The 114,221-nt window shown below is 64.9% G+C and carries 102 protein-coding genes and 1 pseudogene (2 of these 103 only partly in view); 43 read left to right on the forward strand and 60 right to left on the reverse strand.

All coding sequences use genetic code 11. From position 1 onward, the window contains the following. Nucleotides 1-448, forward strand: partial view of a glutathione peroxidase gene (locus PanNE5_RS11790; protein WP_017235829.1) — the 3' portion only. 50 nt of this gene lie to the left of the window's left edge; the window shows 448 of its 498 coding nt (coding positions 51-498); its start codon lies off the left edge, out of view; it ends in the stop codon at nt 446-448. Nucleotides 449-501: 53 nt separating this feature from the next. Here PanNE5_RS11790 and PanNE5_RS11795 read toward each other — a convergent pair whose 3' ends face one another. After that, the gene (locus tag PanNE5_RS11795) at nt 502-993 is read right to left on the reverse strand and encodes a hypothetical protein (protein ID WP_261938030.1); all 492 of its coding nucleotides are present in this window, start codon (nt 991-993) and stop codon (nt 502-504) included. 176 nt (nt 994-1,169) lie between these two features. Between PanNE5_RS11795 and PanNE5_RS11800 the strand changes: the two genes are divergently transcribed. Then, entirely contained in the window at nt 1,170-2,708 is a 1,539-nt protein-coding gene (locus PanNE5_RS11800; protein WP_410007524.1) for a PLP-dependent aminotransferase family protein, read from the forward strand. Between the two features lie 50 nt (nt 2,709-2,758). Here PanNE5_RS11800 and glcE read toward each other — a convergent pair whose 3' ends face one another. From glcE to PanNE5_RS11820, 4 genes are read right to left on the reverse strand one after another with little or no spacing between them, the layout of a single operon-like run. Then, nucleotides 2,759-3,841 carry a glycolate oxidase subunit GlcE gene (glcE, locus tag PanNE5_RS11805; RefSeq protein WP_150550739.1) on the reverse strand — a complete coding sequence of 361 codons (1,083 nt, stop codon included), beginning with the start codon at nt 3,839-3,841 and terminating at the stop codon, nt 2,759-2,761. Continuing rightward, nucleotides 3,841-4,710: an ion transporter gene (locus tag PanNE5_RS11810; protein ID WP_017235824.1), complete on the reverse strand. Its 870-nt coding sequence runs from the start codon at nt 4,708-4,710 to the stop codon at nt 3,841-3,843. Before PanNE5_RS11810 ends, glcE begins: the two co-directional genes overlap by 1 nt. A 1-nt stretch (nt 4,711) precedes the next feature. Then, the gene (locus PanNE5_RS11815; protein ID WP_017235823.1) at nt 4,712-6,247 is read right to left on the reverse strand and encodes an FAD-linked oxidase C-terminal domain-containing protein; all 1,536 of its coding nucleotides are present in this window, start codon (nt 6,245-6,247) and stop codon (nt 4,712-4,714) included. Between the two features lie 7 nt (nt 6,248-6,254). Then, on the reverse strand, nt 6,255-7,676 hold the full coding sequence (locus PanNE5_RS11820) for an FAD-binding oxidoreductase (protein WP_261938032.1): 1,422 nt from the start codon (nt 7,674-7,676) through the stop codon (nt 6,255-6,257). Nucleotides 7,677-8,009: 333 nt separating this feature from the next. Here PanNE5_RS11820 and PanNE5_RS11825 point away from each other — a divergent pair, with 333 nt between their 5' ends. Next, nucleotides 8,010-8,570: a cob(I)yrinic acid a,c-diamide adenosyltransferase gene (locus tag PanNE5_RS11825; RefSeq protein WP_261938033.1), complete on the forward strand. Its 561-nt coding sequence runs from the start codon at nt 8,010-8,012 to the stop codon at nt 8,568-8,570. A gap of 114 nt (nt 8,571-8,684) precedes the next feature. On the opposite strand, the gene aroG is transcribed toward PanNE5_RS11825, so the two are convergent. Then, nucleotides 8,685-9,758: a 3-deoxy-7-phosphoheptulonate synthase AroG gene (gene aroG / locus PanNE5_RS11830; protein WP_017235820.1), complete on the reverse strand. Its 1,074-nt coding sequence runs from the start codon at nt 9,756-9,758 to the stop codon at nt 8,685-8,687. On the opposite strand from aroG, the gene PanNE5_RS11835 reads away from it, so the two are divergent. Further along, nucleotides 9,757-10,158 carry a hypothetical protein gene (locus tag PanNE5_RS11835; protein ID WP_150562590.1) on the forward strand — a complete coding sequence of 134 codons (402 nt, stop codon included), beginning with the start codon at nt 9,757-9,759 and terminating at the stop codon, nt 10,156-10,158. The two genes, aroG and PanNE5_RS11835, sit on opposite strands and share 2 nt — an antisense overlap. Nucleotides 10,159-10,211: 53 nt before the next feature. Here PanNE5_RS11835 and tldD read toward each other — a convergent pair whose 3' ends face one another. Next, complete coding sequence (tldD, locus tag PanNE5_RS11840; RefSeq protein ID WP_017235819.1) at nt 10,212-11,672, reverse strand: metalloprotease TldD; 1,461 nt, start codon at nt 11,670-11,672, stop codon at nt 10,212-10,214. 120 nt (nt 11,673-11,792) lie between these two features. Here tldD and PanNE5_RS11845 point away from each other — a divergent pair, with 120 nt between their 5' ends. Next, a complete protein-coding gene (locus tag PanNE5_RS11845) occupies nt 11,793-12,044 on the forward strand; it encodes a hypothetical protein (RefSeq protein WP_261938034.1) in 252 nt (83 codons plus the stop codon). A gap of 48 nt (nt 12,045-12,092) precedes the next feature. Here PanNE5_RS11845 and PanNE5_RS11850 read toward each other — a convergent pair whose 3' ends face one another. Continuing rightward, nucleotides 12,093-16,457 carry a YhdP family protein gene (locus tag PanNE5_RS11850; RefSeq protein WP_261938035.1) on the reverse strand — a complete coding sequence of 1,455 codons (4,365 nt, stop codon included), beginning with the start codon at nt 16,455-16,457 and terminating at the stop codon, nt 12,093-12,095. A 155-nt stretch (nt 16,458-16,612) separates the two neighbouring features. Between PanNE5_RS11850 and glnE the strand changes: the two genes are divergently transcribed. Beyond that, nucleotides 16,613-19,495, forward strand: a complete 2,883-nt coding sequence (gene glnE, locus PanNE5_RS11855) for a bifunctional [glutamate--ammonia ligase]-adenylyl-L-tyrosine phosphorylase/[glutamate--ammonia-ligase] adenylyltransferase (protein WP_051060132.1) — start codon at nt 16,613-16,615, stop codon at nt 19,493-19,495. 81 nt (nt 19,496-19,576) lie between these two features. Here glnE and recN read toward each other — a convergent pair whose 3' ends face one another. Both recN and PanNE5_RS11865 read right to left on the reverse strand, forming a co-directional pair. After that, entirely contained in the window at nt 19,577-21,241 is a 1,665-nt protein-coding gene (gene recN, locus PanNE5_RS11860) for a DNA repair protein RecN (protein WP_017233372.1), read from the reverse strand. 23 nt (nt 21,242-21,264) lie between these two features. Further along, nucleotides 21,265-22,173 carry an NAD kinase gene (locus PanNE5_RS11865; protein WP_026131837.1) on the reverse strand — a complete coding sequence of 303 codons (909 nt, stop codon included), beginning with the start codon at nt 22,171-22,173 and terminating at the stop codon, nt 21,265-21,267. Between PanNE5_RS11865 and hrcA the strand changes: the two genes are divergently transcribed. The 4 genes and pseudogenes from hrcA (at nt 22,172) to PanNE5_RS11885 (ending at nt 27,677) form a co-directional block, all read left to right on the forward strand. Continuing rightward, the gene (hrcA, locus tag PanNE5_RS11870; protein ID WP_085982686.1) at nt 22,172-23,314 is read left to right on the forward strand and encodes a heat-inducible transcriptional repressor HrcA; all 1,143 of its coding nucleotides are present in this window, start codon (nt 22,172-22,174) and stop codon (nt 23,312-23,314) included. The two genes, PanNE5_RS11865 and hrcA, sit on opposite strands and share 2 nt — an antisense overlap. 260 nt (nt 23,315-23,574) lie before the next feature. Continuing rightward, nucleotides 23,575-25,989 carry a DUF6600 domain-containing protein gene (locus tag PanNE5_RS11875; RefSeq protein ID WP_261938036.1) on the forward strand — a complete coding sequence of 805 codons (2,415 nt, stop codon included), beginning with the start codon at nt 23,575-23,577 and terminating at the stop codon, nt 25,987-25,989. A 105-nt stretch (nt 25,990-26,094) separates the two neighbouring features. Then, nucleotides 26,095-27,126 (forward strand): annotated as a pseudogene (gene hemH, locus PanNE5_RS11880) (ferrochelatase); the annotation flags it as partial. A 149-nt stretch (nt 27,127-27,275) separates the two neighbouring features. Continuing rightward, nucleotides 27,276-27,677: an RNA-binding S4 domain-containing protein gene (locus PanNE5_RS11885; protein ID WP_150562597.1), complete on the forward strand. Its 402-nt coding sequence runs from the start codon at nt 27,276-27,278 to the stop codon at nt 27,675-27,677. 54 nt (nt 27,678-27,731) lie between these two features. Here PanNE5_RS11885 and PanNE5_RS11890 read toward each other — a convergent pair whose 3' ends face one another. Next, nucleotides 27,732-27,920, reverse strand: coding sequence for a hypothetical protein (locus PanNE5_RS11890; RefSeq protein ID WP_017232021.1), 189 nt, complete (start codon nt 27,918-27,920; stop codon nt 27,732-27,734). A gap of 298 nt (nt 27,921-28,218) precedes the next feature. Here PanNE5_RS11890 and grpE point away from each other — a divergent pair, with 298 nt between their 5' ends. From grpE to PanNE5_RS11910, 4 genes are all read left to right on the forward strand, one after another. Further along, nucleotides 28,219-28,764 (forward strand): nucleotide exchange factor GrpE, encoded by a 546-nt coding sequence (gene grpE, locus PanNE5_RS11895; RefSeq protein WP_261938037.1) that lies wholly within the window; start codon nt 28,219-28,221, stop codon nt 28,762-28,764. 251 nt (nt 28,765-29,015) lie between these two features. Next, nucleotides 29,016-30,941, forward strand: coding sequence for a molecular chaperone DnaK (dnaK, locus tag PanNE5_RS11900; RefSeq protein WP_017232023.1), 1,926 nt, complete (start codon nt 29,016-29,018; stop codon nt 30,939-30,941). 127 nt (nt 30,942-31,068) lie between these two features. Beyond that, nucleotides 31,069-32,220 carry a molecular chaperone DnaJ gene (gene dnaJ, locus PanNE5_RS11905; protein ID WP_017232024.1) on the forward strand — a complete coding sequence of 384 codons (1,152 nt, stop codon included), beginning with the start codon at nt 31,069-31,071 and terminating at the stop codon, nt 32,218-32,220. Nucleotides 32,221-32,224: 4 nt separating this feature from the next. Beyond that, complete coding sequence (locus PanNE5_RS11910) at nt 32,225-34,237, forward strand: bifunctional anthranilate synthase component I family protein/class IV aminotransferase (RefSeq protein WP_261938038.1); 2,013 nt, start codon at nt 32,225-32,227, stop codon at nt 34,235-34,237. 40 nt (nt 34,238-34,277) lie between these two features. Here the strand turns inward: PanNE5_RS11910 and PanNE5_RS11915 are convergent, their stop codons facing one another. The 3 genes from PanNE5_RS11915 to PanNE5_RS11925 form a co-directional block, all read right to left on the reverse strand. Next, complete coding sequence (locus PanNE5_RS11915) at nt 34,278-35,306, reverse strand: ABC transporter substrate-binding protein (RefSeq protein WP_017232026.1); 1,029 nt, start codon at nt 35,304-35,306, stop codon at nt 34,278-34,280. Between the two features lie 89 nt (nt 35,307-35,395). Then, nucleotides 35,396-36,316, reverse strand: coding sequence for an ABC transporter permease (locus tag PanNE5_RS11920; RefSeq protein ID WP_017232027.1), 921 nt, complete (start codon nt 36,314-36,316; stop codon nt 35,396-35,398). Nucleotides 36,317-36,326: 10 nt separating this feature from the next. Beyond that, nucleotides 36,327-37,127, reverse strand: a complete 801-nt coding sequence (locus PanNE5_RS11925) for an ABC transporter ATP-binding protein (RefSeq protein ID WP_017232028.1) — start codon at nt 37,125-37,127, stop codon at nt 36,327-36,329. A gap of 214 nt (nt 37,128-37,341) precedes the next feature. Between PanNE5_RS11925 and PanNE5_RS11930 the strand changes: the two genes are divergently transcribed. Continuing rightward, nucleotides 37,342-38,004: a response regulator transcription factor gene (locus PanNE5_RS11930; RefSeq protein ID WP_017232029.1), complete on the forward strand. Its 663-nt coding sequence runs from the start codon at nt 37,342-37,344 to the stop codon at nt 38,002-38,004. Continuing rightward, complete coding sequence (locus tag PanNE5_RS11935; protein WP_017232030.1) at nt 38,001-39,368, forward strand: sensor histidine kinase; 1,368 nt, start codon at nt 38,001-38,003, stop codon at nt 39,366-39,368. Before PanNE5_RS11930 ends, PanNE5_RS11935 begins: the two co-directional genes overlap by 4 nt. Nucleotides 39,369-39,511: 143 nt before the next feature. On the opposite strand, the gene panB is transcribed toward PanNE5_RS11935, so the two are convergent. Genes panB through hda form a run of 6 tightly spaced genes read right to left on the reverse strand, consistent with a single transcriptional unit; the run spans nt 39,512 to nt 44,513 of the window. Next, nucleotides 39,512-40,330, reverse strand: a complete 819-nt coding sequence (panB, locus tag PanNE5_RS11940) for a 3-methyl-2-oxobutanoate hydroxymethyltransferase (protein WP_261938039.1) — start codon at nt 40,328-40,330, stop codon at nt 39,512-39,514. Between the two features lie 54 nt (nt 40,331-40,384). Continuing rightward, nucleotides 40,385-41,041: a deoxynucleoside kinase gene (locus PanNE5_RS11945; protein ID WP_026131614.1), complete on the reverse strand. Its 657-nt coding sequence runs from the start codon at nt 41,039-41,041 to the stop codon at nt 40,385-40,387. After that, a complete protein-coding gene (gene folK, locus PanNE5_RS11950; RefSeq protein WP_017232033.1) occupies nt 41,038-41,550 on the reverse strand; it encodes a 2-amino-4-hydroxy-6-hydroxymethyldihydropteridine diphosphokinase in 513 nt (170 codons plus the stop codon). Before folK ends, PanNE5_RS11945 begins: the two co-directional genes overlap by 4 nt. Next, the gene (gene pcnB / locus PanNE5_RS11955; protein WP_017232034.1) at nt 41,547-43,061 is read right to left on the reverse strand and encodes a polynucleotide adenylyltransferase PcnB; all 1,515 of its coding nucleotides are present in this window, start codon (nt 43,059-43,061) and stop codon (nt 41,547-41,549) included. Before pcnB ends, folK begins: the two co-directional genes overlap by 4 nt. Further along, the gene (locus tag PanNE5_RS11960) at nt 43,058-43,747 is read right to left on the reverse strand and encodes an HAD family hydrolase (protein ID WP_017232035.1); all 690 of its coding nucleotides are present in this window, start codon (nt 43,745-43,747) and stop codon (nt 43,058-43,060) included. Before PanNE5_RS11960 ends, pcnB begins: the two co-directional genes overlap by 4 nt. A gap of 55 nt (nt 43,748-43,802) precedes the next feature. Then, nucleotides 43,803-44,513 carry a DnaA regulatory inactivator Hda gene (gene hda / locus PanNE5_RS11965; RefSeq protein ID WP_017232036.1) on the reverse strand — a complete coding sequence of 237 codons (711 nt, stop codon included), beginning with the start codon at nt 44,511-44,513 and terminating at the stop codon, nt 43,803-43,805. Nucleotides 44,514-44,659: 146 nt separating this feature from the next. Between hda and purM the strand changes: the two genes are divergently transcribed. After that, nucleotides 44,660-45,706, forward strand: a complete 1,047-nt coding sequence (gene purM / locus PanNE5_RS11970; RefSeq protein ID WP_017232037.1) for a phosphoribosylformylglycinamidine cyclo-ligase — start codon at nt 44,660-44,662, stop codon at nt 45,704-45,706. Between the two features lie 137 nt (nt 45,707-45,843). Here purM and PanNE5_RS11975 read toward each other — a convergent pair whose 3' ends face one another. From PanNE5_RS11975 to mutL, 9 genes are all read right to left on the reverse strand, one after another. Then, complete coding sequence (locus PanNE5_RS11975) at nt 45,844-46,758, reverse strand: LysR substrate-binding domain-containing protein (protein WP_017232719.1); 915 nt, start codon at nt 46,756-46,758, stop codon at nt 45,844-45,846. A 47-nt stretch (nt 46,759-46,805) separates the two neighbouring features. Then, on the reverse strand, nt 46,806-48,047 hold the full coding sequence (locus PanNE5_RS11980; RefSeq protein ID WP_017232720.1) for a metal-dependent hydrolase family protein: 1,242 nt from the start codon (nt 48,045-48,047) through the stop codon (nt 46,806-46,808). A 74-nt stretch (nt 48,048-48,121) separates the two neighbouring features. Then, a complete protein-coding gene (locus PanNE5_RS11985) occupies nt 48,122-49,318 on the reverse strand; it encodes a M24 family metallopeptidase (protein WP_261938040.1) in 1,197 nt (398 codons plus the stop codon). Between the two features lie 116 nt (nt 49,319-49,434). After that, nucleotides 49,435-50,355: an ABC transporter permease gene (locus PanNE5_RS11990; RefSeq protein ID WP_017232722.1), complete on the reverse strand. Its 921-nt coding sequence runs from the start codon at nt 50,353-50,355 to the stop codon at nt 49,435-49,437. A gap of 26 nt (nt 50,356-50,381) precedes the next feature. Continuing rightward, nucleotides 50,382-51,446 carry an extracellular solute-binding protein gene (locus tag PanNE5_RS11995; protein ID WP_026131728.1) on the reverse strand — a complete coding sequence of 355 codons (1,065 nt, stop codon included), beginning with the start codon at nt 51,444-51,446 and terminating at the stop codon, nt 50,382-50,384. A gap of 76 nt (nt 51,447-51,522) precedes the next feature. Next, nucleotides 51,523-52,575: an ABC transporter ATP-binding protein gene (locus PanNE5_RS12000; protein ID WP_017232724.1), complete on the reverse strand. Its 1,053-nt coding sequence runs from the start codon at nt 52,573-52,575 to the stop codon at nt 51,523-51,525. Nucleotide 52,576: 1 nt separating this feature from the next. Further along, nucleotides 52,577-53,452 carry an ABC transporter permease gene (locus tag PanNE5_RS12005; protein WP_261938041.1) on the reverse strand — a complete coding sequence of 292 codons (876 nt, stop codon included), beginning with the start codon at nt 53,450-53,452 and terminating at the stop codon, nt 52,577-52,579. A 233-nt stretch (nt 53,453-53,685) separates the two neighbouring features. Then, the gene (gene miaA / locus PanNE5_RS12010; protein ID WP_261938042.1) at nt 53,686-54,633 is read right to left on the reverse strand and encodes a tRNA (adenosine(37)-N6)-dimethylallyltransferase MiaA; all 948 of its coding nucleotides are present in this window, start codon (nt 54,631-54,633) and stop codon (nt 53,686-53,688) included. Between the two features lie 7 nt (nt 54,634-54,640). Beyond that, the gene (gene mutL, locus PanNE5_RS12015; protein ID WP_410007525.1) at nt 54,641-56,695 is read right to left on the reverse strand and encodes a DNA mismatch repair endonuclease MutL; all 2,055 of its coding nucleotides are present in this window, start codon (nt 56,693-56,695) and stop codon (nt 54,641-54,643) included. A 258-nt stretch (nt 56,696-56,953) separates the two neighbouring features. Here mutL and PanNE5_RS12020 point away from each other — a divergent pair, with 258 nt between their 5' ends. Further along, nucleotides 56,954-57,622, forward strand: a complete 669-nt coding sequence (locus PanNE5_RS12020; protein ID WP_017232728.1) for a VTT domain-containing protein — start codon at nt 56,954-56,956, stop codon at nt 57,620-57,622. A 115-nt stretch (nt 57,623-57,737) separates the two neighbouring features. Here PanNE5_RS12020 and PanNE5_RS12025 read toward each other — a convergent pair whose 3' ends face one another. Both PanNE5_RS12025 and PanNE5_RS12030 read right to left on the reverse strand, forming a co-directional pair. Beyond that, a complete protein-coding gene (locus tag PanNE5_RS12025; protein WP_254440920.1) occupies nt 57,738-59,192 on the reverse strand; it encodes an N-acetylmuramoyl-L-alanine amidase in 1,455 nt (484 codons plus the stop codon). Then, nucleotides 59,186-59,710: a bifunctional tRNA (adenosine(37)-N6)-threonylcarbamoyltransferase complex ATPase subunit type 1 TsaE/phosphotransferase gene (locus tag PanNE5_RS12030; RefSeq protein WP_017232730.1), complete on the reverse strand. Its 525-nt coding sequence runs from the start codon at nt 59,708-59,710 to the stop codon at nt 59,186-59,188. Before PanNE5_RS12030 ends, PanNE5_RS12025 begins: the two co-directional genes overlap by 7 nt. Nucleotides 59,711-59,727: 17 nt before the next feature. Between PanNE5_RS12030 and queG the strand changes: the two genes are divergently transcribed. After that, complete coding sequence (gene queG, locus PanNE5_RS12035) at nt 59,728-60,990, forward strand: tRNA epoxyqueuosine(34) reductase QueG (RefSeq protein ID WP_261938043.1); 1,263 nt, start codon at nt 59,728-59,730, stop codon at nt 60,988-60,990. Further along, nucleotides 60,957-61,976 carry a site-specific tyrosine recombinase XerD gene (xerD, locus tag PanNE5_RS12040; protein ID WP_410007526.1) on the forward strand — a complete coding sequence of 340 codons (1,020 nt, stop codon included), beginning with the start codon at nt 60,957-60,959 and terminating at the stop codon, nt 61,974-61,976. Before queG ends, xerD begins: the two co-directional genes overlap by 34 nt. Nucleotides 61,977-62,067: 91 nt before the next feature. Here the strand turns inward: xerD and PanNE5_RS12045 are convergent, their stop codons facing one another. Then, a complete protein-coding gene (locus PanNE5_RS12045; protein ID WP_261938045.1) occupies nt 62,068-63,633 on the reverse strand; it encodes a class I adenylate-forming enzyme family protein in 1,566 nt (521 codons plus the stop codon). Between the two features lie 114 nt (nt 63,634-63,747). On the opposite strand from PanNE5_RS12045, the gene ybaK reads away from it, so the two are divergent. Together ybaK and plsY are read left to right on the forward strand one after the other, a co-directional pair. After that, on the forward strand, nt 63,748-64,242 hold the full coding sequence (ybaK, locus tag PanNE5_RS12050; protein ID WP_017232734.1) for a Cys-tRNA(Pro) deacylase: 495 nt from the start codon (nt 63,748-63,750) through the stop codon (nt 64,240-64,242). 133 nt (nt 64,243-64,375) lie between these two features. After that, a complete protein-coding gene (plsY, locus tag PanNE5_RS12055) occupies nt 64,376-64,984 on the forward strand; it encodes a glycerol-3-phosphate 1-O-acyltransferase PlsY (protein WP_017232735.1) in 609 nt (202 codons plus the stop codon). Nucleotides 64,985-65,083: 99 nt separating this feature from the next. Here plsY and PanNE5_RS12060 read toward each other — a convergent pair whose 3' ends face one another. Beyond that, nucleotides 65,084-65,569, reverse strand: a complete 486-nt coding sequence (locus PanNE5_RS12060) for a YajQ family cyclic di-GMP-binding protein (protein WP_017232736.1) — start codon at nt 65,567-65,569, stop codon at nt 65,084-65,086. A 252-nt stretch (nt 65,570-65,821) separates the two neighbouring features. Between PanNE5_RS12060 and murB the strand changes: the two genes are divergently transcribed. Further along, on the forward strand, nt 65,822-66,838 hold the full coding sequence (gene murB / locus PanNE5_RS12065; protein ID WP_017232737.1) for a UDP-N-acetylmuramate dehydrogenase: 1,017 nt from the start codon (nt 65,822-65,824) through the stop codon (nt 66,836-66,838). Here murB and PanNE5_RS12070 read toward each other — a convergent pair. The 3 genes from PanNE5_RS12070 to argF form a co-directional block, all read right to left on the reverse strand. Beyond that, nucleotides 66,828-68,276, reverse strand: coding sequence for a patatin-like phospholipase family protein (locus PanNE5_RS12070; protein ID WP_315973433.1), 1,449 nt, complete (start codon nt 68,274-68,276; stop codon nt 66,828-66,830). The genes murB and PanNE5_RS12070 overlap by 11 nt on opposite strands. Nucleotides 68,277-68,366: 90 nt before the next feature. Further along, nucleotides 68,367-68,690, reverse strand: a complete 324-nt coding sequence (locus PanNE5_RS12075; protein WP_017232739.1) for a pyrimidine/purine nucleoside phosphorylase — start codon at nt 68,688-68,690, stop codon at nt 68,367-68,369. Nucleotides 68,691-69,107: 417 nt separating this feature from the next. After that, nucleotides 69,108-70,034 (reverse strand): ornithine carbamoyltransferase, encoded by a 927-nt coding sequence (gene argF / locus PanNE5_RS12080; RefSeq protein WP_017232740.1) that lies wholly within the window; start codon nt 70,032-70,034, stop codon nt 69,108-69,110. Nucleotides 70,035-70,385: 351 nt separating this feature from the next. Here argF and PanNE5_RS12085 point away from each other — a divergent pair, with 351 nt between their 5' ends. Further along, nucleotides 70,386-70,700 carry a DUF3579 domain-containing protein gene (locus tag PanNE5_RS12085; protein WP_017232741.1) on the forward strand — a complete coding sequence of 105 codons (315 nt, stop codon included), beginning with the start codon at nt 70,386-70,388 and terminating at the stop codon, nt 70,698-70,700. Nucleotides 70,701-70,995: 295 nt separating this feature from the next. Here the strand turns inward: PanNE5_RS12085 and rpsT are convergent, their stop codons facing one another. Beyond that, complete coding sequence (rpsT, locus tag PanNE5_RS12090) at nt 70,996-71,268, reverse strand: 30S ribosomal protein S20 (protein WP_017232742.1); 273 nt, start codon at nt 71,266-71,268, stop codon at nt 70,996-70,998. A 179-nt stretch (nt 71,269-71,447) separates the two neighbouring features. Between rpsT and murJ the strand changes: the two genes are divergently transcribed. Further along, nucleotides 71,448-72,998: a murein biosynthesis integral membrane protein MurJ gene (murJ, locus tag PanNE5_RS12095; RefSeq protein WP_026131734.1), complete on the forward strand. Its 1,551-nt coding sequence runs from the start codon at nt 71,448-71,450 to the stop codon at nt 72,996-72,998. Nucleotides 72,999-73,044: 46 nt separating this feature from the next. Further along, nucleotides 73,045-73,911, forward strand: a complete 867-nt coding sequence (locus PanNE5_RS12100) for a SirB1 family protein (RefSeq protein WP_017232744.1) — start codon at nt 73,045-73,047, stop codon at nt 73,909-73,911. Between the two features lie 113 nt (nt 73,912-74,024). Here the strand turns inward: PanNE5_RS12100 and PanNE5_RS12105 are convergent, their stop codons facing one another. The 7 genes from PanNE5_RS12105 to PanNE5_RS12135 all read right to left on the reverse strand — a co-directional run bounded on the left by PanNE5_RS12105 (nt 74,025) and on the right by PanNE5_RS12135 (nt 78,922). Next, nucleotides 74,025-74,519, reverse strand: coding sequence for a DUF962 domain-containing protein (locus PanNE5_RS12105; RefSeq protein WP_261938046.1), 495 nt, complete (start codon nt 74,517-74,519; stop codon nt 74,025-74,027). 295 nt (nt 74,520-74,814) lie between these two features. Continuing rightward, on the reverse strand, nt 74,815-75,480 hold the full coding sequence (adk, locus tag PanNE5_RS12110) for an adenylate kinase (RefSeq protein WP_261938047.1): 666 nt from the start codon (nt 75,478-75,480) through the stop codon (nt 74,815-74,817). Between the two features lie 305 nt (nt 75,481-75,785). Beyond that, nucleotides 75,786-76,565 carry a 3-deoxy-manno-octulosonate cytidylyltransferase gene (kdsB, locus tag PanNE5_RS12115; RefSeq protein WP_130027944.1) on the reverse strand — a complete coding sequence of 260 codons (780 nt, stop codon included), beginning with the start codon at nt 76,563-76,565 and terminating at the stop codon, nt 75,786-75,788. Nucleotides 76,566-76,573: 8 nt separating this feature from the next. Then, nucleotides 76,574-76,780: a Trm112 family protein gene (locus PanNE5_RS12120; protein ID WP_017232748.1), complete on the reverse strand. Its 207-nt coding sequence runs from the start codon at nt 76,778-76,780 to the stop codon at nt 76,574-76,576. Further along, nucleotides 76,761-77,834, reverse strand: coding sequence for a tetraacyldisaccharide 4'-kinase (lpxK, locus tag PanNE5_RS12125; protein WP_261938048.1), 1,074 nt, complete (start codon nt 77,832-77,834; stop codon nt 76,761-76,763). The genes PanNE5_RS12120 and lpxK overlap by 20 nt, the downstream gene beginning before the upstream one ends. Continuing rightward, on the reverse strand, nt 77,831-78,292 hold the full coding sequence (locus PanNE5_RS12130; RefSeq protein WP_261938049.1) for an ExbD/TolR family protein: 462 nt from the start codon (nt 78,290-78,292) through the stop codon (nt 77,831-77,833). Before PanNE5_RS12130 ends, lpxK begins: the two co-directional genes overlap by 4 nt. A 15-nt stretch (nt 78,293-78,307) precedes the next feature. Then, nucleotides 78,308-78,922 (reverse strand): MotA/TolQ/ExbB proton channel family protein, encoded by a 615-nt coding sequence (locus PanNE5_RS12135; RefSeq protein WP_261938050.1) that lies wholly within the window; start codon nt 78,920-78,922, stop codon nt 78,308-78,310. A 449-nt stretch (nt 78,923-79,371) separates the two neighbouring features. Here PanNE5_RS12135 and xseA point away from each other — a divergent pair, with 449 nt between their 5' ends. The 3 genes from xseA (at nt 79,372) to PanNE5_RS12150 (ending at nt 82,499) form a co-directional block, all read left to right on the forward strand. Continuing rightward, on the forward strand, nt 79,372-80,745 hold the full coding sequence (xseA, locus tag PanNE5_RS12140) for an exodeoxyribonuclease VII large subunit (RefSeq protein ID WP_261938051.1): 1,374 nt from the start codon (nt 79,372-79,374) through the stop codon (nt 80,743-80,745). Between the two features lie 203 nt (nt 80,746-80,948). Next, the gene (gene sodB, locus PanNE5_RS12145) at nt 80,949-81,527 is read left to right on the forward strand and encodes a superoxide dismutase [Fe] (protein WP_017232754.1); all 579 of its coding nucleotides are present in this window, start codon (nt 80,949-80,951) and stop codon (nt 81,525-81,527) included. Nucleotides 81,528-81,758: 231 nt separating this feature from the next. Beyond that, complete coding sequence (locus PanNE5_RS12150; RefSeq protein WP_157211385.1) at nt 81,759-82,499, forward strand: HD-GYP domain-containing protein; 741 nt, start codon at nt 81,759-81,761, stop codon at nt 82,497-82,499. A gap of 15 nt (nt 82,500-82,514) precedes the next feature. On the opposite strand, the gene PanNE5_RS12155 is transcribed toward PanNE5_RS12150, so the two are convergent. From PanNE5_RS12155 to PanNE5_RS12170, 4 genes are all read right to left on the reverse strand, one after another. Further along, complete coding sequence (locus tag PanNE5_RS12155) at nt 82,515-82,994, reverse strand: DUF192 domain-containing protein (protein WP_410007527.1); 480 nt, start codon at nt 82,992-82,994, stop codon at nt 82,515-82,517. A 136-nt stretch (nt 82,995-83,130) separates the two neighbouring features. After that, nucleotides 83,131-83,340: a hypothetical protein gene (locus tag PanNE5_RS12160; RefSeq protein WP_130026851.1), complete on the reverse strand. Its 210-nt coding sequence runs from the start codon at nt 83,338-83,340 to the stop codon at nt 83,131-83,133. A gap of 127 nt (nt 83,341-83,467) precedes the next feature. After that, nucleotides 83,468-83,719: a hypothetical protein gene (locus tag PanNE5_RS12165; RefSeq protein ID WP_150562625.1), complete on the reverse strand. Its 252-nt coding sequence runs from the start codon at nt 83,717-83,719 to the stop codon at nt 83,468-83,470. Nucleotides 83,720-83,769: 50 nt separating this feature from the next. Next, entirely contained in the window at nt 83,770-84,360 is a 591-nt protein-coding gene (locus PanNE5_RS12170; protein WP_261938052.1) for a pseudouridine synthase, read from the reverse strand. 283 nt (nt 84,361-84,643) lie between these two features. Here PanNE5_RS12170 and icd point away from each other — a divergent pair, with 283 nt between their 5' ends. After that, nucleotides 84,644-85,897 carry an NADP-dependent isocitrate dehydrogenase gene (gene icd / locus PanNE5_RS12175; protein ID WP_261938053.1) on the forward strand — a complete coding sequence of 418 codons (1,254 nt, stop codon included), beginning with the start codon at nt 84,644-84,646 and terminating at the stop codon, nt 85,895-85,897. A gap of 74 nt (nt 85,898-85,971) precedes the next feature. On the opposite strand, the gene PanNE5_RS12180 is transcribed toward icd, so the two are convergent. Next, nucleotides 85,972-86,400, reverse strand: a complete 429-nt coding sequence (locus tag PanNE5_RS12180) for a hypothetical protein (protein ID WP_017232761.1) — start codon at nt 86,398-86,400, stop codon at nt 85,972-85,974. A 220-nt stretch (nt 86,401-86,620) separates the two neighbouring features. Continuing rightward, nucleotides 86,621-87,544, reverse strand: coding sequence for a LysR family transcriptional regulator (locus PanNE5_RS12185; RefSeq protein ID WP_017232762.1), 924 nt, complete (start codon nt 87,542-87,544; stop codon nt 86,621-86,623). 108 nt (nt 87,545-87,652) lie between these two features. Here PanNE5_RS12185 and PanNE5_RS12190 point away from each other — a divergent pair, with 108 nt between their 5' ends. Further along, nucleotides 87,653-88,396, forward strand: coding sequence for an SDR family oxidoreductase (locus PanNE5_RS12190; protein WP_261938054.1), 744 nt, complete (start codon nt 87,653-87,655; stop codon nt 88,394-88,396). Nucleotides 88,397-88,423: 27 nt separating this feature from the next. On the opposite strand, the gene PanNE5_RS12195 is transcribed toward PanNE5_RS12190, so the two are convergent. After that, nucleotides 88,424-89,335 (reverse strand): LysR family transcriptional regulator, encoded by a 912-nt coding sequence (locus PanNE5_RS12195; RefSeq protein WP_017232764.1) that lies wholly within the window; start codon nt 89,333-89,335, stop codon nt 88,424-88,426. A gap of 166 nt (nt 89,336-89,501) precedes the next feature. Between PanNE5_RS12195 and PanNE5_RS12200 the strand changes: the two genes are divergently transcribed. The 4 genes from PanNE5_RS12200 (at nt 89,502) to PanNE5_RS12215 (ending at nt 92,753) form a co-directional block, all read left to right on the forward strand. Then, nucleotides 89,502-90,575: a 2Fe-2S iron-sulfur cluster-binding protein gene (locus PanNE5_RS12200; RefSeq protein ID WP_261938055.1), complete on the forward strand. Its 1,074-nt coding sequence runs from the start codon at nt 89,502-89,504 to the stop codon at nt 90,573-90,575. Between the two features lie 74 nt (nt 90,576-90,649). Further along, nucleotides 90,650-91,939: an aromatic ring-hydroxylating dioxygenase subunit alpha gene (locus PanNE5_RS12205; RefSeq protein WP_017232766.1), complete on the forward strand. Its 1,290-nt coding sequence runs from the start codon at nt 90,650-90,652 to the stop codon at nt 91,937-91,939. A gap of 12 nt (nt 91,940-91,951) precedes the next feature. After that, a complete protein-coding gene (locus PanNE5_RS12210) occupies nt 91,952-92,425 on the forward strand; it encodes an aromatic-ring-hydroxylating dioxygenase subunit beta (protein WP_261938056.1) in 474 nt (157 codons plus the stop codon). Between the two features lie 13 nt (nt 92,426-92,438). Continuing rightward, nucleotides 92,439-92,753 carry a non-heme iron oxygenase ferredoxin subunit gene (locus PanNE5_RS12215; RefSeq protein WP_017232768.1) on the forward strand — a complete coding sequence of 105 codons (315 nt, stop codon included), beginning with the start codon at nt 92,439-92,441 and terminating at the stop codon, nt 92,751-92,753. 593 nt (nt 92,754-93,346) lie between these two features. Here PanNE5_RS12215 and cspD read toward each other — a convergent pair. Then, nucleotides 93,347-93,553 (reverse strand): cold shock domain-containing protein CspD, encoded by a 207-nt coding sequence (gene cspD, locus PanNE5_RS12220; protein ID WP_017232769.1) that lies wholly within the window; start codon nt 93,551-93,553, stop codon nt 93,347-93,349. Nucleotides 93,554-93,991: 438 nt separating this feature from the next. Between cspD and clpS the strand changes: the two genes are divergently transcribed. Beyond that, nucleotides 93,992-94,306 (forward strand): ATP-dependent Clp protease adapter ClpS, encoded by a 315-nt coding sequence (gene clpS / locus PanNE5_RS12225; RefSeq protein ID WP_010807118.1) that lies wholly within the window; start codon nt 93,992-93,994, stop codon nt 94,304-94,306. Beyond that, the gene (gene clpA / locus PanNE5_RS12230) at nt 94,303-96,600 is read left to right on the forward strand and encodes an ATP-dependent Clp protease ATP-binding subunit ClpA (RefSeq protein WP_017232770.1); all 2,298 of its coding nucleotides are present in this window, start codon (nt 94,303-94,305) and stop codon (nt 96,598-96,600) included. Before clpS ends, clpA begins: the two co-directional genes overlap by 4 nt. A 91-nt stretch (nt 96,601-96,691) precedes the next feature. On the opposite strand, the gene dut is transcribed toward clpA, so the two are convergent. The 7 genes from dut to PanNE5_RS12265 form a co-directional block, all read right to left on the reverse strand. Further along, nucleotides 96,692-97,138, reverse strand: a complete 447-nt coding sequence (gene dut / locus PanNE5_RS12235) for a dUTP diphosphatase (RefSeq protein WP_017232771.1) — start codon at nt 97,136-97,138, stop codon at nt 96,692-96,694. An 86-nt stretch (nt 97,139-97,224) separates the two neighbouring features. Beyond that, the gene (locus PanNE5_RS12240; protein ID WP_017232772.1) at nt 97,225-98,259 is read right to left on the reverse strand and encodes an LLM class flavin-dependent oxidoreductase; all 1,035 of its coding nucleotides are present in this window, start codon (nt 98,257-98,259) and stop codon (nt 97,225-97,227) included. Between the two features lie 56 nt (nt 98,260-98,315). Then, nucleotides 98,316-99,479, reverse strand: coding sequence for an MFS transporter (locus PanNE5_RS12245; RefSeq protein ID WP_017232773.1), 1,164 nt, complete (start codon nt 99,477-99,479; stop codon nt 98,316-98,318). A gap of 237 nt (nt 99,480-99,716) precedes the next feature. Then, entirely contained in the window at nt 99,717-100,928 is a 1,212-nt protein-coding gene (gene coaBC / locus PanNE5_RS12250) for a bifunctional phosphopantothenoylcysteine decarboxylase/phosphopantothenate--cysteine ligase CoaBC (RefSeq protein ID WP_017232774.1), read from the reverse strand. 76 nt (nt 100,929-101,004) lie between these two features. Continuing rightward, nucleotides 101,005-101,550, reverse strand: coding sequence for a signal peptidase II (lspA, locus tag PanNE5_RS12255; RefSeq protein ID WP_017232775.1), 546 nt, complete (start codon nt 101,548-101,550; stop codon nt 101,005-101,007). Continuing rightward, nucleotides 101,550-104,387: an isoleucine--tRNA ligase gene (gene ileS, locus PanNE5_RS12260; protein WP_261938057.1), complete on the reverse strand. Its 2,838-nt coding sequence runs from the start codon at nt 104,385-104,387 to the stop codon at nt 101,550-101,552. The genes lspA and ileS overlap by 1 nt, the downstream gene beginning before the upstream one ends. A gap of 159 nt (nt 104,388-104,546) precedes the next feature. Further along, nucleotides 104,547-105,539, reverse strand: coding sequence for a bifunctional riboflavin kinase/FAD synthetase (locus PanNE5_RS12265; protein ID WP_026131737.1), 993 nt, complete (start codon nt 105,537-105,539; stop codon nt 104,547-104,549). 238 nt (nt 105,540-105,777) lie between these two features. Here PanNE5_RS12265 and purN point away from each other — a divergent pair, with 238 nt between their 5' ends. From purN to nadC, 6 genes are all read left to right on the forward strand, one after another. Beyond that, nucleotides 105,778-106,428, forward strand: coding sequence for a phosphoribosylglycinamide formyltransferase (purN, locus tag PanNE5_RS12270; RefSeq protein ID WP_017232778.1), 651 nt, complete (start codon nt 105,778-105,780; stop codon nt 106,426-106,428). Between the two features lie 194 nt (nt 106,429-106,622). Further along, nucleotides 106,623-107,894, forward strand: coding sequence for an RsmB/NOP family class I SAM-dependent RNA methyltransferase (locus PanNE5_RS12275; RefSeq protein ID WP_017232779.1), 1,272 nt, complete (start codon nt 106,623-106,625; stop codon nt 107,892-107,894). Between the two features lie 46 nt (nt 107,895-107,940). Further along, nucleotides 107,941-109,335: a mechanosensitive ion channel family protein gene (locus tag PanNE5_RS12280; RefSeq protein WP_261938058.1), complete on the forward strand. Its 1,395-nt coding sequence runs from the start codon at nt 107,941-107,943 to the stop codon at nt 109,333-109,335. Between the two features lie 313 nt (nt 109,336-109,648). Next, nucleotides 109,649-110,845, forward strand: coding sequence for an acyl-CoA desaturase (locus PanNE5_RS12285; RefSeq protein ID WP_017232781.1), 1,197 nt, complete (start codon nt 109,649-109,651; stop codon nt 110,843-110,845). A gap of 94 nt (nt 110,846-110,939) precedes the next feature. Then, the gene (gene nadA, locus PanNE5_RS12290; protein WP_261938059.1) at nt 110,940-112,073 is read left to right on the forward strand and encodes a quinolinate synthase NadA; all 1,134 of its coding nucleotides are present in this window, start codon (nt 110,940-110,942) and stop codon (nt 112,071-112,073) included. A gap of 14 nt (nt 112,074-112,087) precedes the next feature. Then, entirely contained in the window at nt 112,088-112,975 is an 888-nt protein-coding gene (gene nadC / locus PanNE5_RS12295; RefSeq protein ID WP_261938060.1) for a carboxylating nicotinate-nucleotide diphosphorylase, read from the forward strand. A gap of 103 nt (nt 112,976-113,078) precedes the next feature. Here the strand turns inward: nadC and nadB are convergent, their stop codons facing one another. Beyond that, nucleotides 113,079-114,221, reverse strand: the 3' portion of a protein-coding gene (gene nadB, locus PanNE5_RS12300; RefSeq protein ID WP_261938061.1) for an L-aspartate oxidase. The gene runs 462 nt beyond the window's last position; 1,143 of the gene's 1,605 nt are visible here — the last part of the coding sequence; its start codon lies off the right edge, out of view; its stop codon occupies nt 113,079-113,081.

Here is a 114,221-nt window from a genome sequence, read left to right on the forward strand (position 1 = left end):
GGGCGAGACCGTCAGTCTGTCGCATTATCGCGGCAAGGTGCTGCTCATCGTCAACACGGCGAGCGAGTGCGGGTTCACGCCACAGTACGCCGGCCTGCAAGCGCTATACGAACAGCTTGGCCCGCGCGGGTTCGAAGTCCTCGCGTTCCCGTGCAATCAGTTCGGCAAGCAGGAGCCGGGCGACGCGCAAGCCATTCGCAGCTTCTGCGATCTGCGTTTTCACGTCACGTTCCCGATGTTCGCCAAGGTCGACGTCAAAGGGCCCGACGCCGCGCCGCTCTACGCCTACCTCACGCGGGAGAAGCCCGGCGTGCTGGGCACGAAGGCAATCAAATGGAATTTCACGAAGTTCCTCGTGGATGCGACGGGGCAGGTCGTGGCGCGCTATGCTCCGACGGCGAAGCCCGAGGACATTCGCGCCGATATCGAGAAACGGCTCCCCGCTTGAGCGGCGCCGTGGCCTGACCGGGTCGCCCCGGACAGGCTATCGCGCGGATCGGTTCAGCGCCCGAAGCGCTCGAGAATCCGCTGCCATTGACGCACGATGGCCCCCCGCGACTCGGCAAGGCGACGTGTCGGGCTCGCCCCCTCGCGCAGTGCCAGCTGCGCGCCGACGTCGCTGCTCAGCGCCAGCCAGCCGGACGTCTCCACCACGTACACCTGCCCGGCACTCAGCGCGATGGCCTCTCGCCAGACACCCCCCGACAGCCAGCGCGGCGCGAGGCTGACCGCCACCTGACCTAGCTGGACATGGAATACCGTGCCACGGCTTGCATACGCATGAAACGCTTGCCCACGCGCCAGCGCGAGAGGGAACGCTCGTGTGCCGGACGTGGCGCCGTCCATGCCGGCCGGATGGGAGGGGACACGAGAAAGGGCAACGCGTTCTCCTGGTGAGCTGGCATCGCCGTGACTTCGCGCAAGACGGGCGTCAGGGCGCAGGGGAGACAGCGAAGGCAATGCGGACGGCGGCGGGAAGGGGGGCTTGGCCATGTGGGACTCCGGGGCGTTGAACGGGTAAGGACAGCCTATCGACCGCCGCGCCGCCCCGGTAGGCACACAGTTACCCGGTTTCGCCCGCAACAGAAGGGTCCCCGGCAATCTGTTACGATCAAGAATCGCTGAATCTGTATCTGTTATGGTCACGTGCGATGCACGATCATCTGCGCATGGATGCCGCCACTCTCCCTCCCCCTCTCGCTGCCGCGGACGACACATCGCTGACCTCGGACGTTCCGAGGCCCCCACCCGTGGCCGTCCCGCGGGAGCGCGTGCCCCTCTACCGCCGACTCGCGGGTCACTATCGACATGCCATCGACGTGGGTACGCTCGCGCCGGGCGACCGCATGCCGAGTGTTCGCACGTTGATGGAGCGGCATCAGGTCAGCTTGTCGACGGCGCTGCAGATGTGCCGTCATCTGGAGGCGCAGGGCCTGCTCGAGGCGCGTCCCCGCTCGGGCTACTTCGTGCGCGCACGTGCGCGGGCGAGTCTCGTACCCGTGGCCGAGCCGCGGCCGTGGATGCCCGATCTGCTGCAATATGTGGGCATCAACCAGCGTGTGTCGTCGATCCTCGCGCGAGGGCTTCAGGCGGACGTCAAAATCAATCTCGCCGTGGCCCACGGTTCGCCGTCGCTCTATCCGGTCAACGCGTTGCGCCAGGCCACGATTCGGGCGTTGCGCGATCACCCGATGCTCTATGGCACACCGCCGCCCGGCGGTGGCGAAGCCCGTTTTCGCGCGGCGATTGCGCGGCGAGCCCTGGAAGCGCGCATGCACGTCAATCCCGAGGAGATCGTCGTCACGCATGGCTGTATCGAAGCGATCAATCTCGCGCTGCGTGCGGTGGCTGGCACGGGCGACGTGGTTGCCGTCGAGTCGCCCACGTATTACGCGCTGTTGCAGACGCTGGAGAGTATGGGCATGCGCGCACTCGAAATTCCCACGAGTCCGCAGACCGGCATCTCACTCGAAGCGCTCGAACTGGCAAGCGAGACCTACGACAACATCAAGGCGATCATCGTCGTGCCGCATTTCCAGAATCCGCTCGGGTCGGTGATGCCCGATTCGCACAAGGCACGGCTTGTGAAGTGGGCGGCGTCGCGCGGGATTGCGATCATCGAAGACGACACCTATTCGGCGCTGGGCGACGACGGTAACGTGCCGGCCGCCGTTCGTTCCTGGGATACGACCGGCAACGTGATTCATTGCGCATCGCTGCACAAGACGCTGGCGCCGGGCATGCGGTTGGGCTGGATCGCGGGCGGCAAGTGGCAGGGGCGCGTGGAGATGTTGAAGTACGCGCAGACGCGTCCCAACGAAGCGCTCGCCCAGATCGCGATGGGCGAGTTTATCGACTCGCCGCGCTATGACCGCCATCTGCGGCATTTGCGCGCCCAGTTGCGCGAGCATCGTGCGGCGATGGCCGAAGCGATCGCGACCTACTTCCCTGCGGGCACGCGACTGACGTTGCCCGCGGGCGGATTGAGTCTGTGGGTCGAGATGCCGGGCGGTGTCAGCTCGGAGTTACTGTTCGACGCTGCACTCGCCAAGGGGATTCGCGTAGCGCCGGGTAGCCTGTTTTCCAACTCGGCACGCTACGACCACTTTCTGCGCATCAACGGCGGGCAGCCGTTCACGCGTGAGGTCGACGCGGCGGTGCGCACGCTCGCGTCCGAGATCGCGCGATTGCTCGACACGAAGCGTTGAGCGCACCGAGCGAGATTGCCGGACTTGGCGCCCCCGCGGGGGCATCCTGCTCAGAACTCCGGATACATCCGTCCCGGATTGAAGATACCGGCGGGGTCGAACACCGACTTTAGATTGCGGTGAATGCGCATGACCGGTGCGGGCAGCGGCGTGAAGACGCTCACGCCAGGTTCGCCGTAGCGGAAGAGCGTGGCGTGCCCGCCGTCCTGCCGTGCCGCCGAGCGCACGATTTGCGCGTCGGCGTCGGTGATCCACCAGCGCTGTGCGCCGCCCCACTCGATGAGTTGCTTGCCCGGCAGCCGGTGCGGCTCGGCCGTCGAAGGCACCGCCAGGCGCCACAGCGCCTGCCCGGGTCCCGCGTCGGCGAAGAAGTTGTCGGTCTGCTCGCGGATGGCGTGCCAGAACTTGGCCGCATGAATGGCGTCGACCAGCTCCCCGCCCATCTTTACACGCGCGGCCTTGATCCCCGCCGACGCGCCCGCCAGACGAATCACCAGCAAGTCGTTGCGCCACGCGCTGCCGGTGATCGGCAGCGGTTGCCCGCCCCATTCGTTGAGCTTGCGCACGGCGTCGATGGCGTTCATTTCGAATTGCAGCGTCAGCTCGGCAAACGGTTGCGGCAGCACCTTGAGCGACACCTCGAGAATGAGGCCCAGCGTGCCGAGCGAACCGGCGAGCATGCGCGAGACGTCGTAACCGGCGACGTTTTTCATCACCTGCCCGCCGAAGTTCAGCACATGACCCCGACCGTCCATCAATTTGGCCCCGAGCACGAAGTCGCGCACGGCACCCACGGCACTGCGGCGCGGCCCGGCAAGCCCGGCGGCCACCGCACCGCCGAGGGTCGCGCCGTGGCCGAAATAGGGCGGCTCGAACGGCAGCAACTGATTGCGTTCTGCGAGCGCTGCTTCAATGTCGGCCAGTGGCGTGCCGCAGCGGGCGGTGATGACCAGTTCCGCCGGGTCATAGGCGACGATGCCACTGTAGTCGCGCGTGTCCAGCACGTCGCCCACGCGTTGCTGGCCGTACCACGCCTTGGTGCCGCCCCCCCGCAATTGGAGGGGCGCGCGGTGCGCCGTGGCGTGCTCGATGACGGCGCGGAAGTGCTCGAGAGTGTCGTTCGTATCGGTCATCAGCTGGGTTCTGGCGGCGGTGGCAGGTCGGATTGATAAGGCCCCAGCTCGCTGCCGCAATCCTTGCAGTAGCGGGCGTCGGGGTCGTGCCCTTCGGTGTGGCACTGATGGCAGGTGCGCGTGGTGATCGCCTTCTTGCGCATGGCCGAATGAATTTCGGCACCCATGATGCCGGTGGGAATCGCAATCACGCTGTAGCCCAGCAACATGACGAAGCCGGTGATCGCCTTGCCCAGTCCGGTGACGGGCACCACGTCGCCATAGCCAGTGGTCGTGAGCGTGACGATGGCCCAATAGATGCCGACCGGAATGCTCGTGAAGCCATGTTCCGGCCCCTCGATGATATGCATGAGCGTGCCGAAGATCACCACGATGATCGAGATGAACCCGAGAAACACGAGGATCTTGCGGCGCGCGTTGTAGAGCGCAATGCTGAGCACGCCGGCTTCGTTCACATACGCCGTGAGCTTGAGAATCCGGAACGCACGCATCAGGCGCAGCAGGCGCACGTCGATCAGGCCATGCAGCTCGGGCACCAGAATCGCCAGGTAGGTCGGCAGGATTGCGAGCAGGTCGATGATGCCGTAAAAGGACAGCGCGTAACGTAGCGGCCGGTGCGCACTGAGCAGCCGCGCGAGGTACTCGGCCGTGAAGAGCAGCGTGAAGAACCACTCGAGGATCGCCATCGGCAGCGAGGCCGTGGCTTGAACGGCCGGCACGCTCGACACGATGACCGTGAGCACCGACAGCACGATGGCGATGAGCAGCGCAATGTCGAAGAGCCGCCCTTCGCGCGTGTCGGCCTCGAAGATGATGATGTAGAGCCGCTGCCGCCAATCGTGTGGCAGCCATTCCGACAGCGCTCGCATGTCAGAACCTCGGCAGGTCGGGATGCGGTAACAGACCGCCACGCACATGCAGCTTGCCGTATTCGGCACAACGCGCGCGCGTAGGGATCCCCTTGTCGGGATTGAGCAGCCCGACCGGATCGAAGGCGCGCTTCACCCCGAAGAACGCGTCGCGCTCGTCGGGCGAGAACTGCACGCACATCGAGTTGATCTTCTCGATGCCCACGCCGTGCTCACCTGTGATCGTGCCGCCGAGTTCGACACAGGCTTCGAGAATGTCGCTGCCGAACGCCTCGGCACGGTGCCACTCGTCGAGGTCGTTGCCGTTGAAAAGAATGAGCGGATGCATATTGCCGTCTCCCGCGTGAAAGACGTTAATACAGCGCAATCCGTACTGTTGTTCCAGACCTTCGATGCGTTTGAGCAAGGTCCCAATCGCACGGCGCGGAATCGTGCCGTCCATGCAGTAATAGTCCGGCGATATGCGCCCGGCCGCGGGGAATGCGTTCTTGCGTCCCGACCAGAAGCGCAGACGCTCCTCTTCACTGCGGGAAATCTGTAGCCGTGTCGCGCCCGAGGTGCGCAGCACGTGGGAGATGCGCATGATTTCCTCGGCGACTTCTTCCGGTGTGCCATCCGATTCGCACAACAGGATGGCGGCCGCTTCGAGGTCGTAACCGGCGTGCACAAACGACTCGACGGCCTGGGTGGCCGGCTTGTCCATCATTTCCAGGCCCGCCGGGATGATGCCCGCCGCGATGATCGCGGCCACGGCGTTGCCGCCGGTCTCCACGTCGTCGAAGCTCGCCATGATGATCTGTGCCGTCTGCGCCTTGGGCACCAGCTTGACGGTGATTTCGGTGACCACGCCGAACATGCCCTCGCTGCCGATGAAGACCGACAGCAGATCGAGTCCTGGCGCATCGGGGCCAAGCGAGCCGAATTCGATGGCCTCGCCGGACATCGTGATGGCGCGCACGCGCAGCACGTTGTGCACGGTCAATCCGTACTTCAGGCAGTGCACGCCGCCGGAATTCTCCGCGATGTTGCCACCGATGGTGCAGGCGATCTGCGACGACGGATCCGGCGCGTAATACAGGCCATAAGGTGCGGCGGCTTCCGAGATCGCCAGATTGCGAACGCCGGGCTGCACCGTGGCAGTGCGCGCATAGGGATCGACTTCGACGATCTTCTTGAACTTGGCAAGCGAGAGCACCAGGCCGTCGGAGATGGGCATCGCCCCGCCGGACAGGCTGGTGCCCGCGCCGCGCGGCACGACCGGGATGCCGAGCTGATGACACGCCTGCAGAATGCGCTGCACCTGCGATTCCGACTCGGGCAGCACAACGGCGAGCGGCACACGACGATACGCGGCGAGACCGTCGCACTCGTACGGTGTGGTGTCTTCGCGTCGATGCAGAATGCAATGCGGCGGCAGGATCTGCGCGAGCGCATCGAGCAAGTGACGCTGGCGCGTGGTCAGGGCGTCGGCATTCTCGGTCGCGGCACCCGCCGGAAGCGGGCCGGATTGACCTTGCGGGGTGGCGGGGGCGTTCATGCGGCGTTCAGATCGCCGGGTGCAGCTGGAAAATCTTGCCCGGATTGAGCAGATTGTGCGGATCGAGCGAAGTCTTGATCGCCCGCATGACGTCGATCGCGCCTTCGCCATGCTCGGTTACGAGGAAGCCCATCTTGTGCAGGCCGACGCCATGTTCGCCAGTGCATGTGCCGCCCATGCGAATTGCTCGCTCGACGATGCGCTGGTTGAGTTGTTCGGCCTCCTTGATCTCTTCAGGCTTGGCCGGATCGATGAGGATAGCGACGTGGAAATTGCCATCGCCCACGTGTCCCACGATCGGGCAGGGCAAACTCGACGCCCGCAGGTCTTGCTCGGTTTCGCCCACACACTCGGCCAGACGCGAGATCGGCACACAAACGTCCGTGGTCACCGCGCGGCAGCCTGGCCGGAGTTGCAGCATTGCAAAGTACGCGCTATGCCGCGCGCTCCACAGACGGTTGCGGTCTTCCGTGCGGGTGGCCCATTCGAAACCGGTACCGCCGTTGTCCTTGGCCAGTTCCTCGACGGTTTGCGCTTGCTCCTTCACGCCCGCATCGCTGCCGTGAAATTCGAAGAACAGCGTTTGCGTCTCGGGCAGCGTCAGCTTGGAATGCTTGTTGATCGCGCGCACGGCCAGCGCATCGACGAACTCGACGCGAGCGACCGGCACACCCAACTGAATCGTCTGAATGACGCAGTTCACGGCGTCCGTCATGGTGGGGAACGCACAGATCGCGGCGGACACAGCCTCGGGCTGCGGATACAGACGCACCGTCGCCTCGGTAATGATGCCCAGCGTGCCTTCGCTGCCGACGAACAGGCGCGTCAGGTCGTAGCCGGCCGAGGACTTGCGGGCGCGCGTACCGGTGTGGATCACGCGGCCGTCTGCGAGCACGACGGTCAATGCCAGCACGTTCTCGCGCATCGTGCCGTAGCGTACGGCGTTGGTGCCCGACGCGCGCGTGGCGCACATGCCGCCAATGCTGGCGTCGGCGCCCGGGTCGATCGGGAAGAACAGGCCGGTGTCGCGCAGTGCTTCATTGAGCGCCTTGCGCGAAATGCCCGGTTGCGTGGTGACGGTCAGGTCTTCGGCGTTGATCGAGACGACCTGATTCATTTCCGAGAGGTCGAGCGACAGGCCGCCCTCGACGGCGAGCAGGTGACCTTCCAGCGACGAGCCCGCGCCGTACGGAATGATGGGGACGTTGTATTTGGCGCACAGCTTGACGATCTGCGACACCTCGTCGGTGCTGTGCGCGAAGGCGACGGCATCGGGCAGCATGGGATCGAACGGAGACTCGTCCCGGCCGTGATGTTCGCGCAGCGCCGCTTGCGTGCTCACGCGCTCGCCCAGCAGCGCTTGGAGCTCGGTGAGCAGCACGTCGGGGAACGCCCGCTTGGCGGCGAACGGCAGGTGGGGATGATTCACGGCTTTCTCCTTCGGGTCTCCGGGCGGCCAGCGCCGGTCGGCGGTGGCAGGCTCCAAATCGGTGGCGGGGTCTCGGGCATGGGGTGCAACGACAATACTTCGGTGCGCACGCCCTGACGCCTTATGAGCGGGGATTTTACGCTGTGGCGGCGTTTTTCCCCACCCTTTGCGTCATATCATACGGACTTGCCGCCAATGCGCGCCATCGGAATCGCCCGAAAAGTGGCCATCCGGGGCCTGCGCGGCGCATTTCAATCGATGAAGGCAAGTGGCCCCCGCAGCCGGATTGCGTGCTGGCGGGCAAGCGATGCCGCAAGGGGTAGAGAGCAGAAGATGGGGAATCGTTTGAGCAAGATCGTCACGCGCACGGGCGACGGCGGCAAGACCGGCCTCGGGGACGGCGCGCGCGTGGACAAGTTCAGCCCGCGTATCGTCGCCATCGGCGAGATCGACGAGACCAATTCGCACCTCGGGGTGCTGCTGTGTGAAGACTTGCCGCCGGACGTGCGCGCCGTGCTTCTCGACGTTCAGCACGATCTGTTCGATCTCGGCGGAGAACTGAGCATGCCGCGTCACACGCTGATCGGCGATGCCCAGGTGGCCAGGCTCGACGGCTGGCTGGCGCATTACAACGCCGATCTGCCGCCGCTCAAGGAGTTCATCCTGCCGGGCGGCACGCGCGCGGCAGCGCTGGCGCACGTGGTCCGGACCGTTGCCCGAAGGGCGGAGCGCGCCATGGTGGCGCTGGGCGTCGAGGAGACAGTGGCCCCCGCGCCGCGTCAGTACATCAATCGCCTGTCCGACCTGATGTTCGTGCTCGCTCGGGTGCTCAATCGGGCTGGTGGCGGCACTGACGTGCTGTGGCGGCGCGATCGGTCCGAAGGCAACTCATAACCACGACGCGACCGGCTGACCGCGCCCCAGGCCCGCGGGAATTCGCGGGGAGGGTGGAGCGGCGGGGAGCGCGGGGAGGCGGGCAGAGCGGGCGGCCACCGGCCGCCCGCCACATCAATTGCCTGCGCCGCGTGCCAGACGACGCGCACGCACGGCATCGGCCAGCGTATCGAGCACCTTCAGACTGTCTTCCCAGTCGATGCAGGCGTCGGTGATGCTCTGGCCGTAGGTCAGGGGCTTGCCGGGCACATGGTCCTGACGCCCGGCCACGAGGTTCGACTCGACCATCACACCGATGATCCGGTCGTCGCCGCCGGCGATCTGGCGGGCGATGTCCTCGCAGACCGGGATCTGGTTTTCATGCTTCTTCTGGCTGTTGGCGTGCGATGCGTCGATCATTACGCGCGCGGCCAGGCCCGACTTGGCGATGTCGTCGCAGGCGGTCTGCACGCTGGCGGCGTCGTAGTTCGGCGTCTTGCCGCCCCGCAGGATCAGATGACAGTCTTCGTTACCCGCGGTCGACACGATGGCCGAATGGCCGCCCTTCGTCACCGACAGGAAATGGTGCGGCTGCGACGCGGCCTTGATGGCGTCGACGGCGATCTTCACGTTGCCGTCGGTGCCGTTCTTGAATCCGACCGGGCACGACAGGCCCGATGCCAGTTCGCGGTGCACCTGCGATTCGGTGGTGCGCGCGCCAATGGCACCCCATGACACGAGATCGGCGATGTACTGCGGGCTGATCATGTCGAGGTACTCGGTGCCGGCGGGCAGCCCCAGTTCGTTGATCTGGGCAAGCAGGTCGCGCGCGAGGCGCAGGCCGTCGTTGATCTTGAAACTGTTGTCCATGTGCGGGTCGTTGATCAGACCCTTCCAGCCCACCGTCGTGCGCGGCTTTTCGAAGTACACGCGCATCACGATTTCGAGTTCGCCTTTCAGGCGCTCGCGCTGTTCGACCAGGCGCGCGGCGTATTCCATCGCGGCTTTCGGATCGTGGATCGAGCAGGGGCCGATGATGACGACGAGACGGTCTTCCATGCCGTGCAGCACGCGGTGGATGGCGCCGCGCGAGCGATGGATGAGGTCCGCGCTCTTGTCCGAGCATGGGTATTCGCGAATCAGATGCGCCGGCGGCGTCAGTTCCTTGAGTTCGCGAATACGGACATCATCGGTGTTGTGGGGAGGCATGGCATTTCTCCTGCGCAGTTCGAACTGCGGTTCGTTTCTCGGGATTCGGGTCAAAAAAAAACCGCCAGGCTGTCTGGCGGTTTTTCAGGATTCGTTTCGGTGCTTACTGCTGCAACTGCCCCTCTCCTTCCGCCAGCGGTGTGAGAATCGCAAAAAAATAAAAGTAAGACGGATGGGCGGTCATGAGAGATGTGTTCAACATTGCATTGCACGCATTTGCCGTGCACTGGAATCACTTTATACGCCTAATCGAATGACGCCGCAACCGCAGGGGCCGCTAATCGGCTGGAAAACACGCGGATTTTACGTATTTCAAGGCGTCAAATTGCATCAAATAATCGTGTTTATCGAAAAACACGCGAAAACGCCCGGTTTGAGCCGGGCGCTTTGCTATGCTTGACGCATTTTTTGCGGTGCGCCATCCGACGCGTAACATGGCACGCGCCGCCAGCCTTACGCCGTGCCGCCGACCGTCATGTTCTCCATGCGCAGCGTCGGTTGACCGACGCCCACCGGCACGCTCTGGCCTTCCTTGCCGCACACACCCACGCCCGAGTCGAGCGACATATCGTTGCCGATCATCGTGACGTCCTTGAGCGATTCGGGCCCGTTGCCGATGAGCGTGGCGCCCTTGACCGGGTACGTGATCTTGCCGTCCTCGATCATGTAGGCCTCGGACATCGAGAACACGAACTTGCCATTGGTAATATCCACCTGGCCACCGCCGAAGTTCACGGCGTACAACCCGCGCTTGACCGACGCGATGATTTCCTCGGGATCCTTGTCGCCGCCGAGCATGTACGTGTTGGTCATGCGCGGCATCGGCAGTGCGGCATACGACTCGCGCCGGCCGTTACCCGTAACCGGCATCTTCATCAGACGCGCGTTCAGGCTGTCCTGCATATAGCCGCGCAGAATCCCGTCTTCGATGAGCGTGGTGCACTGCGTCGGATTGCCTTCGTCGTCGATGTTCAGCGAGCCGCGGCGGTTGGACAGTGTGCCGTCGTCGACCACCGTGACGCCCTTGGCGGCGACACGCTCGCCGAGGCGTCCGGAGAAGGCCGACGAGCCCTTGCGGTTGAAGTCGCCTTCCAGACCGTGGCCGATGGCTTCGTGCAGCAGCACGCCGGGCCAGCCCGGCCCGAGCACGACTGTCATCGCCCCGGCCGGTGCCGGGCGGGCGTCGAGCTTGACGATCGCGCCGTCGACCGCTTCCTTGACGTATTTTTCGAGCAGATCGTCGGTGAAGAACGCGTAGTCAAGACGCGCCCCGCCGCCACTGTTGCCCATTTCACGGCGGCCGTTGGATTCGACGATGACCGTGACCGACACGCGCACCAGCGGACGCACGTCGGCGGCGATCACGCCGTCGCTGCGCGCGACCAGCACGACGTCGTACTCGCCGGCCAGCCCCGCCATCACTTGCGACACGCGTGGATCGCGTGCGCGCGCGAGCTTTTCGATGCGTTCGAGCAACGCCACCTTGCCGTTTGCGTCGAGCGAGGCGAGCGGATCGGACGGCAGGTACAGCCCGTGCCCGCTGGTATTCGAGAGCTTGCTACCGACCTTCACACGCCCGCGTCCGGCCGTGGCGATGCTGCGCGTGGCCGCGGCGGCGTCCTTGAGCGCGATGTCGGAGATGTCGTCGGAGTAGGCGAACGCCGTCCGGTCGCCCACGATGGCACGCACGCCCACGCCTTGATCGATCGAGAACGACCCCGATTTGACGATGCCTTCCTCGAGGCTCCAGGCTTCGCTGCGTGTGTATTGGAAATACAGGTCGGCATAGTCCACGCGGTGCGTGAAGATGTCACCCAGTGCGCGTTGCAGGTGGCTTTCGTCAAGGCCGTACGGCGTGAGCAGCAGCTCGCGGGCCGTGGCCAGGTTCTGGATGCCGGTGTCGATGATTTTCATGCGGTGTCAGGCCAAGGAAATATGTTCGATAGATGAGGGCGGAGATAGCGAAATCAACCCTGCAGCACGCCAGGCCGCCCTGCGCGCACGCCAGCACGCGGCACGGATGCGCGACGGCCCGTGGTCGACAGGGGCCGCGGGTACGACGCCGAGCGTACCGTCGCCCATGGCACGGGGCAACTCGGGAAAACGCAGGGCGTCGCCACCCGACCGGCCCATGCGGCCATCGAAGACCCCGGCAAGGCGTGCTTCCAATGTCCGTATGGCAACGCCGGCGCGGCGGTGGACTGTGCGGTAGACGGTGTGTCGGGACTCGTCATGTCATCGGTGGATGTGGCGCGGAACCGTGTCTCCGGCATTTCCGGCGAATAAAGCGGCATATGGCACATACCGAACGTCTCAGGCATCTCGGAAATGCCCTCAGTTGCCGCGCATGCCGGACAGTTGCGCGCTGTTTTGCGCGCCGGGCAGCGCTTCCGGGGATGGCACGATCTTACTCTTATTGCCGTCGGCTTGTTCGATGATGGGATTGTCCCAGGATCCGCTCACATGGTAGGTCGTCGAGAGCGTGCGCGAGAGCTGCTCGCCCAGCGCCAGTTGCGCGAAAAACGAACCGATGCCCAGTGCCGGGTTGACAATCGCCCACGCGAGCGACGCTGACGCCGCATTGATCTTCGGCAGCACCAGCACGGTCAGGTCCTGCGTCTCGCGCGCGAGGTCGGTATGACCGTCGATCCTGATGGTCGCGGCATTGGCATTGATCGTCAGATCGGTGGTGTTGGCCACGCCACCCTGCATCGTGGCGTTCCCGTCGATGCTGTCGAATGGCAGGCCGCTGCCGATCACGCTGCTGAAATTGAACGTCAGGAACTTGGCGAGTGTCTGCACGGAAAAAATGCCCAGCAGCTTGGCCAGTCCGGGGTCGGCCTTCAGGATCTGCCCGCGCTTGAGATCGATCGTGACACGGCCGCCGAGCGTCGGGTAGTCGATCGCGTCGGGACCACCTCGCCAACCGAAACGGCCCGAGACCGTCCCCGAGCCGTCCTTGACGGTCTTGGGCATCCCCAGGCGGTCGAGCAGGCCACCCGCGTCCTTCACGTCGAGATTGAAGTCGAGCATGGTGCGGCGCGGCACGTCGTCGCTCGCCGCGGGGGCTGCGCGGCGACGCGAGGTGCGCCAGTTGCCCTTGACGTTGAGCGTGGCGGCGCTGTTGCTGAGCGAGAGTTGGGTGAGTTGCCACACGGGCACGCCGTCCTCGATATCGTTGTGCGCGTTCAATTGCAGCCGGCCCAGCGGCTTGTCGCGCAGCACGAACTCATTGGCCACGACGTCGATGGCCGGGAACTCGTCGCTCGGCTCATCGAGCACTTGGGTGAGGACATCGTTGCCGTGGTCCTCGCGCGGAATCACCAGCTTCGCGAGCCGCGCGCGCAACGTGCCCGACGGGTTCTTCGCATCGGGCGCATGCCACTCGGCAAAGCCGGAAACGAGGTCGGAGGCCAGACTGACCTGCCAGTCGCGATCGCTGCGCTGGGCGCCCACCACCAGTTCCGGCCACTGGCGCGACATCAGGCGCACCTGCTTGGCATGCAGGGCGAGACGCGTCGGCAGGTAGGGCGTGAGCGCGCCGAACTCGTCGCGCGCCGTCGTGACTGTGGCCGACGGCCCCGCCGGGGCGGGGGGCGTGCCCGGGGCGCTTTGGGGGGCTGGCGCGTTGGCGGTCCCGGCGTCGCTGGTGAGCGACGCGATCACGCTTCGCCAGGCGTCCACGTCGAGCGTATCGAACTGGGCGGCTGCCTGAACCCCCTCGCGCGGCGCGGGCACGGGCTGGTTGATGCCGATGCCGCCACGCAGCACCTCCACGCGCGCGGGGTTTCCGGCACTCCCGCCGCTATGCTCTTGCACGTAATTGCCTTGAACGCTGCCGACGGCGAAGTCGAGTGTATCAATGCGACGGCCGCCCGGACTCGGCTGGGGACGCAGCGTGAAGCGCGCGGGCAACGAGGTCTCCGCACGCTTGCCGAGCGGGGCGGGCAGGTTGACGGCCAGGCCGACGAGCGTGGATTGGACCGCCACCTCGGTCATGCCTTGGCGCACCGTGACCGTTGCCGAATAGGGCGTGCCGCCCGTCATGCGCTTGGCCAGTTGCGCCAGTGAGGCGCTTTCCTGATTGTCGCGCAGGCCTTGCGCGCTCAACGTGCCGCCAATGTTCAGCGCGATGGTGCCGTCGCTGCGACTGCCGCCGGACGCGCGCAGGTCGCCGCCGAGGAACGTGCCGCGCAGATTGTCGAGCGAAATGCCGCGCTCGGTGAACGCGAGTTCCCCGTCCACGGCGCCGAAGGTCGGCAGGCCGTTCAGCAGTGTGATGTCGTTGCGCAGGAAGCGCGCGCGGCCCGTGACCTTGGACCGATCGGTGTGATCGAGCGGCATCGACAACTGCATCGCGAGCTGTGTGGTGCCGCTCGCGCGTGTTTCGTCGGTAAAGTCGCCGATCCAGTGCCCCACCGGGCTGCCGTTCAGGTACTTCACGAAGTCGGCCGCCGGGCCGCGCGCGTCGCCCTTGAGGGTGAGCACGGAATCGTCCTGTCCGATGTCGTTGATGTCGCCCACCACCTGGGTGAGCGTGACGCCGAAGACTGTGCCGCTGTCGATGGCGATATGCAACTTGTCGGCGTCGAAGCGCAGATTGCCGCGCACCTTGTCAAAGGCCGGCCAGACTTCCGTGTGGCCGGGGCGCACCGGCGACGGGTTGAAGGCGACGTCGACCAGCGGAATGTCGATGCGGAACTTGCCGCCGCCCTTGCCGTACGGGAAGTTGTCGAGATCGCCCTGTACCGCGAAGGGCGCGTTCTGCACCGTGCCAGCGAGCAGCGCGCGTTGCAGATAATCCCGCACGCTCGCGCCGATGTCGGTCGGCAGATAGCGCGGCACCGCGCTGGCGCTCGCGCGCACAATGTTGCCCTTCAGGTCGACGATGCCATTGCCCTTGCCGCCATTGCGCCACGTGCCGGTCACATCGCCCGTCAATTCGGCGTTCTGCAGGTGCAGGGCGTCCACGCGCACCGCTACGTCCGCCGGGGCGTCGCGTTGCGTCGCCGAGTGCGAGACGCGCCACGACGTGCGCGCGGTGAGCGTATCGAGATCGATGCGCGGCTGGTCGAAGCGGCCGGGAAAGTCGAGCGCGGCGTGCTTCGCGTTGAGGGTCAGGCTGCCGCGCGACTGATCGGCGTCGATGTGCCCGCTCAGATTGGCGAAGCCCGGGCGTCCCGCATTGGGCGACCCCGGATTCGCCGGCGGATGCTCGCTCGGTGCGCTGTCGACACCGAGATCTTCAAAGTCGGCGACCACCCGATAGCGTTCGCGCTCGGGCGGCAGTTGCCGGATTCCCGGCAGGTCGCGCCAGTTGCCCGGGCCGTGCGGCTTGGGGGCCTGGTAGCTGATGTCGAAATTGGCCAGTCTGCCGCGCGGCCGAAAACTCGCGAGCGCGTCGCGTGTTTGCGGGGCGAGCGGCAGCGACGGCACGAGCGCCATCGCGGCGCCGATGTCGAAGCGCGGGCCCGCAAAGGTGGCGTGCAGTCCGTGCTCGTTCGTGCCCGGCGCGTAGGTGCCGCGCAGATCAGGCACGTCGAGCGTCGGCCGGCCTGCGGCTTGCAATGTCAGATCGCGGGCGCGCAATTGCCAGCCGGCGTCGGCGTGGGGCGTTACGCGGGTCACGTCGATCCGGCCCTGCGTGGCGTCGAAGGTGAGCGGCGGCAAATCGTCGGCCAATTGCACCGACGTATTCGCTCCCGCGGCGCGCAGCGTCGCCCCCGTGATCGCCCCATCGTCGAAGTCGACCCACGCCCGCGCGGCAACGCGACCGCGCGTGTCCTTGCCCGGCAAGTCGACGTAGCGGGCCAGTTCAGTCAGGTCGAGCGTGCCGACTTCGCCGTAGAGCTGACCGCGCCACCGTTTGACTTCGCCGGGGCGAGCAAACAGCGGATTCGTGAATCGCGCCCGGATGTCGAGCGGTGCCACGATGCCCGTCGGCGGCGTCGCCTGCATGCCGAAGCGATGGTCGAAGCCTCGATTGCGCAGCATGGCGTTGACCTGGGTGACGACGACGTCGGGCGCGTTGCGCGTGGCATCGCGCCAGCGCAAGGTGCCGTTGCGGATCACGACGCGCGACTGACGCATGAGCCAGTCGGCGGCGGTCGAGTCGGTCGCGGCGCCGCCGCCCGTCACCGGCATGCCCGCGACGAGAATCGAGCCGTCGGTGAGGCGTTCGATGGTGAGATCGGGTTCGGACAACGTGAGGTTCGACAGGCGCACGTCGAGGTGAATCAGGCTGGTCCACGAGAGCACCGCATCGAGGCGGTGGAGCGTCAGGCTGGGCTCGGCGGGCGGTGGCGCCCCGGGCGGCGTGTCCGGCGAGGGGCGTGCCGCGCGCGTCGCGGGTGCCGTTCGAGCGCTGAGCGAGGGTGCGCGCGCGGCGGGGGGGCGGCGCGTGATGCGAACGTCTTCGAGCGTCAGGTAAGGGTGCCAGCCGTGCCAGACGGCGTCGATGCGGCCGATGGTGACGGGCAGGCCGATGGCACGCGAGGCAGCCGCTTCGATCTGCGCTCGGTAGTCCGACACGCGCGGCAGGATGACGTACCGGGTTGTGAGGACGACGGCGCCAAGTCCGAAATAGGCGATGACGACGAGCGCCAGCAGCCATTCCAGGCCCAGTCGCAAGCCACGCGGCAGTGACGAGAACCAGGACCGGTTGCCGGTGGACGAGGCGGGCGGCTTACGGTCGGTCATGCTGCGCGTCTACGAGGGAATGTGGTAGTTTCTGTGGCAAAGACTGTAACACAAGCCCAAGGCCGCCCGACGGCCCGGCCGTAGGAGAAACAGACGTGTGATCCGGCGTTTCATCGCGCACGGGTAAGCCTTCGAAAGTCTCTTCAATCTCATTGATGACCGGAACCCCGCCAGTGAGTTCACCCGAAAACCCCATCGATATCCCGTCCTACTCGCGCTACGCGGCGCGCATGCTGGCGAGCCGTCCCGCGCTTGTCGAGGCATTGCCCGCCTTGGCCGAGCACCCTGTGGACGCGCGTTGGCTCGCCCGTCGCTTCGAAGCCATCACCGGCACGCAGCTATCGCCGCCCGAGCAACCCACGGGGGTCGCGGGCGTCGACGAGGCGGGCCTCGCCCGCGCGCTGCGCGTGCTGCGCGTGGAAGCCTTGTGCGCCGTCATGCAGCGCGACCTGGACGGTCGCGCCGAGTTGGCCGAGGTTACCGAAGCCATGACAGCCCTCGCCGAGTTCGCCATCCAGGCGGGCATCACGGTCCTCTCGAGCGAGCTCGAAGCCATCCACGGCGTGCCGCGCAATGCGGAAGGGCAGCGACAGACGCTCGCGGTGGTCGGCATGGGCAAGCTTGGCGGACGCGAATTGAACGTCTCGTCGGACATCGACCTGATCTTCGTCTATGAAGACGACGGCGATACGTCGGCGCCCGACGACGCCGACCCGGCGGCGGCGAGCCGCTTGCGCTCGCTCTCGAACCACGAATTCTTCACCAAGCTCGGTCGCAAGCTGATCGGCATGATTTCCGAACTCACGCCGGACGGCTATGTGTTCCGCGTGGACATGCGCCTGCGTCCCAATGGCGATTCCGGGCCGCTGGTGTGCAGCCTGCCGATGCTCGAAGAGTATTTCTACGTGCAGGGGCGCGAGTGGGAGCGCTACGCATGGATCAAGGGGCGGCTGGTGTCGGAGGTGGCGAGCGAACCCGGCAAGCGCACCGAGCGGCTGCTCGCGGCGCTGGTCCAGCCGTTCGTGTTCCGCCGTTACCTGGATTACGGGGTGATCGGCGCGATTCGCGCGCTGCACGAGCAGATTCGTCACGAGGCGGAGCGCCGCGCGCGCGCCAAGCCGGCACGCATCAACGACATCAAGCTCGGGCGCGGCGGCATTCGCGAAGTGGAGTTCTCCGCACAAGTGTTCCAACTGATTCGGGGCGGGCAAGAGCCGGAACTGCGCGTGCGGCCGACGCTCGCCGTGCTGGGCGTGGCGGCGCGACGCGGCTGGCTCGCCCAGAATGTGGCTGACGAACTCGCGAACGCCTACGTCTTCCTGCGTAAGCTCGAACACCGTATTCAGTATCTGGACGATGCGCAGACGCACATCCTCCCGGCCTCCGGCGACGATCGTCTCGCGGTGGCGCGCGCCATGGGCTTCCCCGACGAGGCGAGCTTCATGACGGTGCTCGACGAGCATCGCGAGTTCGTCGCCGCGCAGTTCGACGAGATCTTCGCGGACAAGGCCGGCGGCAGCGGGCGCAAGGCGGCGGCGTCGGGGGCGGGCGAATGCGAATGCCCGCCGGAATTGTGGAGCGAATGTCTGGCCGACGAGACACAGACGGGCGATCTCGGCCATCAGCTCTCGCGCCTGGGCTTTACCGACGCCGACGGTGCCCTCGACCGGCTACGCGCCGTCTGGACGTCGTCGCGCTACAAGGCGCTGGGCGAAACCAGCCGGCGCCGCTTCGATCAACTGGTGCAGCGCGCCGTGCAAGGCGCGGCGGGCACGGGCGAGGCCGACGCCGTGCTCGCGCGCATGCTCGACCTGCTTTCGGCCATCAGCCGTCGCAGTTCGTATCTGGCGCTGCTCACTGAGTATCCGCGCGCGCTGGAGCGCGTCGTCAAGGTGCTGGCCGGCTCGCGTTGGGCGGCAGGCTACCTGATCCGTCACCCGCAATTGCTCGACGAGCTGCTCGACGACGAAGCGCTCGCCGCGCCGTTCGACTGGGCGTCTTTCAAAACACAGTTGCTGTTGAGCCTGAATGCGTCGGGCGCGGCCGGCAACGTCGAAGTGCAGATGGACATTCTGCGGCGCGCGCATCACGCCGAGGTGTTCCGCATCCTGCTGCTCGATTTGCAGGGCGCGTTGTCGGTCGAGGCGATCGGCGACCGGCTCTCGGAACTGGCGGACATCATCGTCGATGTGACGATCTCGACCGTCTGGCCGCACGTGGCCACGCGCCACCGCGAGGTGCCGCGTTTCTCGGTCATCGCGTATGGCAAGCTCGGCGGCAAGGAGCTGGGCTATGTGTCCGACCTCGACCTGATCTTCCTTTACGACGACGATGACGACCGCGCGCCGGACGCGTATGCCGCACTCGCTCGCCGCTTCGTGACCTGGCTCACCACGCACACCGGCGCGGGCACGCTCTTCGACGTCGATCTGCGGCTGCGGCCGAACGGCTTGTCGGGCTTGTTGGTGACGAGCGTCGAGAGCTTCCGCCAGTACCAGTTCCGCGAGGGCAATGCGAACACCGCGTGGGTCTGGGAGCATCAGGCGCTCACGCGGGCTCGCTTCTGTGCCGGGGACGAGACGATTGGCGCGACGTTCGAGAAGATCCGCGCGCAGGTGCTCGCGACGCCCCGCGAGGCGCTACCGCTTGCCCAGGAAATTGTGTCGATGCGGCGCAAGGTGTTGGAGGGGCATCCGAACCCGACCTCGCTGTTCGATCTGAAGCACGATCGCGGGGGCATGGTGGATATCGAGTTCACCGTGCAGTACCTGGTACTGCTGCATTCGGGGGCACATCCGTCGCTGCTCCGCAATGCCGGCAACATCGCGCTGTTGCGCGAAGCGGCGCAACTCGGGCTGATCGACGCGACGCTTGCGGACGGTGCAGCCGCTGCTTATCGGATCTATCGCAAACGCCAGCACAAGTTGCGGCTCGATGGGGTGGAAGCGGCCCGCGTGCCGGCCAGTGATGTGGCAGCCGAACGCGACGCGGTCATGGCGCTGTGGGATTCGGTGTTCGCGAGCGCCGGGCCGGTTTGACGACGCTCACGGGCGGACGATGCATCGCCGCCCGTGATTGCCCTGCGAGCGATCGGCGCGCGGTGGGGGCAACGTGCGCGCTCAGAGCGCGAGCATCTCCCGCGCGTGTTTGCGCGTGGTGGCGGTGATCTCGACGCCGCCGAGCATTCGCGCGATCTCCTCGACGCGCTCCGTGCGACCGAGCGGCTCGATTTCACTCATCGTCGAATCGCCGTCGCTGCGTTTTTTCACGCGCAGATGCTGGTGGCCGAGCGCGGCGACCTGAGGCAGGTGGGTGACGCACAACACTTGCCGCCCCTGACCGAGTTCCCGCAGCAAACGGCCGACCACTTCGGCCACGGCGCCGCCGATGCCCGAATCGACTTCGTCGAAAATCAGGGTCGGCGTGAGGCTCACGCTGCTGGCGATCACCTGCAACGCCAGGCTGATGCGCGCCAACTCACCGCCCGACGCCACCTTGGCCAGCGGCCGCGTGGGCACGCCGGGGTGACCGGCGACGAGAAACTCGACCGTCTCCAGACCGAACGACTGCGGCTCCGGCGTGGGACTCAGGGCGACCTCGAAGCGTCCGCCCGGCATCGAGAGGTCCTGCATGGCGCGCGTGACTTCCCGCGAGAGCGACGCCGCGGCCGCCGCGCGTGCCTTCGACAAGGTGACCGCCAGTGTCAGATAGCTTGCGTGCGCGGCGTCGGCGGCCGCCTGCATGGCGGCCGTGTCCTGCGACGCGGTCAGCTCTTCCAACTGGGCACGGCGTTCGGCTTGCTCGGCGGGCAGTTGCTCGGGCGTAACCCGGAACTTGCGGGCCGCCGAGTGCAGCGCCTCGAGCCGCTGCTCGACCACGGCCAGACGTTCCGGATCGAGATCGATGCGTTGTGCATAATGCGTGAGCGAGTGCACGGCTTCGCGAAGTTGGATCTCGGCCGGCTCCAGCGCGGCCAGTGCGTCGGCCAGCCCGGCATCGATCTCGGCCAGTTCGCGGATCTGGTGCACTACGTGACCGAGCGACGGGACGAGCGCGCCATCCGCTTCCGCGAGCACGTCAAGCGCGCCTTGCACGCCGTTGATGAGGCTGGCGGCGTGCGACAGGCGGCGATGCTCGGCGCTCACGTCGTCCCATTCCCCTTCCTGCGGATTCAGCTTGTCGAGTTCGGATGTCTGCCATTCGAGACGCTCGCGCTCGAGCTGTAGCTCGCGGTCGCGCCCGTGGGCTTCCTCGCAACGTTTGACGAGACGCCGCCATTCCTTGTGCGCCGCCGCCGTGTCCGCCGCGAGCGCGGTGGCGCCCGCATGGGCGTCGAGCAGGCGGCGCTGTGCGTCGGCGCGCAGCAACTGCTGATGGGCGTGCTGCCCGTGAATGTCGACGAGCATCTCGCCGAGTTCGCGCAGTTGGGCGAGGGTGGCGGGCGTGCCATTGACGAAGGCGCGCGAGCGTCCGCCCGAGTCGAGCACGCGGCGCAGCAGCACGCCGCCGTGTTCTTCGAGCGTGAGCGCCTGCGCCTGCAGCCAGGCTTCGAGATCGGGGCGGGCCTCGGCGTCGGCGGCGAACTCAGCGGTAATGTCGGCGCGTGTTTGTCCGGCGCGCACCATACTGGTGTCGCCGCGCTCGCCCATGGCCAGCGCCAGCGCGTCGATCAGAATCGATTTACCCGCGCCGGTCTCCCCCGAGAACACGGTGAAGCCGGCGGAGAATTCCAGGTCGAGACGATCGACGATCACGAAATCGCGAATCGAGAGACTGCGTAGCATGGGCGGTCGGGGAGGGCGTGAAGTCAGGTCTGCGACGGATCTTCGTCGGAGATATGCTCGTTCCAGTGCAGCTTGCGGCGCAGCGTCGCGTAATAGTTGTAGCCGACCGGGTGCAGGAACGTCACCTGATGTTCGGAGCGGCCCAGCAGAATCCGGTCGCCCTGACGCAGCTCGGCAAACGACTGCATGTCGAAGTTGGCGCCGACCTCGCGCCCGCCGGTGATCGTGATGACGATATCGCTCGAATCCGGCAGCACGATCGGGCGGTTCGACAGCGCGTGCGGGGCGATCGGCACGAGCACCACGCCGCCAAGTCGCGGATGCAGGATCGGGCCGGTGGCCGAGAGCGCATAGGCGGTCGAGCCCGTGGGCGTGGCGACGATCAGGCCGTCCGAGCGCTGCTTGTACATGAAGCGGCCGTCGACGTCGACACGCAGCTCGACCATGCCCGAGATGCCCGAGCGGTTCACCACCACGTCGTTGAACGCGAGCGTCTCGAACAGCGTCTGGCCTTCGCGCTCGATACGCGCGGCCAACAGGGTGCGCTGCTCGGCTTCGAAATGCCCTTCGAGCATGGCCGGCACGACCTGACGCATCTCGTCGAGCGGAATGTCGGTGATGAAACCGACGCGTCCGTGGTTCACGCCGATGAGCGGCACCTTCGAGGCGGCCAGCTGACGGCCCACGCCGAGCATCGTTCCGTCACCGCCGATGACCACCGCCACATCGGCCTGCGTACCGATTTCCTGAATGTCGAGGGGACGGTAGGGGGCGGCGGCCGCGCCGATGTTGTGCGCCGTATCACGCTCGAAGATGACGTGATGTCCTCGCTGGGCGATGCATGCCGCCAGCGTGAGCAACGGTTCGGCAACGCCGTCGGCATGGTATTTCCCGACGAGCGCCACGGTCTTGAAAGGGCTCCCTGTTTTCATGCCGCCATTACACCATAAGTCGATGACAGCAACCATCGGCACGCGCGGCCTTGCCGGCCCCTCGGGGTTTGCCGCACGCCGTGCTTGTACATTTCGCGTTACAATTTTCGCCATGCTAGATCAACGTGCGCAAACGCTACTCAAAACCCTGATCGAACGGTACATCGCCGATGGCCAGCCGGTGGGGTCGCGCACGCTATCGCGATACTCCGGGCTCGATCTGTCGCCGGCGACCATCCGCAATGCGATGGCCGACCTCGAGGCGCTCGGCTTCGTGGCCAGCCCGCATACGTCGGCCGGTCGTGTTCCGACGCCGCGCGCCTACCGGCTGTTCGTCGACACCATGCTGACGGTAAGCCCGCTCGGCGATGCCGTGCATCAGCTGGCGTCGCAGGTGCAGACCCGGTTGCAGCCGGCCGGGCCGCAGCAACTGGTCGCCTCGGCAGCGGAAGTGCTCTCGAATCTCTCGCAGTTCGCGGGTGTGGTGCTGACACCGCGCCGCAGCCAGATCTTTCGGCAGATCGAATTCCTGCGACTGTCCGAAAAGCGCGTGTTGCTTATCATCGTCACCCCCGACGGCGACGTGCAGAACCGCATCATCCTGACGGAAAAGGATCACTCCCCGGCGCAACTGGTCGAGGCGGCAAACTACCTGAACGCCCATTTCGGCGGCCAAAGTTTCGATGAGGTGCGCGCCAGCTTGCGCGGCGAACTCGACGCCCTGCGCTCCGACATGAGTGCCTTGATGCAGGCGGCCGTTCAGGCGGGCAGCGACGCCATGGCCGATACCTCGCGCGAGAGCTTGCTGATCTCGGGCGAGCGCAATCTGCTGGGCGTGGAGGATCTATCGTCGAACATGGCGCGACTCCGCAAGCTGTTCGACGTGTTCGAGTCCAAGACCGGCCTGCTGCAGCTGCTCGACGTGTCGAGCCGGGCGCAGGGTGTTCAGATTTTCATCGGCGGCGAGTCGAGCCTCGTCCCGATCGAAGAAATGACGGTCATCACGGCACCGTACGAAGTCGATGGCGAAGTGGTCGGCACGTTGGGCGTGATCGGCCCGACGCGCATGGCCTACGAGCGCGTGATTCCGATCGTCGACATCACGGCCAAGCTGCTTTCCAGCGCGCTCAGCCAGCATTAGGCGGCGGGGGCGGCGTGACGCCCCAGCCTGCGCGTCGTCAGGCGTAACGTCTCGCGTATTGTCCCGGGGCCCCGCGCCTCATCTCGTTACACCCCCGTAGCATTCCTTTACACGCTGTCACACACGGCCGTCTTACGCTTGAAGCGTCACTTGTGGCGAAGCCGTCGTCATGGCGTTCGCCGAAGGATTCGGACAGAGCAACAAGGTGGTGCGGCCGAGACAACGCTTGGCGCGTACACCGGACAGTGCCCGGAGTGTCTATGAAATCCCTGATTTCCTGGCGGACAGTGGTTCGCTGTCTTGGCGTCGGGCTCGTGCTCGGCGCCCTTGGCGCGGCGGGACTTCCCGCGCTGGCGCAGGCACAGAGCGCCGATCCCCCGGGGCGTGTGGCGCGGCTGAATGCATTCGACGGCACCGTCACGTACGCCCCCGCAGGTACCAGCGACTGGCGCTATGCCGATCGCAACCGGCCGCTCACCACGGGCGATGCCGTCTGGGTCGAGCGCAACAGCCGCGCCGAGATGCATGTGGGCGGCACGGCGGTTCGCATGGGGGCGTCCACGAGCGTCGTTCTCTCGGCCGTGACCGACCAGAATGTGCAACTGAACGTAACGCAGGGCACGGTCGGCCTGCATTTGAGGGCTTTCGATCCGAACCAGCCTTACGAGATCGACACGCCCAACCTGGCGTTCGTCCCGCAACAGGCCGGGGAGTATCGTCTGGATGTCGATCCGGGCGGGGTGACGACCGTGAGCGTCTGGCGCGGGGCGGCGACCGTCTACGGTCAAGGCGCGTCGGTACCGTTGCAATCGGGCCAACGGGTGGCCTTCGTGGGTCAGAATCTCACGCAGCAGTCGGCCGGGCCACTCGTGGCCGATGGGTTCGACCAATGGGTGCGCCAGCGCGACGCGCGCGAGGAGGGCTCGATCTCCGCGCGCTATGTGTCGCGCGACATGACCGGCTTCGAAAGTCTGGACGACTACGGCGCTTGGCAAGAGACCCCTGGCTACGGCGCCGTTTGGGTGCCGTCGGACGTGCCGACGGGCTGGGCGCCGTATCGCACGGGCCATTGGGCCTGGGTCGACCCGTGGGGATGGACCTGGGTCGACGATGCGCCGTGGGGCTTCGCGCCCTATCACTACGGACGGTGGGCCTATGTCGACGCCCGCTGGTGCTGGGTGCCGGGGCCGGTCGCGGTGCGGCCGGTGTATGCCCCGGCGCTGGTCGGCTGGGTGAGCGGCAACAGCGGCGGGAACGCATGGGGGATTACGTTTGCGGCAGGGGGCGCGGGACTGGCGTGGTTTGCGTTGGGTCCGCACGACGCTTACCGCCCGGCGTATCGCGCCAGCCCGTCGTATGTCACCAATATCAATCGATCGACGGTGATCCAGACGACCAACGTCACGAATATCAACGTCAACAATGTGTATGTGAACCGTAATGTGCGCGGCGCCGTCTCGACGATGCCGGCACAGGCTTTCGTGCAGGGCCGGCGGGTCGGCGCGCCGGTGGCATTGGCCGCCCCGCGCGCCGGACAGACTTGGCGCGTTGGGAATACACCTGGCGTCGCACCGGTGCAGCAGAGCGTGTTCGGCAATAGTCGCCCGGCGCCGGTCACGCCGCCGGCCGGCGTGTTCAACCGGCAGGTGCTGGCCACGCGTGCGCCGGTCGGTCGCGCGATGCCGTCGCGTGAACTCACGAGCACGCTGCACGCGGTGCCGAATGCCGGTGGCGCGCCGCTGACGTTCGGCCAGAACGCACATCCACGCCAGAGCGGCAGGCCGGTGGGGCCGAACCCGCAGGGGCGTGTGCAGCCGCGTGTGACGGTGGTCGACACGCACGGGCCGGTCGGTGCGGCGAACGCAGCGGCGGGTGCAACGCGCGCACAACCGCCCCTCAAGGCCATGGGCGCGGAAGCGGCGCATGGGGGGCTACCGCCCACCCACGCCGTACCGCCGATGCAGGGTGAGCCGGGAACGCCGGGCATGCCAGGCGTGCCGGGGCGCTCGGGGGTACCTGGCGTGCCGGGGGGGCCGGGAGAACCCGGGGTGCCAGGGCGTGGCGTTTATCAGAGTCGTCCGGGGCAGCTCGCGCCGCAGTCCCAACCGCCAGTCCGGGGTGGCCAGGCCGTGCCGTCCGGCGTGCCGCACCCGCCGGGCGTGATGGTGCCGGGGCAACCTGCCGTGCGAGGCGAAGTCCCGCAGGCGGTGCCTCAGCCTGGGCACGACGCGGCGCAACGGGACATGCAGCGGAATCACCCATTCCCGCAGACGCCCGCGGCGTCGCCCGAGCCGCAGCGTGTTCAACCGGACGCGGCCGGAGCGTCGCGTCGACCGCAGCAGTGGCAGTCGCACTCACAGCCGCAAGCGCCGCAGCAACCCGTCCAGCCGCAACCGCAGATGGCGCATCCTCAGCCGCAGCCGCAGCCTCGTCCTCAACCGCAGATCGAGCGTCAGCAAGCCGCGCCGAGACCGCAGCCTCAACCGGAGCGTCCGCAGGCACCCGTTCGGCCGCAGCAGCCACCGCAGGCGGTGCCGCACCCGCAACCGCAGGAACATCCGCAGCCTGCGCCGCGTGAACGCAAGCCAGAGGGTGCGCAGGTCCCCGCGCATGGCGTCGAGCGTCCCACCGCATCGCATCGTCCGTCACGCGAAGGCGAGCCCCCGCGCGGCTAATTGACGCACCGAACGCCGCGACCCGCCGCCATCCCCTGACGGACGGCGGGTGCGCGGCGGCCGGGGCCCGGCACGCGGTGCCCGCCTTGCGGTAAAGTACGCTCCATGCGCTTCGATCCCGAACCCATTTCGCATGGCCAGACCGGCAAGACGGCCGTTCTGCTGATTAACCTAGGCACGCCCGACGAGCCGCGTCCCGCGGCCGTGCGCCGCTATTTGCGCGAGTTTCTGTCGGATCCTCGCGTCGTGGAAATTCCCTCGTTGATATGGCAGCCGTTGCTGCGGCTGGTAATCCTGCCGTTCCGCTCGCGCCAGTCGGCGCAGAAATACGCGACGATCTGGACGCGCGACGGCTCTCCGCTCAAGGTGAACACCGAATACCAGACGAACGCGTTGCGGGCCTTGCTGCACGCGAACGACTACGACGTGGTCGTCGACTACGCCATGCGCTACGGCAACCCGTCGATTCCGGAGCGCATTCGTGCGCTGCGGCAAACTGGCGTCGAGCGCATCCTGGTTCTGCCGCTCTATCCCCAGTATTCGAGCAGTACGACCGCCACCGCGACCGATGCCGTATTCCGCGTGCTCGGCCGGCTGCGCAATCAGCCCGATGTGCGCACGGTGCGCGACTATCACGATCATCCGGCGTACATCGAGGCATTGCGTCAGCAGGTCGAAGGCTACTGGCAGCAGCACGGCCGGCCCGATTTCTCGGCAGGCGAGCGACTGTTGCTGAGCTTTCACGGCGTGCCGCGCCGCACGCTCGACCTAGGTGATCCTTACCATGATCAGTGCGTAAAGACCGCGCGTGCGCTGGGCGCCGCGCTGGGCCTCGACGAGACGACCTGTCGTCTCACGTTTCAATCGCGTTTTGGCAAGGCCGAATGGCTCCAGCCTTACACGGCACCCACGCTCGAAGAGCTGGGCCGTGGCGGCACACCCCGTGTCGATGTGTTCTGCCCCGGCTTCACGTCGGACTGTCTCGAGACGCTCGAGGAAATCAATATGGAAGGGCGCCACGCGTACCTGTCCAGCGGCGGCAAGGCATTCCATTTCATCCCATGTCTGAACGGTGCGAGCGCCTGGATCACGGCGCTTGGCGAAATTGCTGCGCGTCACCTGCAAGGGTGGCCGGTGCTCACGCCCGAGGGCGCCGCTCAGGCGTCGGCGGCGGCGGTGGCATCGACCCGGCAACGGCAAGTCGCGGCCGTGGCGGCGTTCGACGAAGCCAATGCGGCGGCGGCAGCGTCGGCCTTATCGGCGCAGGGCCAACCCGGAGCGGACACGTGAGCGTCAAGGTGGACGATTCGCCGCAGGCCGCCACCCGCATCGACAAATGGTTATGGGCGGCGCGCTTCTTCAAGACGCGTTCCCTCGCCACGCAAGCCGTCGACCGTGGGCGGGTGCTGTGCAACGACGCCCGGGTCAAACCGGCGCGCGACGTGCGCCCGGGGGACCTTGTCACGGTGGATAACGGCAGCACGCGCTGGGAAGTGCGTGTGAAGGCCATCGCGGAAGTCCGGGGCTCGGCCCCGGTGGCACAGTCGCTGTATGAAGAGACCGACGCCAGTCGGCGCATGCGTGCGGATGAGAGTGAACGCCGACGTTTGTTTCAGGAGCCCGCGGCGCAAATGCACGGGCGGCCGACGAAACGGGATCGACGGCGTCTCGGTGGCGTTGGCGAATAGAGGGGACGTGCGAGAGCGCTGACCCGTCGATGAGACGGCCGCGCCCTCGGGTGACTAGCGCGAAGGAATTCCGGTATTGGACGAATGCACCGGAACGCCCGGCATTTCAAAGTCGTGATACAGCACCGCCCGCACGCCACCGTATTCGGTATCGCGGGGGGTGACTGCGCCGGACAAGCAGATCGTAATCGTTACCGTCGTCACCAACGCAAGGATGAAGACAACAGCCAGTGGCAGCTTCATGATGCGCTCCTGAGAGAACGCTCGACGGGACGGGGGATGTCCGGCGAGCGGCCGGGTTCAGCGCGGCACATACATCCGCTGAACCGTATTTCATGTTAGGTCGCAGCAACGGCCGATACAATAGTGGACTCGTAACGCGTGTAACCGGATATTTATCGGCACGCGGCGCGCACCGGCATGGCGCACAGCGCGCCGCCAGCCCTTGAAATCGGTGTGAACGCCCCTACTATCCAAAGGGATTTGAACCGGTGGCGCATCGTCGTGGTGCGCCGCAAGAACCTTTTGACGACTCAAGCTCATGACTGAACCGCAAAACACCCCCGATCAGCCGATTCCGTCCCAGGCCGAAGCGGCCCCGACCGACGCGGCGGGCGCGAACGACGCGCTGCCCTCGGTCGAGGCGCGACTGCTGGCGGCCCAGGCCGAAGCGGCAGCCCTGCGCGACGACGCCTTGCGCGCGCGCGCCGAGATGGAGAACGTTCGCCGCCGTGCGGAAGAGGACGTGGCAAAGGCGCGCAAATTCGCCGTCGAGAGCTTCGCGGAGAACCTGCTGCCGGTGATCGACAGCCTGGAAGCGGCCGCGGCCGACAAAAGCGGCGATGTGGCCAAGCTCCAGGAAGGCGTCGCCCTGACGTTGCGCCAGCTTGTCTCGGCGCTCGAACGCAGCCGGGTGACGGTCATCGACCCGGCCGGTGCGAAGTTCGATCCGCATCAACATCAGGCCATTTCGATGGTGCCCGCCGAGCAGGAACCGAACACCGTCGTCGCGGTACTGCAAAAGGGCTACCTGATCGCCGATCGCGTGCTGCGCCCGGCGCTCGTGACCGTCGCGGCGGCCAAGTAATCGGGTCGCGCCGGCGTCGAACGTCATGACATCATGGCAAGTTTCGGCGTTCCGGCAACCGTCACGGCATTCCCGGCCGTGGATTGCACGGGCGTCATGCCGATGGATACGCTGGCATGACGCGGGGTAAAACCGGACGACAAGAAGGGTCTTGAAATGGACCGGGCTGCACCCATATGACGTGCAGATCAACGATTTGAGCGGGCCACAGGCCCCACGGAACGACGCAAAGGACGCTAGGAGAAATAAACATGGGCAAAATCATTGGTATCGACTTGGGCACCACGAACTCGTGCGTGGCCGTCATGGAAGGCAATCAGGTCAAGATCATCGAGAACGCGGAAGGTGCCCGCACCACGCCGTCGATCATCGCCTATATGGAAGATGGCGAGATTCTGGTCGGCGCACCGGCCAAGCGCCAGGCGGTGACCAATCCGACGAACACGCTGTACGCTGTCAAGCGCCTGATCGGCCGTCGCTTCGAAGAAAAGGAAGTGCAAAAGGACATCGGCCTGATGCCTTACAAGATTGTCAAGGCTGACAACGGCGATGCCTGGGTGGAAGTGCGCGACCAGAAGCTGGCCCCGCCGCAGATTTCCGCCGAAGTGCTGCGCAAGATGAAGAAGACCGCCGAGGACTACCTGGGCGAGCCGGTCACGGAAGCCGTGATCACGGTGCCGGCCTACTTCAACGACAGCCAGCGTCAGGCCACGAAGGACGCCGGCCGTATCGCTGGTCTGGAAGTCAAGCGCATCATCAACGAGCCGACCGCTGCCGCACTGGCATTCGGTCTGGACAAGAAGGAAGGCGGCGACCGCAAGATCGCGGTGTATGACCTGGGTGGCGGCACGTTCGACATCTCGATCATCGAAATCGCGGACGTGGACGGCGAACACCAGTTCGAAGTGCTGTCGACCAACGGCGACACGTTCCTCGGTGGCGAAGACTTCGACCAGCGCATCATCGACTACATCATCGGCGAGTTCAAGAAGGAACAAGGCGTCGATCTGTCGAAAGACGTGCTCGCGCTGCAACGCCTGAAGGAAGCGGCGGAAAAGGCCAAGATCGAACTGTCGTCGAGCCAGCAGACTGAAATCAACCTGCCGTACATCACGGCCGATGCCTCGGGTCCGAAGCACTTGAACCTGAAGATCACGCGCGCCAAGCTCGAAGCGCTGGTCGAAGAGCTGATCGCCCGCACGATCGATCCCTGCCGTCTGGCCATCAAGGATGCCGGCGTGAAGGTGAGCGACATCGACGACGTGATTCTGGTCGGCGGGATGACCCGCATGCCGAAGGTGCAGGAGAAGGTCAAGGAATTCTTCGGCAAGGAACCGCGCAAGGATGTGAACCCGGACGAAGCCGTGGCCGCGGGGGCCTCGATTCAGGGCTCGGTCCTCTCGGGTGACCGCAAGGACGTGCTGCTGCTCGACGTGACCCCGCTCTCGCTCGGTATCGAAACGCTGGGCGGCGTGATGACGAAGATGATCACGAAGAACACCACGATCCCGACGAAGCACTCGCAAGTGTTCTCGACGGCCGACGACAATCAGCCGGCCGTGACGATCAAGGTGTACCAGGGTGAGCGCGAGATGGCCGCCGGCAACAAATCGCTGGGCGAGTTCAATCTCGAAGGCATTCCGCCCGCCGCACGGGGTACGCCGCAGATCGAAGTGACCTTCGACATCGACGCCAACGGCATTTTGCACGTCGGCGCGAAGGACAAGGCCACGGGCAAGGAAAACAAGATCGTCATCAAGGCGAACTCGGGTCTGTCGGACGCCGAGATCGAGCAGATGGTCAAGGATGCCGAGCTGAACGCCGAGGAAGACAAGAAGGCGCGCGAACTGGCCGACTCCCGCAATCAGGGCGACGCCCTCGTGCACAGCACCCGCAAGGCGCTGACGGAGTACGGCGACAAGATCGAAGCCTCGGAAAAGGAAGCGATCGAGTCGGCCATCACGGCGCTGGAAGGCGCGCTGCGCGGTTCGGACAAGGCGGACATCGATGCCAAGGTCGAGGCGCTCGGCACTGCCAGCCAGAAGCTCGGCGAGAAGATGTATGCCGACATGCAGGCGCAAGCCGGTGCTGCGGGTGCCGCGGGCGCCGAGCCGGGCAAGCCGCATGACGATAACGTCGTCGACGCCGAAGTGAAGGACGTCACCGACAAGAAGTAAGGCGTGCATGGCGCGCGACGCTCGTGAATGTGCGTCGCGTGTAGGCCGGGTATCGAAGTTCTCTGCCAAGGGAATCTCGACCCGGCTTTTTGCCTGATGGCGACATGCGCCAACATTGGAAAGACTTATGGCCAAACGTGATTACTACGAAGTGCTTGGCGTTGCCAAGAACGCCGCCGACGACGAAATCAAGAAGGCGTATCGCAAGCTGGCGATGAAGTACCATCCGGACCGCAATCCGGACAGCAAGGACGCCGAAGAGAAGTTCAAGGAAGTCAAAGAGGCGTACGAGATGCTCTCCGAGCCGGAGAAGCGTGCCGCGTACGACCAGTATGGTCACGCGGGCGTCGACCCGAACATGGGCGGCTTCGGCGGGGCAGGCGGTCAGGGCTTCGGCGGCTTCGCGGACGCGTTCGGCGATATTTTCGGCGACATCTTCGGTCAGGGCGGCCCTGGCGGTGCGGGTGCCCGTGGTGGCCGGGGCGGTCCGCAGGTGTATCGCGGCGCAGATCTGCGCTACAACATGGAGATCACGCTCGAGCAGGCCGCGAACGGTTTCGACACGCAGATTCGCGTGCCGAGCTGGGACGAATGCGAGATCTGCCACGGCAACGGCGCGAAGCCGGGCACGAAGCCCGAGACCTGCCCGACCTGTAACGGATCGGGCGCGGTGCGCATGTCGCAGGGCTTCTTCAGCATTCAGCAGACCTGCCCGAAGTGCCACGGCACGGGCTCGTACCTGCCCGACCCCTGCACGAACTGCCACGGCTCGGGCAAGATCAAGAAGACCAAGACGCTGGAGATCAAGATCCCGGCGGGTATCGAAGACGGCATGCGCATCCGTTCGGGCGGCAACGGCGAACCGGGTGTGAATGGCGGTCCTGCGGGCGACCTGTATGTGGAAATCCACATCAAGGCGCACAACGTGTTCGAGCGCGACGGCGACGATCTGCATTGCCAGATGCCGATTTCGTTTGCGACGGCGGCCCTCGGCGGCGACATCGACGCCCCGACGCTGCACGGCAAGGCGACGTTCGAAGTGCCGGAAGGCACGCAGACGGGCAAGACGTTCCGCCTGCGCGGCAAGGGCATCAAGGGCCTGCGCGCGAGCTATCCGGGCGATCTATACGTGCATGTGCAGGTGGAAACGCCGGTCAAACTCGACGACAAGCAGAAGCAAATGCTGCGTGACTTCGATACCGCACTCAAGGCCGGCGGCGCCCGTCACAGCCCACAGACGAAGGGTTGGTTCGACCGCGTGAAGCAGTTCTTCGAGTAATTCCATGTCATGTGAAGCCCCTTTGGCCGCGTTCGCGCTGTTGGACGACAGCGCGGATCCGGCCGGCGGGGCGCGTCTGTATACCGGGCTCGTGCGCGAGGTGACTTGCGACGAGCCCGATGTGCTTTCGGACGCGCTTCGCGAAGTGGAAGACGCCACGCGTCACGGCCTGCATGCCGTGTTGCTGGCCGACTACGAATTCGGTGTGCGTCTCGCGGGCGTACAGACGGTGGCGGCGCGGCGAGCACGGGGACGATTGCGCGCCCTGCTGTTTCGCGAGTTGCAGCGGCTCGACGCGACGCAAACGCAGGTGTGGCTGTCGCAACGCGAAGCGGCCGATGCCTGTGACGGCAGCTTGGCACCCGTCATTTCCGGTAACGGCGACGGCGTTACGCCGCCCGGCGTGGCCGGGGTCGCGGCGCTGCAAAGCGACGTGAGCGATGCAGCCTTCGACGACGCCATCGCCCGCATCCACGACTGGCTCTCGCAAGGCGAGTGCTATCAGATCAACTACACGTACCGTTTGAATTTCGACGCGTTCGGCTCGCCCGTCGCGCTGTATCGCCGGCTGCGTGCGCGTCAGCCGGTACCGTACGGTGCGCTCGTCATGTTGCCGGGCGCGTCGGGCGTGGCCGGCCGGGCGATTCTTTCGCTCTCGCCCGAACTGTTCCTGCGTCATTCGCGCGGCCAGATCGAGGCGCGTCCGATGAAAGGCACGGCGCCGGCCAGCGGCGACGCATCGGAGGACGCCGAGCGCAGCGCCGCGCTCGCGGCCGACGAGAAGAACCGCGCCGAGAACGTGATGATCGTCGATCTGTTGCGCAACGACCTCGGACGGCTCGCGATACCCGGCTCAGTCGCGGTGCCGAGGCGCTTCGAGGTGACGCGATTCGCGAGTGTCCTGCAGATGACCTCGACCGTCACGGCGACGCTGCCGCAAGCGACGACGTTTGCCGACGTGTTGCGCGCGCTGTATCCCTGTGGTTCGATCACGGGTGCGCCGAAATATCGCGCGATGCAACTGATCGGTGAACTCGAGGCGTCGCCGCGCGGGCTCTATACCGGCGCGATCGGCTGGCTGGATGCACGCGAAGACGACCCGCACGCGCTCGGCGACTTCTGCCTGTCCGTCGCGATTCGCACGCTGGAACTCGATGCGCCCGACGCCAGCGGGTTGCGGCGCGGACGATTGGGGGTCGGGGCGGGCATCGTGCTCGACAGCCGGGCGCACGAGGAGCGCGCAGAGTGCAAGCTCAAGGCGCGTTTCCTGAGTGCGCTCGATCCGGGCTTCGAACTCTTCGAGACGATGCAGGCGACGCAGGCGTCGGGCGTGGCCCATCTCGCGCGGCACGTGGCGCGCCTGGCGGCGTCCGCGAAGTGGTTCGGCTTCCGGTTCGATGAGGCGGCCTTGCGTGCACAGATCGATGCGGTTGTCGCCACGCTGGGCGAACACGACGTTCACCGCGTGCGTCTGGCGCTCTCGCATGACGGCACGGTCGCGATAACGCACGCCGTGCTGGCACCGCTACCGGGCAAGTCGGTCAAGGTGCTGCTAGCGGCGGCCAACGATCCCGCGAGCACGACGCGCGCGAACGACCTGTTCCTGCGCCACAAGACCACGGTGCGTGCGCGTTACGATGCGGCGTGGAAGGAGGCGGAAGCGAATGGGGCGTTCGACATGCTGTGCTTCAATGAGCGAGGCGAGCTGACCGAGGGCGGGCGCAGCAATGTGTTCGTCAAGCGCGACGGTATCTGGATGACGCCGCGACTGTCATGCGGTGTGTTGCCGGGCGTGATGCGCGGGGTGATGCTCGACGACGCGAAATGGTCGGCGGTGGAGGCCGTGCTCACGCGAGACGACGTGCTGAGCGCACAGGCGATCGTCGTGTGCAATGCGCTGCGCGGCGCGCTGCCTGCGACGTTGCTGGAGGCTTCACTGACGACGCCACCGGCGTCGCCACCGTCGATGGCATCAACAGCGCCATCAACAGCGCCACCGACGACGGCAAGCAACTGAGGCACGGCGGCGCCAACACACGCCGCCGTGCGTCATGCCATTAACTGCCCTGACGCGCTGCCATCTGCGGCACGAACAGTTCGCTCCACTTCGCGGGACGCGTCTTGATCGTGCCCGCGCGGCTCATGAACTCGACATACTGCATCAGGCCATTGGGCGTGGTGGTGAATTTCATGCCCGGATCGGCCAGAATCTGCTCGATGTCGGCTTGCGGCACGTTCATCTTCGACACGCGCAGGTAAGTTTGCGCGGCGCCGACGTGATCCTTGGCGATGTACGCGGCCGCTTCATCCTGGGCGTCCAGGATCGCCTGCACCAGCTTGGGATTCTGCACGGTGAACTGTTTCGGCGCGAAGACCACGTCGATGGTGATGTTGCCGAGCACGTCGGTGGAATTCAGCACGCGCTTGATGCGCGGATCCTTCAGTTCCTGGTACGAGAACGGCGGCGAGGTGAAGTGCGCCGTGATTTCCGTCTTGCCGGAGAGCAGGGCACTGACGGCTTCCGGATGGCTCAGGCTGACCGTCAGCGGATCGAGCTTCGCGTAGTTCTCGATACCGAAGGCCTTGGCCGCCGCCATTTGCAGCAGCACGGCGGACAGCGACGTCTTGATGCCCGGAATCGCAATCTTGTCCTTCGAGGTGAAGTCCTTGAGCGACTTGACGTTCGGATTGTTCGTGTTGAGCCAGAGCGGGCCGCTCGAGAGGGCCGACAGACCGATCACTTCCGAGCGCGGAATGCCGTGCGCCTTCGACCACAGCGTGACGAAGCCCGGCGCGCCCGTGCCCGCGACATCGAGATTGCCGGCGAGCATGGCGTCGTTGATGACGTTGCCGCCGTCGAGCACGGTCCACGTCGTCTTCACGTCGCCCAGGCCCAATGCCTTCGCGTGCTTCTCGACGAGATGCTGGTCGCGCATGACCATCAGCGGCAGATAGAGAATGCCGTAGCCGTGCGACAAACGCACGGTGCTCGCTTCGGCGTGCGCGACGTTGCCGAGCGTGGACAGGGCGGTCGTGGCAGCGAGCGTCAGCGCGCTTGCCCAGCGGGTGAAATGGCGTCGGTTCATGGTGTTGTTGTCTCCGGATAGTTGGAATTATTCATACCCCCGAAGGGGCGTCAATCAGACACTGCCGCAAAAAACGTGTGAATCGTGAGTCAGTGCTGCATGCCCCAGCGGTGCAGCGTGCGCTTTTCGATGCGGGCGAACAGCAGGTTCTCGACCGCGAGACCGATCAGGATCACGAAGAACAGGCCGGCGAACACATTGGCCGTCTCCAGCGAATTGCGGTTCTCGAAGATGTACCAGCCCAGACCGCCCGAGCCGGACGACACGCCGAACACCAGTTCCGCCGCGATCAGGGTGCGCCACGCAAACGCCCAGCCCACTTTCAGCCCGGTGAGAATGCTCGGGAACGCGGCCGGGATGAGCACATGCCGAACCAGCGCGAAACGCTTGAGCCCGTAGTTCTGCCCGACCATACGCAGCGTTTTCGATACACCGCGAAAGCCGCTGTGCGTGTTGAGCGCCACGGCCCACAGCACCGAGTGCACGAGCACGAAGATCACGCTGCCGTTGCCCAGGCCGAACCAGATCAGCGCGAGCGGCAGCAGTGCGATGGCTGGTAACGGGTTGAACATGGCCGTGAGCGTTTCGAGCAGGTCGTTGCCGATCTTCGAGCTGATGGCGACGGTGGTCAGCACGCCCGCGAGCCCGATGCCGATGCTGTAGCCGATGAGCAGCGTTTTGAGCGAGACGGCGGCGCGCAGCAGCAGCACGCCGCTGGTCAATCCGCCGGCGAAGGCGCTGACCGTGTCGGTGAAACTCGGGAAGAGCAGCGCGTTGTCGAGCCAGCGGCCGTAGATTTCCCAGATCACGGCGAGCACGCACAGGATGAGCGTCTTGCGCAGCCAGCTCAGCCGATACAGCGTTTCGAAGGTCGACAGCGGACGCTGAATCGACGACAGCTCGGCGGGCGTCGGTTCCAGCACGAATTCCGGCCGGTAGACGGCTTCGAGGGGCGCTTCAACGCTCGCTTGGGCGGACGACGGGGTGTGTTGCGAGGTCATGGCGTTCATGGCCGTCTCCTCAGTGGGCTGCGAACAGCAGTTGATCGATGCGCGTCTCGAGCGCGCTCTGGTGCGCCGTACCGAGTTGCTCCGGGGCGATGCTATTGAGTTCGGCCTTGACCTGGCCGGGGTGCGGCGAGAGGAGCAAAATGCGCGTGCCGATGCGAATCGCTTCGTCGATGCCGTGCGTGACGAACAGCACCGTGAAACGCGTGTCGTCCCACAGGCGCAGCAGTTCGTCCTGCATCTTGCGGCGGGTGAGGGCGTCCAGCGCGGCGAACGGCTCGTCCATGAGCAAGACGTCGGGCTCCATCGCCATGCCGCGCGCGATGGACACGCGCTGTTTCATGCCGCCCGAGAGCGTGTGCGGATAGCTGTCGATGAACTTCGCGAGGCCAACCTTTTCGATGTAGTGGGCGGCACGCTCGGCGGCTTCGCGTCGCTTGAGGCGACCGCTGGCGATCAGCGCGAACTCCACGTTCTGACGCACGGTTTTCCACGGCAGCAGTTGATCGAATTCCTGGAACACCATCATGCGATCGGGACCCGGTTCGGTGATCGTGCGGCCCTTGAGGCGAATCTCGCCGTGGACCGGCGGCAGATAGCCGCCAATGGCCTTGAGCAACGTCGATTTGCCGCAGCCCGACGGGCCGAGCAGCACGAACCGGTCGCCCGGATAGACGTTGAAGCTCACTTGCTGCGCGGCGGTCACCAGGTAATCGTCGGTCTTGTATTGCAGCGTGACGCCATCGATTTCGAGCAATGGCGGCACCGCGGGCGCAGGGGTCCCGGCGGCGCCCGCATGGGGGGCGTTGTGCATTGCGTGTCTCCTGAGGGATGCTTTTATAATCAGTTCCCATGCTAAGCAGCGAAGCTGTAGCGAAGCTGACACGTCGGGCGCGCAGCGCCCGAATTCAGGGGAAACCCCGAGGAAGTCGCCGGCGATTTCCGAGAGAATCCCGAGACCATCACGGACATTCGCCGGGAAGAATGCCGGGCGCCCCGTGATCACCATCGAAGGAGACTCAGGAACTATGCGCATCATGCTGGTGGAAGACACCGCCGATGTCGCCGAAGCGATTGCCACCCAGTTGCGTAGGCTCGGCCACGCGCTCGATTGCGAGACCGACGGCGCGGCCGCCGCGGCACGCATCGGCGACGATTACGACCTGCTGATCCTCGACGTCATGCTGCCGCACATCGATGGCTTCGAGTTGCTGCGACGCGTGCGCGAGCGTGGCCTGTCCACACGCGTGCTCATGCTCACTGCGTGCGCGGAGATCGAGGAACGGGTGCGTGCGCTCGATCTCGGGGCCGACGACTACCTCACCAAGCCGTTCGATTTTCGCGAGCTGGAAGCGCGCGTGCGAGCGCTCATGCGGCGCACCGGGCAGGACGCCACGAATCGGCTGACATGCGCCAACCTCACGTTGGACCGCAAGAGTCGCGGCGTCGAGGTCGATGGCCTGCCGATCGAACTGACGCGTCGCGAAGTGACGCTGCTCGAAATTCTTGCGGCGCGCCCGGGACGCATCTTCGGCAAAGACGAACTCATGGATCGCCTGTATGGCGACGAGCCGGCGCCAAATGCGAACGCCATCGAGCAATATGTGGCGCGTCTGCGCAAGAAGCTGGCCGCCGCGCAATTCCAGATTCGCACGTTGCGCGGACTGGGTTATCAACTCGTGCTGTCATGATCGTTCCCGGCCGTTCCCTGTATCTGCGGCTGGTCGTTCGCATGGGCGCTGTGCTGGCGTTCGCCGTGGCGGCGGTGCTGCTCGGCATCTGGTTCTCGACGCGCGCGGCCGTCGACCGCGCGTACGACCGCTGGCTGCTCGGCAGCGCGCTGCAGGTCGCGGAAAACACCTGGTATCAGAATGGCGAGGTCAACGTCGACGTACCGCTCGCCGCCTTTTCCGCCCTCGCGCCGGGCGATCAGATCTTCTACAACGTGCTCGATCCGAACGGCCGCTCGGTCGCGGGCGATTCGGAGTTCCGTCCCGATATTCCGTGGGACAAGCTGGCCGGCGGGCCGGTCGTGGTCGACGGCACGTACCAGGAGATGCCCATCCGCATCGCCATCGTCGGTCGCCGCATGCCGGTGAGCGCGCCGCATCCGTGGGCCGTGGTGGCACTGGCCCACACGCAGAACGCACGCGTGCGATTCACGCGTGGATTGGCGGACAACACTTTGCTCATCACCATCGCCACCGGTGTGCTGACAATGCTCGCGGCGTTGTGGACGCTGCGTCAGGCGCTCGCGCCGCTCAAGCAGATCGAAGCGGCCATCCGGGCGCGCGATTCGAACGACCTCGTGCCGTTGGCGGTGACGGCGCCGGCCGAGACGCTGGCGCTCGTCGGTGCAATCAATGACTTCATGCAGCGGCTGGCCACCTCGCGCGCGCTGATGCGTCGTGTCATCGGCGACGCCGCGCATCAATTGCGCACGCCGGTGACGGCGCTCACCGCGCAGGCGGAAATGCTCACGCAGACGCAGGACGAGGCGGCGCGTCAGGCACATATCGCGCGCATCCAGAAGCAGGCGCGTGGGCTGGGGGGACTCATTCACCAGTTGATCAATCACGCGATGGTGCAGCATCGCGCCGACAGCGTGGCGCCCACGCCGGTCGATCTGAAGGCGTTGTTGCCGGTGGCGATGCGCGAGACGCTGTCGTATGCAACACGCGATATCGATGTGGCCTTTCACGCACCGCCGACGCCCTGCATGATCGTCGGCGATGCCCTGAGCCTGCGCGAAGCGATCAAGAACGTGCTGGTCAACGCGCTGGCATATGGCGCACCGCATCGGCTTCACGTCGATGTGACGCGTGTCGACGATCAATGGCGCGTGCGGTTCTTCGACGATGGGCCGGGCATCCCCGAGTCGGAGTGGCAGCGGGTGCGCACGCCGTTCTCATCGCGTGCCGACGGACGCGAAGGGGCGAGCCTGGGGTTGGCGATGGTGGCCGAGGTGATGCTTGCACACGGCGGGACGATGACGTTCGAGGGGGGCCGCGACGCGGGGTTCGCCGTCGTGTTGACGCTGCCGATGGCCGGATGAGCGCGGAACGAATGCGCAAGGGGGCGCAAGGGGTGCGGCAGGATCGCGGGAGGTTCGAGCACGCGTGGCACATCAGCGTGGACCGAGGCAGCGGCGCGTTCGCGAACCGCTGCCTCATCAGCGCGTGGGCGGTGTCCGCTCGCTCAGAAGCAATGCGCTTGCGCGGGGAACGTGCCGTGCTTGACCGCTTGCACGTACGCTTCGATGGCGGCGGCAATGCTCGGCTGGCCTTCCATGAAGTTCATCGAGAACTTCGGTGACTTGCCGGGGAACACGCCGAGCATATCCTGCAACACCAGCACTTGTCCGTCGCATTCGGGACCGGCCCCAATGCCGATGGTCGGCATCGTCGGCACTTCCGGTGTGACGCGCGCAGCGACGGCGGCCGGAATGGCTTCGAGCACGACCAACTGCGCGCCTGCCGCTTGCAGCGTGCGCGCATCGTCGATCAACTGCGTTTGCGCAGCCTCTTCGCGCGCCTGAACCTTGAAACCGCCGAACGCGTGCACCGACTGCGGCGTGAGTCCCAGATGCGCACACACGGGAATGCTGCGCTCGACCAGAAAGCGCACCGTCTCGGCGAGCCACGCGCTGCCTTCGATCTTCACCATTTGCGCGCCGGCCTGCATGACGGCCACGGCGCTCTGATAAGCCTGCTCCTTCGTGCCATAGGTGCCGAACGGCAGGTCGGCCAGTACGAGTGCCTTGTCGACACTGCGCGCGACGCATTCGGTGTGATAACAGATGTCGCGCAACGTGACGGGCAACGTCGTGCGCTGGCCCTGGATCACGTTGCCGAGCGAGTCGCCAATCAGAATGGCGTCGACCCCCACGCGGTCGAGCAGCGCCGCGAAACTTGCGTCATACGCGGTGAGCATGGCGATCTTCTCGCCCCGCTCGCGCATCTGGGCAAGCCCGGGAACGGTCACGGCCTTGCGGTTGGATTCTTGCAGATAACTCATGTCAGCCTCGGTTCATGAGGTGTCACCCGCTCACCTGCGCGGCGCGGGCGACGATCAGGGGCGAGCGCCCTTGACGAAGACTTCCTTGCGTCCGCGCATCTGATCGATGCGTTCGACCAGCAGGGCGAAGTCATTGTCGTTATGCGCCGGGTCGAATTGTTCCGTGTCGACCGTCAATACCGGCGCAGCGGCGTAATGATAGAAGAATTCGCCGTAGATGTCGCACAGCGCGCGCAGATACGTATCGGGAATTTGCTGTTCCATCGGAATGGCGCGCTTCTGAATGCGCGCGAACAGCGTCTCGGGGCTCGCCTGCAGATGAATCACGAGGTCCGGCGCCCGGTGCGGCCGCTCGATGTGCGCCACGAGCCTGCGATACAGGTCGAGTTCGTCGGCCGAGAGCGTCAGGCGTGCGAACAGGCCATCTTTTTCGGGAAGAAAGTCGGTGAAGATCGGTTTGCCGTCGATCTCGCGCCGGGCAATTTCCGTCGCCTCGTCGACCCGTTGCAGACAGAACGACAACTGCGCGGGCATCGCGTAGCGTGCGCTGTCGCGATAAAAACGTTCGAGAAAAGGATTGAGCGTGGGCTGCTCGAGCAACACTGTGGCGCCGGCGGCATCGGCCAGGCGCTGCGCCAGCGACGTCTTGCCGACCCCGATGGGGCCCTCGACGGCCAAGTAGCGAAAACGCCCGAGCACGGGCGATCTCATGACACGTAGGCGCGCTTCGTCGGGCAGCAGCACTGCGCGACGCGCTCGATGCGCTGGTCGGCGACGCCCAGCAGCAAGGCGCTCACGCGGCCCAGGCCAGGGATGTCGAGTTCAGGAGCGAGATCCGCGAGCGGGCGCAGCACGAAGGCGCGCGCGGCCATGCGCGGATGCGGGACGATCAGGTCGGGTTCGGCGATGCACTCGTCGCCGTACAGCAGCAGGTCGAGATCGAGCGTGCGCGGCGCATTCTTGTACGGTCGCTCGCGTCCGAAATGCAACTCGATCTTCAGGCACAGCGTGAGCAACTGATGAGCGCTCAGGCTCGTCTCAACGGCGACGGCGCAGTTGAGATAGTCGTCGCCGCTCGATTCGATGGGGGCCGTGCGATACAAGTCAGACTTGCCAATGATCGTGACGCCGATCTGCTGCGCCAGGCAGACGATGGCGTCCTTGATCGATTGGCGGGCGTCACCGAGATTCGCGCCGAGCCCGATGTAGGCAACAGTCATGAAGCACCTTCGGAACCATGCTGTCGCGATGATACCCGCTTGCCCTGATTCTCGCTGGTCGCGCTCTCGTTGCCGCCGCCCCCGTCGCCACGTTCGCCGCCCGAGCTTTCGCCACTGCTTCCGCCCGTCGGTTTGCGACGTCGGCGGCGACGCTTGGCGGCCGGCGTGGAGCCCGGTCCGCTGCCTTGGGAAAGCAGGGTGTCGCGTGTCGCGGCGTCGCCTTCGAGGAAGTCGGTCCACCACTGGCCGGCTTCGGCCGGGACTTCACCGGATTCGCAACGCAGCAGCAGGAAATCGTAACCCGCGCGCAGACGCGGATGCTCGAGCATGCGCAGCGGCGTGCGGCCAACGCGTTTGTCCAGGCGCACCTGCAAGCCCCAGATATCCTTCATGTCGGCGACGAAACGCCGCTGGATCGCCAGCTTGCCGGTTTGCGCGTCGAGCACGTCGTCCATCGCGAGATGCAGCGCCGGAATCGGATATTCGCCCGCACTTTGATAGGCCTGCCACTTTTCGAGCACGAGATGCCAGAGCAGCGCGGCGAACAGGAAGCCCGGCGAGACCGGCTTGCCTGCGCGGATGCGTGCATCGGTGTTGGCGAGCGCCAGCATGACGAATTTCTCGCCCAACGGCTGCTCCAGTACCACGTCGAGCAACGGCAGCAGGCCGTGATGCAGGCCCTGCTCACGCAGTTGCTGCACACACGCCCACGCGTGACCCGAGAGCAGCAGCTTGAGCATCTCGTCGAACAGACGCGCCGCTGGCACGTTGTCGATGAGTGGCGCGAGCTGTGTAATCGGCTCGGCCGTCGCGTCGTCGATCTTGAAGCCGAGCTTGGCCGCGAAACGCACCACGCGCAGCATGCGCACGGGGTCTTCGCGGTAGCGCGTGGCCGGGTCGCCGATCATGCGCAGCACGCGCTTCTGAATGTCTTCCCAGCCGTGGTGATAGTCGTGCACCGTCTGGGCCGCCGGATCGTAATACATGGCGTTGACGGTGAAGTCGCGCCGGGCAGCGTCTTCCTCCTGCTCGCCCCAGACGTTGTCGCGCAGCACGCGGCCCGATTCGTCGGTGACGTGCGTCTTGCGGTCGAGTTCGCCTTTTTTCGGACGACGTGCGCCGATCTGCTCGCTGTCGACGGCATCGACCAGCGCCCGGAACGTGGAGGTCTCGATGATCTCCTGGCCGAACTGCACGTGCACGATCTGGAAGCGGCGACCGATGATGCGCGCGCGGCGGAACAGGCGCTGGACCTGCTCGGGCGTGGCGCTGGTGGCGACGTCGAAGTCTTTCGGGGCAATGCCCAGCAGCAGATCGCGCACGGCGCCGCCGACGATGAAGGCCTTGAACCCGGCTTGCTGCAGCGTGTCGGTCACGCGCACGGCGTTCTTCGAGAGCAGGCTCGGATCGATGCGGTGGACCGAGGCGGGGATGACAACCGGCTTGCCGGTCGGGGGCAGGATGGCCTGGCTGTCTTTGCCAAGCAGTTTCTTGATGAGTTTGCGGATCACTGGAACAACTCGAGAATGGGCCAGCGACGCGCCAGCGCGATGTCGCGCAGCGCCTCATCGGGGTTCGTTGCCACCGGATGGTTCACCTTCTCCATCAGGGGGACGTCGTTGGCGGAATCGCTATAGAAAAAGACGTGGTCGAAATCGTGCCACGACTTGCCAAGGCTGGCGAGCCAGCCTTCGGTGCGCGTGATCTTGCCCTCGCGGAAGCTCGGTGTACCAACATAGTCGCCGGTATAGCGTGCGTCCGGTGCGTTCGGATCGTCGCCGGCCACGGCCGGTTCGGTGCCGATCAGGTGATCGATGCCGAACGCCCGGGCGATCGGCCGCGTGACGAACGTGTTGGTGGCCGTCACGATCGCGCACAGGTCGCCGGCCCGGCGGTGCGTGTCGAGCAGTTCGAGTGCTTCGGGACGAATGTGCGGCAGGATCGCTTCTTCCATGTACTGCGCATGCCACGCGTCGAGCTGGTCGCGCGGATAGCGCGCGAGCGGCGCGAGGCAGAAACGCAGATAAGCCGGCATATCGAGCCGGCCTTCGCAGTAATCCTGATAGAACGCCTCGTTGGCCTGTGCGTACGAATCACGCTCGACAGCACCCTGGCGCACGAGGAAACGACCCCACTCCTTGTCGCTGTCCGTGGGCAGCAGAGTGTGGTCGAGATCGAAGAGGGCTAAATTGGTCATTGCGCGAATTTTACCTGAAGCTAGGGGCGGCTTACCTGAACCGGCGCGATACCGGTCAGTTTTTCCCTTCGGGGACGGCCGGATCGGTGTGGGTCAGCATCTGGCGCAGCAACGGCAGGGTCACTGCGCGCTTTTGTTCCATCGAAAAGCGGTCGAGACGATCGAGCAACGCCATCAGGCTCGACATATCGCGCTCGAAGTGCGTGAGCAGATAGGCGGGCACGTCGGTCGCCAACTGCAACCCGCGCTCGCGGGCGGCATTCTGCAGCGCCTGCTTCTTGCCGTCGTCATCGAGTCCCACAATGTGAAATACGAGGCCCCAGCCGAGGCGGGTGCGCAGGTCTTCGCGCAGCGGCATGTCGACAGGGGGCTGGGCGCCTGCGGCCACGAAGGCACAGTGCGGGCGGGCGCGTGTCTCGTTGAACAGGTTGAAGGCGGCGATCTGCTGAGTAGGGGAGAGATGGTCGCAATCGTCGACGCAGTAGACCGTGCTCGCGTCGTCGAACGTGAAGGCGGCCAGCGGGCTGTTCGGGCGCAGATAGCGCGCGCTTGGGCCCACGGCATGGCACAGGGCCTCCATCAGGTGGGTGCGGCCGGACCCGGCCGTCCCCCAGAGGTAGATGCCGCGATCGCGTGCCGTGCCGGCCGAGAGTTCGGCGGGCAGGCCGGCGAGCGTTTGCGCCGCCTCGCGATTGGGCCCGACAATGAAATTGTCGAACGTGGCGGGCGGCGGTGTGCCGAGGTCGAGAAACAGTTGCTGGATCACGAACGAGGAAAGCCGGCAAAAGGCTGGCGGAGTGCGGTTTACAGGGCAAGCCGACGTCGGCTTGCGTCCGATATCCGGTTTGCATGCCGAAAGGGCACGCGCATCGGGTAAAATCGCATTTTACCGAACCTTGATGCATTCCCGTCATGTCACACCCTAACGAAACATCCGGCCTTTCCTATCGCGACGCTGGCGTCGACATCGAAGCGGGCGACGCATTGGTCGAAGCGATCAAGCCGTTTGCCAAAAAAACCCTGCGCGACGGCGTGCTGGGCGGCATTGGCGGCTTCGGCGCGCTGTTCGAAGTACCCAAGCGCTACAAGGAGCCGGTGCTTGTTTCGGGGACCGACGGCGTGGGCACCAAGCTCAAGCTGGCCTTCACGCTGAACAAGCACGACACGGTCGGCCAGGATCTGGTCGCCATGAGCGTGAACGACATCCTGGTGCAGGGTGCCGAGCCGCTGTTCTTCCTTGACTACTTTGCCTGCGGCAAGCTCGACGTGGCCACCGCGGCCACCGTCGTCAAGGGCATCGCCCAGGGGTGTGAGCTGGCGGGCTGTGCCCTGATCGGTGGCGAGACGGCCGAAATGCCGAGCATGTACCCGGACGGCGAGTACGATCTGGCGGGTTTTGCGGTCGGTGCGGTCGAGAAGAGCAAGATCATCGACGGCACGACCATCGTGCCGGGCGACGTGGTGCTGGGTCTGGCCTCGTCGGGTGCGCATTCGAACGGTTATTCGCTCGTTCGCAAGATCATCGACGTTGCCAAGCCAGATCTGGACGCCGATTTCCACGGCCAACCGCTGCGCGACGTGCTGATGGCGCCGACGCGCATCTACGTCAAGTCGCTGCTGGCGCTGATGCAGTCGCTGCCGGTCAAGGGCATGGCCCACATCACGGGGGGCGGCATCGTCGAGAACATTCCGCGTGTGCTGCAAGACCACTTGACGGCCGACATCAAGCAAGACGCCTGGACGCTGCCTCCGTTGTTCCAGTGGCTGCAGGCGCACGGCAAGGTGGCCGACGCCGAAATGCACCGCGTGTTCAACTGCGGTATCGGCATGGCGGTGATCGTCGCGGCGGCTGACGCCGACGCGGCCGTCAAGCACCTGGAAGCGTCGGGCGAGACGGTCTACCGTCTGGGCACGATCCGCGAGCGCAAGGAAGGTGAAGCGCAGACGATCGTGTCGTAAGCCCCGGGAGGGCGATGCCCTCCGGATATGCGCAATGCACTGAGAGCCCGCCGGCGATCGCTTCGGCGGGCTTTTTTATGGCAGCGCGAGGTCAACGTACGGCGGTGTCGGCCAAGGGCTCACGCAGATCGGCCGCGTCAGCGCTTCATCCGCGCCTCCACGGCTCGTATGACATCCTCCAGCGTGGTCTCCATCACGCGCACGAGATCGTCGAGTTGCGCGCTGGGGGCCGCGGCGCGAGGCGTGATACGCAGCGTATGAAATGGCATCGACGGCTCGAAACGTCGCAGCACGAGATCGGAGTCGAGGAAGTCGTACGCCGACACCGGGTGCAGCAACCCGATGCCGACGTTCTCTTTCACCATCGTGCCGATGTTGACCGAGTAGCGGGCCGTGGCAACGACCTGCTGATGCAGATTGCCCTCGGCAAAGAGTTGATCCATGCCCCAGCGCACCATGTCGGTCGGCTCGTAAGACAGGATCGGCTGCCCCTTCAGATCGGCCAGACGGATCACCTTCTTGCGCGCGAGGACGTGCCCCGCGGGTAGGGCGCAGATCGCGTCGAGGTTGGCGAACGAGACGGCATCGGTCGCGGCCACGTCGATCGTGTTGGTCACGAGGCCGAGCGCGAGCTGATGCGTGACGACCTGGTCGCGAATCAGATCGGAGGCCCCCGTGGTCAGCGCGAGCTGCACGCTCGGATGCAACGCCCGGTAGCCGGCCATCACGCGTGCAAAGAAGCCCAGGCCGAACGACACGACCGACCCCACGCGAATGACGGCCGTGTCGGGGTTACGCAGATTCAGCGCGAATTCGCGGATGTTGTCGAGGCCGGCATAGCGGCGCTCGACTTCCTCGAAGAGCGCGAACGCCTCGGCCGTCGGTTCGAGCCGTCCGCGCGCGCGATCGAACAGCGTGAGACGCGTCGAGCGTTCGAGATCGGCCACGAGACGGCTGACCGCGGACTGCGACGTGCCGAGCACCTGGGCCGCTTTGGTGGTCGTGCGCGTGAGCATCAGCGCCCGAAAGGCGTCGATGTGCCGGAAATCCATCGATTCTCCACGGAAGGGTTAGCTGTCGGGGCCCCTGCGCATGGGGCCTACAGCGCGAAAGCGTGGATTCTACCGCCCTTCATCACCATCGGAATCCGCTCCCCCTGGCCGAGCAGACAATCGATCGACGCCAGCGGATTGCCGTCGACGATCAGCACGTCGGCATGCGCGCCGGGCACGATCTCACCCAACTGGCCCGACTGGCCGAGCACCTCGGCGCCGATGACCGTCGCGCTGCGCAGAATCTCCGCCGGCGAGAGCACTTCGGCGCGTAGACGGAATTCGTCGCTTTGCAGGCGCTGCGACTCACCCAATAAATCCGAGCCGTACCCCATCTTTACACCGGCCTCGCGGAAGATCTCCAGCGAACGCAGGCCCGCCGCATGAACGTTGGCGATCTTCGCGACACTATCGTCAGGCAGCCCGAGCGACTTGCCTTCGTTCGCGAGGGCGTCGTACGTCACCAACGTGGGTACGACGTAAGCGCCTTGCTCGGCCATGTAGCGGGCCGTGGGGGCGTCGACGAGGTTGCCGTGTTCGATGGTGCGCACGCCGCAGCGCACGGCGCGTTCGATGGCCGATGCCGTGTAGGCGTGGGCGAGCACATAGGTGCCGCGCCCGCGGGCCTCCGCGACGATGGCGCGGATTTCGTCTTCGGCGTAACCCCAGGCCCCAACGGGATCGGTGGGCGAGGCCACGCCGCCCGAGGCCATGATCTTGATCTGGTCGGCGCCCATTTGCAGCTCTTCGCGCACCGCACGTCGAACCTCGTCGACGCCATCGGCCACGCGCGACAGGGCGCCGACGCGCACGCAGCACGGGCAGGGCCCGTCGGTGCCGAGGTAGTCAGTGCGCGCGCGACCGTCGCCGTGTCCGCCGGTCTGGCTGATCGCGCGGCCCGACACGAACAGGCGCGGCCCTTCGGCCAGTCCGCTTTCGACTGCTTGCTTGATGGCGTGTCCCGCACCACCCGCGTCCCGCACGGTGGTGAAGCCGCGCCGCAGCATGCCCTGCAGAATCGGCACCGACCGGAGCGTGACGAGCACGTTCGGCAGATGGGCTTGCGAGGCCAGGTTGAGCTGCGTGGCATGCACGTGCACATGCAGATCGATCAGTCCCGGCATCACGGTGCGCCCGTGGGCATCGATCTCGCGCGCCGACGCCGCCCGAATCGGCTTGTCCGACACTTCCTTGATGCGTCCGCCTTCGATCAGTACGGCGTGGTCTTCGCGCAGCTCGCCCTTGACCGGGTCGAGCAGCGCACAATTCGACAACAGAATCGACTCCATGACCTCTCCTCCAGGATGGTGTGTCTGGGGTTGCCCGAGTCAGCGGGCAACCGTGACTCGCGGGCCTGCAATCTTCAATCGATCGTGGCGTGTGCGAGCGTGCGGGGCGTGCGCGTGAGCATCACGGGGGTGTCGCCGGTGACGACCGAGTCGTCCAGACGGAAGCCCCCCAGGCCGTAGACATAGATGCCGGGCTCGGCCGAATACACCTCGTTCGCGAGCAGCGGACGATGGTTGAACGCCATGTCGTCCGGGTACTCGTGGCCGATGATGCCCATGCCGTGGCCCGTGCGATGTCGGATGAACTCACCGCACCCCGCTTTCTCGATGACGGCCTGCGCCGCGGCGTCGATCCCCGAGACGGGCTTGCCGGTCACGGCCGCGTTCACTGCGGCTTCATTGGCGGCGCGCGCGACCTCGTAGTAGCGCGCCTGCTCGCTCGACGGCTTGCCGCAGAACCACGTGCGTTCGTTTTCGATCACGAGACCGTTCAGGCGCGGGATCACGATGTTGACCATGCCGTCGCCCGCATTGATGCGCGCTCCGCACGATGCCCCATCGCCATGCGGCGAGGCCGAGGCGGGGCCGGACAGTGTCCAGCAGCGCATCACTTCGAGGTTCTCGCCGGGGAAGCGCTTGGCCCCTTCCGTGACCATCAGCGCGGCCATCGCGTAGTCGAGTTCCTGCACTAGACGGCCGGGACGAATGTTCTCGCGATACCGGTCCTGCACCCAGTCGGCCAACTCGGCGGCGGCGCGCATGATGGCGATTTCCTCGTCGTGCTTGACCCAGCGCAGGGCGCGCATCTCGGCAAGCATGGGCACGAGCTTCGCATCGGGCAGCAGGCCACCGGCGCGCGCGAGCGGGCCACCGGCCGCATCGACGCCAATGCGCGAGCCTGCCAGACCGGCGGCGCGCAGCGTGTCGGCGATCAGCATGGGCACATCGGCGAGCAGCGGCTGGCGCTGGGTCACGCGCGGATGCTCGGCGTAAAGCGTGACGCGATCGAGATCGAGCCACAGATGGCCCCGCTCGCGAGCCATCATCAGGTGATGCGTCGACAGCTCGTTCATCACCGCGAACGGCTCGCCGTTGCGCGGCACGCACACGGCGATGGGGCGCTCCCACGTCTGCACATCGACGTGGAAGTTCGTGGCCCACTGAAAGAAATCGGCGGCGGTGAACACGAGCGCGTCGACGCGCGCGCGGTCCATCAGGTCTTGCATCAGACGATGGCGGTACTGACGTGTCGCATCGGAGAGAGTCGGCATCACGAAGTCCTTATCGGCAAATTGGGGCAAATGTCAGGGGCAGACGGCGTTGGGCATGACCGACGGATGGGGCCGGTCGGCACGCAAGGTCGCGCGGATCAGGGCGGGCAGATCGGTCAGGTCATCATCGTCTTCGCATAGCGCCGATGGATGATCCAGTGCGACGCAATGGCGAGCACGAACGTCACCACCATCGAGACGATGGACAGCACCGCGCCGAACGGCCAGTTGTTCGCTTTCGCGATCTGGTCGTAGATCGTGGGCGTCATCATGGTGATGCCGGTGCCGCCGAGCAGTACGGGGGTGGCATAGGCGTTCATGCAGAGAATGAACACGAGCATGGTGCCGGCGGCGATGCCCGGTGCGGCCATCGGCAGTATCACGCGCGTGAGTGTTTGCCAGAAGGTGGCGCCCAGATTGCGCGCGGCTTCCTCGACGGAGAAGTCCATGCCTTCGAGCACGCTTTGCAATGTGAGGATCATGTAAGGCAGCACCACGGCGGTGGTGCCCACCACGACCGCGAACGGCGTGTACAGCAAGCGAATCGGCTGCGGCACGATGCCCAGCGACACGAGCATGGCGTTGACGAAGCCGGCCGTGCCGAGCATGACCATCCAGCCGGCCGCGCGCACGACGTTGCCCACCAGCAGCGGGAAGACCAGCAGCATCACCAGCAGGCTCTTGAAGCGGGTTTGTGTGCGCGCGAGCACGTAGGCGACCGGGAAGCCAAACACGAGCGCGAGCGCCGTGCACAGCGAGGCAACCTTGATCGTCGTCCAGAGCACCGAGAGGTAGTACGGATCGGTGAAGAACTTGACGTAGTTCGTGCCGGTCAGTGCCGCCTGCATCATGTCGACCGGATCGAACCGGTTGAAGCTGTAGCGCACCAGTTGCAACCCGGGCAGCACGATGACGAGCAACACCACGAGCGTGGCGGGCGTGGCAAGCGAGCCGCCCGTGAGCGCGCCGCGCACCGCGCGCGCGGTGGCGGCCCGGGCGGCTCGGGCGGCATCGGCAGCCGGTGGGGACGGCGTCATCGCAGGCTCCGGGGTGTCGGCGACGCTCACAGACCCACCTTGAATTCCTTGTTCCAGAAGTCGAGCAGCGCGGGCTTGTCGGCGGTGAAGCGGGCGTAATCGAGCTTGACCATGCGATCGAGTTCGGCGCGGGTGAAGCCCACGCTTTCCTGCAGCGACGGCGGCAGATTCGCGTTCGTCACAGTCGGCGCATAGCCCATCGTCTCCGCAAAGCCGATCTGGGCGCGCGGATCGAGCATCGCGTTCAGGTAGTTGAAGCCGCACAGCTTGGACTGCGAATTCTTCGGCACGGCGGCTTCGAACGTTACCGGCACGGCACCTTCCTTGGGCACCACGTAATCGATCGGCACGCCCGCCTTCTTCCATTGCAGCGCGCGCGCTTTCCACATACAGGTGAACCAGATGTCGCCGCTCTTGAGCGCCGACGCCACGGCTTCGTTCGACGGATAGACCTTGGGCTGCTGCGACTTGCGCAATTCGCGCAGGAATTGCACACCACCGGCCATATCGCCGTCTTTATGGCCGGCCGCGAGCGAGCTGCTCACCACGTTGAAGTTGTAGAGGATGTCCGAGAAACCCACACGGCCCTTGAGCTTGGGATCGAGTGCGGCGGTGAATGAGTCGGGCTTCGTGCCGAGCTTCTCCGGGTTGTAGACGATCACCATCGCGCTGAAGATGTGCGGGATCGAGTACGGACGGCGCAGCGCCTCCAGCGCATTCGCCAGATTCGGGACGAGCTTGGCGTCGACCGCTTCGAGAATGCCCGAGCGGTTGATGTCATACATATCGAGATCGGCCAGGCATGCAACGTCGAGCGAGCCGCGTCGCGACGCCTTCTCGGCGCGCAGCTTCGTCATGCGCTCGACCTGACCGGCCGAGTCGTACGTGACCTTGCCGCCGGCGGCTTCGATGATCGGCTTGCCGATGTTCTGTTCGAGAAGATTCAGATAGTCGCCGCCCCAGGTGCCGACGACCACGTTCGGGCAGGCGGCGGCAGCGTGTGCCGAGAGGGCATCGAGGCCGAGCGCGGGGGCGATCACCAGACCGGAGGCGGTCTTCAGAAACGAGCGGCGGTTCAGGGCGTGCGTCATGTCGTCATCCTTCAAAACGTTGGCCACGAGGTTGGCCAATACATGGGCCGAAGCGGGTGGAAGTGAGGCAGTGTCGTCAGGCGTTGAAAAACAGGCAATCGGTGCTCGCGAAGCACGCGTTGAGGGCGCGGCCCGGGGCATAGCGGCCGACGTCGTCGCGTGCGGTGTTCTGCACGTGCGCGACGAGCATCTCGCCCTGCGGACTCTTCAGACGGAGTTCGAGCGTGGAACCGAGATAGATCGTCTGGTCGACCGTGACCGGCATGGCCGTTTCGTTGTGCACAGGCGTGTCGCTCAGGCGCAGGCGCTCGGGGCGAATGCCGAGCGTCGTGGCGTCGGGGGCAGCGCTCGGCAACGCCAGGCGCTCGCCTTTGGCCGTCACGAAATGGCCGTCGGTCATCCGCCCGGCGAGGAAATTCATCTTGCCGAGGAAGTTCGCGACAAATGGATTGGCCGGGCGTTCGTAAAGCGCATCGGCGGTGCCGATCTGCTGCACGCAGCCGTCGTGCATCACGGCCAGGCGGTCGGCAATCGCCAGCGCCTCTTCCTGATCGTGGGTGACGAAGATCGTCGTCAGGCCGAGCCGTCGCTGCAGGGCGCGGATCTCTTCGCGCACTTCGGTGCGCAGCTTGGCGTCGAGGTTGGACAGCGGCTCGTCGAGCAGAAACACGTCGGGACGAATCGCCAGTGCGCGGGCAATCGCCACACGCTGCTGCTGACCGCCGGAGAGCTGGCGCGGATAGCGATCCGCCAGCGACGTGAGACGCACCATATCGAGCGCTTCGCGAATCCGCGTAACGCGCTCGGCACTCGACACGTGCCGCATCTCGAGGCCGAACGCTACGTTCTCTGCCACGGTCATGTGCGGGAAGAGCGCGTAACGCTGGAACACCATGCCGGTGTTGCGGCGATGCGCGGGCAGGCGCGAGACCTCCTTGCCGCCGATCCAGATTTCGCCGGCCGTCGGCTCGACGAAGCCCGCGACCATGCGCAGCGTCGTGGTCTTGCCGCAACCGCTCGGGCCAAGGAAGGCGACGAGTTCGCCGTCGGCAATCTCCAGCGAGAAGTCCGCCACGGCGGCGGCGTTGCCGTATTGCTTGCGCAGACCGCGCAATGAAACGTTGGCCATGTCAGATCACCTGGCTGAGTTTGACGAAGCGATCGGTGATCAGCATGACGATGCCGAGCAGGACGATCTGCGCCGCGGAGACGGCGGCAATCGTCGGATCGAGGTTGAATTCGAGGTACTGCATGATCGCGATGGGCAGGGTGGTTTTGCCCGGTCCGACCAGCGGCAACGTGAGTTCGAGGTTCTCGAACGACACGATGAAGCTGAACAGTCCGGCCGCCACGACGGCGGGGCGCAACATCGGCAATGTGACGCGCCACAGTGTGCGCCACGGGCCCGCGCCGAGATTTCGGGCGGCTTCCTCGATGGTGCCGTCGATCTGTGCAAGGCTTGCGCCCACGAGACGCATCGTCCACGGAATGGTCAGGCAAACATGCGCGATCACGAGACCGCCGAAGGTGCCGACGATGTCCATATCGAGCGCGTTTTCGGCGCGCAGATAGAAAAGGTAAGTCGCGATGCCCGCGACGATGCCCGGGACCACGAGCGGCAACAGCAACACATTGCCGAGCGTGCTGCGGCCGGGAAAACGATAACGCGCGAGGGCGAGAGAGGCGGCGACACCGAGGATTACGCCGCCGATGGCCGCGCAGGCGGCGAGCTGGAGCGAGAGCAGGAAGCCGTCGGCGAACGCGGCATTGCGCCAGGCGTTCAAATACCATGAGAGCGTGTAGCCGCTCGGCGGGAACGTGATGATCGCGTCTTTGAAGAAGCTCAGCCAGACGACGAAGATCAGCGGGCTGAGCATGAACAGATAGATCAGCGTGACCCCGGCGCGCACCGCCCATTTAGCGACGGGCACGCGTCGCGCGCCGCCGGTCGGCCGCCGCAGCCCGTCACCCGCCACCCCACTTGGCTCCATCGAAGTCTGCGTCATTGGCGTCCTTCCCGGTATCGTGGATTCGATGCAAATTTGCATTAAACGAAACGTTGATATGCAAATTAGCATATCAAAATCGTCGTGCAAACCGGAAAGCTGTCAGGGTTTCAACGGAGACGGGAGACGGCTGGGGCGATAAGGCGATGCGGGTTTCGCAGCGTGCGACGCACGCGGGCACAGAACGCCTCGCCGGACGATCAGCGAGGCGTTCCGCAGGGATGGCGATGCGCTCAGACTTGCCAGAGCGCGCGTACGGCGTCGATGGCGTGTTGCAATGCGTGGGCGGCCGTGCAGTCGACGATGTGGCGCTCGGGCATCGAGCGCAGCCAGGTGAGCTGACGCTTGCACAACTGGCGCGTCGCGAAGATGCCCTTGTCTCGCATCGTGTCGTAATCGATCTCGCCGTCGAGGTATTCCCATACCTGCCGGTAGCCGACACAGCGCATGGACGGCAGGCTCGGGTCGAGATCGCCGCGTGCGCGCAGGTGTTCGACTTCTTCGATGAAGCCGGCCGCGAGCATCAGACGAAACCGTTCGGCAATACGTGCGTGCAGTACCGCGCGGTCGCTCGGCTCCAGCGCCACCGGCACGAACGTATGGGGCGTTGGCGCGGCAGGTGCCCGGGCTTCTTCGGCAAGCCATTGCGACATCGGTTTGCCCGACATCACGAAGATTTCCAGCGCGCGTTGAATGCGCTGTGCGTCATTCGGCGCGAGGCGGGCGGCCGTCGACGGATCGACGCTCGCCAGCCGTGCATGCATGGCGGGCCAGCCCTCGCGCGCGGCATCATCGTCGAGTTGGGCGCGTACGTCGGCGTTGGCCGACGGCAGCGGTGAGAGGCCTTGCGTGAGCGCCTTGTAGTACAGCATCGTGCCGCCGACGAGCAGCGGGCGGCGTCCGCGCGCTGCAATCTCATCGACAAGACGCAGCGTGTCTTCCCGGAATTGCGCGGCGGAATAGGCGTCGCGCGGATCGATGATGTCGATCAGGTGATGGGGTACGGCGGCCAGCTCGGCCGCGCTCGGCTTGGCCGTGCCGATGTCCATCTCACGATAGACGAGGGCGGAGTCGACGCTGATGATCTCGAGTGGGGTGTCCTGCGCCAGCGCAAGGGCGGCGGCGGTCTTGCCGGATGCCGTCGGGCCCAGCAGGCAGACGATCGGGGGCGATGACGTCATGAGCGGCTCAACGTCCCCGCATGAACAACTTGTCGAGATCGCCGAGCGTGAGCTGGTACCAAGTGGGACGCCCGTGATTGCACTGATCGGCGCGCTCGGTCGCTTCCATCTGGCGCAGCAGCGCGTTCATCTCTTCATGCGTGAGCCGTCGATTTGCACGTACCGCCGTGTGGCAGGCGAGCGTGCCGAGCAGTTCATGCTGACGTTCCGTGAGCACGCGCGAACCGCCGTACTGACGTAGGTCCGCGAGCACAGCGCGCGCCAGGGCTTGCGCGTCGGCGCCGTCGAGCAAGGCGGGAATGGCGCGCACGGCGAGCGTGGTCGGCGACATCGCCGCGAGGTCGAAGCCCAGCGCGGTGAGCGTTTCCTGATGCTCTTCCGTCGTGCCGATTTCCACCGGGTCGGCGAAGAACGTCACGGGAATCAGCAGCGGCTGCACCGGCACGCTGCGTTCCACGAGCGCCTGCTTGAAGCGTTCGTAGAGAATGCGCTCATGGGCCGCGTGCATGTCGACCAGCACGAGCCCATAGGCGTTCTGCGCGAGGATGTAGATGCCGTGCAATTGGCCGAGGGCGAAGCCGAGCGGTTGTTCCAGCGTCATGGCGTCGGCGTTGCCGCCGGCGCCTGTCGGCAGGGTGCCGCTGCCGGTGAGTGTCGTGTCGCCTTGCGTTGTCCCGGCATGGCCATACGGCGGCGGGGGCGCGTCCGTGACGCCTGGCTGACCATACGGGCGCGGGGCGGGGGGCGCGGCGCGTCCGAACAAGTTGTCATAGACGGATAGCGGTTGCGCCATCGGCAGCGTGCCTTGCTGCATGCGGGGATTCCAACTGCTGCCGACGCCGCCGATCCCTCCGGCCGGGCGCGCAGCCATCATGCCGCTGCCGCCGCCCCCTAGGGCGGCCCCCGGCCCGGCGGCAAGTCCACCGCCGTCGGTCAGGTGGGCGGCGTGCGTCGCGCCGCCGCTGCCCGCCGCTCGGGCCAGCGCGCGTTGCACGACGTGGAATACGAACTGGTGGACGCTGCGGGCATCGCGAAACCGCACTTCGATCTTCGAGGGGTGGACATTGACGTCGACCCATTGCGGCGGCAGTTCGAAATACAGCACGTAGGCCGGATAGCGGTCGCCGTGGAGCACGTCTTCATAGGCCGCGCGTACCGCGTGGGTGAGCAGCTTGTCGCGCACGAAACGGCCGTTCACGAAGAAATACTGCTGGTCGGCGCGCCCGCGACTGGCGGTCGGCAACCCGACGAAGCCCGACAGGCGCAACTCGGCGGCCCCCTCGTCCAGCGCCAGATGCGCGCCGGCAAAGTCGTTGCCGAGCACGCGCGTGACGCGCGTCGCGGCGTCAGTCGCGTTCCAGTGCTCCACCGCCCGGTTGTTGTGCAGGATCGAGAAGCCGACGTCGGGACGCGCGAGCGCGCTGCGGCGAATAACGTCCATGCAATGACCGAACTCGGTCTGCTCGGTCTTCAGAAATTTGCGCCGCGCGGGGGTGTTGAAGTGCAGGTCGCGAACGTCGACCGTCGTGCCCACCGGGCCTGCGGCGGGGGTCAGCGCACCGGTGTTGCCGTCGATGGCGCTCGCGTGCGGCGCATCGGCCTGGCGGCTCGACAGCGTGAGTTGGGCCACCGACGCGATGGAAGCGAGCGCTTCCCCACGGAACCCCAACGTAAGCACCGATTCGAGTTCGTCGAGCGAGCGAATCTTGCTCGTCGCGTGGCGCGTGAGCGCCAGCGGCAATTGTTCGGCGGACATGCCGCCGCCGTCGTCGGTGATGGCGATGCGGCGCACGCCGCCTTCTTCGAGCTTGATCTGGAGTGCGCGGGCGCCGGCATCCAGGGCGTTCTCGAGCAATTCCTTGACGACGGACGCGGGGCGTTCCACCACCTCGCCCGCGGCGATCTGGCTGATCAGCTGGTCGGGAAGGACCTGGATGGCGCGCAACGGCGCGAGGCCCGTCGGCAGGGGGCCGGGGCGGCGCTCAGGGGCCTGGGTGCCGGTCGGGGCGGGCACGCCGGCCGGGTCGTGTGCAGGGGGGGAGGAGGTCGGGGTCGCAGACATGGGAACCATTATAAAGGTTGCCCTCAAAGACATAGGTCGAGCCAGGTTTCAGCGGGCAATACCCGCAACGGCGCCCGTAGCAGCGCAACTCATTCCTGTCATGGGAGGGTTGTAGGCTGGACCATGAATTCGACATACCCGTGACGGTCGGCGCCGACCGTCACGGGCACGACACGACGCCCGACGTTTGCGCTGGTATCATGCGTTCGTCGCGTGCCCGCAGGGACGGGCCGGCGTCCTTTATCTTGAGGAATCGACTTGGATACTTTGGTGCAATTGGTGGAGATGGTGCTCCACATCGATAAACATCTGGGGGTGTTTATCGATCAATACGGAAACTGGGTGTATCTGTTCCTGTTCATGATCGTGTTCGTGGAAACGGGGCTGGTGCTCTTTCCGTTCCTTCCGGGTGATTCCCTGCTGTTCATTGGCGGTGCATTTGCGGCGACCGGTGCGATGGATCCGTGGTTGCTCGGCGTACTGCTCTTCATTGCGGCAGTGACCGGCAACACGCTCAACTTCTGGATCGGATCGAAGATCGGGCCGCGCGTGTACGAGAAGAACTGGCGTTTTCTCGATCGCGACGCCTTGCGCAAGACCCACGACTTCTACGAGCATCACGGCGGCAAGACCATTGTGATTGCGCGTTTCGTGCCGATCGTGCGGACGTTCGCGCCGTTCGTGGCGGGGGTGTCGGCCATGTCGTGGGTGCGCTTCCAGCTCTACAACTTGCTCGGCGCCCTGATCTGGGTGACGCTGCTCGTGGGCGGCGGTTACCTGTTCGGCAACCTGCCGATTGTCAAGCAATACCTGAACGTCATCGTGCTGGTGGGCATTTCGGCAGCGGTGGTGCCGATCGCGCTCGGCGCGCTCTGGAAACTGGTCACGCGCGGTCGTCGCCGTGTGGCGCAGGGCCAGGGCGAGTAAGGTCGACCGTCGGGCAGACAGTGACCTCGCAGGTCCAATAAAAAATGGCGCGTCCGGTTGATGACCGGGCGCGCCATTTTTGTCTTGGCGTTGCGCGAACGTCCGTGGCCGGCCGTCAGGCCGTCCGATTCTTCGCAAGGGGCGGATTCTTGGCGAAGTAGGCCTTGATGCCCTTGAGCAGTGCATCGGCGAGCCGCTCCTGGTAGGCCGGATCGTTCAGCGCCTGCTCTTCCTTGGGGTTGCTGATGAAGGCCGTCTCGACGAGCACCGACGGAATGTCGGGGGCCTTGAGCACCGCGAAGGCCGCCTGTTCGACGTGCTTGCTGTGCAGCCGGTCCGCGACGGTGCCGATCTCGGCGAGCAGCGCCGTGCCGAATACCTTGCTGTCACGGATCTGCGCCGTTGTCGACATATCGAGCAACGCATGCGCTACGGCGCGGTCGTTGGTCTTGATATTGACGCCGCCGATCAGATCGGACGCGTTTTGCGTCTTTTCCAGCAGACGTGCCGTCGCACTCGTGGCGCCACGCTCGGACAGGGCGAATACCGACGCCCCGTTCGCCGACGGCGAGGTGAACGCATCGGCGTGAATCGACATGAACAGGTCGGCGTCCACGCGGCGGGCCTTCTGCACCCGCACGCCGAGCGGCACGAAGAAGTCGGCGTCGCGCGTCATCATCACCCGCATATTGGGTTGCGCATCGATCTTCTCTCGCAGCCGCTTGGCGATCTGCAGCACCACCACTTTCTCGTAGGTGCCGCTGCTACCGATCGCGCCGGGGTCTTCTCCGCCATGGCCGGGGTCGAGGGCGATGGTGAGCAGGCGGGCGGTCTTCGGTCCGCGTGACGGTGGCGTGAGCAGCCCGTCGTCGTTGCGCTGGGCGAGCGACGGCATTCTGTCCGTGGTCGAGGGCGCCGGGGGGCGTGAGACGCGCGGGCCCGGCTCACGTTGCGCGTAACGCTGAAAGAACGCTTCGCTCTCCTCCGTGCTCGGCGTGCCCGTGCCCGACGACGGGTTCGAGGGCTGAGCGGGCGGTGTGTTCTGCGCCAATGCCTCGGCCTTGTGGCTGGACTTGGCGAGCAGTTCCATGAGCGGATCGGGCTCGACCGCCGGATACAGGTCGAACACGGTGCGGTACTTGTAGCCCGCGACCGGCGGCAACGTGAAGGATTGTGGCTTCACGCCGGCCTTCAGATCGAACACCATGCGCACGACGCCGGGTTTGAACTGCCCCACGCGCACCTGCATGATCTGCGGGTCGTTCGGCTGGATCTTTGACACGAGATCGCGCAGCGCCGGGCTCAGATCCACTTCGTCGAGATCGATGACAAAGCGGTTCGGACTGGCCATAAGTTGCTGCTGGAACTTGACCGGGTTGTCGGTCTCCAGCGTGACGCGTGTGTAGTCCTTGGCCGGCCAGACGCGCACCGCCACGATGGCATTGGCGAAGGCGAGACGCGGGCCGGTGAGGGCGAGGATGAGTGTCGAGGCGCCGGCGCGCAATGCACGGCGGCGGCCGGCATTGGGCGATGAGGCGTCGTCGGTACGAATAAAGCGTTTGATCAGCATGAGTTCAGGCAAGCAAGACCGGCCGGCGTGTAGGCGCTCGTCGTCAGACGGCGGCTGTTGCCTACAGGTTCCAGCCAAAGGCCCAAATCGGGGGTGCCCAGGAGACCTTCGGCTTTCTCCGGCCACTCGACGAGGCACAGGGCGTCGCCTGCAAAGTGCTCCCGAAAGCCCGTGTCGTGCCATTCGGCCGGATCGGCGAAGCGATACAGGTCGAAATGATAGACCGGCAACACGCCTTGTGGTGTGTCGATGTTGTAAGGTTCACACAATGCATACGTGGGACTTTTGACGCGTCCGGTATGGCCCAGCGCGCGCAGCAGGGCACGCACGAGCGTGGTTTTCCCTGCACCGAGGTCGCCCGAGAGCTGCACGTGCAGTCCCGCATGCGCCGGGTCAGTGTGCGCCGCGCGTGCCACGATGGCGCGCGCGAGCGCTGCGGCGAAGGCCTCGGTGGCGGCCTCGTCCGGCAGCGCGAAGATGCGCTCGCCCAGGGGCGTCGGCGTTGATGAATCGGGCATTGCGTAAAATGGAGTCGATGAAAGCTTCCGTGATTTTCCCCGCTACCGCCGCACAAGTCGAGTCGGCGGCACCTCCGAATGCCTCGGAAGTGTCGTCCTCGCGCGACAATGCGACGTCTCCCGCCCTCGATGCCGGGGACTTGGCCGCGCTTGCCGGTCAGATTCGCGCATGGGCGAGCGAACTCGGTTTCGGCCGGGTCGGCATCACGGACATCGATCTCTCGCACGCCGAAGCGGGGCTGCAACAATGGCTCGACGACGGCTGTCATGGCGACATGGACTACATGGCGGCGCACGGCATGAAGCGCGCGCGGCCCGCGGAGCTGGTTCCCGGCACGGTGCGCGTCATCAGCGCACGCATGAACTATCTTCCGAACGACACCGACATGGCGAGCTGGCGCGAGCGTGAAGCCGCGCGCGCGGCGATGCCAGCCGAGGCGGTCGTGTCGATCTATGCGCGCGGACGCGACTATCACAAAGTCATGCGCCATCGGCTGCAACAACTGGCCGATCGCATTACCCAGGCCATCGGGCCGTTCGGCTACCGTGCATTCACCGATTCGGCCCCCGTGCTCGAAGTCGAACTCGCGCAGAAGGCCGGGCTGGGCTGGCGCGGCAAGCACACCCTGCTGCTCTCGCGCGACGCGGGCTCGCTCTTCTTTCTCGGCGAGATCTTTGTCGACGTGCCGCTGCCGGTGGATGCCGATGCGCCAAGCACGCCGAGCGAGATACCAGGCAAGGCAACGGGGCACCGCCTGCACCCGGGCGAGCACTGCGGGCAATGTCAGCGATGCCGCGACGTTTGTCCGACCGGCGCCATCACCGAAGCGTTTCGCGTCGATGCGCGGTTGTGCGTGTCGTATCTGACGATCGAGCACAAAGGGGCAATTCCCGAGAATTTGCGCGCGAAGATGGGCAATCGCATCTATGGCTGCGACGATTGCCAGCTCTACTGCCCGTGGAACAAGTTTGCGCAGCCGTCGCCGCTCGCCGATTTCGCTCCGCGCAACCGGCTCGATAGCGCCTCGCTCGTCGAACTGTTCGCCTGGAGCGAAACGGAATTCATGGATAAGCTGGCCGGCAGCCCCATTCGTCGTATTGGCCATGAGCGATGGCTGCGCAATCTGGCCGTGGGGCTTGGCAATGCGCTGCGCGACTCGGCAGATGCCGCCGCGCGCGCGCCGCTGCGCGATGCCTTGCTCGCGCGACGCGATCACCCATCGGCGTTGGTGCGCGAGCATGTCGAATGGGCGCTGGCCCAGGAAGGAGCCACCGTTTGACCCCAGGCACCCACCCCGCGAGCGAGAACCTCACCGACGTCGACAATCTCGATGACCCGTCGTCTCCGCTGGCCTTCGACCCCGACGGCGCGACCTATGTGCGCAGTGTCACGCTCATCGACCAGTTCTGCGACACGATCTGGCTCGAAGACGGCCTCTCTCGCAATACGCTCGACGCTTACCGACGGGATTTGCGCCTCTTCGCGCAATGGCTCGCCGCCAAGTGCGAGACTTCGCTCGATGGCGTGGACGAGGCGGCGCTCGCCGCCTATCTGGCGTGGCGCCGCGAGAGTCTGGCGAGCAGCGTCAATCGTCGTCTGTCGGTCTTCAAACGGTTCTATCAATGGGCACTGCGCTACCATGTCGTGCACCAGGACCCGTGTTTGCGCATCGCATCGGCCAAGCGTGCCCAGCGGTTGCCCTCGACATTGTCGGAGGCGCAGGTCGAAGCGTTGCTGGCGGCCCCCGATCTGGCCCAGCCGCTTGGGTTGCGCGATCGCGCGATGCTCGAACTGATGTACGCGAGCGGTCTGCGCGTTTCGGAACTGGTCGCGCTCAAGACGATTGAAGTGGGATTGAACGAGGGTGTGCTGCGCATCTTCGGCAAGGGTGCGAAGGAGCGGCTGGTGCCGTTCGGCGAAGAGGCCAACGCGTGGCTCACGCGATATCTGGCGCAGAGTCGAGGGGTGCTGCTGGCCGGTCGCGCCTGCGACACGCTGTTCGTCACGCAACGCGGCCAGGGGATGACGCGGCAGGCGTTCTGGTATCTGATCAAGCGCTATGCGTTGCAGGCGGACATTCGTGCGCCGCTCTCACCGCATACGCTGCGTCATGCCTTCGCGACGCATCTGATCAATCACGGCGCGGATCTGCGTGTGGTGCAGCTGTTGCTCGGCCACGCCGACATCTCCACCACACAGATCTACACGCACGTCGCGCGCGAACGCCTCAAGTCGCTGCACGCACAGCATCATCCGCGCGGGTGAGCGCCGTGTGTGAAGCGCGTGCTGCGTGGGCCGCGTGTACGGCAAGCAAGGCCGGCGCGGTAGGCGAGCGACGCCGCCGCGCCATCAAACTTCAAAGCAACGCCTTGAGCTTGTGCTTGAGCACCTTGCCCGTCGACGCGGCGGGCAGGGCATCGAGCACCCGAATCTGCGCCGGACGCTTGTACGGTGCGAGCCGCGTCGCCGCCCACGCGGCCAGCGCTGCGACGTCGATCGCATGGCCCGGGCGCGCCTCCACGAACGCGATCACCTGCTCGTTCTCCTCGTCGGGACGTCCGAGGACGGCCGCTTGCAGCACATCCGGATGGCTCGCCAGCGCCTGCTCGACTTCGAGCGGATAAACGTTGAAGCCGGAGTGGATGATGAGTTCCTTGGCGCGTCCCGCGAGGAAGAGCGCGCCGTCGACGGTGCGCCGCGCAAGATCGCCGGTGCGCAGCCAGCCGTCGTCGGTCACGGCTGCCGCCGTCAGCGCTGGGGCACGGTAGTACCCGAGCATCACGTTAGGACCACGCACCCAGAGTTCACCAACGTCGCCATCGGGCAGGTCATGCCCGTCGCGACCCACGATACGTACCGTCACGCCGGGGATCGCCGGTCCCACGGCGCAGTCGTCGCGCGGGGCGTCGAGCAGCGTCTGCGAGACGGTCGGACTACTCTCCGTCAGCCCATACCCGTTGTGAATCGGCAGGCCATAGAACGCTTCGGCACGCGCCTTGAGCGCCGCATCGAGGGGCGAGCCGCCCGAGTAGACGAAGCGCAGCCGCGGTGCGATGAGTGTCCGGTTCTGCGCCGTCACATAGGCCATCAGGCGGGCGTGCATCGCGGGCACCCCTTGCAGGATCGTCAGCCCGTCGTGGGCGAGCGAATCGAGCACGGCTTCGGGAGTAAAGCGCGCGGCCAGCCGTAGCGTGCCGCCAGCGTACAGCGTGCCCAGACACACCGACGTCAGGCCGTAGACATGCGAGATCGGCAGCACGCCGTAGGCAATATCGTCGGCACCGACGCGTCGCAGCGCGCTCGACACCGCAGCGATGAACATCAGGTTGCGATGCGAGAGACGAACGCCCTTGGGCGTGCCGGTCGTGCCGGTTGTGTAGATGAGCGCCGCGCATTGCAACGCCGGATCAGTCTGCACCGGCTCGGCGGCGCTGTCGGGATCGATGTCGGACACCGCGATGGCGCCGAGCGCAAGGTCGGTCCAGGCGACCTTGGCGGCGTCTCCCCGGGCGTGCGCGGCGGCATCGGGCGAGGCATCGACGGTGTAGATCGCGCAGCGCGGTTGCGCATGATCGCGAATGGCGTTCAATTCCGCGGCGCTGACCCGCGCGTTGCACAGCAGCGGCCAAGCGTCGAGGGCTGCCACGGCGAGCAGCAGCACCACATACGCGATGCCGTTCTCACCGACGATCATCACGCGATCGCCGCCCCGCACGCCGTGCGCGCGCAGGCGCTCGGTGCAGGCGCTGACGGTGTTCGCCAGTGCCTCGTAGGTGAGACGGCTGAAGTCGTCGATCAGGGCGATGCGCGTGGGCGCTTGCGCGGCGATCCGCGCGGGCAGCGTGTCGATGCGTGCGGGCAGATTCGCGAGCAAGCTGGAGGCGAAGGCGTCCGGATGAGAGGGGGCGGGAGAGGCTGACATGCCGGCATTGTAATGCGCTCGCCGTCATCGAGCATCGCACACGCCGTCGAGGATGACCGCGGTGCGCGCATTCCGGGACCGCAGTCCTTGGCCGTTTCATTACAATAGGCGCCCATGAGCAAGACCAAACACGTCTCGGAAACGCCGGCCACGCAGTTTCTGAAGCAAAAGAAAGTGGCCTTCACCGAACACGTCTACGAGTACGTCGAACATGGCGGGACCGGCGAGTCGGCACGCCAGTTGGGCGTGCACGAGCATGCGGTCGTCAAGACGCTCGTCATGGAAGACGAGAAGGCCCGGCCGCTGATCGTCCTCATGCACGGCGACCGGACCGTCTCGACCAAGAACCTCGCGCGCCAGATCGGCGCCAAGCGCGTGGAGCCCTGCAAGCCGGAGGTCGCCCAGCGTCATTCGGGTTATCTGGTGGGCGGCACGTCGCCGTTCGGCACGAAGCGCGCGATGACCGTGTATGTGGAGGCGTCGATTCTCGATCTGCCGCGCATATTCATCAACGGCGGGCGACGCGGGTACCTCATTGGCATCGCCCCGCAGGTGCTGCTCAACACATTGGCGGCCAAGCCGGTGTCGTGTGCGCTGAGCGACGAGTAGTCGCCACGGCGCGGCGGCCTGCGTCTGTCCGATCGATCCGGTCGCGGCGCAACCCCGTGGTTGCCAGAATGGAGGGACGGAGCGCGTCAAGTAGAATGGCGGCCATTACACATTCTGCTCACGCTCGAAGTTCATGGCCACACTGGTTTTTATCGTTCTCGCGTACCTGATCGGCTCGTTACCGTTTGCGGTGATCGTCAGCCGCACGATGGGTCTCGCCGACCCGCGCAGTTATGGCTCGGGCAACCCGGGCGCCACGAACGTGCTGCGCTCAGGCAACAAGAAGGCCGCCGTGCTCACGCTGATCGGCGACGCCCTCAAGGGCTGGCTTGCCGTCTATCTTGCGCAACGCTTCGCCGATACGTGGGGTGTAGGTGACTTCGGTCTGGCGGCCGTGGCCCTTGCGGTCTTCATGGGCCATCTGTACCCGGTGTTTCTACGCTTTGCCGGCGGCAAGGGCGTAGCGACGGCGGCCGGCGTCCTGTTCGCCATCCATCCGGTGCTGGGGCTCGCCGTGCTCGCGACGTGGCTCATCATCGCGATCTTCTTCCGCTATTCGTCGCTCGCGGCACTGGTGGCGGCGGTGTTCGCGCCGCTTTACTACGTGTTCATGTCTGGCTTCGGACCGTACGCCCCCGCGGTGATCGTCATGGCGATCTTGCTGGTCTACCGGCACCGCGCCAACATCGGCAAGCTGATGGCGGGCAAGGAAAGCCGCATCGGGCAGAAGAAGGCGAAGTAAGGCCGGCGTTACGTCGGCTCGGCCGAACCCGGCACGGCCTCGACCCATACAAAACCCGCAGCGAGTCTGCGGGTTTTGCTTGTCTGCGGCGCGCGTCTGTCAGTCGCGGAAGTTGTTGAAGTCGAGCGGAGTGTCGGTCACGTCCTTGCGCAGCAGGGCCATGGCACTTTGCAGGTCGTCGCGCTTGGCGCCCGCGATGCGCACGCTGTCGCCCTGGATGCTCGCCTGCACTTTCATCTTGCTGTCCTTGATCACGCGCACGATCTTCTTGGCCAGATCGCCTTCGACGCCTTTCTTCACCTTGACGACCTGCTTGACCTTGTCGCCGCTGATCTTCTCGACCTTGCCGTAGTCGAGGAAGCGCACGTCCACGTTGCGCTTGGCCATCTTGCTGATGAGCACCTGCGTGACTTGCTCGAGCTTGAAGTTGTCGTCGGCGAACAGCGTGAGTTCCTGCTCCTTGTGCTCGATTCGCGAGTCCGATCCCTTGAAGTCGAATCGCGTCGAGATTTCCTTGTTGGCCTGCTCGATGGCGTTCTTGACTTCAATCATGTTGGCTTCGCTAACCACGTCGAACGATGGCATCTGGCTCTCCTGAAAGGTAAAGGGTTCGTGAAATGGCGCGCCGGGCATGCCGCACGGGGGATGGTGGCGCCGGCGCACCCGGACGGGACGACCGGGTCATGCGGGCAGCGCGAACCTCGGCCGCGTGGCCGCTATAATGGTGCGCAAAATTCTTTCGCCCGACATTGTAATTCAGCCGTCGCTCCGGTGTCCCTTCCGGGCGCTGTCCGGGACGGCGGCCCCACGGATCACCCACTGATTTCTCCCGACTTCATGCCTCAGTTGCAACGCGACGTCAGCCTGCGCGACTTCAATACCTTCGGCCTGCCCGCCTCCGCCCGCTTTGTCGTGACGATCGACAGCGAAGCGGCGCTTCTCGATGCGCTCGCCATGCCCGAACTCGCAGGCTTGCCGCGTCTCGTGCTCGGCGGCGGCAGCAATGTGGTGCTCACGCGCGACTTCGACGGCGTGGTGTTCCGGATGGCGATTCGCGGCCGTGAGCGGCTCGCCGACGACGCGCACGCGCGCTATGTGCGCGGCGGCGCCGGCGAGGTCTGGCACGACTTCGTCGACTGGACGCTCTCGCAGGATTGTCCTGGCCTGGAAAATCTCGCCCTGATCCCGGGCACCCTCGGGGCTGCCCCGATTCAGAACATCGGCGCCTACGGGCTGGAACTGGCCGAGCGCTTCGCCGAGGTGCGCGCGCTCGATACGGCCACGGGCGCATTCGTCACCCTCACCCGCGAGGCGTGCGCGTTCGGCTATCGCGATTCGCTGTTCAAGCGCGAACCCGGGCGTTACCTCATCGTCTCGGTCACATTGCGGCTGCCACAGCCGTGGCAGCCCGTGACGGGCTACGCGGACGTGTCGCACACGCTCGCCCAGGCGGGCATCGCGCAGCCGAATGCGCGGCAGATCTTCGAGGCCGTGGCGGACATTCGCCGCCGCAAACTGCCCGATCCGGCCGAACTCGGCAACGCCGGGAGCTTCTTCAAGAACCCCGTGGTCGACGCCGCAACGTTTGCCGCACTGCGCGAGCGGTTTCCGGAAGCGGTCGGCTATGCTCAGCCGGACGGCGCCTGGAAAGTCGCCGCGGGCTGGCTGATCGACCAATGCGGCTGGCGCGGCAAGTCGCTCGGCCACGCGGGCGTGCATGAGCGTCAAGCGCTCGTGCTCGTCAATCGAGGCGGCGCCAGCGGCGCGGAGATCGTGGCGCTCGCGCGCGCCATACAGGCCAGCGTGCAGGAGCGCTTCGGTATCGCGCTCGAGCCCGAACCGCTCATGCTTTGATCGACGTGGCGTCGGGCAGGCGCTGCAGGTAATCGCGCCGCAGGTCGACGGTGGAGCGCACGCCGACGTCGTCGAAGTGCGCATCGAGCCAACGGCTCGCCGCCTCGCGGCCACGGTCGCGCAGCGTGGTGAGGAAGTGCCAGTCGGTCACGAATTTCGTCGATGACGACAAGTCGTACAGCGCCTTGTCCGCGCGAATCGAGTGAATCAGCGGGTACTTCAGACGCTTGCGAAACTCGGGCTTGAGCCATCCCTCGTCAAGCAGTTTGTGCACGAAGGAAATGGCACGGAATTCGCGCTGCAGCGACGCATTGAACGTGATCTCGTTCACGCGATTCATGATCTGCCCCGGCAGCACGGGTTTCTCTTTGCGCTCGATCGGGTTGATGTGCACGATCAGGATGTCGCTCGTGAGCGTCTCGTAATAAAACGGATAGAGCGGCGGGTTGCCGAGATAGCCGCCATCCCAGTAAAAATCCTCGTCGATTTTCACCGGCTTGAAGAGCCACGGCAGACACGCCGACGCCATCGCGACGTCGAGCGTGATTTCGTGTGTGCGAAAGATGTGGATGTTGCCGGTGCGGACGTTGGTCGCAGACACGAACAGGCGCGTCGCGGTGCTTTCGCGCAACCGTTCGAAATCGACCTGCGCTTCGAGCACGGTGCGCAGCGGGTTGATTTCGGCCGGGGGCTGCGCGAACGGTGTCATCCATTGCTGCATGCTCTGCATCCAGTCGTGCCAGACCGGGTATTCGGTCGGACGGCCGTTGAGCCAACTGAAGACGGTCTGCGCCCAGGCGGTTGCCGAGGAACCTGCCTGCGACACGCCGAGCCAGAAGCTGTGCAGCGCCTCACGCGCCTTCTCGCGCGGGTCGACACCCGGACGATCAAGCAGGCCGTGCGCCAGTACGACGGCGTTCATCGTGCCTGCGGACGCGCCGCTGATGCCTTCGAACTCGAGGCGTCCGTCTTCCAGCAATTTGTCGAGCACGCCCCAGGTGTAGGCCCCATGCGCACCGCCCCCTTGCAGCCCCAGGTCGATGCCTTTTCGCTTCGCGGAGCGGCCGCGTGAGGGTTTCGTGGATTTGGCGGGGGCGCGCGTACGGGGAGCCTCAGGCGTCTGCGCACCGCCCTTGGCCGAGAGGGCGTCGCTCGGCGCATCCGTGGCGGAGGTGCGCTTGCGAGCGCGAGGCGTGGCGGATTTCTGGGGCGCGTTGCCGGTACGTGCCGGCCGGGTGAGGCCATCTGGCGGGAGCAACGGTACGTCGGTCGGCTCGAGATCGGTGCTCGTGCCGTTCACTGATTCGGCAGCGGATTCGGCCGGCACCGAGTGAGAGGACAGCGAGGTGGTCGAAGCCGCGGCCTGCGCATCGGCAGGGGGGGCATCAGCTCGGTCGCCGGAAGCATCGTCGGCGGATTCGGGGGGCAGACGCGACATAGTGAGTAGCGGCGCCGGGCCGCGCTGAACCGGCCGAGAGGGCGACGCCGGGGGAGACCCCCCCGCGCAGTCGCGATGCTGGCCGGTCGGTTAGCCGTAATGGCAGACGTAATCGAGCGTCTCCAAGACCTCGATATCGAACTTGCTGTTGCCCGGCACGGAGAACTGCTGACCGGCGGCGTATTCCTGCCACTCGGCCTGACCGGCCAGACGGATGCGGCAGCGGCCGCTCGTGACTTCCATGATTTCGGGCGCATCGGTGCCGAACTGGAGCATAGCCGGGAAAATCACGCCCAGCGTCTTGCGCGTGCCGTCCGGGAACAGCACGGTGTGCGACACGCACTTGCCGTCGAAATAGGTGTTGGCGCGCTTGATTACGGAAACGTTGTCGAACTGCGTTGCGTTTTGCGTCATGACCGAATGCGGAGTCGAATGCGATGGAAAGTCGCGATGATGGGTCGATAAGCCTGCCCCCAACGGGGCAAACGTGAATTCATGCTAGCACGTTTCGAACGTCCACCCGTCTGCATTTTGTGCGATGCACAACGAATTTGCCTCGTTGTGGTGCAAATTGCGAAATGTTCTGACGGAGGGTAACGACTACAACGTGCGGTGATGAAGCGCGCGTCAACGAGGGACGCCTGCGCGTGAGCGATGATAGCGGAACGTTGGTCGCGGTGGGGATGCCGGATGTTGGAGCGGGCGGCGAGCGTGACGCGAAGGTGACGCGAGGGAGGTGCGGAGGACGTACGGGGGAGGCGCTGGCGCGGTGGCCAAAGATAACGCGCCCGGACGGCGTTGCGCTGGTCCGGGCGTGGTCTGATCGACGCGTTAGACGCGACCGAGCATCAGGTATTCCATGAGCGCCTTCTGCACGTGCAGACGGTTCTCGGCTTCGTCCCAGACGACGCTTTGGGCGCCGTCGATCACGTCGGCCGACACTTCCTCGCCACGGTGCGCGGGCAGGCAGTGCATGAACAGTGCGTCCGGTTTGGCGCGCTGCATGAGGTCGGCGTTCACGCACCACTGAGCGAAGGCCGCTTTTCGTGCCTCGTTCTCCGCTTCATAGCCCATGCTCGTCCAGACGTCGGTCGACACGAGGTCCGCGCCCTCGCAGGCCTCGCGCGGGTCGTCGAACTCGCGCACGAACGGGCGGCTCGACTCGGCCACCATCGCCTGATCGAGGCGGTAGCCGGGCGGTGTCGAGATGTTGAACTGGAAGCCGAAGATCTCGGCGGCCTGTATCCACGTGTAGGACATGTTGTTCGCGTCACCGATCCAAGTCACGGTCTTGCCCTTGATCGGGCCGCGATGCTCGTAGAACGTAAAGATGTCCGCCATCACCTGACACGGGTGATATTCGTTGGTCAGGCCGTTGATCACCGGTACGCGCGAGTGCTGCGCGAAGCGCTCGATGATCTCCTGACCGAACGTGCGAATCATGATGATGTCGGTCATTCGCGAGATCACCTGGGCCGCGTCTTCGATAGGCTCGCCACGGCCAAGCTGCGTGTCGCGCGTGTTCAGAAACACGGCGTGGCCACCCAACTGGTGAATCCCGGCTTCGAACGAGAGTCGCGTGCGTGTCGAGCTTTTCTCGAAAATCATCGCCAGCGTGCGGTCGTGAAGCGGGTGGTAGGTCTCGTAGTTCTTGAATTTCTTCTTGAGAATGCGGGTGCGCTCAAGCACGTAGTCGTACTCGTCGAGCGTCAAATCCGAAAACTGAAGGTAATGCTTGATGGGTTTGGCGGTGGTCATTTGGATGTTCTGCTGGAGGCCGATAGCGCGGGAATTCAAAGGGAACTCTCTCGCTGGCGGCACGACGAACAAGCCTTGAGGCCTGTCCCCCGGTCAGGCGCGTGAAGGTGTTCTACCGGTTGCTGGCATCAGGGGAACAGCCGCTAGTCTACCAAATCGTTTTGCCGTCACACGAAAAGCGTATGATCGAGCGCGATGCTGCACGGCCAAAAACGGCTGGCAAGACCGAAAAAAACATCGGCAGCGAGGGTGGGGGACAGGTTTGAGTCTTATATAAGATATAATACTGTCTCTGTCAGCGACGCTACCCGCGTATGGCTGGCCAGGTGCTTTTTGAGGTGATTGAGCGATATGACCGACCAGGTTTCCGCGCGCGAGTATTTCATCCAGGGGCTCACCCGGGGTGGCAAGAAGTTCCGTCCGAGTGACTGGGCGGAACGTCTGTGCGGCGCCGTGTCGTTTTGTGGCCGGCGCGATACCGGCCCGAACGCATACATGCAGTACTCCCCCTATGTGCGTCCGATCATGGTGGGCGACGTCAAATGCGTCGTTGTTGACGAGCGGTTGCGCGACATCGAGCCGATGGCTTTCGATTTCGTGATGAATTTTGCGCGTGACAACGACTTGCAACTGACCGAAGCCTGCTTCGTTCCCGACGTCAAGTAATCCCCTTGGCCGTTTTGCGGCCAGACGTGAGTGTCGGGCCTTTGGCCCCGACTCACCGTCGTTCTACCCCGTCGTCGCCCGTCGCGCGGTGACCGGCCTCGTGGTTCACGCCATTCACGCATTCGTCCCGGATTCTCTCGCAGCCGTACAGTGGCTGGCGCGCGCGTCGCGTGAGTGTGGTCGGCGTTCTTTGGCTTCAGCGAAAAGAAAAAGCCCGCACGAAGCGGGCTTTTTTTGTGTTCCGACCGAAATCGGAACCGGCAAGCAACTTGAGTCTGCTTGACCGCTTGCGCGGTTAGGCAGCAGCCGACATCGCCTTGATGGCGGCCGACAGGCGGCTCTTTTGACGAGCGGCGGTGTTCTTGTGAACGATCTTCTTGTCAGCGATGATGTCGATCGTCTTGGCCGACTTGCGCAGCACTTCCTTGGCAGCGGTGGGGTCGCCAGCGGCGATGGCCTTGCGGACCGCCTTGACTGCCGTGCGCAGACGCGAGCGCAGTGCCGAGTTGTGGGCGTTGATCTTAACGGTTTGACGCGCGCGCTTGCGTGCTTGTGCGGTATTTGCCATGTTCGGTGAATTCCTTGAATTGCTCCGCCTGATGCGGCTTCTATGCAGTTTGGCTCGGCTCCCTGGGAGACACGGTGGCCAGGAAGCAATCCATTGACTTCGAAACCGTCGATTATAGCCGAACGCCAATGGAAATTGCAACTTCTTTGCTGCAATGCTGTGCGTATAATACGCGCAACATGAATTTGCTCAAAGCTCTCGCTACGGTCAGCGGTTTCACGATGCTCTCGCGCATCACCGGTCTGGTCCGTGAAATCCTTATTGCACGCATGTTTGGCGCCGGTCCCATGACCGACGCCTACAACGTCGCATTCCGCATCCCCAATCTGCTGCGCCGCCTGTCCGCCGAAGGTGCGTTTTCGCAGGCCTTCGTGCCGATTCTGGCCGAATTCAAGTCGCAGCGCAGTCATGAGGAGACGAGAACCCTCGTCGATTCAGTGACCACCGTGCTGTTCTGGGGGTTGCTGGCGATCACGATTGCCGGGGTGCTCGGCGCGACCGGGGTCGTCTATGCCGTCGCGACCGGGCTCTCGCGTGAGAACGGCACGTTCGACTCGGCCGTGTTCATGACGCGCGTGATGTTCCCATACATCACGCTCATCTCGATCACGACCCTTGCCGCCGGCGTGCTCAATACGTGGCGGCGATTCTCGATGCCCGCGTTCGCGCCCGTGCTGCTCAATCTCTGTTCGATCATCGCCTCGCTGTGGGTCGCGCCGCATCTGGCGAAGCCGGTCTACGCGCTGGCCTTCGCGGTGATCGTTGGCGGCGTGCTGCAATTGGTCATCCAGCTCCCGGCGCTCGCGCGCATCGACATGTTGCCGCGCATCACGATCAATATCGCGGCGGCGTTGCGTAACACCGGCGTGAAGCGGGTATTGGCGAAGATGGTGCCGGCCACGCTGGCCGTGTCGGTGGCGCAGGTGAGCCTCATCATCAACACGAACATCGCGTCGCGCCTCGCGCAGGGCAGCGTGTCGTGGCTGGCGTATGCCGACCGGCTGATGGAGTTTCCGACGGCATTGCTCGGTGTGGCGCTGGGCACGATCCTGCTGCCGAGCCTCTCGCGCGCCCATGCCGATGGCGATGGCGCCGAGTATTCAGCCTTGCTGGACTGGGGGCTGCGCCTGACCTTCCTGCTGGCGATGCCGAGTGCCGTCGCGCTGTTCGTCTACGCCGAGCCGCTGACCGCAACGCTCTATCAATATGGCCGTTTCGACGCGACCGACGTCGCGATGACGGCGCACGCGCTGACCGCCTATGGCGTCGGGCTGGTTGGCCTGATTCTCATCAAGATTCTGGCGCCCGGCTTCTATGCCAAGCAAGACATCAAGACGCCGGTGAAGATCGCCGTCGTGGTGCTCGTTGCCACGCAGCTCTCCAATCTGCTCTTCGTTCGGTGGTTCGCCCATGCGGGGCTTTCACTGTCGATCGGCGTGGGCGCGTGCATGAACGCGGTGTTGCTGTTCGCGGGGCTTTACAAGCGTGGTATCTACCGGCCGGCGCCCGGATGGCGTCTGTTCTTCGTGCAATTGCTGGCCGCCTGCCTGATTCTGGCGGGCTTGCTGCTGTGGTTCACCCAAAGCTTCGACTGGGTGGCGATGGGCGCGCGCCCGCTCTCGCGCATTGCGCTGCTTGGCGCCAGTCTGGTGCTATGCGCGGTGGTGTATTTCGGGGCATTATTCCTCATGGGTTTCAACTTCTCGTTCTTCCGCCGACGCACTCGCTAGCGATTCGCTCGCGCGCCACTGGCACGGTGGACTTCACGGATACCGCATGGCGAATCGATTTCTCGAGTATTTTGCTGCGCTGGTCGCGTCCGACGACGGTCTACCGCTGACCGAAGCGGCCATCGCCATCGCGCAAGACGTCTATCCCGATCTCGACGTTCAGGACACGCTGACCCGGATCGACGCGCTCGCCGCGCGTCTGGCCAAGCGTCTGCCGCCCGACGCCGGGCCCCTGCAGAAGCTCCAGTTGCTCGATCATTTCTTCTTCCGCGAACTCGGGTTCTCCGTCAACCAGAACGATTACTACGATCCGGACAACAGTCATCTGCATGTGGTGCTGGACCGGCGTCGCGGCATTCCGATTTCGTTGGCCGTGCTTTGCATGGAGATTGGGCACCAGATCGGCCTGCCGCTGCGAGGCTTGTCGTTCCCGGGGCATTTCCTGCTACGGCTTGCGGTACCGGCCGGCGACGTGGTCATCGACCCGATTTCGGGCAACTCGCTTTCGCCGCAGCGACTGCTCGAAATGGTCGAGCCCTATCTGAAGCACTATCGCGACGAGAGCGCCGAGCCGATTCAGGAGTTGGCGCTTTGGGCGTTGCTGCACCCCTTCCTGGAGCCCGCCACGCCGCGCGAAATTCTTGCGCGGATGTTGCGCAATCTGCGAGCGATCTACACGCAGAACGAGCGATGGGAACGCGTGCTTGCGGTGCAGGAACGCATGGTGCTCGTCTTGCCCGACCAGCCGGTCGAGCAGCGCGATCGCGGGCTGGCCTATGCTCGCCTTGGGCTGGTACGTCCGGCGCAGGACGACCTTGAGCACTACCTGGGCACGCGCCCCGATGCCGAAGACGCCAATGCGATTCGGCAGATTCTCGACGACCTGAGCCGTCGTCCGGGCAGTCACGGATAACGACCGGCGCTTCCTGTTCTCCCCCTGTCGTTTCCGTCGTCTCTAAGGCAAAACGCCCGCCGTGTCGGCTGGCGCTGCGACATCGCGCGTCGTTCGTCGGGACGCGCGGGCCATTACGCCGACTGTGCCGCCAATTCCTGGACGCGTCGTTGCAGACCGGGTTTGTAGCCGAAGTGAAAGAACACCTCGGCCATCAGGAACATCGGTGCGATAAAGATCTGGAAGACGTTATCGAGCAGCGCGGGCTTGCGGCCCTCGAAATGATGGCCGATCAACTGAACGATCCAGCCGCCGACGAACAGCACGCCAAAGACGGTCAGCGCCCACGGCCACGACAAGGTGGCCAGGTGCTGTGTGATGGCCAGCAGCGCGGCGAAGAAGGCCGTCATGGCAAGTGCCAGCGGGACATCGAGCAGGAAGTAATACATCAGCAGCACCAGCACGATCACATGCGCGACATTCAAGCCGCTCGGGCCTAGCGGCAGCGCTGAGAGCGCCTGCATCACGGCCAGCATGATCATGGGAACGCCGAAGAAATGGGTCAGACGATTCTTGGGACTGCGGTGATAGCGCTGGTAGAACGACATCTGTTGCGCCAGTGATTTCATGCCAGCCTCCTGCCATGGGGACGGGAAGAACGCGGGATCGCCACCGACAGCCTCGGCGATTGAACCGACCGCAAGTGCGTTCGGATTTCCATTGTAGTCATCGCCGTAACGACAGTTTGTTGCGTTGCGGCAATTCGACTCACCCCGTTGATGCGCCGGGAGCGACACTCCATGACATTGGCAAAAAAGGCGGCCCAGGGTGATCTGGCCGCCTTTCTCTACGTCGTCGTTCGCGCCGACCTGACCCCGGGCGCAGCGAATGCCGCACGGAGTCAAAGGGGCGACGCTCGCGTGCTTACTTCAGTGCCTCGAACACGCGCGCACGAATTTCGTCCACGCTGCCTTGCCCCGAGATCTTGCGATACTGCGGTGCCTCGACGGTCGCGCCCGGGCTGCCATGCTTCGCCCAATCCGAGTAGTACGCCACGAGCGGCTTGGTTTGCGATTCGTACACGCTCAGGCGTTTCTTGACGGTGTCTTCCTTGTCGTCGTCGCGCTGCACGAGCGGTTCGCCGGTCACGTCGTCCTTGCCTTCGACCTTGGGCGGGTTGAACGTGACGTGGTACGTACGACCCGATGCCGGATGCGTGCGTCGACCGCTCATGCGTGTGATGATTTCGTCGAAAGGCACGTCGATCTCGAGCACGAAGTCGATGGCGACACCGGCGTCCTTCATGGCTTCCGCCTGCGCAATCGTGCGCGGGAAGCCGTCGAACAGGTAGCCGCTTTTGCAGTCGTCGGCGCTCAGGCGCTCACGCACCATGCCAATGATGACGGCGTCCGGCACGAGGTCGCCCGCGTCCATGTAACGCTTGGCTTCGAGGCCAAGCTGAGTGCCTTCCTTGATCGCGGCGCGCAGCATGTCGCCGGTCGAGATTTGCGGGATGCCGAATTTCTCTTTGATGAAAGTGGCTTGGGTGCCCTTGCCGGCCCCGGGTGCCCCCAACAAAATCAGACGCATCAATGACTCCTGAAAGTTTGTGATTTGTGAATGCTGTGCGTGCGGCAGGCAGGCGCGTCCCCGGGATTCGGCGGCGGTTGCGGGTCGTGTGACCGGCCAACCGCGCTGCGCGCAGGCGACGCGTCGGCAGGGCGCGTCGCGCGCGGCCGGGGAGGCTGCTCGCGAGAATCAGAGCGATTATGCCACGATGAGCCCGTCTGGCGGCGTTTTGCCAACCAATGGGCGTCGTACCGGTGCGATTTCCGGGACAAGCGCGCGAGCGATTGGCCGGCGTGCCAACGCCGGCATTCGTGCTGGATCGGGCGTTAGTTCCGCAGCAGCGCGCGAACGCGTTCGAGATCATCCGCTGTGTCCACGCCCGGCAGCGGGGCGTCGGCAGTCACGAGCACGGCAATGCGCTCGCCATGCCAGAGGGCGCGGAGTTGTTCGAGCGATTCGGCGGTTTCGATCGGGGCCTGCGGCAGGCTCGGATAAGTGCGCAGGAATTTGGCGCGATAGGCGTAAAGCCCGATGTGACGAAAGACGGGCGTGGTCGCCGCGGGTAACGTTGCGGTGTGGGCAAGCCCGGCGGACCATGCATCGCGCGACCACGGAATCGGCGCGCGCGAGAAGTAGAGGGCGCGGCTATGGGCGTCGAGCACGACCTTGACCACATTCGGCGAGAAGATCTCCGCGTTGTCGGTGATCGGATGCGCCGCCGTCGACAGGGCACATTCCGGGTGCTCGGCCAGATGCGCCGCTACCGCGTGCACCAGACGCGGATCGATGAGTGGCTCGTCGCCCTGCACATTGACGACGATCGTGTCGTCGGGCCACCCCTGCTGGACGGCCACCTCGGCGAGACGATCGGTGCCAGTCGGGTGATCCGCACGCGTCAGGGCGACATCGAAGCCGTGCGCGGCGACGGCATCGGCCACACGCTGTGAGTCGGTCGCGACGACCACCTGACACGCCCCCGATTCGCGCGCCCGCTCGGCCACGCGCACGACCATCGGCTTGCCGCCGATATCGGCGAGCGGCTTGTTCGGTAGACGCGTCGACGCGAGACGCGCCGGCACGACGGCGACAAAGTCGACGGTGTTCATCGAATCGCTCACGATGCCGGCTTGTCGCCGCTCAGCGGCACGGGCGTACCTTCGACGGACTGGCGCGCTTCATCGGCCAGCATGACGGGAATGCCGTCCCGAATCGGGTAAGCGAGCTTGTCGGCGTGGCAAATCAGCTCCTGGGCTTTCTTGTCGTACTCCAGGGGGCCCTTGCACAACGGGCAGACGAGAATCTCAAACAGTCGGTTGTCCACGCAATTTCTCCACTACCAGGGATACGAGGCGCGCGTCGAGCGCTGCCTCCGCAGGCACGGCCCACACGCGTGGGTCGGACCAGGTGACGCATTTTACTGCATCCTTTTCGGTGATCAGGATGGCATCGGCCGCGGCGCCGTCGAACGGATTCGTCGCAAAGTCGTAATGATCGGGCAACGCCAGCGTCTCGATCTGCAGACCTGCGCCACGCAGCGCCGCGAAGAAGCGCTCGGGCGCGCCGATACCGGCCGCCGCCAACACGCGTTTGCCCGAGAAGTGCACCAGCGCCCGGGTCAGGCTCGGCTGGCTCACGCACCAGGCATCGCCCAGCGTAAGTGTCAGCCGCCAGGTGTCGGGCCACTGGGGGAGCGTTTTGCCGTAAGGGTCGTTGATCAGATTGGCGTCGCGTCGCCGCGAGAGCGGTTCGCGCAACGGTCCGGCGGGCAGCAGGAAGCCGTTGCCGCCCAGCCGGTGGTCAAACACGGCGATTTCAACGTCACGCGCGAGCGCGTAATGTTGCAGGCCGTCGTCGCAAACGATGACGTCGCATGCCGGATGCGCGGCCAGCAGCGCGCGGCCACCTTCGACACGCGACGGCCACACCCACACCGGCACCCCCGTGCGCTTGGCGATCAGCAGCGGCTCGTCGCCGACCGCGTCGGGGCGTGCCGTTGGACTGACTTCGGTCGGACGTGGCAGCGTTGCCCCGTATCCGCGCGACAGAACGCCGGGCGTATAGCCGAGCGCGCGCAACGCGCCGACCAGCGCGATGACGGCTGGCGTTTTACCGGTGCCCCCCACGGTGAGATTGCCGACGACGACGACCGGAACCGGCAGCCGCGTCGACGTTCTCCATCCCTGGCGAAAGCTCAGGCGCCGCCAGGCCGCCATGGCGGCAAAAACCCACGATATCGGCCACAGCAGCCAGGCGAGGAGTCCTCGTCGCTGCCACTGGGCGCTGACCCAATGCACCAACGAGCCCGACAGACGCGGCACCAGTGCGCGCGAGCGCACGCCCGCGGCATGGCTGGGGTGTGATGAAGGTGTCGTCATCGGGACGGTTGACCCGCCGCGCCGTGGGCCGTCGTCGAGCGTGCGGCGAACGTCAGGCGAGACAGACCGGCCTCGCGGGCGGCTTCCATGACGTTGATGACCGACTGATGCGCGCTTTTGGCGTCGGCATTGATCACGACGACCGGCGACTCGGCGTCGGTGTTCGCGGGACCGGCCGCTTGACGCAGCGCTGTCGTAAGGCTCGCGACATCGCGCTGCGCGAGCGCGTGCCGGTCAATGGCGTAACTGCCGTCGGCGCCGACCGAGACCACGATCTGACGTGGCGGCACGACGGCCTTCTGTGCATCGGCCGTCGGGAGGTTGACCTTCAGCGCCGTGTAGCGCGTGTAGGTCGTGGTGACCATCAGGAAGATCAGAATGACCAGCAGCACGTCGATGAGCGGGATCAGGTTGATCTCCGGTTCGTCGCGTGTGGAGAGACCTCGACGGAAATTCATCGTGCGTCCCTCGGATCAATGCCGCGGCAGCGTGGCATCGAGGAAATGGACCGCCTGCGTCTCGAGTTCGACCAGGAACGCGTCGACACGGGTGCGGTAGTAACGATAGAAGATCATCGCGGGAATCGCGATCATCAGACCGAAGCCGGTGTTATAGAGCGCAACCGAAATGCCGTGCGCCAATTGCGCGGGATCCGTGCCCGAGGCGTCTTGCGCACCAAAGATTTCGATCATGCCGACGACGGTGCCGAACAGGCCCATCAGCGGTGCGACCGACGCGATGGTGCCCAGCGCGGGCAGAAAACGCTCCAGTTCGTGCGCGACAGCACGTCCGGTCTCTTCCAATGCTTCTTTCGCGCCTTCACGTGGACCCTGCGGGTTGTGGGCGACGTAGCGAACGCCGGTGGCGAGCACGCGCCCGAGCATCGAGCCGCGCGCCAACGCGTCGGTCGCGTCTTGCTTGCCCGAACCACGCCTGGCGAGCATGATGGCATTTTCGAGCACGCCGCTCGGCAGCACGCGGGTGCGGCGCAGCGACAGGGCGCGCTCGACGATCAGGGCGAGCGCGAAAACGGAGGCGATGAGAAGCGGCCAGATGGGCCAGCCGGCGGCCTGGATAACGGCAAACAAGGACGACCTCTTACTTATTGCGGGGGATCGGGCAAACGAGTCCGAACTGTAGCTTGCAGGGGGGGGATGGGCAAGCACCGTTTTCCACACCACAGGCGCACAAGGATGTGGAAAAGCTTGGGATACATTCAGCAACTGATTGATGCGACGTGATTTTTTCCTCCGTGATGAAAAAATGGGCAGGAAAACGTTTCAGAAATGAACATATCCGCAAACTCACGATTCCCAGTCAATCGCCGCGCGCCTGTGGATAACTATGTGAACATGTCGGCGAATCAAGCGATCGCGTGACGATCGCGTTGATATCGCTTCGCCGCATCGCCGCGAAGCGCTCCGCAAGGGCCGATAAATCAAGGGTTTGGCATCGGGGCGAAGGAAAAATGCGGCGACCGGGCGAGAAAACCCTTAAATTAGCGGGCCTGTGGACAGTTTTTTGCCGGCAAACACGCATGAACTTATCTTTCGACGACGCCCGGCCCGCTGGTGGCGCGGATCGCGTGCTAAGTGTTTCGGATTTGAACAAAGCCGTGGCCGGCGTGCTGGAGCGGAGCTTCCCCCTGGCATGGGTCAGCGGTGAAATTTCGAACTTCACGCGCGCGGCGAGCGGCCATTGGTATTTCTCGATCAAGGATGCGCAAGCGCAAATGCGCTGCGTGATGTTTCGCGGCCGCGCCCAGCACGCCGATTTCTCGCCGAAGGAGGGCGATCGGGTCGAAGTCCGCGCGCTGCTCTCCATGTATGTACCGCGCGGGGAGGTGCAGCTCAATGTCGAAGCGATCCGCCGCGCCGGGCAAGGCAATCTGTATGAGGCGTTTCTGCGACTCAAGGAAAAGCTGGCGGCGGCCGGGCTGTTCGACGCGGCGCGCAAGCGTGAGTTGCCGCGCTATGCCCGTCGCATTGGCGTCGTAACGTCGCTGCAGGCGGCAGCCCTGCGCGACGTGTTGACGACGCTCGCCCGGCGCGCACCGCACGTCTCGGTCGTGGTGTATCCCGCCCCGGTGCAGGGCGCCGATGCCGCCATGCGGCTCGCGGCGGCACTCGACACGGCCAACGCCCGCCGCGAGGTCGATACCCTGCTGCTTTGCCGGGGCGGCGGTGCGATCGAAGACCTGTGGGCATTCAACGAGGAAGTGCTGGCCCATGCCATTGCGCGCAGCGAGTTGCCCGTGGTGTCCGGTGTGGGGCATGAAACCGATTTCACCATTGCCGACTTTGTGGCGGACGTTCGGGCGCCCACGCCGACGGCGGCGGCGGAGCTGATCAGTGCGTCGCGCGACGAATGTTTGCGCGAGCTCGACCGTGAGCGCCAACGTCTGACGCGGGCCATGTGGCGCATGCTCGAGCAACGCGCCCAGCAGCTCGACAGTGTGTCGCGCGCGCTGGTGTCGCCGCGCGAGCGTCTGGCGCGCCAGCGGGGCGAACTGGCGCACTTGGCCGATCGGTTGCGTCACGCGCTTGAGCGCCCGTTGGCCCAGCGCCGCGGCCGCTTCGAAATGCTGCGCCTGCGTCTGACGCGTGCCGTGCCCGGCATCGCCCCGCAACACGAGCGCGTTGCGCTCCTCTCGCAGCGCCTGCAAAACGCGATGTCACGCCGCACGGAGCGCTCGGTACAACGGCTGGCCGATGCCACGGCGCAACTCGAGCTGCTCAACCCGCGCCGCACGCTGCAGCGCGGTTATGCCGCCGTGCTCGACGCCAAGGGACAGCCGTTGCGCGACCCCCGCAAACTCCAGCGCGGCCAGCACGTGACGATGCATCTGGCCGACGGCGCGGCCGATGTGGGTATTGGTGATGTTCAGGTCAGGCTAGACGATACTTTTTAGCGGGGCTTGGTACGGCAATCCGGGGCAATCGCGGGCATCATGCGTCGATCAGGCGGTATTGGCCAGCAATCGTCGCGTTGCAGCCACCCGGTGCGGCCCGGCGAGTAACCGTGCGGTTTGCGGGGTTATCGCATCTGCCCTAGAATCGATGGCTCCGGATAACGCAAAATCGGGTTCCCCTCAGAGCACAAAGGACAATCGCCATGGAACACAAGCTCCCTGAACTGCCGTACGCCATCGACGCACTCGCGCCGACCATCTCCAAGGAAACGATGGAGTATCACTACGGCAAGCATCACCAAGCCTATGTGACCAACTTGAACAACCTGATCAAGGGCACCGAATTCGAAAGCGCCAGCCTCGAAGACATCATCAAGAAGTCGTCGGGCGGCGTGTTCAACAACGCGGCGCAGGTGTGGAACCACACCTTCTTCTGGAACACGCTGTCGCCGAAGGGCGGCGGTGCGCCGTCGGGCGATCTGGCCAAGGCCATCGACGCCAAGTTCGGCTCGTTCGACGCGTTCAAGGAAACCTTCTCGAAGTCGGCCGTCGGCAACTTCGGGTCGGGCTGGACGTGGCTTGTGAAGAAGGCCGACGGGTCGGTCGACATCGTCAACACCAGCAACGCCGCCACGCCGCTGACCGGCGCGGACAAGCCGCTGATCACGATCGACGTGTGGGAACACGCGTACTACATCGACTACCGCAATGCCCGTCCGAAGTTCGTCGAGGCATTCTGGAACCTGGTCAACTGGGACTTCGCCGCAAAGAACTTCGCGTAATCGAGGCCCCGGACGTTGCCGGTCGACGTCGGCAACGTGCCAACGAGGTGACGTCAGGCGCCCGACCCGAGCGTCCGGCGTCACCGGCAAAAAGAAAGCCCACCGCTCGCGGTGGGCTTTCTTTTTACTGCGGTTGCCAGACTGTAGGCATCTGCCCTGGGCTTGATGGCAATCAATATTTGCGGATCTGCGCGTCGTTAGAGTGTGCGTTTCAAACTCACCGAACAATGTATGCCCGACCCTGCGCCAACGCACGCCATCCCCGTGGCGAGCGCCTCTTGCACCCGCGATGCCTCGCGGGCAGCGACCGGTCGCGACGCCTCGCACGACCGCACACAACCCCACTCGCACCGCCACTGGCTCGCAGACGCCCGTCTCATGCGCAGCCTGCCGCCCGCAGCGTGGGCACTCTTCCGGTTGGCCGAACATAAGCGCGGCGGCACCGCGACCCACATGTGGCGTGTCGGCGCGCTCACCTGGCGTTTCGCCCAAGCGTTGGGGATCCCAGCGGTCGAGGCGCAGGCCCTCGGGCTCGCCGCCGCGCTGCACGACACCGGCAAGCTGTGTGTTCCGAACGCGATATTGGAAAAGCCGGGCAAGCTGACGCCCGATGAGATTCGCGTGATGCGCATGCATCCGCAATCAGGAGCCGACATACTGAGCACGCTCGGCGGCGCAGCCTGCGCGTTGGCCGCGACGGTCGCCCGCACGCATCACGAGCGTTACGACGGCGGTGGCTATCCGGGTGCGTTGTCGGGAAATCGTATTCCCCTGGCGGGACGGATCGTAGCGCTGGTCGATGTGTTCGACGCGCTCGCGAGTCACCGTCCGTATCGCGCGGCACTCAGTCCCGCGCAGATCGTCGAGGCGATGCTCGCGGAGCGCGGGCGTCACTTCGATCCATGGCTGCTGGATCGTTTTCTCGAGCGCTCGCTCGGACCGGCGTTGCGGCTATCGAGCGGCGCGTACTGAGCGCAACGCCATCATTCAGCGCGGCAGGCCGGAGATCTTTGCGCCGGGGCCGATGTGTTTGCTTTTGAACCAGCCTTGATTCATTTCCAGTGCGTAACGCACGGCGGCACGCGGGCAATGATTGTCTTCGGTCTGCGGCGCCATGTCTTCGATGTTGACGATCGTGCCGTCGTCGGCCAGGAACGCGATCGACAGTGGCAGATCGGTGTTCTTCATCCAGAAGCAGTGACCGGCGCGTTGTTCGAACACGAAGAGCATGCCGGCGTTGGCGGGCATCGTCGTGCGATACATCAGGCCCTGTTCGCGGTCGGCCTCATTCGCGGCGACCTCGGCCTTGATGAGATACATGCCGGCGGAGAGCTGAACGGTCGGGAACTGCCCGGCCTGCTTGATTTGTGCCGAGGCGCTGGCCGGCGCGATTGCCAGGAAGGCGGCGGTAGCGGCAAACGTGGCGCTGGCGGCGAGCGCGGCCAGTTGACGTGGAATCCGGATCACAAACGGCTCCTGGAAAGATCGGGGGAACGTCAGGTACGTGGCGAGCCATTGTAGCCGCCGGGCGAAAAAAAAGCAGGCTGCGTGAGCAACCTGCTTATTACCATGCGTTGCGCAGCGAGGCTGCGCGACGTGGTACTTACTTGCTGGCAGCAGCCGGAGCTTCAGCAGCAGCAGCCTTCTTGGCCGACTTCTTGTGCGACTTCTTGTGGGCCTTCTTGTGGGTCGACTTGGCAGCCGGCTTCGTAGCGGCAGCCGGAGCAGCAGCGTCAGCGGCCGGAGCCGAAGCTTGGGCGAACACGCCCGTTGCGAACAGGCCAGCGACCAGGGCAGCGATCAGTTTTTTCATGAGATTCCTCGTTGGAGCTCGATGTTGGGGTGATGTACTCGTTGACCCGCGAAGTGAGTCACTTCCTATAACGTCCGTTCAGGACATCGGTTGACAACCCGCTCGCGGATTTTTTCGGTGAAACGTATTACGGCTTGTTACCGACGGCCGGTTGCTTGGTGGCCGGCTTCTTGTGGTGATACTTCTTGTAGTGATGCTTCTTGTGTTTGGGGGCCTTTTTCGCGGGGGTTGCGCGATCCGCCGCCGGTGCCGACATCGCGGGCGCCGCTGCTGCGGGTGCCGCCGGTGCGACGGGCGCCGTGGCCGGCGCCGATTGTTGGGCCATCGCGGCGCCGGACACGATCAGCCCGGCGGTCAGTGCAAGCAGCAGTTTGTTCATGACTTGGTTTCCTCGTTTCGGATGGGCGCGTATGTTGCGCACCTGTTCCCTCAACGAGGTGAACGACGGCTTCGTTGACCGGGAAGTGTAAGTATTTGTTGCGGCAATTCGCACCATTGTCCCGGGGCAAGCTTCAATGAAAAGACGTCAACCGGGCCGATCGCAATGCGAACCAGTCGCAGCGTCGGTTTGCCGACGGCGGCTGTCATGCGTCTGACCTGGCGGTTCTTGCCTTCGACGAGCGAGATTTCCAGCCAGTGGGTCGGGATGCTGGCGCGATAGCGGATCGGCGGGTGACGTGGCCAGAGCTGGGCGGGCTCGGCGATCTCGCGTGCTTCGCACGGCAGCGTGACGAAGTCGCCCAGATCGAGGCCGGCGCGCAGACGTGCGACGGCCGCCTCGTCGTACTCGCCCTCGACCTGCGCCCAATACGTCTTTGGCAATTTGCGTTCCGGCTCCGCGATGCGGGCCTGCAGACGACCGTCGTCGGTGAGCAGCAGGAGTCCCTCGCTGTCGGCGTCGAGCCGTCCGGCCGGATAGACGCCCGGGCGCGTCACGCACTCGGCGAGCGTGGGACGTGTCGGATGCGGCGAAAACTGGCAGATCGTGCCGAAGGGCTTGTTGAGTGCGAGAAGTGTCATACCAAGGGAAGAAAATCGGAAGTTGCCGATGCCGTCGGGCGCGATCGGCGCTCGACCCGGGCTCGACCCCATGGCGCTACGCCCGCCGAGCGCGTACGGCGCTGGTCAGCCCCGTCATGTTAATGCATAATCGAGATCGTCAGTCTTATGTCTTATATAAGACTTGATTTGCGTCAACGCGCCCTACAACGCTGTGACTACAATAAAGCCGTAATGCGGCGAGCGGTGGCATCCTTCGCCCCGTTTGACGCGCACAGTCCGATTCATCCCATTGGAGCCCACCATGTCGTATCAGCACATCAAGGTCCCGGCAGGCGAGAAGATCACGGTCAACCAGGATTTCTCCCTGAACGTGCCCGACAATCCGATCATCCCGTACATCGAGGGCGACGGCACCGGCGTGGATATTACGCCGGTGATGCTCAAGGTCGTCGACGCGGCAGTGGCCAAAGCGTACGGCGAGAAGCGCAAGATCCATTGGATGGAAGTCTATGCCGGCGAGAAATCGACGCGCGTTTACGGACCGGATGTATGGCTGCCCGATGAAACGCTCCAGGTTGTCAAGGACTACGTAGTATCGATCAAGGGGCCGCTGACCACCCCCGTGGGCGGTGGCATTCGATCGCTCAACGTCGCGTTGCGCCAGCAGCTGGACCTTTATGTGTGTCTGCGTCCGGTGCAGTACTTCAAGGGCGTACCGTCGCCGGTGCGTCATCCCGAGAAGATCGACATGGTGATCTTCCGCGAGAACTCCGAGGACATCTACGCGGGCATCGAGTGGGAGGCGGAATCGGCCGGCGCGAAAAAACTGATTGCCTTCTTGCAGGACGAGATGGGCGTGACCAAGATCCGCTTTCCGCAGACGTCGGGGATCGGCATCAAGCCGGTCTCGCGCGAGGGTACCGAGCGACTGGTGCGCAAGGCGATTCAGTACGCGATCGACAACAATCGCGACTCGGTGACGATCGTTCACAAAGGCAACATCATGAAGTTCACCGAGGGCGGATTCCGCGATTGGGGATACGCGCTCGCCAAGAACGAATTCGGCGCGATGGAGATCGACGGCGGTCCGTGGTGCAAACTGAAGAACCCCAAGACGGGCAAGGAGATCACGATCAAGGACTCGATCGCGGATGCATTCCTGCAACAGATTCTGTTGCGCCCCGCAGAGTACGACGTGATCGCCACGCTCAACCTGAACGGCGACTACATCTCCGATGCGCTCGCCGCGCAGGTGGGGGGCATCGGAATCGCCCCGGGGGCGAACCTGTCCGACTCGGTTGCGATGTTCGAAGCGACGCACGGCACGGCGCCGAAGTACGCGGGCAAGGACTACGTGAATCCTGGATCGGAGATTCTCTCGGCCGAGATGATGCTGCGGCACATGGGCTGGACGGAAGCGGCGGATCTGATCATCGCGTCGATGGAAAAGTCGATCCTGTCGAAGCAGGTGACCTATGACTTTGCCCGCCTGATGGGAGGGGCGACGCAGGTGTCGTGCTCGGGCTTCGGCAACGTGATGATCGCCAACATGTGACGCGCCACGGGGTTGCCGCTGATTTGCCGCCGCTCGTTTGGCAACGCCGACGCTTCCGTCCGGGAGCGCTCGGCCTAGTGCACGACGACGGTGGTGCTCACGCGGTGGTCGCCGGTGCTTGGCACACGGCTCGTCAGTTCGCGCGGAAAACCGACGGTCCAGACGACGGTGTCCGTGCCCGGCGACGATCCCGCCTGATACCAGACGACCATGCCGGGAAAATGCATCGTCTCGCAGCGTTGTCCGTCCGGAACCACATAGTCGATCCATTCCGGCGTGACTTTACCGAGTGCGGGCGTCGAGTCGAGTTCGAACGTCGGCTGGCCCAACGAGCGGCACAGCACACTGAAGTTGGGTTGTACCCAGATCGCCACCTTCTCGCCGACGCCCACGCTTACCGCGAGGGTCGGCGGAGGATACGCTGACTGTGCATGCGCCGCGCCCGCTGTCAGCAGGCACGCGACGAGTACCATGACTCGCCATGCGGTCGTCGTGGTGTCCATGCCGGACCTCCCAACCCCCCCTTTTGCGGCCGACACGTGGGCGTTCTCCTTGCCCGCACAAGTCGTCGGCACAACGCTTTCATTACAGTGCATGCGTACGCGTAACGCAAGGGACGGGCGCGCAGCGCGCCGATCCGCGCGACCCGCTCGGTCTTCGACTCGGTAGCCTCACGCATGGTTGGTCGCAATGCGCACGGGGGAGCGATGCTGTCGAGGCCACTCACCGCCCGTCGAAATACGCGGCTAGGCGTTGGGCTTCGAACGCGTGGACAACGTGATCCACGAACACGCGTGTCCGCAGTGGCAGCTGTTTCTTGTTCGAATAGTAGATGGACACCCCGCCGTATTCCTCGAACCAGCCCGGCAACAGCCGTTGAATTCGACCGGACGCGAGTAGGGGCGCGGCATGCGGCATCGGTAGCAACGCCACGCCATAGCCCAGCGTGACGGCGTGCGCCATTGCCTCCGGGTCGTCGAAAATCATGCGGGTTCGCGCCTCGACGTTGACTCGCTCACCGATGGCGTTTCGCAAATCCCATGCGCGCAGCCGGCCCGACGTTCCGGAGCGCCGGACGATCGCGTCGAACGTCGCGAGTTCGGCGGGATGCCCCGGTACCTGACGCGCGCGCATATAGTCGGCCGACGCGCAAATCACGGCGTACGTCGGTGCCAGGCGCCGGGCGATGACGCCGGGGGTGAGTTCGATGCCGCCGCCTATCGCGGCGTCGAAGCCCTCGCTCACCACGTCCACGCCCCGGTTGTCGAATCGCCAATCCGGCACGACATCCGGATAGCGGGCAAGAAAGTCACCCAGCAGCGGCACGAGATACTGGCGGCCGAAGGCGTGGGCCACGCTCACCTTGAGGATCCCGGACGGGGTGCCTTCGCGCTCGGCGGCGCGTGAAAAGGCGTCGTTCAGGGCCGCGAACGGGCCATCGACGTCCAGCAGGAATCGCTCGCCGCCCGCCGTCAGTGTCAGGCTGCGAGTACTGCGGTGAAACAGCCGCAAGCCGAGCTGCCCCTCCAGCCGCGCCACATTCTTGCTCACCGCTGCAGGGGTCATCCCCAGTCGTCGCGCGGCCGCCGAGAAACTGCCCGCACGCGCACTCAGGACGAATGATTCGATCAGATGCAAGGCGTCCATCGTTCATCTATTCCCTGGGGTTGAAAGTGATGATAGGGATTATGGTCTAGTCGAGGTGTAATTTGCTCGCGATACTGGCTTCACCTCTTAACCGAATGGAGCAATGAGATGGCAACGAACTTTCGAGGCAAGGTAGCTTTCGTGACAGGCGGCTCGCGCGGTATCGGCGCGGCGATCGTGCAGCGGCTCGCGCACGGCGGTGCGGCGGTCGCGTTCACATACAAGGGATCGAAGGCCGCGGCGCAGGATCTGGTCGAGCGCATTGAGGCGTCCGGCGGGCGTGCCATGGCCTTGCATGTGGATGCCGCAGACGCCACCGCCCTGACCCAGGCAATCAACGACGCCGCCCACGCGCTCGGCAAGATCGACATTCTGGTGAACAATGCCGGCGTGTTTTCGATGGCATCGGTGGCCGACCTTGCGCTGGAGGAATTCGACCGCATGCTCGATGTGAACGTGCGCGCTGTGTTCGTGGCCTCGAAGGCGGTACTTGCGCACATGGGCGAGGGCGGTCGCATCATCAATATCGGCTCGTGCAACGCGGAGCGCATGCCGTTTGCGGGCGCCGCGACGTATGCAATGAGCAAGGCGGCACTGGTCGGCCTGGTCAAGGGCATGGCGCGTGACCTTGGACCGCGCGGCATTACGGTCAACAACGTGCAGCCGGGCCCGACGAATACCGACATGAATCCCGCCACCGGGGATTTCGCGGCGACCATGCACGACCTGATGGCGCTCAAGCGTCATGCGCATCCCGAGGAAATCGCAGCGATGGTGGCTTATGTCGCCAGCGACGAGGCGGGTTTCGTGACGGGTGCCAGCCTGACCATCGATGGCGGTTTCAACGCGTGATTCGGAACGGGGCGGCAGCTCGCCGCCTCACTCCGAGAACAGCTCGAACAGGAGCGCGCGCATCCACTGGCTTGCCGGTTCGCGGTGATAGCGCGCGTGCCAGAACAGGTTGATCTGGACGTCCGGTAGGTCCAGCGGATGGTCGACGTAACGCAAGCCGAAGTGCTGCGCGCTGCGCTGGGCAAACTTCTCCGTCACCGTGGCGATGAGATCCGTGGCGTGCAGAATGTCGGCGAGCGCGACGAAGTGCGGCACGCGCAGCCGGATGTTGCGCTGTACGTGAGCGCGCGCCATGAAATCGTCGACCCGGCCGTGCCCGGTGCCGGCGGCGACCACCATTACCTGCTCGGCGTGCTCGAAATCCTCGCGCGCCATCCTCGCCGTCGCCGGTCGGTCGAGCGGATGCCCGGGGCGAAACATGCACACATACTTCTGCCGAAACAGACGCCGCTGGAAAAACTCCGTCGTCAGATCCGGCAGATGCCCCACGGCGAGATCCACCTGACCCGCCGCCATCTCCTCCTGCAAGTTGACCGCCGTATTGCGCACCGTGCTGATCGTAATGCCCGGTGCCCGCTCGCCAAGCGCGTGCATGAGCCTGGGCAGGAAGTGCACTTCTCCGATGTCCGTCATGGCGATTTGAAACGCGCGCTGGCTCGTTGCCGGATCGAAGGCGAGCTGACGATTGAAGACCCCGTGCAGCGCATCCAGCGCCGCGGCGACCGGTTCGGCCAGTTCGATGGCCATCGGGGTCGGCAGCATGCCGCGCGAGGTGCGGATGAACAATTCGTCGTTGAACAACTTGCGCAGGCGCGCGAGCGAATTGCTGATCGCGGGTTGCGTCACGCCAAGCGTCTCTGCCACGCGAGACACGCGTCGCGCGTTGTACAGATGCTGGAAGACCACCAGCAGGTTCAGGTCGACGGAATGCAGGTCCATGGGAAGGAACGCGTCTCGATGCTCAGTTAAATCACTGAGATTTATAGGACATATAACCTGAATTCTATTGGTTTATAACGCGGCTTGCGAGATGCTTCTTGCAAACGGCGTCCAAACGCCACGCGCGGTGCCCGAGGCGGGTGCCGTCAGAACGGAGACCCTCCCCATGCAAGTTCACGTGCAGCCACTCGGCGAACGCTTCGAGGTCGCGCCCGGCGACAATTTGCTCAAAGCCCTCACCGATCGTCAGATCCCGATGTCGTACAGTTGCCTGTCCGGACGCTGCGGCACCTGCCGCTGTCGCGTCGTTTCGGGGGCCGTGCGCGAAGCCGAAGGCGTCGAATATCGTCATCACGATGGCGATGGCGATGGTCTGGCGGGGCGGGCGGGGCGCACGGCATCCCCTGCGCGTTACGTGCTCGCGTGCCAGTCGACCGTCCACGGCGACTGCGAGATCGCCTTGCCGGATGTCGATGAAGTCGTCGTGCATCCCGCGAAAATTCTCAAGGCGACGGTGCTCGCGATCGAACCCCTGACCCACGACATCAAGCGCCTGGTGCTCACGACGGCGAAGCCGCTCAGCTTCTCGCCCGGTCAGTACGCCACGCTGCAATTCACCCCCGCGCATATCCGGCCATATTCCATGGCCGGACTCGATGCCGACGACACGCTCGAATTTCACATCCGCCGGGTGCCCGGTGGGGCCGTGACCGGCTATGTCGACGAACAGCTCAAGGTCGGCGATGCCGTGCGGATATCGGGCCCGCTTGGCACGTCGTATCTGCGCACGCGGCACGACGGGCCGATGCTTTGCGTCGCCGGCGGCACCGGCCTGGCGCCGGTGCTGTCGATCGTGCGCGGGGCGCTCGCCCGTGGCATGACCAACCGCATCGACATTTATGTCGGCGCGCGCTCGCCGGCGGACGTGTATGGCCTTACGTGGCTGCGCGAACTCGCGTCGCGTCACGACGGCATTCGCCTGCATGTCGTGACGACGACCGACGCTCCAGGCGCACCCATCACACCCATCGCACCCGACGCACCGAATCCGGGATTCCGCCTGGGGCATGTCACGCACGCGCTCGCTGCCGATTACGTCGGCCCCGATGCGCTCTCGGGCTGGCGCGCCTATTTGTGCGGCGCGCCGCCGATGGTCGACGCCGCCACCCGGCTGCTGCGCGAGCGCGGTGTTGATGCCGCCCATATCTATGCCGACGCGTTTTACGCGAAGGTGGCATGACGGCCGGTGAAGTTCCCGCCAGCAGCGCACTGGCGCGTTCCCGGTCTTTTCCGCATCCCCCTCAGGAGACGATCATGAGTACCACACCGCAGACTGCCGAGTTCGACCCGGCGCCGTGCGCCGGCGCGCAGCCGTCGGATGTCTGGCCCGCCGAGGGCTCGAGCCGCATCCCCTTTCGCGTCTATACGGACGCAGAACTGTATCGGCGCGAGCTGGACGCCTGCTTCTACCGCAACCACTGGAACTACGTCGGGCTGGAAGCCGAAGTGCCGAATCCGGGCGATTTCAAGCGCACGGTGATCGGTGAGCGCTCCGTCATCGTGACGCGAGATGCCGCGGGGGACATCAACGTCGTCGAAAACGTCTGCGCGCATCGTGGCATGAAGTTCTGTCGCGAAAAGCGCGGCAACCGCACGGACTTCCACTGCCCATATCACCAGTGGAACTACGACCTGAAGGGCAATCTGCAGGGCGTGCCGTTCCGGCGCGGCGTGAAGCAGGACGGCAAGATCAACGGCGGCATGCCGAAGGATTTCAAGCCGGAAGATCACGGCCTCACCCGGCTCAAGGTCGCCACGCGCGGCGGCGTGATTTTCGCGTCATTCGATCACGACATCGAATCCCTCGAGAACTTTCTCGGGCCGGAGATCTGCGCCTACTTCGATCGACTGTTCAACGGGCGAAAGCTCAAACTGCTCGGCTACAACAAGCAGCGCATCCCGGGGAACTGGAAGCTGATGCAGGAGAACATCAAGGACCCCTACCACCCAGGTCTCTTGCACACGTGGTTCGTCACGTTCGGGTTGTGGCGCGCGGATAACAAATCGCGTCTGGTGATGGACGAGCACGGGCGTCATGCCGCGATGGTGTCCACGCGCGGGCAGGGCGGTGGCGGGGAAGTGACCTCGGGGGTGTCGAGTTTCAAGGCGTCGATGTCGCTCAACGACACGCGCTTTCTCGACATCGTGCAGGAAGACTGGTGGAAGGGGCCGACGGCCGTGCTCATGACGCTTTTCCCCAGCGTGATTCTGCAGCAACAAGTCAACTCGGTCTCGACGCGTCACATCCAGCCGCGCGGCCACGATGCGTTCGACTTCGTCTGGACGCATTTCGGTTTCGAAGACGACACCGAGGAAATGACGCAGCGCCGTTTGCGTCAGGCCAATCTGTTCGGCCCGGCCGGCTTTGTGTCGGCCGACGACGGCGAGGCCATCGAGTGCTCGCAGGAAGGTTTCGCGCAGAAGCCCTGGCACCGCGCCCTCGCCGAGTTGGGCGGCACAGGGGTGGAGAACACGGAACACATGGTGACGGAAACCCTGATTCGCGGCATGTACGCCTATTGGCGCCGCGTCATGGGCGTTTGAGGAGACGACGCGATGGTGGATTTTGCAACGTTTCAGGCCGTGATCGACCTCAACGCCGCTTATGCGGCGGCGCTCGACACGCAGCAGTGGGATGCCTGGCCCGACTTCTTCCTGGATGACTGCGTGTATCGCATTCAGCCGCGCGAGAATTTCGAGATGGGCCTGCCGCTGGCGACCCTGTCGTTCGAGAGCCGCGGCATGCTGCGCGATCGCATCTATGGCATTCGCGACACGCTGTTCCACGACCCTTACTACCAGCGCCACGTGATCGGACTGCCGGCCATTCGGCGACGCGACGACGACACGCTCCAGGTCGAGGCCAACTACGCCGTATTTCGGACGAAGCCGGATCAGCTCACCGACATTCTGTCGGTCGGGCGCTATCTGGACGTCGTCAAACGAACGGGCGACGGATGGAAATTCGCGTCCCGTCAATGCATTTTCGACAGCGAGATGATTCCCAACTCGCTGATCTATCCGATCTGAAGCGAGGCACACGATGAGCGGCAACTGGATTGAGGCGGCGTCGCGCGACGCCATTCCCGAGGACGACGTGATCGGCGTGATCGTGGGCGGACGGGAGATTGCCCTGTACGGTGTGGACGGCGAGGTGTATGCCACGGACAACGCCTGCACACACGGAAACGCCCGCCTGTGCGACGGCTTTCTCGACGGGCACGAGATCGAGTGCCCTCTGCATCAGGGGAAATTCGACGTGCGAACCGGCGCAGCGATGTGCGCGCCGCTCACCGCAGCAGTGAGGCGCTATCCGATTCGCATCGAGGCCGATAAGGTCTACGTCGATCTGAGCTAACGCTTTTGCCGTGAGACCGGTGGGTTGCCCCGCCTAGGGGCAACACGACTACACGGGCCGCCTATCGAACTTGAGAGGGTTCGGGGCGGCCCGTCGCATTTCCGCGGCGGGGCCGCCGGTCAACGCTACGGTGGGGAGCGATGTGCACATGGCGAAGTATCATTTGTTGCATTTTTATTTTGCATGAAACAAATAATATTCATGCGTGAGTCGCATAGCTGTCACGGATTCGGTTTGCACAGTCCTTAAACAACCCGTTCATTCCGATACTTAACTCGCGACGATTGAGTCGTGGTTGACCGGCCGGCTGCATAGGAATGCCGAGTCAAATTGATCGAATGCGTAATGGGTTTCCGCAGAGCAACAATGTCCGGTCCCATTTTAATTTGGGAGCGGAATATATCGATGAAGCCAGGTAGCAAATGGATTAAACGCCATCGCGTTTCAAAAAGCTGCCGGGCCGGAGTGGAATGCGGCGTCGGTTTTGATATTCGCAAAGCGAACTGCAAAATTCACCGGTGCGTGTTGCATTGTTGCGACGCAATAAAAAACCCGGCCGGAGCCGGGTCTTCAATACGACGAGCGGCGCTACCTCAGGCGGGCGCCTGAATGTTCGAAGCCTGCTTGCCCTTCGGGCCTTGAACGACCTCGAACTGCACCTTTTGACCTTCCTTGAGGGTCTTGAAGCCGTTCATCTGAATAGCCGAGAAGTGCGCGAACAGATCTTCGCCACCCTCATCCGGCGTGATGAATCCAAAACCCTTGGCGTCGTTAAACCATTTGACCGTACCGGTTGCCATACGAACTTCCCCTGAACAATTACGACTACTACATATCACCGCAACAACGAGCACATCTGAAAATCCCGCCGGCTGGCGGCGGCTTCTTAGGCTCACCCAGGCATCTTTTCTTTTAAAACCCTTATTGAGGAAAAGCGCCACGTTGATTGTTTTCGCTAACTACCAATAGTGTCAAGCCCTTTTTGAACGATAGAAGTTGCGCTCGATCAGGTTTTACCCTGATGCTTGTGCGTGCGCCGGGCCTGCGGAGACACGCCCTTGAAATTTGGGTTAAGCTGACTCATATGGGTGTGGCACGCCCCGGTGGTCGGGGCTGCGGCGCCTTGCTGGACAACGCGCGGAACGACGAGTGTTGGCATTCCGGTGGACGACCGGACGGCAGGCGGCAATCGGGACGCCGATGGCTTGCTGAACCCGGGAGTTGTTTAGAATCCACGTATGGCAACCTTACCGACAACGCATGACGACACCGTACAGGAGCGGCAGGAGCAACAGCTCAAGCCGCCATCGATGTACAAGGTGGTACTGTTGAACGACGATTTCACCCCGATGGAATTCGTGGTGATGGTCATCCAGGAATATTTCAATAAGGACCGGGAGTCTGCCACGCAGATCATGCTCAAGGTTCACCGAGAGGGCAGGGGAGTTTGTGGGGTCTTTACGCGCGACGTCGCGGCGACCAAAGTTGAGCAAGTTGTTAGCCATGCAAGGCAGTCCGGGCACCCGCTGCAGTGCGTGATGGAGGAAGCATGATTGCCCAGGAATTGGAAGTCAGCCTGCACATGGCGTTTATGGAAGCGCGCCAGGCACGACACGAATTCATCACGGTCGAGCACCTGTTGCTCGCCCTGTTGGATAACCCGACCGCTGCCGAAGTGTTGCGCGCCTGCGCCGCAAATCTTGAGGATTTACGGCAGAACCTGCGCAACTTCATCGCCGACAATACGCCGACGGTGCCGGGTAGCGACGAGGTCGACACACAGCCCACGCTCGGGTTCCAGCGCGTGATTCAACGCGCCATCATGCACGTGCAATCGACTTCCAACGGCAAGAAGGAAGTGACGGGCGCCAACGTGCTGGTCGCCATCTTCGGTGAAAAGGACTCCCACGCGGTCTACTACCTGCAGCAGCAGGGCGTGACGCGTCTGGATGTCGTCAATTTCATCTCTCACGGCATTACCAAGACGGGCGCGCCCGGCGAGTCGGCCAAGGCCGGCGAAGGCAGTGCCGAAGGGGAAGAGGGGGCGAACGCCAAGGAAAGCCCGCTCGCGCAGTACACCCAGAACCTCAACCAGCTGGCGCGCGACGGCAAGATCGATCCGCTCATCGGGCGCGAGGCGGAAGTCGAGCGCGTGGTGCAGGTGCTGTGCCGCCGCCGCAAGAACAACCCGCTGCTCGTCGGCGAAGCCGGCGTGGGCAAGACAGCCATCGCAGAAGGCCTCGCCTGGCGCGTGACGCGCGGCGAAGTGCCCGAGATCCTGCAGGACGCCACTGTTTACTCGCTCGACATGGGCGCATTGCTCGCCGGCACGAAGTATCGCGGTGACTTCGAGCAACGCCTGAAGGCGGTGCTCAAGGAACTCAAGGAGCGCAACAACGCGATCCTGTTCATCGACGAGATTCATACGCTGATTGGCGCGGGCGCCGCGTCGGGCGGCACGCTCGACGCCTCGAACCTGCTCAAGCCGGCGTTGTCGTCGGGGCAGCTCAAGTGCATCGGCGCCACGACCTTCACCGAGTATCGCGGCATTTTCGAAAAGGACGCCGCGTTGTCGCGTCGTTTCCAGAAGATCGATGTGAACGAGCCGACCGTCGAGCAGACCGTGCAGATCCTGCGCGGGCTGAAGTCGCGTTTCGAAGAGCACCACGGCGTGAAGTACTCGTCGAGTGCACTGTCGGCCGCGGCCGAGCTGTCCGCCAAGTTCATCACCGACCGTCACCTGCCTGACAAGGCCATCGACGTGATCGACGAAGCCGGCGCCGCCCAGCGCATTCTGCCGAAGTCCAAGCAGAAGAAGACGATCGGCAAGGGCGAGATCGAGGACATCGTGTCGAAGATTGCGCGCATTCCGGCGCAGAGCGTGTCGGCCGATGACCGCGGCAAGCTCCAGACGCTCGACCGCGACCTCAAGAGCGTGGTGTTCGGGCAGGACCCGGCCATCGACGCCTTGTCGGCCGCAATCAAGATGTCGCGCGCCGGGCTGGGCAAGACGGACAAGCCGATCGGCGCGTTCCTGTTCTCGGGCCCGACCGGTGTCGGCAAGACCGAAGTCGCGAAGCAGCTCGCCTTCACGCTGGGCATCGAGCTGATCCGCTTCGATATGTCGGAGTACATGGAACGTCACGCGGTGAGTCGTCTGATTGGCGCGCCCCCGGGGTATGTGGGGTTCGATCAGGGCGGGCTACTCACCGAAGCCGTCACGAAGAAGCCCCATTGCGTGCTGCTGCTCGACGAAATCGAGAAGGCGCACCCGGACATCTTCAACGTGCTGCTCCAGGTGATGGACCACGGCACGCTCACCGACAACAACGGTCGCAAGGCGGATTTCCGTAACGTCATCGTCATCATGACGACGAATGCGGGCGCGGAGACGATCAACCGCGCGAGCATCGGTTTCACGAACGAGCGTCAGGCCGGCGATGAAATGGCCGACATCAAGCGCATGTTCACGCCGGAGTTCCGCAACCGTCTGGACGCGATCATCAGCTTCAAGCCGCTCGACGAACAGATCATCCTGCGCGTGGTCGACAAGTTCCTCATCCAGCTCGAAGACCAGTTGCACGAGAAGAAGGTCGAAGTGGTCTTCACCGACAAGCTGCGCGCGTTCCTGGCGAAGAAGGGCTTCGATCCGCTGATGGGTGCGCGTCCGATGCAGCGTTTGATCCAGGACACGATCCGTCGTGCGCTGGCCGACGAATTGCTGTTCGGGCGTCTGACCAGCGGCGGGCGCGTCACCGTGAATCTGGATGAGCACGATCAGGTACAACTGTCGTTCCCGCAGGATGGCAACGCCCGTGCCGAACCGGAAGCGGCCGAAGTCGAGTAATCGTCACGGCATCGCCCAATGAAAAAGCGCCGCTTCATGCGGCGCTTTTTCGTGGTCCTCGTCGGCCGGGTCGCGCCGCCGCCGCGTGGCGTCAGTGCTTGCCGGTGCTGCCGAAACCGCCCGCGCCGCGATCGCTCTCGGGGAACGCGTCGACGAGGTTGAACGTGGCCTGCACGACCGGCACGATCACCAGTTGCGCCAGACGCTCGAACGGATTCAGCACGAACGGCACATGACCCCGGTTCCAGGTCGAGACCATCAATTGGCCCTGGTAATCCGAGTCGATCAGTCCCACTAGATTGCCAAGCACGATGCCGTGTTTGTGGCCGAGGCCCGAGCGCGGCAGGATCAACGCGGCGTAGCCGGGATCGGACAGATGAATCGCCAGCCCCGTCGGCACGAGCACCGTCTGTCCCGGTTCAATGGTCATCGGTGTGTCGAGGCACGCCCGGAGATCGAGCCCGGCACTGCCCGGCGTGGCATAGGCGGGCAACTGCGAGCGCAGGCGTTCGTCGAGAATCTTGACGTCGAGGTTCATGGTCGTATGGCGTTGGATGAGGGATGGCTGTCGAAAAATGCGGCCAGGGACGCTTCGCGCACAGGCGGGCGCGTCTCCGGTGCCCGTCAGTCGGCGCTGCGCAACGAAAACGCTTGCGCGAGCAGTTCATGTGAGCGCAGCCGGGCGCGATAACTGCCGGCCACGGTCAACACGACAATTTCGTCGGCCTCGAACTGTTCCTGCAACGCCAACACGCGTTCAGTCACGCGCTCTGGGGTGCCGATGATACTACGCGGCTTCTCGCGCGCGATCACGGACAACTCCCGCTCACGATACTGTGCCATGGCCTGCGCGCCTTGCTCAAGGCTCGGAATCGGCTCGTTCATGCCGTAAGCCATCTGCACGCGCCGAAGGTCTACGCCGGCCTCCAGGGCTTCGGCCTCGGCGTCGGTATCGGCACAGATGACGAAGAGCGCCACGGCGCAATAGGGTTTGCGCGGCGCGCCCGGCGTGAAGCGCTCGCGGTACGCCTGCGTAACGCGATGGCCATCATGGGCATTGATGAAGTGGGCGAAGCAGTAGCGCAGACCGAGCTGCGCGGCAAGCAGGCCACCGAACTCGCTCGAGCCCAGTACCCACAGCTCGGGGCGTGTTGCCACCGCCGGCTGCAGCAGCACGTCGCGGTATGGGTGATCGTCGGCCAGCGTGTCGTTGAATAGGCCGGCCAGCTCTGCCACCTGTTGCGGGAAGTGCTCGCCGGCGTCGTACGGCCCTTTCGCCACGGCGCGCGCCGTGCGCATGTCGCCGCCGGGGGCACGTCCGACGCCAAGGTCGATGCGATTCGGAAACAACGCCTCGAGCGTCAGAAATTGCTCGGCCAACTTGAACGGGCTGTAGTACGGCAGCATGACGCCGCCCGAGCCGACCCGCAGGTGCTTCGTCACGCTGGCGAGCCGGGCGATCATGACCTCCGGTGCCGGATTGGCCACACCACGCAATCCGTGATGCTCCGCGCACCAGTAGCGCGTGTAGCCCAGGTCGTCGGCGGCCTGCGCCAGTTCCACGGTCGCTGCGATGGCGTCCGCCACACTGTGGCCGTGAATTACGGGAGTTTGATCGAGGATCGACAGCTTGATGCGTGCCGCGGCCGTAGTCGTCATGAATTCGAGGCTCCAAGTCGATGGCGTCGGGCCATCGACGTCGTAGTGGTGCGGAATCAGTGGCCGCTGCCGGCGGACGAATCCGCCGGTGTCGCGACCGGGCCTGCGTGCGGCAGGCGCGCAATCATGAGAATCGCGACGATGCCGCCGAGGGCACCGCACAGGAAGATCGAGGCATAGCCGAAATAGTTGGCGACGAGACCGGCCATCGGACCGATCAGCCCAAGCGCCAGATCGAAGAATGCCGAGTAGGCCGCCAGCGCCGCGCCGCGGTTCTGCGGCGGGACCTGACGCAGCGCCTCCACGCCGAGGGCCGGGAAGACCAGCGAGAAGCCCACGCCGGTGAGTCCGGCGCCCACGAGGGCCATGTCCGGGTTCACCGCGCCCCACAGCAGGAACTGGCCGATGGCGCTGAACACGAGCGAGGCCATAGCCACGCGGCGTCCGCCGAATCGATCGACGGCGTGCGCGAGCACGATCCGTATGCCGATAAAGCATGCGCTATAGAGCGTGAGCGCGAACGCGGCACCCGACCAGCCGTGGCTCGCATAGTACAGCGTGATGAACGCGGCAATGACGGCATAGCCGATGCTGCCCAGCGTCATGGCCAGTCCCGGGCGCCATACCAGTCCCACCACACGGAAGAACGGCAAGCGATTCCCGCCAATGGGCGCGGCTGCTGGCAGACGCAGCGCGATCGCGAACGCGATGGCGGGCAGCGCGATGTTCACCAGCGAGACCGCCGTAAAGCCGGCCGATTGCAGCAGGTAGGCCCCGAACGGGGCACCGATGGCGATCGCCGTGTACATGGACACGCCTTGCCACGAAATCGCCTTGCTGGCGTGGGCGGCGCCGAGCAGGCCGATGCCCCACGACATGCCGCCGGTCAGGATCAGGCTTTCGCCGAAGCCGAGCACAACGCGTCCCGCGATGAGAATGCCCAGCGCAAGTGCCGGGTGCGGCACCATCGACGCCGCCAGATAGAGCACGCCCGCCACGCCGCAGCCGCACAGGCCGGTCAGCACGGCGCGGCGCGGGCCGCGGGTGTCGACGGTGCGTCCGGCGTAGGAGCGCAGCAGCAATGTGACGACCGACTGGATGCCGATGGTCACGCCCACCACGAAGGCGCCGTAGCCGAGCGTTTCGTGCACGTAGACCGGCAGTACGGGCAGCGGCATGCCGATCGTCATGAAACCGAAGAACATGATTGCGGCGAGCATGCTCAGGGTCCCGTAGACACTGACGGCGGGCCGCGCGGAGGTAGGAGGTTGCGTCATTGGGCTTGTTATTGTTTGCGATGGCCTTCGAGGGCCGACGGCGGAAGGGCCGAAGGGCCGCGGTGCTGAGGCCGTGACGTCGAGCGTTGCCGCCAGTCTGTCAGCGTCGTCGGACAACGACGATGACAGACGAGACACCGATGAGACGGTGTGCGGCACGTGGTTGGGCGCAGACGATCGTCAGCCCGGCGCGCGCGAGGGAAGCCGGGCGGCGATTTCGGCGATCAGGCGTTGGGCGAGCGATGCCTTGTCGGCACGCGGCAGGTGTTGCTGCCCGGCCTCGTCGAACAGGATGACCTCATTGTCGTCCTGCCCGAACGTGGCCGGCCCGAGATTGCCGACGAGCAGCGGCACCTGCTTGCGTTTGCGCTTCTGGGCGCCATGGGTCTCCAGATCGCCTGACTCGGCTGCGAACCCCACGCAGTAGGGCGGCGTCGGCAGCTGCGCGACGGCCGCGAGGATGTCGGGGTTCTGCACGAATTCGAGCGTCGGCACGTCGGCGTCGCCCGCCTTCTTGATCTTGTCGCGGGCCACATCGCGCACGCGCCAATCGGCCACGGCGGCCACCGCGATGAAGATGTCGTTGTGCGAGATGTCGGCCATCACGGCGTCATACATTTGCTGCGCCGTCTGGACGTTGCGGCGCGTGACACCGTAGGGCGTCGCCAGCGAGCACGGGCCGGCGATCAGATGCACCTCGGCACCGGCCTGCGCCGCGGCACGCGCGAGCGCGAAGCCCATCTTGCCGCTGGACAGGTTGGTCAGGCCGCGGACCGGGTCGATGGGCTCGAAAGTCGGGCCGGCGGTAATTAGCACGCGGCGCCCGGCGAGTCGCTTGGGCTGGAAGAAGCTGGCAAGCGCCTCGAACAGGTCCTCCGGTTCGAGCATTCGTCCGTCGCCGATTTCGCCGCAGGCCTGCTCGCCGCTGCCGGGGCCGAGGATCGCGACGCCATCGCCGCGCAGCGTCGCCGCATTGCGCTGAGTGGCCGGGTTGGCCCACATCTGACGGTTCATCGCGGGCGCCACCAGCAGCGGGCAATCGCGCGCCACGCACAGCGTGGACAGCAGATCGTCCGCCATGCCGTGCGCGAGCTTGGCGAGAAAGTCGGTGGAGGCCGGGGCGATGAGAATGGCGTCGGCCTCGCGCGAGAGGTCGATGTGCGCCATGTTGTTGTCGATGCGGCCATCCCACTGACTGGTGAAGACCGGGCGGCCCGAGAGCGCCTGCATCGTGAGCGGGGTGATGAATTGCGTGGCGGCCTCGGTCATCACGACCTGCACCGTCGCACCGGCCTTGATGAGCAACCGGGTGAGTTCGGCCGACTTGTAGCAGGCAATGCCGCCGGTCAGGCCGAGAACGATGGTCTTGCCCGCAAGTTCACCGCGATCCATAGGAAGTGCCTCCTCCAAAGTGCTGCGCGGCGCCTCCTGGGCGCCGCGACGGTGTTTTGCCTCGATCCGCGGTGCGCTATTTGCCGCGCCGCACGCGTCGCAGCTCGTCGATCACCAGCAGTACGGCGCCCACGCAAATGGCCGAGTCAGCCATGTTGAACGCCGGCCAATGCCAGCCGCCGACGTGAAAGTCCAGAAAGTCGATCACGTGGCCGTAGATCACCCGATCGATCACGTTGCCCAGCGCGCCGCCCAGAATCAGCGAGAGCGACAGGCAGAACATCTTCTGGCCGTGATGGCGCTTGAGCAGGAAGATAATCACGGTCGCCGCCACCAGACCGAGCAGCGTGAAGAACCAGCGCTGCCAACCGCCGGCGGCCGCCAGGAAGCTGAACGCCGCGCCCTTGTTGTACACCAGCACCAGATTGAAGAACGACGTCAACGGATGAAACTCGCCGTACTGGAACGTCTTCAGAATCGTCAGCTTGGTGACCTGATCGATCAGGATCGCGATGACCGCGACCCCAAGCCACGGGGCCAAGCCATAAGCGGCGCCACCCCGCGCGCCCCCATTGCCATTGCTGCGTCGTGCGCCCGTACGGGCGCCTGCCTTGCTTGCCATTATGCCGCGCTCCGGTGTTCGCCGCTGCCGAACAGATTCGACACGCAGCGGCCACAAAGGGTGGGATGGGCCGCGTCTGCGCCCACGTCTTCGCGATAGTGCCAGCAACGCTCGCACTTCTGGTGCGAGGACGGCGTGACCATCACGCCTTCGTCGGCTTCGGTCGCCACCTGCGTGACGGCCGCCCCCGATGTGATCAGCACGAAGCGCAGGTCGTCGCCGAGGCTCGCCAGCACCTCGTACTTGCGCCCCGAGACGCGCACGTCGACTTCGGCCTGCAGCGACGAACCGATCTGCTCCGCCGCGCGTGCCTCTTCGAGCGCCTTGGTGACGTCGCCGCGCACCGTGCGCAGGAGGTACCACTTCTCAAGCAGACGCGAGCCTTCCGCGACGTCCGGATAAGCGTAGTACGTCTCCGTGAAGATCGTGTCATTGCCCGGCTGGAACACCTGCCATGCTTCTTCGGCCGTGAACGACAGGAACGGGGCCATGAGCTTGAGCAGGCCATGCGTGATGTGGTACAGGGCGTTCTGGGCGGCGCGGCGGGCCGGCGAGTCCGGTGCGCTCGTGTACAGACGATCCTTCAGAATGTCGAGGTAGAAGCCGCCGAGGTCCTCGGAGCAGAACGTCTGGAGCTTGGCCACGACCGGATGGAACTCGTAGCGGTCGTAGTGGCCGAGCACTTCGGTTTGCAGCGACTGGGCCAATGCCACGGCGTAGCGGTCGATTTCCAGCCATTGGTCGGCCGGCAGCGCGTGCTTCGCGTGGTCGTAATCGGCCAGATTCGAGAGCAGGAAGCGCAGCGTGTTACGGATACGGCGATACCCTTCGGTGACGCGCTTGAGGATTTCGTCCGAGATCGACAGCTCGCCCGAGTAATCGGTCGACGCCACCCACAGGCGGATGATTTCGGCACCGAGCTTGTCTGCGACGTCTTGCGGCAGAATCGTGTTGCCGATCGATTTCGACATCTTGCGGCCCTGACCGTCGACCGTGAAGCCGTGCGTGAGCAGCGCCTTGTACGGCGGGCGGCCGTCGATCATCGAGGCCGTGAGCAGCGACGAATGGAACCAGCCGCGGTGCTGATCCGAGCCTTCCAGATACAGGTCGGCCGGGAAGCCCAGCTCATGCGCGTGCGAGCCGCGCAGCACATGCCAGTGCGTCGTGCCCGAGTCGAACCACACGTCGAGCGTGTCGCGGTTCTTCACGTAATCCTTGGCCTCGTCGCCGAGCAGCTCCACCGGGTCGAGCGTTTGCCACGCTTCGATGCCTTCGGTTTCCACGCGCTTGGCCACGGCTTCGAGCAGTTCCGGGGTGCGCGGATGCAGCGCGCCGGTTTCCCTGTGCACGAAGAAGGCCATCGGCACGCCCCATTGGCGCTGGCGCGAGAGCGTCCAGTCCGGGCGGTGCGCGATCATGTTGTGCAGACGCTGCTTGCCCCACGCCGGGAAGAACTCGGTGGCTTCGATGCCGGCGAGCGCGATCTCGCGCAGGGTGTTGCCGCCGCCCGGCGCGCCGTCGACCGGCTTCACGTCCATGCCCGCGAACCACTGGTTCGTCGCGCGATAGATGATCGGGGACTTGTGACGCCAGCAGTGCATGTAGCTGTGCGTGTACTTGAACGAGTGGAACAGTGTACCGGCTTCGCGCAGCGCTTCGACGATCTGCGGGTTGGCGTCCCAGATAGACTGGCCGCCGAACAGCGGCAGGCTGTCCTGATAGTGTCCGTCGCCCAGCACCGGCATGCGGATATCCGCGTCGGACATGCCATGCGCCTTGCACGACACGAAGTCTTCCACGCCATAGGCGGGGGCCGAGTGGACGATGCCCGTCCCCGTTTCGGTCGTCACGTAGTCGCCGAGATAGACCGGCGAGGTGCGCTCGTAGCCGGCGTCGGCCGTCGACAAGGGGTGACGGAAGCGGATCAGCGAGAGCGCTTCGCCCTTCGTGCGCGCGACGATGTCGCCGTGCAGGCCGTAAGTCTTCAGGCAGTCTTCAACGCGTTCGCTTGCCAGAATCAGCAGACCGCGCTCGGTCGAGACCAGCGCGTATTCGACTTCCGGGTGAACATTGAGCGCCTGGTTCGACGGGATCGTCCACGGGGTGGTCGTCCAGATGACGATGTGGCCGTCTTCGCGCGGCAGCTTCGGCAGGCCGAAGGCCTTCGCGACTTTCTCCGGCTCGGCGAAGGCAAAGCCGACATCGATGGCCAGATCGGTCTTGTCCTTGTACTCGACTTCCGCTTCGGCGAGTGCGGATCCGCAGTCGAAGCACCAGTTCACCGGCTTCAGACCACGGTAGACGTAGCCGTTCTCCATGATCTTCGCGAGCGCACGAAGCTCGTTCGCTTCGTTCGAGAAGTTCATGGTCTTATACGGGTTGTCCCAGTCGCCGAGCACGCCCAGACGCTTGAAGTTGGGCTTCTGGCGTTCGATCTGTTCCGCCGCGTAGGCGCGCGCCCTTTCCTGTACTTCGCGCACCGGCAGGTGCTTGCCGAACTGCTTTTCGATCTGGATTTCGATCGGCATGCCATGGCAATCCCAGCCCGGTACATAGGCGGCGTCGAAGCCCGCCAGGCTGCGTGCCTTGACGATCATGTCCTTGAGGATCTTGTTGACCGCGTGGCCGAGGTGGATGTCCCCGTTGGCATACGGCGGGCCGTCATGCAGGATGAACTTCGGACGGCCTTTGCTTGCGCGGCGGATCTTGTCGTAGATCTTCTTGTCCTGCCATTGCTTGACCCACTGAGGCTCGCGCTTGGGCAGATCGCCGCGCATCGGGAACGGCGTGTCCAGCAGGTTGACGGGATATTTGCTCGGGGCTTTCTTTTCGCTCATGGGGCTTCGCTACGAATTTGGAATATCAGGTGTAGGGCGCTCGCGCCGTTGGCGTTGCAGGCGGGCCTTGTGGGCCGGAAGCGGCAACGCCCGGGCAGGTGCCAGTGGCGGCGGCGGGCCGCGCGCGAGGCGCTGGGCGCCGGCGCACGCGGGCGAAGATCAACTAATTCGGTCGGTAGCCGAGGTGGCAAAGTCGCGTCGTGCGCTCGGGCTGTTGGCATCAAGCGCATGCGCGAAGTAGGCGCGCGCCTCGCGCGTGTCTTGCGCGATGGCCGCTTCCAGTTCGGCCAGACCGTCGAATTTGGCTTCGTCACGCAGCTTCTGCAAGAATTCCACACGCACCAGCTTGCCATAACAATCGCCGTCGAAATCGAGCAGGTGGACTTCGAGCAGCACGCGCCCGGAATCGTCCACGGTCGGGCGCCAACCCAGGCTGGCCACGGCGGGCAGCGGTCGGTCCGCCAGGCCATGCACCTGCACGACGAAAATTCCCGTCAACGCCGGATGCTTGTGGGCGATGCGCAGATTGAGCGTCGGGAAGCCCAGCTTGCGGCCGAGCTTCATGCCATGCACGACGTGGCCCGTGATCGCGTACGGACGGCCGAGCAGCGCGTGGGCGCGCTCGAAATTGCCGTCGGCGAGCGCCGTGCGCACTTCGGAGCTGGAAATCCGCACGCCGTCGTGTGCGAAGGTCGGCATTTGTTCGACGACGAAATCGAAGCGACGGCCGGCATCGCGCAAATATTCGATGTCGCCCGCGCGTTTCGCGCCGAAGCGGAAGTCGTCGCCCACGAGCAGCCAGCGGGTGTGCAACCCGTCGACGATGATATTGCGCACGAAGTCTTCAGGCGACTGGCCGGCGAAATGGGCGTTGAAGTGTTCCACCACCAGGCGGTCGACCCCATGCGAGCGAAGCGCCTCGAACTTGTCGCGCAGGTTGGAAATGCGCGCGGGCGCCCGGTCGGGCATGAAATACTCACGGGGATGCGGCTCGAACGTCATCACGCACACCGGTAGGCCGCGTGCGGCCGCCGAGGCGCGAACGCGAGCGAGCAGCGCCTGGTGGCCCAGGTGCACGCCGTCGAAATTGCCGATCGTCAGCACGCAGGGCGCTTTGCTCTGCGCGTTGGGTAGACCCCGGAAGACTCGCACGATAATGGAAGCGTCAGGTCAGGACGTCGAATTGAGCGTTGGTGGATAATCCCGCGCGGCGCGGATGCGAAGACCCACCGGCCTGCGGCGACGGGGCGAGCCCAGGGCGGCGCAGGACGGCCGATCCGACATTGCGGCGCCGCAGAACGTTGAATTATAAACGCTTCGGGGCCATCGCGGCGCACGACGCGGTCAATGCCACGTGTCTGGTGCGTCGCACCAATGATAAAATCCTGCGATGAAGAACATTGTCATCCTGATTTCCGGACGAGGCAGCAACATGCAGGCCATCGTCCGTGCCTGTACCGCAGAAGGCTGGCCGGCCCGCGTGGCGGCCATCATCACCAATCGCGCCGACGCCGAAGGCCTGGCATTCGCCCAGGAAAACGGCATCGCTACGGCCGTGGTGCCCAGCCAGGGCAAGACGCGCGAGGCGTTCGACGCCGAACTTGCCGCCGAGATCGATCGCCATCAGCCCGATGTGGTGGTGCTCGCCGGCTTCATGCGCATTCTGACGCCGGGCTTTACCGAGCGCTACGCCGGCCGACTCCTGAACATTCACCCGTCGCTGTTGCCTGCCTTCCCGGGTCTGCAAACGCACGCCCGCGCGCTCGACGCCGGCTGCAAGGTCGTGGGCGCAACCGTGCATTTCGTCACGGCCGAGCTCGATCACGGCCCGTACATCCTGCAGGCGGCCTTGCCGGTGCGGGCAGGAGACACCCCCGAGACGCTGGCCGAGCGCATTCTGCCGCTGGAACACATCATTTATCCGCGCGCCGTGCGCTGGTTCGTGGAAGATCGTCTGGTCGTGGCCGATGGCCGCGTGACGACCACGCCCGGGGCCGACGGCACGCCCGATCCGCAATGGCTTTTTGGTGAGGACGCATGAGCACCCGCCCGACACAGCGCCGCGATGGCGCCAATCAATCCGGTCATCGCGCCGGTGGCCGATCCACCGATACCCGTCAGCCGTCAAAGGGCGGGCAGGCGGGAGAGCGTCAGGAGCGATATGTCCGCCCTGACCGCTACGACCGTTCACGCAACGATCGCCGTCCGGAGGCGCCGCCCGCCGAGACGGCCCGCATGCGCGGCGAGCACCTGTCGCCCGCACTCTTCGAGCACACGCAACGCCTGCTCGGCAGCGTGCTGACGTTCAGCGGTCCGGCCGATACGCTTGTGAGCACGTACTTCCGCGCCAACGCCAAGCTGGGCCACCGCGAGCGCGGTGTGCTGGCGGAAACGGTCTTCGCCATTCTGCGCCGCAAGCTCGAATTCGGTCAGCATGCAGGCAGTGGCTCCGGGCCGCTGGAGCGACGCCTGGCATTGCTCGGTCTGGCGTTCACGCGCGGTCTGGCGTCGGTGCAACTGGTGGCAACGCCCGATGAAGTCTCGTGGCTCGAGCACGTCGGTCAGATCGACCCGGCCAGCCTGTCTGCTCGCGTGCGCACCAATTTACCGGAATGGCTCTATGAGCGTCTGGCCACGCGATTCGACGGCACTGAACTCGAAGCGCTCGCCGCGGCCCTTAACCAGCCCGCGCCGCTCGACTGCCGTGTGAACGTGGTCAAGGCGAACCGGGACGATGTGCTCGCGCAACTGCGTGCGGACGGCTTTTCGGCCGAGCCGACGCCGTTCGCGCCCAACGGCATTCGTCTGGCCGGCAAGCCTGCACTGCAAAAGCATCCGCTGTTCATTTCCGGTGCGATCGAAGTTCAGGACGAGGGAAGCCAGTTGCTGTGCCAATTGGTCGCGCCGCGTCGCGGGGAGATGATCGTCGACTTCTGCGCCGGGGCCGGCGGCAAGACGCTCGCCATCGGCGCGCAGATGCGTTCGACGGGGCGCCTTTACGCGTTCGATATCTCGGAAAAGCGCCTGGCGAAGCTCAAGCCGCGTCTGGCGCGCAGCGGCCTGTCGAACGTCTATCCGGTCATGATCGACAGCGAGAACGACAGCAAGATCAAGCGTCTGGCGGGCAAGATCGACCGCGTGCTGGTCGACGCCCCTTGCAGTGGGCTTGGCACGCTGCGTCGCAATCCGGATCTGAAATGGCGTCAGTCGCCACAGTCGGTCGCGGAGCTCACGCAAAAGCAGGCGTCGATCCTCGCGAGCGCAGCACGTCTGGTGAAGCCGGGCGGCCGTCTCGTGTACGCTACGTGCAGCCTGCTGAACGAAGAGAACAGTGCCATCGCCGAGGCGTTTGCGGCCGCACATCCGGATTTCGCGCTGTTACCGGCGAATGCGTTGCTTGCAGCGCAGAAAATCGACATCGACACGGGCGAGTATCTCGAATTGCTGCCGAACCGCCACGCGACCGACGGCTTTTTCGCCGCCGTGTTCGAGCGACGTTCGGCGTAACGCTGTGCTCGGCGTCGGCTAACAAAAAACAAGAAGAGAGAGAGCGATGCAGGAAAGTCCGGCTTTCGCGAGATTGGTGCGTGATGTCGTGCGTGATGTCGGCGAACCGCAGGTCGTCTGGCAGGTCGTGGCGCTCGCGCTCGCGCTTGTCGTTGCCTTCGTGCTGCGGCGCTGGATGATCGGCCGGCTCGACCGTCATTTCGAGCGTGTCGCACCGGCGCGCCGGGCGGGGTCGTCGAGCCTGCGTCGCGCCTTCTTCCCGATTTTCGGCTGGATCTGCGTGGCGCTCACGCGCGTGGTGCTGCAGGACTACACGCACGTCTCGCTGCTGATGCTCGCGGAGGTGCCGCTCTTCGGCACTGCGCTCATCTATCTGGCGTTTTATCTCGCGCGCCGATTGTTCGCGTCGTCTCCCCACGCGTCGGGGCTGCTGAAAGTCTTCGAGCGCGTTTTCACGGCGCTCGCCTGGCTGTCAATGCTGGCGTACGTGCTCGGTGTCCACGACGACATCCTGAAGTGGCTCGCCAGCGTGCGCTTCGCCGTGGGCTCGAGCCATCTGACGTTGCTCTCGATCCTCTCCGGCCTGCTCTGGATCGGCGTGACGCTCGTGCTGGCGATGTGGGTGGGGGCGCTGATTGAAGACCGGATCATGCGCACGGCCACGCTCGACGGCAATCTGAAGGTGGTGCTTTCGCGGCTGGTCAAGGGCGTGCTGACGCTGATTGCGGTGCTCACGACGCTGTCGTTCGTCGGCATCGACGTTACGGTGCTCGGGGTGTTCGGCGGCGCGCTCGGCGTGGGGCTGGGCTTCGGTTTGCAGAAGATCGCGTCGAATCTCGTGTCGGGCTTCATTATCTTGCTCGACCGCTCGGTGCGCATTGGCGACCTCATTACCGTCAGCCCGTACCACGGCACGGTTTCGCAGATCAATACGCGCTATACGGTCGTTCGGGGGCTGGACGGCGTCGAAGCCCTGGTGCCGAACGAGCAACTGGTGACGAACGTCGTCCAGAATCACTCCTTTACCGAGACCCGCGGGCGCGCCAAGGTCAATGTGCAGGTGGCTTACAGTGCCGACGTCGAACTGGCGATGTCGCTGATGCTCAAGGCGGCCGTGGGCATTCCCCGCGTGTTGGCCGATCCGGCGCCTTCGGCGTTGTTGTTGAACTTCGGCGCGGATGGGATGGATCTCGAAATGGGCTTCTGGGTGCAAGATCCGGCTCAGGGCAGTGGCGCGATTCGTTCTGAGATCAATTTGCGGATTTGGCGCACTTTTCGTGAGCATGGTATTGAAATTCCGTATGCGCAGCGCGAAATACGCATTCTGAATGATTGGACCGATGGCGTGCCGGTCGGCGGTGCGCATCCGACGGTGTTGCCGGCAGAATCGTCTGAACGCGCGCCACAGCAGGCCGAAGACGGTGCCAAGCGGCCTGCATAGCCCGGAATTGATGCTTTTCCCCGGGGCAGCGGGTTGACCTGCGACAAAATGCGTGGCGGGGACGTTACACACGGGCGTCAGTCCGTCAGGTAAAATGCTTGCCAAACGATAAAAACCCGACGTTCACTGGCACGTTTTCCGCCCATCTCGCCCCGGCATTCAGCAACTTGCCGATCTTCAGCGAATCCAAGCGTCAAGCGAGCTCAAGAACGAGACCTGACGCGACGGCCATCGATGCCCTACCGGCCCGACAAGACAAGACACGGCAGCGATGCCGTGATTGCTACCGTATTGATTAGTTTGGAGTGATATTTTGCTGGACAGTCTCCTTGGATTCATCTCGACCGGCCTGCTCGACTGGAGCGGCTGGAAGATCACCTTGTTCACGTTGATCGTCACCCATGTGACGATCGCGGGCGTGACGATCTACTTGCACCGTTGCCAGGCGCACCGCGCGCTCGACGTGCATCCGATCGTCGCCCATTTCTTCCGTTTCTGGCTGTGGATGACCACTGGCATGGTCACCAGCGAGTGGGCTGCCATTCACCGCAAGCACCACGCCAAGTGCGAAACGCCGGAAGATCCGCACAGCCCGCAAACGCGCGGCCTGTGGAAAGTGCTGGCCGAAGGGGCCGAACTCTATCGCGCCGAAGCGAAGAACGAAGAAACGCTGCGCAAGTTCAGCCACGGCACGCCGAACGACTGGATCGAGAATCATCTCTACAAGCGCTATCCGATTCTGGGTGTGAGCTTCATGATGATCATCGACATCGCCCTGTTCGGCGCGGTCGGCCTGACGGTGTGGGCCGTGCAGATGGTGTGGATTCCGTTCTGGGCGGCCGGCGTGGTCAACGGTCTGGGCCACTATTGGGGTTACCGCAACTTCAATTGCGCGGACGCGTCGACCAACCTGCTGCCGTGGGGCATCATCATCGGCGGTGAGGAGCTGCACAACAACCACCACACGTACGCGACGTCGGCCAAGCTCTCGAACAAGTGGTATGAGTTCGACATCGGCTGGCTCTATATCCGTGTGTTGTCTGCGCTGGGTCTGGCCAAGGTGAAGAAGATCGCGCCGACGCCGAAGCTCGCGAAGAACAAGGCAGCGTGCGACGATGACACGCTGCAGGCCGTGCTCTCGAACCGCTACGAAGTGATGGAGCGATACGCCAAGACATTCAAGCGTGCCTACGGTCAGGAACTGGCGCGCTTCAAGGAAAAGCGTCAGCTTGGCGAGTATCAGTTGCTGCGTGGCGCGAGCAAGTGGCTGCATCACGACGAAGCTTCGCTGCAAGAGCCGCAGAAACAACAGTTGGGCGAGATCTTCGCGCACAGCAATGCCGTCAAGACGTATTACGAACTGCGTCGTGAGCTGGCCGGCATATGGGAGCGCTCGAATGCATCGCGCGAACAGCTCCTGGGCCAGTTGCAGAACTGGTGCCATCGCGCGGAACAGAGCGGTATTCACGCGCTGCAGGAGTTTGCGACGCGTCTGCGCCGTTACGCATGAACGGGCTCAGCCAGAAATTCGTTTTTGACGCATAATCAAAACCCCGCCAAGGCGGGGTTTTGTCATTCCCGGTCCCCCCGCGGGCCACGTGAAAATGAACGCCTCAATCAAATCCGTACAATTCGAGCGCCCCGCACCGAGCGGCGCCACGTGTGTTGCCCATGCGTGGGCACGGGTCCCGGATGCGCCATCGCAAGTAGAACGCGCAGCCCTCAAGGCCCGAATCAAGCGCCTGCTCGTAGAGCAGAATGCTGTGCTGGTGGCCCATTACTACGTCGACGCCGACTTGCAGGATCTCGCCGAAGAGACGGGCGGTTGTGTGGCTGACTCGCTCGAAATGGCCCGTTTCGGCCGAGACCATTCAGCCAAGACGCTCGTGGTGGCCGGCGTGCGTTTCATGGGCGAGACCGCGAAGATTCTGAGTCCCGAAAAACGCATTCTGATGCCCGATCTCGATGCGACCTGCTCGCTCGATCTCGGTTGTCCCGCCGACGAGTTCGCTGCATTCTGTGATGCGCATCCCGACCGAACGGTCGTCGTGTATGCGAATACCAGTGCTGCCGTGAAGGCGCGAGCCGACTGGATGGTGACGTCGTCGATCGGGTTGGAAATCGTGGCGCATCTGCACGCGCAGGGGAAGAAAATTCTCTGGGCGCCGGATCGTCATCTGGGCAGTTACGTCCAGAAGCAGACGGGCGCCGACATGCTCTTGTGGCAGGGCGCTTGCCTGGTGCACGACGAATTCAAGGGGACCGAGCTGGAAGTGCTGCGTCGGGAATTTCCGAACGCCAAGGTGCTGGTGCATCCGGAGTCGCCCGCCTCGGTCGTCGAACAGGCCGATGTGGTGGGTTCGACGTCGCAGATGATCACGGCCGCTCAGACGATGGCGGCAACCGAGTTCATCGTGGCGACCGACAATGGCATTCTGCACAAGATGCGCGCTGCGGCGCCGGGCAAGCGTTTCATCGAAGCGCCGACGGCCGGCAACAGTGCCACGTGCAAGAGCTGCGCGCACTGCCCGTGGATGGCGATGAACAGTTTGCAGAATCTGGCCGACGTACTGGCGTCGGGGCGCAATGACATTCACGTGGATGCGGAGATCGGCCGCCGCGCCCACACCTGTATCGACCGAATGTTGAAGTTCGCCGAGGCGCGCAAGCAGAACGTCCGCGCCAGTGGCGATTTCGCGCGCGATGGTGCGCTGTTTGCCGGCGTGGGCCCCGCATGATGACGTCATCCAAAATGCTGAATACCGACGAGGCGCTCTCGCCCGATTTCGCCGCGTTCGGCGAGCCGCTCGAGGCGGCGCTCGCGCGCAACGTGCGCGACGCGCTCGCGGAAGACATCGGCGCCGGCGATTTGACCGGCTTGCTTGTACCATCCGAGGAAATGGCGCACGCGCGCATCATCGTGCGTGAGTCGGCGGTGCTGTGCGGCATACGTTGGTTTGAGCGCTGCATGCAAGGGGTCGATGCCTCGGTGCGCGTGCAGTGGCACTACCGGGAAGGCGAGCGCATGACGCCCGACTCGGCGGTGTGCGATATCCACGGCCCGGCGCGCGCGCTGCTCACGGGGGAGCGCACTTCGATGAACTTCCTGCAATTGCTTTCCGGCGTCGCGACGGCGGTGCGTCGTTATTCGGATATCGTCGAGGGCACGAAGGCGCGGGTGCTCGACACGCGCAAGACATTGCCGGGCCTGCGCCTCGCGCAGAAGTTCGCCGTGCGCGTGGGCGGCGGGGCGAATCAACGCCTGGCGCTCTACGATGGCATTCTCATCAAGGAAAACCACATCGCAGCGGCCGGCGGCATTCGGCAAGTGCTGGCGAACGCCGACCGTCTGGCCGACGGTGCGCCGGTGCAGATCGAGGTGGAGTCGCTCGAGGAGCTGGAAATGGCACTGGAATGCGGCGCGACCTCGATCCTGCTCGACAACTTCACCTTGGAAATGATGCGCGAGGCGGCACGCGTCACGGATGGCCGCGCCGTGCTCGAGGCTTCGGGCGGGATCCATCTCGAAACGCTGCGAGCGATTGCGGAAACGGGCGTCGATCGGATTTCCGTCGGTGCACTGACCAAGGATGTTCGCGCGACCGATTTTTCGATGCGGATTTTGGAGACGGTGGGGTAAGCGCCGTTCGCGCCTGTCATGCGCAAGATCGAAGGCCGCAGGGTTTCCCTCTGCGGCCTTTTTGCTTTCGCCGGTGCGGCGGTGTGCGTCGATCGGTGGCCGATCAGCGGGCGCGACGCGGTAACACGGGCGAAAGCACGGTCGGCAGGGCCTTCGGCAGGGTGTCGGGGAAGTCTCGCGAGAAGTGCAGGCCGCGACTCTCGTGGCGCGACAGGGCACTGTCAACGATCAACGACGCCACGTCGACCAGGTTGCGCAATTCCAACAGATCGCGGCTCACGCGGAAGTTTGCGTAGTACTCGGCAATTTCCTCGCGCAGCAGGGCGATACGATGCTGCGCCCGCTCCAGCCGCTTGGTCGTGCGCACAATGCCGACGTAGTTCCACATCATGCGGCGCAATTCGTCCCAATTATGCGCGACCACCACTTCTTCGTCGGCATCCGAGACACGGCTTTCATCCCACGCCGGGACGTCTTCTGCCGGCGGCGGCGTCGCTTCGCCCCGTTGAATATCTTCGGCAGTCGCCTTGCCGAGTACCAGGCATTCCAGCAGCGAGTTGCTGGCAAGACGGTTGGCGCCATGCAGGCCGGTGTAGGTGGCTTCGCCGACGGCATGGAGTCCTGGCAGGTCCGTGCGGCCGCGCATGTCGGTGACGATGCCGCCGCACGTATAGTGTGCTGCCGGCACCACCGGAATCGGTTGCTTCGTGATGTCGATGCCCAGTTCAGCGCAGCGCGCCAGAATCGTGGGGAAATGCTCGTGCAGGAATTCGGGGCTTTGGTGGCTGATGTCGAGATACACGCAGTCCAGACCGTGCCGCTTCATCTCGAAATCGATGGCGCGCGCCACGATGTCGCGCGGTGCCAGCTCGGCGCGCGGATCGTGTTGCGGCATGAAGCGAGTGCCGTCGGGCAACACCAGGCGTCCGCCTTCACCGCGCACGGCTTCCGTGATCAGGAACGACTTGGCGTACGGATGATAAAGACAGGTCGGGTGGAACTGGATGAACTCCATGTTCGCGATGCGGCAACCGGCACGCCACGCCATCGCGATGCCGTCGCCGGTCGCGGTGTCGGGATTCGTCGTGTAGAGATACACCTTGCCCGCGCCGCCCGTGGCCAGCACCGTGTGCCGCGCCGTCATGGCGTGGACCTCGCCGGTGCCGAGATCCTGCACGTAAAGGCCTTGGCAATGACGCCCGGCTGTCGGTGCCGCATCGGCACGGTCGGAGGTGATCAGATCGAC

The sequence above is a fragment of the Pandoraea sp. NE5 genome (assembly GCF_024363545.1).
GTDB lineage: Bacteria > Pseudomonadota > Gammaproteobacteria > Burkholderiales > Burkholderiaceae > Pandoraea > Pandoraea cepalis.

Coding starts and splice junctions, on each gene's coding strand:
- rpsT (WP_017232742.1), bottom strand. CDS start 71,268: ATGGCAAATACCGCACAAGCACGCAAGCGCGCGCGTCAAACCGTTAAG.
- panB (WP_261938039.1), bottom strand. CDS start 40,330: ATGAGTTATCTGCAAGAATCCAACCGCAAGGCCGTGACCGTTCCCGGG.
- PanNE5_RS11930 (WP_017232029.1), top strand. CDS start 37,342: ATGCGCATCATGCTGGTGGAAGACACCGCCGATGTCGCCGAAGCGATT.
- ileS (WP_261938057.1), bottom strand. CDS start 104,387: ATGAGCGAAAAGAAAGCCCCGAGCAAATATCCCGTCAACCTGCTGGAC.
- PanNE5_RS12130 (WP_261938049.1), bottom strand. CDS start 78,292: ATGAATTTCCGTCGAGGTCTCTCCACACGCGACGAACCGGAGATCAAC.
- purN (WP_017232778.1), top strand. CDS start 105,778: ATGAAGAACATTGTCATCCTGATTTCCGGACGAGGCAGCAACATGCAG.
- PanNE5_RS12210 (WP_261938056.1), top strand. CDS start 91,952: ATGGTGGATTTTGCAACGTTTCAGGCCGTGATCGACCTCAACGCCGCT.
- folK (WP_017232033.1), bottom strand. CDS start 41,550: ATGACTGTTGCCTACATCGGGCTCGGCGCGAATCTCGGTGACGCCCGC.
- PanNE5_RS11875 (WP_261938036.1), top strand. CDS start 23,575: ATGAAATCCCTGATTTCCTGGCGGACAGTGGTTCGCTGTCTTGGCGTC.
- PanNE5_RS11935 (WP_017232030.1), top strand. CDS start 38,001: ATGATCGTTCCCGGCCGTTCCCTGTATCTGCGGCTGGTCGTTCGCATG.
- PanNE5_RS12005 (WP_261938041.1), bottom strand. CDS start 53,452: ATGACGCAGACTTCGATGGAGCCAAGTGGGGTGGCGGGTGACGGGCTG.
- murB (WP_017232737.1), top strand. CDS start 65,822: ATGCCTCAGTTGCAACGCGACGTCAGCCTGCGCGACTTCAATACCTTC.
- recN (WP_017233372.1), bottom strand. CDS start 21,241: ATGCTACGCAGTCTCTCGATTCGCGATTTCGTGATCGTCGATCGTCTC.
- PanNE5_RS11920 (WP_017232027.1), bottom strand. CDS start 36,316: ATGAACGCCATGACCTCGCAACACACCCCGTCGTCCGCCCAAGCGAGC.
- PanNE5_RS12100 (WP_017232744.1), top strand. CDS start 73,045: ATGGCGAATCGATTTCTCGAGTATTTTGCTGCGCTGGTCGCGTCCGAC.
- clpA (WP_017232770.1), top strand. CDS start 94,303: ATGATTGCCCAGGAATTGGAAGTCAGCCTGCACATGGCGTTTATGGAA.
- PanNE5_RS12060 (WP_017232736.1), bottom strand. CDS start 65,569: ATGCCATCGTTCGACGTGGTTAGCGAAGCCAACATGATTGAAGTCAAG.
- nadA (WP_261938059.1), top strand. CDS start 110,940: ATGAACGCCTCAATCAAATCCGTACAATTCGAGCGCCCCGCACCGAGC.
- PanNE5_RS11865 (WP_026131837.1), bottom strand. CDS start 22,173: ATGAAAACAGGGAGCCCTTTCAAGACCGTGGCGCTCGTCGGGAAATAC.
- PanNE5_RS12215 (WP_017232768.1), top strand. CDS start 92,439: ATGAGCGGCAACTGGATTGAGGCGGCGTCGCGCGACGCCATTCCCGAG.
- xseA (WP_261938051.1), top strand. CDS start 79,372: ATGAACTTATCTTTCGACGACGCCCGGCCCGCTGGTGGCGCGGATCGC.
- grpE (WP_261938037.1), top strand. CDS start 28,219: ATGACTGAACCGCAAAACACCCCCGATCAGCCGATTCCGTCCCAGGCC.
- mutL (WP_410007525.1), bottom strand. CDS start 56,695: ATGTCTGCGACCCCGACCTCCTCCCCCCCTGCACACGACCCGGCCGGC.
- PanNE5_RS12025 (WP_254440920.1), bottom strand. CDS start 59,192: ATGCTGATCAAACGCTTTATTCGTACCGACGACGCCTCATCGCCCAAT.
- PanNE5_RS11975 (WP_017232719.1), bottom strand. CDS start 46,758: ATGGATTTCCGGCACATCGACGCCTTTCGGGCGCTGATGCTCACGCGC.
- kdsB (WP_130027944.1), bottom strand. CDS start 76,565: ATGAACACCGTCGACTTTGTCGCCGTCGTGCCGGCGCGTCTCGCGTCG.
- PanNE5_RS12170 (WP_261938052.1), bottom strand. CDS start 84,360: ATGACACTTCTCGCACTCAACAAGCCCTTCGGCACGATCTGCCAGTTT.
- PanNE5_RS12000 (WP_017232724.1), bottom strand. CDS start 52,575: ATGGCCAACGTTTCATTGCGCGGTCTGCGCAAGCAATACGGCAACGCC.
- cspD (WP_017232769.1), bottom strand. CDS start 93,553: ATGGCAACCGGTACGGTCAAATGGTTTAACGACGCCAAGGGTTTTGGA.
- PanNE5_RS12075 (WP_017232739.1), bottom strand. CDS start 68,690: ATGACGCAAAACGCAACGCAGTTCGACAACGTTTCCGTAATCAAGCGC.
- PanNE5_RS12195 (WP_017232764.1), bottom strand. CDS start 89,335: ATGGACCTGCATTCCGTCGACCTGAACCTGCTGGTGGTCTTCCAGCAT.
- PanNE5_RS12200 (WP_261938055.1), top strand. CDS start 89,502: ATGCAAGTTCACGTGCAGCCACTCGGCGAACGCTTCGAGGTCGCGCCC.
- xerD (WP_410007526.1), top strand. CDS start 60,957: ATGGGCGCTGGCCCAGGAAGGAGCCACCGTTTGACCCCAGGCACCCAC.
- dut (WP_017232771.1), bottom strand. CDS start 97,138: ATGAACCTCGACGTCAAGATTCTCGACGAACGCCTGCGCTCGCAGTTG.
- lspA (WP_017232775.1), bottom strand. CDS start 101,550: ATGGCAAGCAAGGCAGGCGCCCGTACGGGCGCACGACGCAGCAATGGC.
- PanNE5_RS11825 (WP_261938033.1), top strand. CDS start 8,010: ATGGGGAATCGTTTGAGCAAGATCGTCACGCGCACGGGCGACGGCGGC.
- glcE (WP_150550739.1), bottom strand. CDS start 3,841: ATGACCGATACGAACGACACTCTCGAGCACTTCCGCGCCGTCATCGAG.
- argF (WP_017232740.1), bottom strand. CDS start 70,034: ATGACCACCGCCAAACCCATCAAGCATTACCTTCAGTTTTCGGATTTG.
- PanNE5_RS11850 (WP_261938035.1), bottom strand. CDS start 16,457: ATGACCGACCGTAAGCCGCCCGCCTCGTCCACCGGCAACCGGTCCTGG.
- PanNE5_RS12165 (WP_150562625.1), bottom strand. CDS start 83,719: ATGAACAAACTGCTGCTTGCACTGACCGCCGGGCTGATCGTGTCCGGC.
- PanNE5_RS11795 (WP_261938030.1), bottom strand. CDS start 993: ATGGCCAAGCCCCCCTTCCCGCCGCCGTCCGCATTGCCTTCGCTGTCT.
- PanNE5_RS11910 (WP_261938038.1), top strand. CDS start 32,225: ATGTCATGTGAAGCCCCTTTGGCCGCGTTCGCGCTGTTGGACGACAGC.
- queG (WP_261938043.1), top strand. CDS start 59,728: ATGAAAGCTTCCGTGATTTTCCCCGCTACCGCCGCACAAGTCGAGTCG.
- PanNE5_RS11915 (WP_017232026.1), bottom strand. CDS start 35,306: ATGAACCGACGCCATTTCACCCGCTGGGCAAGCGCGCTGACGCTCGCT.
- PanNE5_RS11960 (WP_017232035.1), bottom strand. CDS start 43,747: ATGACCAATTTAGCCCTCTTCGATCTCGACCACACTCTGCTGCCCACG.
- PanNE5_RS12180 (WP_017232761.1), bottom strand. CDS start 86,400: ATGGACACCACGACGACCGCATGGCGAGTCATGGTACTCGTCGCGTGC.
- clpS (WP_010807118.1), top strand. CDS start 93,992: ATGGCAACCTTACCGACAACGCATGACGACACCGTACAGGAGCGGCAG.
- PanNE5_RS11890 (WP_017232021.1), bottom strand. CDS start 27,920: ATGAAGCTGCCACTGGCTGTTGTCTTCATCCTTGCGTTGGTGACGACG.
- PanNE5_RS12030 (WP_017232730.1), bottom strand. CDS start 59,710: ATGCCCGATTCATCAACGCCGACGCCCCTGGGCGAGCGCATCTTCGCG.
- PanNE5_RS12150 (WP_157211385.1), top strand. CDS start 81,759: ATGCCCGACCCTGCGCCAACGCACGCCATCCCCGTGGCGAGCGCCTCT.
- PanNE5_RS12280 (WP_261938058.1), top strand. CDS start 107,941: ATGCAGGAAAGTCCGGCTTTCGCGAGATTGGTGCGTGATGTCGTGCGT.
- PanNE5_RS11815 (WP_017235823.1), bottom strand. CDS start 6,247: ATGAACGCCCCCGCCACCCCGCAAGGTCAATCCGGCCCGCTTCCGGCG.
- glnE (WP_051060132.1), top strand. CDS start 16,613: ATGACCGGAACCCCGCCAGTGAGTTCACCCGAAAACCCCATCGATATC.
- murJ (WP_026131734.1), top strand. CDS start 71,448: ATGAATTTGCTCAAAGCTCTCGCTACGGTCAGCGGTTTCACGATGCTC.
- PanNE5_RS11945 (WP_026131614.1), bottom strand. CDS start 41,041: ATGAGATCGCCCGTGCTCGGGCGTTTTCGCTACTTGGCCGTCGAGGGC.
- PanNE5_RS12085 (WP_017232741.1), top strand. CDS start 70,386: ATGACCGACCAGGTTTCCGCGCGCGAGTATTTCATCCAGGGGCTCACC.
- plsY (WP_017232735.1), top strand. CDS start 64,376: ATGGCCACACTGGTTTTTATCGTTCTCGCGTACCTGATCGGCTCGTTA.
- PanNE5_RS11925 (WP_017232028.1), bottom strand. CDS start 37,127: ATGCACAACGCCCCCCATGCGGGCGCCGCCGGGACCCCTGCGCCCGCG.
- PanNE5_RS11980 (WP_017232720.1), bottom strand. CDS start 48,047: ATGGAGTCGATTCTGTTGTCGAATTGTGCGCTGCTCGACCCGGTCAAG.
- PanNE5_RS11990 (WP_017232722.1), bottom strand. CDS start 50,355: ATGACGCCGTCCCCACCGGCTGCCGATGCCGCCCGAGCCGCCCGGGCC.
- PanNE5_RS12185 (WP_017232762.1), bottom strand. CDS start 87,544: ATGGACGCCTTGCATCTGATCGAATCATTCGTCCTGAGTGCGCGTGCG.
- PanNE5_RS12275 (WP_017232779.1), top strand. CDS start 106,623: ATGCGCGGCGAGCACCTGTCGCCCGCACTCTTCGAGCACACGCAACGC.
- PanNE5_RS12245 (WP_017232773.1), bottom strand. CDS start 99,479: ATGCTCGCCGCAATCATGTTCTTCGGTTTCATGACGATCGGCATGCCG.
- nadC (WP_261938060.1), top strand. CDS start 112,088: ATGCTGAATACCGACGAGGCGCTCTCGCCCGATTTCGCCGCGTTCGGC.
- PanNE5_RS11835 (WP_150562590.1), top strand. CDS start 9,757: ATGGCATTTCTCCTGCGCAGTTCGAACTGCGGTTCGTTTCTCGGGATT.
- miaA (WP_261938042.1), bottom strand. CDS start 54,633: ATGACGTCATCGCCCCCGATCGTCTGCCTGCTGGGCCCGACGGCATCC.
- purM (WP_017232037.1), top strand. CDS start 44,660: ATGTCACACCCTAACGAAACATCCGGCCTTTCCTATCGCGACGCTGGC.
- dnaK (WP_017232023.1), top strand. CDS start 29,016: ATGGGCAAAATCATTGGTATCGACTTGGGCACCACGAACTCGTGCGTG.
- PanNE5_RS11985 (WP_261938040.1), bottom strand. CDS start 49,318: ATGCCGACTCTCTCCGATGCGACACGTCAGTACCGCCATCGTCTGATG.
- PanNE5_RS11995 (WP_026131728.1), bottom strand. CDS start 51,446: ATGACGCACGCCCTGAACCGCCGCTCGTTTCTGAAGACCGCCTCCGGT.
- adk (WP_261938047.1), bottom strand. CDS start 75,480: ATGCGTCTGATTTTGTTGGGGGCACCCGGGGCCGGCAAGGGCACCCAA.
- ybaK (WP_017232734.1), top strand. CDS start 63,748: ATGAGCAAGACCAAACACGTCTCGGAAACGCCGGCCACGCAGTTTCTG.
- PanNE5_RS12190 (WP_261938054.1), top strand. CDS start 87,653: ATGGCAACGAACTTTCGAGGCAAGGTAGCTTTCGTGACAGGCGGCTCG.
- PanNE5_RS11800 (WP_410007524.1), top strand. CDS start 1,170: ATGGATGCCGCCACTCTCCCTCCCCCTCTCGCTGCCGCGGACGACACA.
- PanNE5_RS12205 (WP_017232766.1), top strand. CDS start 90,650: ATGAGTACCACACCGCAGACTGCCGAGTTCGACCCGGCGCCGTGCGCC.
- aroG (WP_017235820.1), bottom strand. CDS start 9,758: ATGCCTCCCCACAACACCGATGATGTCCGTATTCGCGAACTCAAGGAA.
- PanNE5_RS12105 (WP_261938046.1), bottom strand. CDS start 74,519: ATGAAATCACTGGCGCAACAGATGTCGTTCTACCAGCGCTATCACCGC.
- PanNE5_RS12045 (WP_261938045.1), bottom strand. CDS start 63,633: ATGTCAGCCTCTCCCGCCCCCTCTCATCCGGACGCCTTCGCCTCCAGC.
- PanNE5_RS12160 (WP_130026851.1), bottom strand. CDS start 83,340: ATGAAAAAACTGATCGCTGCCCTGGTCGCTGGCCTGTTCGCAACGGGC.
- PanNE5_RS12240 (WP_017232772.1), bottom strand. CDS start 98,259: ATGACGACTACGGCCGCGGCACGCATCAAGCTGTCGATCCTCGATCAA.
- PanNE5_RS11810 (WP_017235824.1), bottom strand. CDS start 4,710: ATGCGAGCGCTGTCGGAATGGCTGCCACACGATTGGCGGCAGCGGCTC.
- coaBC (WP_017232774.1), bottom strand. CDS start 100,928: ATGGATCGCGGTGAACTTGCGGGCAAGACCATCGTTCTCGGCCTGACC.
- dnaJ (WP_017232024.1), top strand. CDS start 31,069: ATGGCCAAACGTGATTACTACGAAGTGCTTGGCGTTGCCAAGAACGCC.
- sodB (WP_017232754.1), top strand. CDS start 80,949: ATGGAACACAAGCTCCCTGAACTGCCGTACGCCATCGACGCACTCGCG.
- icd (WP_261938053.1), top strand. CDS start 84,644: ATGTCGTATCAGCACATCAAGGTCCCGGCAGGCGAGAAGATCACGGTC.
- tldD (WP_017235819.1), bottom strand. CDS start 11,672: ATGAAAATCATCGACACCGGCATCCAGAACCTGGCCACGGCCCGCGAG.
- PanNE5_RS12070 (WP_315973433.1), bottom strand. CDS start 68,276: ATGTCGCGTCTGCCCCCCGAATCCGCCGACGATGCTTCCGGCGACCGA.
- hrcA (WP_085982686.1), top strand. CDS start 22,172: ATGCCGCCATTACACCATAAGTCGATGACAGCAACCATCGGCACGCGC.
- lpxK (WP_261938048.1), bottom strand. CDS start 77,834: ATGACGACACCTTCATCACACCCCAGCCATGCCGCGGGCGTGCGCTCG.